Source organism: Polaromonas glacialis (genome assembly GCF_000709345.1).
Lineage (GTDB): Bacteria > Pseudomonadota > Gammaproteobacteria > Burkholderiales > Burkholderiaceae_C > Polaromonas > Polaromonas glacialis.
Genome location: NZ_KL448323.1, coordinates 2866297 through 2976421, shown reverse-complemented (window position 1 = coordinate 2976421; position 110125 = coordinate 2866297). Strand labels below are relative to the sequence as shown.

113 protein-coding genes, 1 tRNA gene and 1 pseudogene (2 of these 115 running past the window's edge) are annotated in these 110125 nt (G+C 63.6%); 66 read left to right on the top strand and 49 right to left on the bottom strand.

All coding sequences use genetic code 11. The annotated features are described in order from the left end of the window. Positions 1-408, bottom strand: the 5' portion of a protein-coding gene (locus EC86_RS0114565) for a hypothetical protein (protein WP_029526428.1). 405 nt of this gene lie to the left of the window's left edge; only the first 408 of its 813 coding nucleotides appear in the window; the start codon lies at positions 406-408; its stop codon lies off the left edge, out of view. A gap of 276 nt (positions 409-684) precedes the next feature. Between EC86_RS0114565 and EC86_RS0114560 the strand changes: the two genes are divergently transcribed. Continuing rightward, a complete protein-coding gene (locus EC86_RS0114560; RefSeq protein ID WP_029526426.1) occupies positions 685-1758 on the top strand; it encodes a zinc ribbon domain-containing protein in 1074 nt (357 codons plus the stop codon). Between the two features lie 136 nt (positions 1759-1894). Further along, entirely contained in the window at positions 1895-3232 is a 1338-nt protein-coding gene (locus EC86_RS0114555; RefSeq protein ID WP_029526425.1) for an Ig-like domain-containing protein, read from the top strand. 93 nt (positions 3233-3325) lie between these two features. On the opposite strand, the gene EC86_RS0114550 is transcribed toward EC86_RS0114555, so the two are convergent. From EC86_RS0114550 to queA, 7 genes are read right to left on the bottom strand one after another with little or no spacing between them, the layout of a single operon-like run. Next, positions 3326-5113, bottom strand: coding sequence for an ArnT family glycosyltransferase (locus EC86_RS0114550; protein ID WP_232229893.1), 1788 nt, complete (start codon positions 5111-5113; stop codon positions 3326-3328). Between the two features lie 12 nt (positions 5114-5125). Further along, on the bottom strand, positions 5126-5611 hold the full coding sequence (locus EC86_RS0114545) for a GtrA family protein (protein WP_029526423.1): 486 nt from the start codon (positions 5609-5611) through the stop codon (positions 5126-5128). 14 nt (positions 5612-5625) lie between these two features. After that, positions 5626-6978, bottom strand: a complete 1353-nt coding sequence (locus tag EC86_RS29935; protein WP_029526422.1) for a glycosyltransferase family 9 protein — start codon at positions 6976-6978, stop codon at positions 5626-5628. A gap of 3 nt (positions 6979-6981) precedes the next feature. Continuing rightward, on the bottom strand, positions 6982-8109 hold the full coding sequence (gene tgt, locus EC86_RS0114535; protein WP_029526421.1) for a tRNA guanosine(34) transglycosylase Tgt: 1128 nt from the start codon (positions 8107-8109) through the stop codon (positions 6982-6984). Positions 8110-8168: 59 nt separating this feature from the next. After that, the gene (locus EC86_RS0114530; RefSeq protein WP_051675936.1) at positions 8169-8561 is read right to left on the bottom strand and encodes a type II toxin-antitoxin system VapC family toxin; all 393 of its coding nucleotides are present in this window, start codon (positions 8559-8561) and stop codon (positions 8169-8171) included. A 4-nt stretch (positions 8562-8565) separates the two neighbouring features. Further along, positions 8566-8781, bottom strand: a complete 216-nt coding sequence (locus EC86_RS0114525; protein ID WP_029526418.1) for an AbrB/MazE/SpoVT family DNA-binding domain-containing protein — start codon at positions 8779-8781, stop codon at positions 8566-8568. 10 nt (positions 8782-8791) lie between these two features. Then, the gene (gene queA / locus EC86_RS0114520; RefSeq protein WP_051675934.1) at positions 8792-9877 is read right to left on the bottom strand and encodes a tRNA preQ1(34) S-adenosylmethionine ribosyltransferase-isomerase QueA; all 1086 of its coding nucleotides are present in this window, start codon (positions 9875-9877) and stop codon (positions 8792-8794) included. A 19-nt stretch (positions 9878-9896) separates the two neighbouring features. Between queA and recG the strand changes: the two genes are divergently transcribed. From recG to ubiA, 5 genes are all read left to right on the top strand, one after another. Further along, complete coding sequence (recG, locus tag EC86_RS0114515; RefSeq protein WP_029526415.1) at positions 9897-12020, top strand: ATP-dependent DNA helicase RecG; 2124 nt, start codon at positions 9897-9899, stop codon at positions 12018-12020. A 91-nt stretch (positions 12021-12111) separates the two neighbouring features. Further along, on the top strand, positions 12112-12615 hold the full coding sequence (locus EC86_RS0114510; RefSeq protein WP_029526414.1) for a hypothetical protein: 504 nt from the start codon (positions 12112-12114) through the stop codon (positions 12613-12615). 101 nt (positions 12616-12716) lie between these two features. Continuing rightward, positions 12717-13673 (top strand): LysR substrate-binding domain-containing protein, encoded by a 957-nt coding sequence (locus EC86_RS0114505; protein ID WP_029526413.1) that lies wholly within the window; start codon positions 12717-12719, stop codon positions 13671-13673. Positions 13674-13783: 110 nt separating this feature from the next. Further along, positions 13784-14308: a Dps family protein gene (locus EC86_RS0114500; protein ID WP_029526412.1), complete on the top strand. Its 525-nt coding sequence runs from the start codon at positions 13784-13786 to the stop codon at positions 14306-14308. A 173-nt stretch (positions 14309-14481) separates the two neighbouring features. After that, positions 14482-15330: a 4-hydroxybenzoate octaprenyltransferase gene (ubiA, locus tag EC86_RS0114495; RefSeq protein ID WP_029526411.1), complete on the top strand. Its 849-nt coding sequence runs from the start codon at positions 14482-14484 to the stop codon at positions 15328-15330. A 61-nt stretch (positions 15331-15391) separates the two neighbouring features. Here the strand turns inward: ubiA and proC are convergent, their stop codons facing one another. The 3 genes from proC to EC86_RS0114480 all read right to left on the bottom strand — a co-directional run bounded on the left by proC (position 15392) and on the right by EC86_RS0114480 (position 18630). Next, a complete protein-coding gene (gene proC / locus EC86_RS0114490; RefSeq protein WP_029526410.1) occupies positions 15392-16231 on the bottom strand; it encodes a pyrroline-5-carboxylate reductase in 840 nt (279 codons plus the stop codon). Positions 16232-16322: 91 nt separating this feature from the next. After that, positions 16323-17816 (bottom strand): glycerol kinase GlpK, encoded by a 1494-nt coding sequence (gene glpK, locus EC86_RS0114485; RefSeq protein ID WP_029526409.1) that lies wholly within the window; start codon positions 17814-17816, stop codon positions 16323-16325. A 46-nt stretch (positions 17817-17862) separates the two neighbouring features. Beyond that, complete coding sequence (locus EC86_RS0114480; protein ID WP_029526408.1) at positions 17863-18630, bottom strand: DeoR/GlpR family DNA-binding transcription regulator; 768 nt, start codon at positions 18628-18630, stop codon at positions 17863-17865. Positions 18631-18738: 108 nt separating this feature from the next. On the opposite strand from EC86_RS0114480, the gene EC86_RS28855 reads away from it, so the two are divergent. From EC86_RS28855 to EC86_RS0114355, 26 genes are all read left to right on the top strand, one after another. Beyond that, the gene (locus EC86_RS28855) at positions 18739-18891 is read left to right on the top strand and encodes a hypothetical protein (RefSeq protein WP_156955324.1); all 153 of its coding nucleotides are present in this window, start codon (positions 18739-18741) and stop codon (positions 18889-18891) included. Further along, complete coding sequence (locus EC86_RS0114475) at positions 18875-20008, top strand: ABC transporter ATP-binding protein (protein ID WP_051676173.1); 1134 nt, start codon at positions 18875-18877, stop codon at positions 20006-20008. Before EC86_RS28855 ends, EC86_RS0114475 begins: the two co-directional genes overlap by 17 nt. After that, the gene (locus EC86_RS0114470; protein ID WP_029526406.1) at positions 19995-21074 is read left to right on the top strand and encodes an ABC transporter ATP-binding protein; all 1080 of its coding nucleotides are present in this window, start codon (positions 19995-19997) and stop codon (positions 21072-21074) included. Before EC86_RS0114475 ends, EC86_RS0114470 begins: the two co-directional genes overlap by 14 nt. Next, positions 21071-21964 (top strand): carbohydrate ABC transporter permease, encoded by an 894-nt coding sequence (locus EC86_RS0114465; protein WP_029526404.1) that lies wholly within the window; start codon positions 21071-21073, stop codon positions 21962-21964. The genes EC86_RS0114470 and EC86_RS0114465 overlap by 4 nt, the downstream gene beginning before the upstream one ends. Further along, a complete protein-coding gene (locus EC86_RS0114460) occupies positions 21957-22769 on the top strand; it encodes a carbohydrate ABC transporter permease (protein ID WP_029526402.1) in 813 nt (270 codons plus the stop codon). The genes EC86_RS0114465 and EC86_RS0114460 overlap by 8 nt, the downstream gene beginning before the upstream one ends. A gap of 12 nt (positions 22770-22781) precedes the next feature. After that, positions 22782-23090, top strand: a complete 309-nt coding sequence (locus EC86_RS0114455; RefSeq protein WP_029526401.1) for a DUF2160 domain-containing protein — start codon at positions 22782-22784, stop codon at positions 23088-23090. A 94-nt stretch (positions 23091-23184) separates the two neighbouring features. Continuing rightward, positions 23185-24915, top strand: a complete 1731-nt coding sequence (locus EC86_RS0114450) for an ABC transporter substrate-binding protein (protein ID WP_029526400.1) — start codon at positions 23185-23187, stop codon at positions 24913-24915. A 346-nt stretch (positions 24916-25261) separates the two neighbouring features. Continuing rightward, positions 25262-26854: a glycerol-3-phosphate dehydrogenase/oxidase gene (locus EC86_RS0114440; protein WP_029526399.1), complete on the top strand. Its 1593-nt coding sequence runs from the start codon at positions 25262-25264 to the stop codon at positions 26852-26854. A gap of 418 nt (positions 26855-27272) precedes the next feature. Beyond that, positions 27273-27641, top strand: a complete 369-nt coding sequence (gene rplN / locus EC86_RS0114435; protein ID WP_007869247.1) for a 50S ribosomal protein L14 — start codon at positions 27273-27275, stop codon at positions 27639-27641. Between the two features lie 12 nt (positions 27642-27653). Further along, entirely contained in the window at positions 27654-27974 is a 321-nt protein-coding gene (rplX, locus tag EC86_RS0114430) for a 50S ribosomal protein L24 (protein WP_029526398.1), read from the top strand. A 2-nt stretch (positions 27975-27976) separates the two neighbouring features. Further along, positions 27977-28516 carry a 50S ribosomal protein L5 gene (rplE, locus tag EC86_RS0114425; protein ID WP_029526397.1) on the top strand — a complete coding sequence of 180 codons (540 nt, stop codon included), beginning with the start codon at positions 27977-27979 and terminating at the stop codon, positions 28514-28516. 9 nt (positions 28517-28525) lie between these two features. Then, positions 28526-28831 carry a 30S ribosomal protein S14 gene (gene rpsN / locus EC86_RS0114420; RefSeq protein WP_029526396.1) on the top strand — a complete coding sequence of 102 codons (306 nt, stop codon included), beginning with the start codon at positions 28526-28528 and terminating at the stop codon, positions 28829-28831. A gap of 18 nt (positions 28832-28849) precedes the next feature. Beyond that, a complete protein-coding gene (rpsH, locus tag EC86_RS0114415; RefSeq protein WP_029526395.1) occupies positions 28850-29245 on the top strand; it encodes a 30S ribosomal protein S8 in 396 nt (131 codons plus the stop codon). Between the two features lie 24 nt (positions 29246-29269). Further along, positions 29270-29803 (top strand): 50S ribosomal protein L6, encoded by a 534-nt coding sequence (rplF, locus tag EC86_RS0114410; RefSeq protein WP_029526394.1) that lies wholly within the window; start codon positions 29270-29272, stop codon positions 29801-29803. An 11-nt stretch (positions 29804-29814) separates the two neighbouring features. Then, positions 29815-30180 (top strand): 50S ribosomal protein L18, encoded by a 366-nt coding sequence (gene rplR, locus EC86_RS0114405; RefSeq protein WP_011799765.1) that lies wholly within the window; start codon positions 29815-29817, stop codon positions 30178-30180. 17 nt (positions 30181-30197) lie between these two features. Then, a complete protein-coding gene (gene rpsE / locus EC86_RS0114400; RefSeq protein ID WP_011799766.1) occupies positions 30198-30716 on the top strand; it encodes a 30S ribosomal protein S5 in 519 nt (172 codons plus the stop codon). Positions 30717-30729: 13 nt separating this feature from the next. Continuing rightward, positions 30730-30912 (top strand): 50S ribosomal protein L30, encoded by a 183-nt coding sequence (rpmD, locus tag EC86_RS0114395; RefSeq protein ID WP_029526393.1) that lies wholly within the window; start codon positions 30730-30732, stop codon positions 30910-30912. Positions 30913-30978: 66 nt separating this feature from the next. Beyond that, positions 30979-31410 (top strand): 50S ribosomal protein L15, encoded by a 432-nt coding sequence (gene rplO / locus EC86_RS0114390; RefSeq protein ID WP_029526392.1) that lies wholly within the window; start codon positions 30979-30981, stop codon positions 31408-31410. A 19-nt stretch (positions 31411-31429) separates the two neighbouring features. Beyond that, a complete protein-coding gene (gene secY, locus EC86_RS0114385; RefSeq protein WP_029526391.1) occupies positions 31430-32737 on the top strand; it encodes a preprotein translocase subunit SecY in 1308 nt (435 codons plus the stop codon). Positions 32738-32822: 85 nt separating this feature from the next. After that, a complete protein-coding gene (gene rpmJ / locus EC86_RS27830; protein ID WP_028820150.1) occupies positions 32823-32936 on the top strand; it encodes a 50S ribosomal protein L36 in 114 nt (37 codons plus the stop codon). 25 nt (positions 32937-32961) lie between these two features. Further along, complete coding sequence (gene rpsM / locus EC86_RS0114380) at positions 32962-33327, top strand: 30S ribosomal protein S13 (RefSeq protein WP_029526390.1); 366 nt, start codon at positions 32962-32964, stop codon at positions 33325-33327. 13 nt (positions 33328-33340) lie between these two features. Further along, positions 33341-33745, top strand: coding sequence for a 30S ribosomal protein S11 (gene rpsK, locus EC86_RS0114375; RefSeq protein WP_011799771.1), 405 nt, complete (start codon positions 33341-33343; stop codon positions 33743-33745). Positions 33746-33875: 130 nt separating this feature from the next. Then, complete coding sequence (gene rpsD, locus EC86_RS0114370; protein WP_029526389.1) at positions 33876-34499, top strand: 30S ribosomal protein S4; 624 nt, start codon at positions 33876-33878, stop codon at positions 34497-34499. A gap of 94 nt (positions 34500-34593) precedes the next feature. Beyond that, complete coding sequence (locus tag EC86_RS0114365; protein ID WP_029526387.1) at positions 34594-35586, top strand: DNA-directed RNA polymerase subunit alpha; 993 nt, start codon at positions 34594-34596, stop codon at positions 35584-35586. A gap of 86 nt (positions 35587-35672) precedes the next feature. Further along, positions 35673-36071 (top strand): 50S ribosomal protein L17, encoded by a 399-nt coding sequence (gene rplQ / locus EC86_RS0114360; protein WP_029526385.1) that lies wholly within the window; start codon positions 35673-35675, stop codon positions 36069-36071. A gap of 18 nt (positions 36072-36089) precedes the next feature. Then, positions 36090-36166, top strand: a tRNA-Met gene (locus tag EC86_RS0114355). A gap of 75 nt (positions 36167-36241) precedes the next feature. On the opposite strand, the gene EC86_RS0114350 is transcribed toward EC86_RS0114355, so the two are convergent. The 4 genes from EC86_RS0114350 to EC86_RS0114335 all read right to left on the bottom strand — a co-directional run bounded on the left by EC86_RS0114350 (position 36242) and on the right by EC86_RS0114335 (position 41809). After that, positions 36242-37576, bottom strand: coding sequence for a cation:proton antiporter (locus EC86_RS0114350; protein ID WP_029526383.1), 1335 nt, complete (start codon positions 37574-37576; stop codon positions 36242-36244). Between the two features lie 225 nt (positions 37577-37801). Continuing rightward, entirely contained in the window at positions 37802-38992 is a 1191-nt protein-coding gene (locus EC86_RS0114345; RefSeq protein ID WP_029526382.1) for a phospholipase A, read from the bottom strand. Between the two features lie 38 nt (positions 38993-39030). Then, a complete protein-coding gene (locus EC86_RS0114340) occupies positions 39031-39417 on the bottom strand; it encodes a hypothetical protein (protein ID WP_232229892.1) in 387 nt (128 codons plus the stop codon). Between the two features lie 262 nt (positions 39418-39679). Further along, positions 39680-41809, bottom strand: a complete 2130-nt coding sequence (locus tag EC86_RS0114335) for an ATP-dependent helicase (protein ID WP_029526379.1) — start codon at positions 41807-41809, stop codon at positions 39680-39682. 153 nt (positions 41810-41962) lie between these two features. Here EC86_RS0114335 and EC86_RS0114330 point away from each other — a divergent pair, with 153 nt between their 5' ends. Beyond that, entirely contained in the window at positions 41963-42934 is a 972-nt protein-coding gene (locus EC86_RS0114330) for an AEC family transporter (protein WP_029526378.1), read from the top strand. 18 nt (positions 42935-42952) lie between these two features. Here EC86_RS0114330 and EC86_RS0114325 read toward each other — a convergent pair whose 3' ends face one another. Continuing rightward, the gene (locus tag EC86_RS0114325) at positions 42953-43849 is read right to left on the bottom strand and encodes a LysR family transcriptional regulator (RefSeq protein WP_029526377.1); all 897 of its coding nucleotides are present in this window, start codon (positions 43847-43849) and stop codon (positions 42953-42955) included. Positions 43850-44003: 154 nt separating this feature from the next. Between EC86_RS0114325 and EC86_RS0114320 the strand changes: the two genes are divergently transcribed. The 3 genes from EC86_RS0114320 to EC86_RS0114310 all read left to right on the top strand — a co-directional run bounded on the left by EC86_RS0114320 (position 44004) and on the right by EC86_RS0114310 (position 46822). Next, on the top strand, positions 44004-44777 hold the full coding sequence (locus tag EC86_RS0114320) for an SDR family oxidoreductase (protein ID WP_029526376.1): 774 nt from the start codon (positions 44004-44006) through the stop codon (positions 44775-44777). A 48-nt stretch (positions 44778-44825) separates the two neighbouring features. Beyond that, positions 44826-45575, top strand: a complete 750-nt coding sequence (locus EC86_RS0114315; protein ID WP_029526375.1) for an SDR family oxidoreductase — start codon at positions 44826-44828, stop codon at positions 45573-45575. Positions 45576-45736: 161 nt separating this feature from the next. After that, positions 45737-46822 carry an aldo/keto reductase gene (locus tag EC86_RS0114310; protein WP_029526374.1) on the top strand — a complete coding sequence of 362 codons (1086 nt, stop codon included), beginning with the start codon at positions 45737-45739 and terminating at the stop codon, positions 46820-46822. A 210-nt stretch (positions 46823-47032) separates the two neighbouring features. Here EC86_RS0114310 and EC86_RS0114305 read toward each other — a convergent pair whose 3' ends face one another. The 3 genes from EC86_RS0114305 to EC86_RS0114295 all read right to left on the bottom strand — a co-directional run bounded on the left by EC86_RS0114305 (position 47033) and on the right by EC86_RS0114295 (position 49904). Then, positions 47033-48040 (bottom strand): AAA family ATPase, encoded by a 1008-nt coding sequence (locus tag EC86_RS0114305; protein WP_029526373.1) that lies wholly within the window; start codon positions 48038-48040, stop codon positions 47033-47035. 125 nt (positions 48041-48165) lie between these two features. Further along, a complete protein-coding gene (locus tag EC86_RS0114300) occupies positions 48166-49170 on the bottom strand; it encodes a metal-dependent hydrolase (RefSeq protein ID WP_029526372.1) in 1005 nt (334 codons plus the stop codon). Between the two features lie 71 nt (positions 49171-49241). Further along, complete coding sequence (locus EC86_RS0114295; RefSeq protein WP_456299397.1) at positions 49242-49904, bottom strand: dioxygenase family protein; 663 nt, start codon at positions 49902-49904, stop codon at positions 49242-49244. Positions 49905-50141: 237 nt separating this feature from the next. Here EC86_RS0114295 and EC86_RS0114290 point away from each other — a divergent pair, with 237 nt between their 5' ends. The 3 genes and pseudogenes from EC86_RS0114290 to EC86_RS30550 all read left to right on the top strand — a co-directional run bounded on the left by EC86_RS0114290 (position 50142) and on the right by EC86_RS30550 (position 53051). Continuing rightward, a complete protein-coding gene (locus EC86_RS0114290) occupies positions 50142-52472 on the top strand; it encodes a PAS domain-containing sensor histidine kinase (protein ID WP_232229891.1) in 2331 nt (776 codons plus the stop codon). Between the two features lie 172 nt (positions 52473-52644). Next, positions 52645-52842 (top strand): annotated as a pseudogene (locus EC86_RS30555) (hypothetical protein); the annotation flags it as partial. Then, the gene (locus EC86_RS30550) at positions 52749-53051 is read left to right on the top strand and encodes a tetratricopeptide repeat protein (protein WP_408633921.1); all 303 of its coding nucleotides are present in this window, start codon (positions 52749-52751) and stop codon (positions 53049-53051) included. The pseudogene EC86_RS30555 and the gene EC86_RS30550, both read left to right, overlap by 94 nt. Here the strand turns inward: EC86_RS30550 and EC86_RS0114280 are convergent. Beyond that, positions 53027-54043, bottom strand: a complete 1017-nt coding sequence (locus EC86_RS0114280) for a MerR family transcriptional regulator (RefSeq protein ID WP_232229890.1) — start codon at positions 54041-54043, stop codon at positions 53027-53029. The genes EC86_RS30550 and EC86_RS0114280 overlap by 25 nt on opposite strands. Before the next feature lie 168 nt (positions 54044-54211). Here EC86_RS0114280 and EC86_RS0114275 point away from each other — a divergent pair, with 168 nt between their 5' ends. From EC86_RS0114275 to EC86_RS0114255, 4 genes are read left to right on the top strand one after another with little or no spacing between them, the layout of a single operon-like run. Then, positions 54212-54721: an RrF2 family transcriptional regulator gene (locus EC86_RS0114275; protein WP_029526366.1), complete on the top strand. Its 510-nt coding sequence runs from the start codon at positions 54212-54214 to the stop codon at positions 54719-54721. 23 nt (positions 54722-54744) lie between these two features. Continuing rightward, a complete protein-coding gene (locus tag EC86_RS0114270; protein WP_029526364.1) occupies positions 54745-55140 on the top strand; it encodes a DUF4149 domain-containing protein in 396 nt (131 codons plus the stop codon). Further along, entirely contained in the window at positions 55137-56054 is a 918-nt protein-coding gene (locus EC86_RS29930) for a demethoxyubiquinone hydroxylase family protein (protein WP_051675927.1), read from the top strand. The genes EC86_RS0114270 and EC86_RS29930 overlap by 4 nt, the downstream gene beginning before the upstream one ends. 19 nt (positions 56055-56073) lie before the next feature. Then, positions 56074-56262 (top strand): hypothetical protein, encoded by a 189-nt coding sequence (locus EC86_RS0114255; RefSeq protein ID WP_029526362.1) that lies wholly within the window; start codon positions 56074-56076, stop codon positions 56260-56262. Between the two features lie 16 nt (positions 56263-56278). Here the strand turns inward: EC86_RS0114255 and priA are convergent, their stop codons facing one another. Both priA and hemE read right to left on the bottom strand, forming a co-directional pair. Further along, positions 56279-58540 (bottom strand): replication restart helicase PriA, encoded by a 2262-nt coding sequence (gene priA / locus EC86_RS0114250; protein ID WP_029526361.1) that lies wholly within the window; start codon positions 58538-58540, stop codon positions 56279-56281. Between the two features lie 375 nt (positions 58541-58915). After that, positions 58916-60025, bottom strand: a complete 1110-nt coding sequence (gene hemE / locus EC86_RS0114245; protein WP_029526360.1) for a uroporphyrinogen decarboxylase — start codon at positions 60023-60025, stop codon at positions 58916-58918. A 103-nt stretch (positions 60026-60128) separates the two neighbouring features. Here hemE and EC86_RS0114240 point away from each other — a divergent pair, with 103 nt between their 5' ends. Together EC86_RS0114240 and EC86_RS0114235 are read left to right on the top strand one after the other, a co-directional pair. Then, positions 60129-60509 (top strand): hypothetical protein, encoded by a 381-nt coding sequence (locus tag EC86_RS0114240; RefSeq protein ID WP_029526359.1) that lies wholly within the window; start codon positions 60129-60131, stop codon positions 60507-60509. A 344-nt stretch (positions 60510-60853) separates the two neighbouring features. Next, positions 60854-62377: a hypothetical protein gene (locus tag EC86_RS0114235; protein ID WP_232229889.1), complete on the top strand. Its 1524-nt coding sequence runs from the start codon at positions 60854-60856 to the stop codon at positions 62375-62377. A gap of 105 nt (positions 62378-62482) precedes the next feature. Here the strand turns inward: EC86_RS0114235 and EC86_RS0114230 are convergent, their stop codons facing one another. Both EC86_RS0114230 and EC86_RS28845 read right to left on the bottom strand, forming a co-directional pair. Further along, entirely contained in the window at positions 62483-63796 is a 1314-nt protein-coding gene (locus EC86_RS0114230) for a class I SAM-dependent methyltransferase (protein ID WP_029526357.1), read from the bottom strand. Positions 63797-63831: 35 nt separating this feature from the next. After that, entirely contained in the window at positions 63832-64020 is a 189-nt protein-coding gene (locus tag EC86_RS28845) for a hypothetical protein (RefSeq protein WP_156955321.1), read from the bottom strand. A 26-nt stretch (positions 64021-64046) separates the two neighbouring features. Here EC86_RS28845 and EC86_RS0114225 point away from each other — a divergent pair, with 26 nt between their 5' ends. The 5 genes from EC86_RS0114225 to EC86_RS0114205 all read left to right on the top strand — a co-directional run bounded on the left by EC86_RS0114225 (position 64047) and on the right by EC86_RS0114205 (position 67612). Further along, on the top strand, positions 64047-64580 hold the full coding sequence (locus EC86_RS0114225) for a helix-turn-helix domain-containing protein (protein ID WP_029524030.1): 534 nt from the start codon (positions 64047-64049) through the stop codon (positions 64578-64580). After that, on the top strand, positions 64507-65118 hold the full coding sequence (locus EC86_RS0114220) for an IS630 family transposase (protein ID WP_198026741.1): 612 nt from the start codon (positions 64507-64509) through the stop codon (positions 65116-65118). Before EC86_RS0114225 ends, EC86_RS0114220 begins: the two co-directional genes overlap by 74 nt. Positions 65119-65589: 471 nt before the next feature. Further along, positions 65590-65844: a hypothetical protein gene (locus EC86_RS29495; RefSeq protein WP_198026794.1), complete on the top strand. Its 255-nt coding sequence runs from the start codon at positions 65590-65592 to the stop codon at positions 65842-65844. Then, complete coding sequence (locus tag EC86_RS0114210) at positions 65841-66803, top strand: ISAzo13 family transposase (RefSeq protein ID WP_198026793.1); 963 nt, start codon at positions 65841-65843, stop codon at positions 66801-66803. Before EC86_RS29495 ends, EC86_RS0114210 begins: the two co-directional genes overlap by 4 nt. 32 nt (positions 66804-66835) lie before the next feature. Then, a complete protein-coding gene (locus EC86_RS0114205; RefSeq protein ID WP_029526354.1) occupies positions 66836-67612 on the top strand; it encodes a hypothetical protein in 777 nt (258 codons plus the stop codon). A gap of 15 nt (positions 67613-67627) precedes the next feature. Here the strand turns inward: EC86_RS0114205 and EC86_RS0114200 are convergent, their stop codons facing one another. From EC86_RS0114200 to EC86_RS0114155, 9 genes are all read right to left on the bottom strand, one after another. Further along, a complete protein-coding gene (locus tag EC86_RS0114200; protein WP_051676172.1) occupies positions 67628-68320 on the bottom strand; it encodes a hypothetical protein in 693 nt (230 codons plus the stop codon). 74 nt (positions 68321-68394) lie between these two features. Further along, complete coding sequence (locus EC86_RS0114195; RefSeq protein ID WP_029526351.1) at positions 68395-68859, bottom strand: CoA-binding protein; 465 nt, start codon at positions 68857-68859, stop codon at positions 68395-68397. Positions 68860-68922: 63 nt separating this feature from the next. Continuing rightward, positions 68923-71085: a protein-disulfide reductase DsbD family protein gene (locus EC86_RS0114190; RefSeq protein WP_029526350.1), complete on the bottom strand. Its 2163-nt coding sequence runs from the start codon at positions 71083-71085 to the stop codon at positions 68923-68925. 80 nt (positions 71086-71165) lie between these two features. Then, positions 71166-71492: a DUF167 domain-containing protein gene (locus EC86_RS0114185; protein WP_029526349.1), complete on the bottom strand. Its 327-nt coding sequence runs from the start codon at positions 71490-71492 to the stop codon at positions 71166-71168. Positions 71493-71773: 281 nt separating this feature from the next. Then, entirely contained in the window at positions 71774-73570 is a 1797-nt protein-coding gene (locus EC86_RS0114175; protein ID WP_084181364.1) for a xanthine dehydrogenase family protein molybdopterin-binding subunit, read from the bottom strand. Between the two features lie 29 nt (positions 73571-73599). Then, complete coding sequence (tnpC, locus tag EC86_RS0114170; protein WP_232229797.1) at positions 73600-75030, bottom strand: IS66 family transposase; 1431 nt, start codon at positions 75028-75030, stop codon at positions 73600-73602. Positions 75031-75034: 4 nt separating this feature from the next. Next, on the bottom strand, positions 75035-75535 hold the full coding sequence (locus EC86_RS0114165; protein WP_029526345.1) for a hypothetical protein: 501 nt from the start codon (positions 75533-75535) through the stop codon (positions 75035-75037). 4 nt (positions 75536-75539) lie between these two features. Then, on the bottom strand, positions 75540-76535 hold the full coding sequence (locus EC86_RS0114160; protein ID WP_029526343.1) for an FAD binding domain-containing protein: 996 nt from the start codon (positions 76533-76535) through the stop codon (positions 75540-75542). Positions 76536-76540: 5 nt separating this feature from the next. Continuing rightward, positions 76541-77200: a (2Fe-2S)-binding protein gene (locus tag EC86_RS0114155; protein WP_156955319.1), complete on the bottom strand. Its 660-nt coding sequence runs from the start codon at positions 77198-77200 to the stop codon at positions 76541-76543. 240 nt (positions 77201-77440) lie between these two features. Between EC86_RS0114155 and EC86_RS0114150 the strand changes: the two genes are divergently transcribed. Beyond that, on the top strand, positions 77441-78514 hold the full coding sequence (locus tag EC86_RS0114150) for an endonuclease/exonuclease/phosphatase family protein (protein ID WP_051675923.1): 1074 nt from the start codon (positions 77441-77443) through the stop codon (positions 78512-78514). 144 nt (positions 78515-78658) lie between these two features. Here EC86_RS0114150 and EC86_RS0114145 read toward each other — a convergent pair whose 3' ends face one another. Then, positions 78659-78994, bottom strand: coding sequence for a type II toxin-antitoxin system PemK/MazF family toxin (locus tag EC86_RS0114145; protein ID WP_029526339.1), 336 nt, complete (start codon positions 78992-78994; stop codon positions 78659-78661). Then, positions 78991-79239, bottom strand: coding sequence for an AbrB/MazE/SpoVT family DNA-binding domain-containing protein (locus EC86_RS0114140; protein ID WP_029526338.1), 249 nt, complete (start codon positions 79237-79239; stop codon positions 78991-78993). Before EC86_RS0114140 ends, EC86_RS0114145 begins: the two co-directional genes overlap by 4 nt. 114 nt (positions 79240-79353) lie before the next feature. On the opposite strand from EC86_RS0114140, the gene EC86_RS0114135 reads away from it, so the two are divergent. From EC86_RS0114135 to EC86_RS0114115, 5 genes are all read left to right on the top strand, one after another. Continuing rightward, positions 79354-80985: a B12-binding domain-containing radical SAM protein gene (locus tag EC86_RS0114135; protein ID WP_029526337.1), complete on the top strand. Its 1632-nt coding sequence runs from the start codon at positions 79354-79356 to the stop codon at positions 80983-80985. Between the two features lie 110 nt (positions 80986-81095). Continuing rightward, positions 81096-81515 (top strand): sll1863 family stress response protein, encoded by a 420-nt coding sequence (locus tag EC86_RS0114130; protein ID WP_029526336.1) that lies wholly within the window; start codon positions 81096-81098, stop codon positions 81513-81515. Positions 81516-81625: 110 nt separating this feature from the next. Further along, positions 81626-82054, top strand: coding sequence for a universal stress protein (locus EC86_RS0114125; RefSeq protein ID WP_029526335.1), 429 nt, complete (start codon positions 81626-81628; stop codon positions 82052-82054). A 70-nt stretch (positions 82055-82124) separates the two neighbouring features. Continuing rightward, the gene (locus tag EC86_RS0114120) at positions 82125-82976 is read left to right on the top strand and encodes a creatininase family protein (protein WP_029526334.1); all 852 of its coding nucleotides are present in this window, start codon (positions 82125-82127) and stop codon (positions 82974-82976) included. 282 nt (positions 82977-83258) lie between these two features. Continuing rightward, positions 83259-84488, top strand: a complete 1230-nt coding sequence (locus tag EC86_RS0114115; protein WP_408633920.1) for a PQQ-dependent sugar dehydrogenase — start codon at positions 83259-83261, stop codon at positions 84486-84488. A 156-nt stretch (positions 84489-84644) separates the two neighbouring features. On the opposite strand, the gene EC86_RS0114110 is transcribed toward EC86_RS0114115, so the two are convergent. From EC86_RS0114110 to EC86_RS0114085, 6 genes are all read right to left on the bottom strand, one after another. Further along, the gene (locus EC86_RS0114110; protein ID WP_029526330.1) at positions 84645-85358 is read right to left on the bottom strand and encodes a histidine phosphatase family protein; all 714 of its coding nucleotides are present in this window, start codon (positions 85356-85358) and stop codon (positions 84645-84647) included. 328 nt (positions 85359-85686) lie between these two features. After that, the gene (locus EC86_RS0114105; RefSeq protein WP_084181358.1) at positions 85687-86172 is read right to left on the bottom strand and encodes a Csu type fimbrial protein; all 486 of its coding nucleotides are present in this window, start codon (positions 86170-86172) and stop codon (positions 85687-85689) included. Further along, positions 86150-88516 (bottom strand): fimbria/pilus outer membrane usher protein, encoded by a 2367-nt coding sequence (locus EC86_RS0114100; RefSeq protein WP_029526327.1) that lies wholly within the window; start codon positions 88514-88516, stop codon positions 86150-86152. The genes EC86_RS0114105 and EC86_RS0114100 overlap by 23 nt, the downstream gene beginning before the upstream one ends. Positions 88517-88646: 130 nt before the next feature. After that, positions 88647-89393 (bottom strand): fimbrial biogenesis chaperone, encoded by a 747-nt coding sequence (locus tag EC86_RS0114095; RefSeq protein WP_084181354.1) that lies wholly within the window; start codon positions 89391-89393, stop codon positions 88647-88649. Between the two features lie 54 nt (positions 89394-89447). Beyond that, positions 89448-89963, bottom strand: a complete 516-nt coding sequence (locus EC86_RS0114090; RefSeq protein WP_084181352.1) for a spore coat protein U domain-containing protein — start codon at positions 89961-89963, stop codon at positions 89448-89450. A 68-nt stretch (positions 89964-90031) separates the two neighbouring features. Beyond that, complete coding sequence (locus EC86_RS0114085) at positions 90032-90502, bottom strand: spore coat protein U domain-containing protein (protein WP_029526323.1); 471 nt, start codon at positions 90500-90502, stop codon at positions 90032-90034. 524 nt (positions 90503-91026) lie between these two features. Here EC86_RS0114085 and htpG point away from each other — a divergent pair. From htpG to EC86_RS0114070, 3 genes are all read left to right on the top strand, one after another. Then, complete coding sequence (gene htpG, locus EC86_RS0114080; protein ID WP_029526322.1) at positions 91027-92916, top strand: molecular chaperone HtpG; 1890 nt, start codon at positions 91027-91029, stop codon at positions 92914-92916. Positions 92917-93085: 169 nt separating this feature from the next. Next, positions 93086-94669, top strand: a complete 1584-nt coding sequence (locus EC86_RS0114075; RefSeq protein ID WP_029526321.1) for a L,D-transpeptidase family protein — start codon at positions 93086-93088, stop codon at positions 94667-94669. Beyond that, positions 94666-95223: a peptidoglycan L,D-endopeptidase MepK gene (locus EC86_RS0114070; protein WP_029526320.1), complete on the top strand. Its 558-nt coding sequence runs from the start codon at positions 94666-94668 to the stop codon at positions 95221-95223. The genes EC86_RS0114075 and EC86_RS0114070 overlap by 4 nt, the downstream gene beginning before the upstream one ends. Before the next feature lie 213 nt (positions 95224-95436). Here EC86_RS0114070 and EC86_RS0114065 read toward each other — a convergent pair whose 3' ends face one another. The 5 genes from EC86_RS0114065 to EC86_RS0114045 all read right to left on the bottom strand — a co-directional run bounded on the left by EC86_RS0114065 (position 95437) and on the right by EC86_RS0114045 (position 99310). Continuing rightward, positions 95437-95985: a M23 family metallopeptidase gene (locus tag EC86_RS0114065; RefSeq protein ID WP_232229887.1), complete on the bottom strand. Its 549-nt coding sequence runs from the start codon at positions 95983-95985 to the stop codon at positions 95437-95439. A 22-nt stretch (positions 95986-96007) separates the two neighbouring features. Continuing rightward, complete coding sequence (locus EC86_RS0114060) at positions 96008-97033, bottom strand: L,D-transpeptidase family protein (RefSeq protein ID WP_036772198.1); 1026 nt, start codon at positions 97031-97033, stop codon at positions 96008-96010. Between the two features lie 140 nt (positions 97034-97173). Continuing rightward, on the bottom strand, positions 97174-98223 hold the full coding sequence (locus EC86_RS0114055) for a serine/threonine protein kinase (protein WP_029526317.1): 1050 nt from the start codon (positions 98221-98223) through the stop codon (positions 97174-97176). Between the two features lie 105 nt (positions 98224-98328). Beyond that, positions 98329-98748 (bottom strand): organic hydroperoxide resistance protein, encoded by a 420-nt coding sequence (locus EC86_RS0114050; protein WP_029526316.1) that lies wholly within the window; start codon positions 98746-98748, stop codon positions 98329-98331. A 67-nt stretch (positions 98749-98815) separates the two neighbouring features. After that, positions 98816-99310: a MarR family winged helix-turn-helix transcriptional regulator gene (locus tag EC86_RS0114045; protein ID WP_036772194.1), complete on the bottom strand. Its 495-nt coding sequence runs from the start codon at positions 99308-99310 to the stop codon at positions 98816-98818. 115 nt (positions 99311-99425) lie between these two features. Here EC86_RS0114045 and EC86_RS0114040 point away from each other — a divergent pair, with 115 nt between their 5' ends. From EC86_RS0114040 to EC86_RS0114030, 3 genes are all read left to right on the top strand, one after another. Next, positions 99426-100346, top strand: a complete 921-nt coding sequence (locus EC86_RS0114040) for a class I SAM-dependent methyltransferase (protein ID WP_036772192.1) — start codon at positions 99426-99428, stop codon at positions 100344-100346. 416 nt (positions 100347-100762) lie between these two features. Further along, complete coding sequence (locus EC86_RS0114035; RefSeq protein WP_084181565.1) at positions 100763-102934, top strand: 4Fe-4S binding protein; 2172 nt, start codon at positions 100763-100765, stop codon at positions 102932-102934. Beyond that, positions 102931-103941, top strand: a complete 1011-nt coding sequence (locus tag EC86_RS0114030) for an FAD:protein FMN transferase (protein ID WP_029526311.1) — start codon at positions 102931-102933, stop codon at positions 103939-103941. Before EC86_RS0114035 ends, EC86_RS0114030 begins: the two co-directional genes overlap by 4 nt. A gap of 57 nt (positions 103942-103998) precedes the next feature. On the opposite strand, the gene EC86_RS0114025 is transcribed toward EC86_RS0114030, so the two are convergent. After that, positions 103999-105084 (bottom strand): porin, encoded by a 1086-nt coding sequence (locus tag EC86_RS0114025; RefSeq protein ID WP_029526309.1) that lies wholly within the window; start codon positions 105082-105084, stop codon positions 103999-104001. Between the two features lie 497 nt (positions 105085-105581). On the opposite strand from EC86_RS0114025, the gene exaC reads away from it, so the two are divergent. Then, positions 105582-107102: an acetaldehyde dehydrogenase ExaC gene (gene exaC, locus EC86_RS0114020; protein ID WP_029526308.1), complete on the top strand. Its 1521-nt coding sequence runs from the start codon at positions 105582-105584 to the stop codon at positions 107100-107102. A 107-nt stretch (positions 107103-107209) separates the two neighbouring features. Then, on the top strand, positions 107210-107599 hold the full coding sequence (locus EC86_RS0114015; protein WP_029526307.1) for a DUF779 domain-containing protein: 390 nt from the start codon (positions 107210-107212) through the stop codon (positions 107597-107599). Between the two features lie 54 nt (positions 107600-107653). Here EC86_RS0114015 and EC86_RS0114010 read toward each other — a convergent pair whose 3' ends face one another. Continuing rightward, positions 107654-108568, bottom strand: a complete 915-nt coding sequence (locus EC86_RS0114010) for a substrate-binding periplasmic protein (protein ID WP_084181350.1) — start codon at positions 108566-108568, stop codon at positions 107654-107656. A 51-nt stretch (positions 108569-108619) separates the two neighbouring features. Next, entirely contained in the window at positions 108620-109108 is a 489-nt protein-coding gene (gene pedF, locus EC86_RS0114005; RefSeq protein WP_029526305.1) for a cytochrome c-550 PedF, read from the bottom strand. Positions 109109-109493: 385 nt separating this feature from the next. Between pedF and EC86_RS0114000 the strand changes: the two genes are divergently transcribed. Next, positions 109494-110125, top strand: the 5' portion of a protein-coding gene (locus EC86_RS0114000) for a sigma-54-dependent Fis family transcriptional regulator (RefSeq protein ID WP_029526304.1). Its footprint extends 1411 nt past the window's final position; only the first 632 of its 2043 coding nucleotides appear in the window; it begins with the start codon at positions 109494-109496; the stop codon falls past the right edge of the window.

The window sequence follows — 110125 nt, the reverse complement described above, 5'->3', positions numbered from 1 at the left end:
GTCAAACAGTGGCGGCCCGGCAGGCGGCGGCATGGTTTCGCCAGCAGTGCGCTGGCTTCGGCGCTGCCACAGCCAGGCAGCTCCGCCAAGTGTCCCCAAGGCGGCTGCCAGCGCCAGCCCGGCGTCCGAGCGCAGCAGCACCAGGGCGCTGACCGACGCCACGGCGCACACGGCAGCGGCAATCACGCCCGGGTGCAGCTTGCCCTGCCGCTGGGTTGCGTCCGGCGTGCCACGCGCCAGCAGTTCACTGACCGGCGGGCCGAGCAACTGGCGCTGCCTGGCTTTTTGCACCCGCGCCCTGAGCGATGCATGCACCGGCGCCGGTTTGGCCGCTTCCCGTGGCGCGGTGCGCTGGTTGACGGGCGCGCTGGCGTAGGCGCGCCGGGAATCGGGTTTGGGTTCAGGCATGGCGTGGGGTTGGTCTTGTTCGGTTCAGTGCAAGGAGTGGATTATGAAATTGAAACCGCCGGGCCTTGAAGGGCTGCGGCCATTGCGGTGCTTGCGCTTGCGCCACGTTGCGTTTTTTCAGCAGCTGCAAGGAAAGCCCGTGGCCATGAATTCGACAATTTGCTATTAAATACATAGCTGCATGTGCTTATACACTGTGCGGAAACAGTTATTTTTGTCATAAATTTGCCTGAACAGCGCCGCCTGGAGTTGTTCCGGCTACCCCACGGAGTTCCCATGAGCAAAACCCTGCGATTGACAGAAAAATGGATGCAGCGCGGCCTGTGGCTGGTGGCGCTGGTGTTCGCCAGCTTTCTGATCGGCCTGGGCGGCACGCTGGTTGGCGATTTGCCCAAGGTGGAGCAGCCGCTGTCGCTGGACGATTTCATGGACAAGGCGGCGGTCACGGCGCTGCGCAATGGCATCAGCAGTAATGAACGCGCGGAGCAAGACGCCAATGCCGCGCTGGAGCAGGCCCGGCTCAAGCGCAGTGTGGCGCAGGCCGATTCGGCCGCCGCGCGTGAAACCTTCAACAACTGGCTGTCCACCCGCCGCGCCACGCAACTGTCGGAGCAAGACCCCGAACTGGTGGCGCGCACCCGCGCGCTCGATGGCCTGAAGGACAAGGAGCGCACCGCCGGCATGGCGGTCGAGGCCCAGCAGCAGGCGGCGCTCGATGCGCAGCAAGGCACGGTGCGCGAACGCCGCAAGCTGGCCGACCTGGAACAGGCGGCGCAAAAGCTGCTCAACGCCGAATACCGCCGCATCGAGTTGCGGGTGTTTTTGTACCGCCTGGCGCTGACCCTGCCGCTGCTGGCGGCGGCCGGCTGGCTTTTCGCGAAAAAGCGCCAGAGCACATGGTGGCCGTTTGTCTGGGGTTTCATTTTCTTTGCGCTGTTTGCCTTTTTCGTCGAGCTGGTGCCTTACCTGCCCAGCTACGGCGGCTATGTGCGCTACATCGTCGGCATCGTGCTGACGGTGGCGGTCGGGCGCCAGGCGATCATCGCGCTGAACCGCTACCTGGAAAGGCAAAAGCTTGCCGAGCAGCTGCCCGACGCCCAGCGCCGCGAGGAACTGAGCTACGACACGGCGCTGGCGCGGCTGTCCAAGGGCGTGTGCCCCGGCTGCGAGCGGCCGGTGGACCTGAAGAATCCGGAAATCGACTTTTGCCCGCATTGCGGCATCGGCCTGTTTGACCATTGCCAGGTCTGCAGCACCCGCAAGGGCGCGTTTGCCAAGTTTTGCCATGCCTGCGGTGCCAGCGGCAAGCATGAGCACCTGCCGGCCCAGCCGGTGGCCGGTCAGGCCTGAAGCTGCGGCGGATTCGCGGCGGGCGGGGCCGCGTTGCCCGCCGTTGCAGGCCTACCCGGCCCGGCTGCGTTAGCCTACACGCCCTTGAAAAAGCAGATTTACATTGGGAAATCTAATTTACAAAGGCTTCCCCATCATGAAGGCTCACCTACAGGCCCACCTGCGCAACCAGGTCGCTGCACTCTTTTTTCTGTTGCCGGTTGCCACGGCGCTGGTCGCCTTGCCCGCCACAGTCATGGCGCAGCCTGCGGCGCCCGCGCTGCGCTCCCTCGAAGTCACTTCGGATGATGGCTTGAGGGCCGGCGCCGAGCTGGAGTTCACCGTCGAAGGCACGCCTCGGGCACGGGTCAATCTGCGCATCAACGGTATACGACGGGACATTGCGCTGATGGAAACCGAGCGCGGCGTCTACACCGGCAGCTACACCATCAAGCGCCAGGACCGTATCTTGCCGGCCAATCCGATACGCGCCACCCTGCGCTTGCGCAACCGCAACATCGCCGTCAATTACAGCTTTCCGGCCGGCATGGCGAACTCGCAGGCGGCCGCGCCGGTGCCGCCGGTTGCGGTGCTGAAGATCGAGCGCTTCAGCGTCGCGCCGATAGAGAAGATCGAGCCGGGCGCCGAGCTGAAGTTTTCGCTCAATGGCCCGCCGGGCGGCAGCGCTGAAATCGAAATTCCCGGCGTCAGCCGTGTCCCCATGCGTGAAGTGCGCCCCGGCGTCTATGAGGCGGCCTACACCATCCGCCGCAACGACAACCTGATGCCCTCGCGCCCCATGGTGGCCAGCCTGCGGGTGGGCGACCAGACCGTCAAAACCAATCTGACCCAGGCCCTGACCGCCGATGCCAAGCCGCCGGTGCTGCGCAACCTGGCGCCGCGCGAGGGCGAAGCCATCATCGACCGCGCCACCATTTCCATTTCAGCGACCTTTGATGACGCCGGCGGCGTGGGCGTCGATCCGAAGACCGTCCAGGTCGTGGTGTCCGGCCGCAATGTCACCGCCGACAGCGACATCACTGCCCAGTTCTTCACCTACCGCGCCGACCTGCCGCTCGGGCGCCACACGGTGGACGTGAGCGCCAGGGACCGGGCCGGCAATGCCGTGCGCAAGACCTGGAGCTTCGACGTGGTCGTGCCGGTGGGCGCTGTGCCGGCCACAGTGCCGCTGCAAATCACCAGCCATGCCAACAACGCCATCGTTGAGGGTGGCACGACGCTGGTTCGCGGCCGCACGGCGCCGGGCGCGGTGGTGGACATCAAGGTGCATGCGGTGGCGCCCATTGCCGGCCTGTTCGGCGTGAACCAGGACGTGCTGACGCAGCGGGTGCAGGCCGATGCAAACGGCAACTTTTCCTTCAACTTTGCGCCGCAACTGCCCCTGCCGGGCACACGCTACGAAGTGACGATGGTTTCCAACAAGGCCGACCTGAGCACCGAGTCCCGGCTGGTGCTGTTCCAGAAGCAGCGCTGATGACACGCGCTTTCTGAGTTAAATAGATGCTTTGCGCATGCTGAACGTGCGCAAGTTGCTATTTATTTTGTAGCAAAATCCATCTGCGAAGGCTCAGGGCGCCGGCGGCTCGACCAGGTATTCCTTGGCATACCAGTAGGTTTCGGGCGTCTTGAAGGCGGCCATGAAGCCGTCATTTTCGTCCTGGCGCGAACGCAGGTCCCAGCGCTCGTCGATGATCCGGCACTTAGCGCAGGGCGCCTGGCCGATGCGCCGCTGCACCAGCACGTAGCGGCTGGTTTCGAGAAGGCTTTCCACATCGGCGTAGTCGACCGGCTGGGCGGCGAAATAGTCTTTGATCTTCGCCCCCGGAATGATGAATTCGTAGCGCTCGAAATGGCCGTTGAAGTTGCTCGGCACCTGAACCGTCTGGCCCTTGAGAAGCGCATTGGTTTGCGGCTTGAAGCGGCCCAGTTCGCCGTTGAAGGGATTCGTCACCCAGGCCAGCGCGAACAGCACGCTGAAGGCTGACAAGGCGGCCACCGGGCGGGTCCAGTTTTTCTTGACGATGCCGGCCCCGCAGGCCAGCGCAGTGCTAGATACGAACACCCAGAACAGCGGCGACAAGATCCACGGGTCCTGCGTCGCCCGCACCGCGCCGTAGCCGATCAGACCCATCGCCAGCAGGCCGATCATGCAGACCGCCAGCGTCAGGCTGAACCAGATGCGGCCGATGCGTTGCCAGTAGAGCGCCATCATGATGGCCAGCGCCGGCATGGCCGGAATCAGGTAGCGCGTCGAGCGCTGGGTCGGCAGCATGAACACCAGCGCCAGCGCCAGCAGCCACAGCCACATGATTTTTTCGGCGGGGCTGATGGTTAGCAAAGTGCCCCGGCGCTGCCGCCAGCCGCGCCAGGCGGCGACAAAGCAGCCAATCGACAGTGGCAGCAGGAACAGGGCATTGGAAAAGTAGCCCGTCAGGATCGTCAAAATGCTGCTGCCGCCGCTGAAGGCGGTCTTGAAGTAGCCCCGGGCATTGTTCATCTTGCCGGCGTTCTCTCCGACGACAAACTCGCGCCAGACCTCGCCCGGCTGCGGGTCCAGGGCGAACCACAGGCCGAAAATGCCCAGCCCCAGGGCGCAGATCACCGCGACCTTGACGCCGTCCTTCACCATGCCGGGCCGGAAAATCTTCCATGGCGCTATCTGCGCGCCTACCGTCTGGTAGCACAGCGCCAGCGCGAAGCCAACCGGCACCACCATGACGAAGGACTTGTACAGGCAGCCGATGCCCACCGCCACGCCGGCGATCAGCGGGAACTTCCAGTTGGATGCCAGCAGCCTGGCGGGCGACCAGGCCAGCGCAAAGAACACGCCGAACAGCCAAAAGGTCTCAGGCGCGCTGGTCAGGTAGGGGCGGCCGTAGCGGTAAGTGGTGAAGAACGACAGGTAGACGAGGGCGGCGATGGCGCCCATGGTCAGCGCGTGGCGGTTTTGCTGCGCGGCCGTGGCGCGATCAGGTGCGGGCGCATCGCCGCGAACCGTCTTCCAGGTCAGCAGCGCCACCATCAGCGTGATGCCCCAGGTGTAGGCGACGCTGGGCAGGCGCAGCCGCAGCAGCGTCCAGTGCTCGCCCCAGCCGCCGGCCACCATGGCCTGCCAGAACAGCAGCGGCGGCTTGGTGTTGCGCATGAAATCCCAGGCGCTTTGCAGCGGCAGCCAGTGGCCGCTGGCGGCGGTCAGGCGGGCGATGTTGGCATAGACGAGTTCGTCGCCGTTGCGCGGAATATGATCGCCGCCCAGGCCGAACAGGTAGGCCAGCGCCACCAGCAGCGCCAAGCCGATCCAGACCCGGTGGAATGAACGGCGGGCGGGTGGGGTGGTGTCGTCGAAGCTTGTCATGGGCATCAAGGATTAATGCGTGGCCTTGCGGTGCCGGCGAAAGGTCAGCTTGTCATTGGCGATGAAATTGACCACGCTGGCCAGCACGATGGCGATCACGTTGGCCACGAGGTAATGCAGGTGCAGCGCCAGCCATTTGGTCAGCAGCGACTGCAGGATGATCGACAGCGCGGCGGCCATCACATACTTGACGAACAGCCGCAGCGCCGGTTGGGGCGTGTTGCGCGTCCGGTCGCGCCAGGTCAGGCGCCGGTTCCAGTAAAAATTGCTGATGGTGGCGACGCTGATGGCCAGCGCAATCGAGTAGTTCAGCCGCGTGTGAAAGTCGGCAATGCTTTGGAGCAAATGCTCCTGCGCCAGGTAAAGCACAACGATGTTGATCACCGTGCCGCTGGCGCCGACCATGCCGAACTTGATGAAGCGCCAGCGCAGCATCAGCTGGAAGCGCGGCGGCAGCAGGCGGACCAGCGCTTCGGCAAAGGTTCTGAGTCTTGACATCGGTTTGGGGGTGTTCAGGGCGCCGCCAGGCATTCGCGCGCCTTGGCCAGCACGGCGTCGGGTGCTATCACCTTGAGGCACTGGTTGTCGCCGTCGCAGTAGGACGTGCGGTGGTTGTAGGCGGTGAGGCAGGGCGAGCACGGCCACTGGCTGTAGAACGAATGGCACCTGGGCGTCAGCGGCGCGTACAAAGCGGGCGTTTCCGGGCCGAACAGCATCAGCGTCCAGATCGGCGTCAGCGCGGCGAACTGGCCCGGTCCGCCGTCGTTCGTGACCAGCAGGCGCGCCACATGGAACAGCGCCAGCAGTTCGGAAATCGAGCGGGTGTAGCCGGTCAGGTCGATGATAGCGCCCCCACGTTCGTTCACTTCTTGTAACTCTCTGCCCCCCGAGGGGGCCGCTGCGCCTGCGGTCTGGCAAAGCCAGTCCCGCGGCCCTTGCTGGAATGGGGAGTCCGCTAGATCATTCCCTTCGCTACCGATATCGGCGCTGGCTCGAACTTGCGCCACCAGCTGGCGCGCCAGTGCCTGGTCGTCCTTCAGGCCGATCACCGCCACGGCGCAGCCGTCGGCCACCAGGCCTTCGCACAGCGCGGTGTAGGCCGCCAGCGGCCAGGCGCGAATCGGCAATATGCCGCCGCCCGGATAGACCAGCACCAGCGGCTTGCCGGCGATGGCGGGGAAGTCCTGGGCTAGCCGCACTTGAATACCTTGAATCAGCGCGCCATCGAGCCGCACATGCGGCGGCGGCTTCGGGCTGGCCACCACCGCCAGCTTGGATTTGGGTACCGACGTCGAGTCAATCGCCCTAGCCAGCGTCAGGAACTGGGCGCTGATGTGGTGATAAGGGTTGTAAGGCACCGGCCGGTTGATGTGGGAACCCCGGTACAGGCCTTCCTGCGTGTGCCGGTGAAAGCCGACCCGCACGCCCGCGCCGCTGGCATAAGACAGCAAACTGCTGATACGCGAGAACAGCTCGCAGTCAATCGCCACATCGACGTTCGCCCGACGCAGCGACTTGATCGCCTGCCACAAACTGGACAGCAACGATGTCAATGAGCGGTCATCGACCGTATGCACATTCGCCGGGTCCATCACCTGCATCAGGTCGAGAATCTCGCGGTTCTTGCGAAACAGCAGCGCATGCAGCGGCGCGTCGGGGTAGCGCGCTTTCAGGCGGGCGAACATGTCGTTGGCCAACACCAGGCTGCCCATTTCGGACAGCAAAATCACCACGATGGCGCGCGGCGCCGGCTCCACGGCTGGCGCGGGCCGAAAACGCCGCCTGAGCGCATCAAAGCCGGACACCGCCGCGCACAGCGGAATGCCGGCCCAGCGGTCAATGAATCGCTGCAGGTCGATGTTCACGGTTCAGACCCCGCGCTGCCGGTCAGTTTTGAACTGGAGCACGAACTCGCCAAAGCGCCCGGCATCCAGCGCGTCGCGCACTTCCTGCATCAGGTTCAGGTAGTAATGCAGGTTGTGGATGCTCGCCAGCATGGGGCCGAGCATTTCGCCGCAGCGGTCCAGGTGGTGCATGTAGGCGCGGGAAAAATTGCGGCAGGTGTAGCAGGTGCAGGTGCTGTCCACCGGGGCTTCCTCGGTCTTGTAGCGGGCATTGCGGATTTTCAGGTCGCCGAAACGCGTGAACATGTGGCCGTTGCGCGCGTTGCGCGTCGGCATGACACAGTCGAACATGTCCACGCCCGAGGCCACGCCCTCGACCAGGTCTTCGGGCGTGCCCACGCCCATCAGGTAGCGCGGCTTGTGCGCCGGCAGGCGGTGCGGCGTGTGCGCCATGATGCGCAGCATTTCTTCCTTGGGCTCGCCGACGCTGACGCCGCCGACGGCGTAGCCGGGAAAATCCATCTCGACCAGCGCGTCGAGCGACTCCTGGCGCAGGTTCTCGAACATGCCGCCCTGCACGATGCCGAACAGCGCGTTCGGGTTCTCCAGCTTGTCGAATTCATCCTCGCAGCGTTTGGCCCAGCGCCGGCTCAGTTCCATCGAGCTGCGCGCCTCGCTTTCGGTGGTGATGTGGCCCTTGGTGTCGTAGGGTGTGCATTCGTCGAACTGCATCACGATGTCGCTGTTGAGCAGCGTCTGGATCTGCATCGAGATTTCGGGCGTCAAAAACAGCTTGTCGCCGTTGACTGGCGAGGCGAACTTCACGCCTTCCTCGGAAATCTTGCGCATCTCGCCCAGCGACCAGACCTGAAAGCCGCCGCTGTCGGTCAGGATGGGCTTGTGCCAGCTCTCGAACTTGTGCAGCCCGCCGAACTGCTTGACGACATCGAGCCCCGGACGCATCCAGAGGTGAAAGGTGTTGCCCAGGATGATCTGCGCGTTCATGTCGTGAAGCGACTGCGGCGTCACGCCCTTGACGGTGCCGTAGGTGCCCACGGGCATGAAGATCGGCGTCTGCACCACGCCGTGGTTGAGGGTCAGGGTGCCGCGTCGGGCATGGCCTTCGGTCTTGAGGAGTTCGAACTGAAGCATTTAGTAAGGGATCAAAGTGCCTTGGCGGCAAGGGTCGTGGGAAGGAAAGGCCATGCGGCTTACTCTTTGGCGAAAAATTTCACACCCGCCAAAGCCTTGAAGTGCGCATCCTGGGTCCAGAGTATCGCGCCGCGCGTTTGCGCTGTCGCGTAGATCAGGCTGTCGGCCATCGGCAGCCCGGTGGCCGCCGCGTTGAGCGCGAGGTTGAGGTTGATGTCAATCACCTCGCCTTCGCGCATCAGGGCAACGGCCTGGTTGGCATGGGCCAGGCCAAACTCGCGCAACGCCACCTTGTACACCTCGTAAATCGTGATGATCGGCACAATCAGCGCGGCCGTGTTGGCGATGGCTTCGGCATAAAGGTCCGCACGCGGTGAATTGCTGAAGTATTCCAGCCAGCACGACGAATCGAGCACGACTGGCACTGGCCTGGCCGCTTTGCTCACAGCCATGGACTCAAAACCGCTCGGGATCAGAGGGGACGTCAGTGCTGGACAGGCCGGCCAGCAGCCCCCTGCAGTCGGCGGCCGACTTGACCGGCACCAGCTGGATCACGCCATTGACCTCGAACACGCTCATCCGGCTGCCGGGCTTGATTCCGCCGGCTTCGCGGATTTCACGCGGAATCACGACTTGGTACTTGGGCGAGACAATGACGGTCTGGTTTTGCATATCGATAATTTTATCGTGCAACAGATGGCATGTCGATCGCATCTCTGTTGCAGGATGTGCGCTCCAGCAGCATGGCATCGCCGTAGCTGAAAAAGCGGTAGCGTGCCTCAATCGCATGCCGGTACAGCGCCATGATGTGCCCGTAGCCCGAAAAAGCGCTCACCAGCATCATCAGCGTGCTCTTGGGCAGGTGAAAGTTGGTCAGCAGCACATCGACCACCTTGAAATCAAAGCCTGGGGTGATGAAGATGCTGGTATCCATGCAATCCGGGCCAAATTTGGCGGCGGATTCAAGCGCCCGCACCGTCGTCGTGCCCACCGCCACCACGCGCCCGCCGCGCGCCTTGCACGCAGCAATCGCCTCGTGAGTGGCGGGCGGCACGTCGAAGCGCTCGAAGTGCATGACGTGGTCGGCGATGTTCTCGGCCTTGACCGGCTGGAAGGTGCCCGCGCCGACATGCAGCGTGACGCTGGCGCGGGCAATGCCGCGCGCTTCGAGCCGCGCCAGCATGGCCTCGTCGAAATGCAGCGCGGCGGTCGGCGCGGCGACGGCGCCGGGGTTTTTGGCGAACACCGTCTGGTAGCGCTGCTCGTCATCCGCCGAATCGGTGTGCGTGATGTAGGGCGGCAGCGGCACGTGGCCATGCTGCGCCATCAGCGCATACGGGTCGCTGCTGAGCCGGAAGCGGTACAGCGGCCCGTGCGCCTCGGGCCAGCGGCCCAGCAGGGTGGCCGTGAAACCGCCATCCATCTGCAGCACCGCGCCGGGCAGCGGTTTTTTGCTGACCTTCATGTGCGCGGCGACTTCATGGCCAGCGTCTGTATCGGGCGAAAGCACGCGCTCGATCAGCAGTTCAAGCCTGCCGCCGCTGAGCTTCTGGCCAAACAGCCGCGCCTTGACGACTTTCGTGTCGTTGAACACCAGCAGGTCGCCGGGCTCAAGCAGCTCGGGCAAATCGGCAAAGCGCCGGTCGGCGATGGCGCCGCCCCGGCCGTCGAGCAGGCGCGAGGCACTGCGCTCGGCGGCGGGATGCTGGGCAATCAATTCGTCGGGGAGTGTGAAATCAAAGTCACTGAGGCTGAAAGTCGTCTTCATAGGAGGGCACAATTGTCCCATGATGCTTCCGGCCGCTCCTGCCCTTGACCCGGCGCCGAACACCGCCCGGCCTGCCGCCAAGGCGCCCGCCAAATCCCCGGCGCAAAAAGCCATGGAAAAGCTCGGCCTGCGCCGCGACATCGACCTGGCACTGCACCTGCCGCTGCGCTACGAAGACGAAACCCGCATCGTGCGCCTGGCCGACGCGCGCGACGGCGAGGTGGTGCAGATCGAGGGCGAGGTCATGCACAGCGAAGTGCTGATCCGCTCACGGCGCCAGTTGCTGGTCACGGTCGATGACGGCAGCGACACCTGCCTGCTGCGCTTCCTCAATTTCTACCCGTCGCACCAGAAAACCCTCAGCGTAGGCAGCAGCGTGCGGGTGCGCGGCGAGTTGCGCGGCGGCTTCCTGGGCCGCGAGATGATGCATCCGCACTTCAAGCTGGCCGGCGGCGAACTGCCGGGCGCGCTGACGCCGGTGTATCCGACCTCGGCCGGCCTGCCGCAGGTGTATTTGCGCAAGGCCGTGCTCAGTGGCCTGTCGCGCGCCGACCTGCGGGAGACGATTCCCACCGAATTTTTAAGCAAAATCCTGCCTTTGCGCTTGTCCAGCCTGCGTGAGGCGCTACAGTTTTTGCATCACCCCACGCCTGATGTGGCGCTGCAGACGCTTGAAGACCGCAGCCATCCGGCCTGGCAGCGGCTGAAGGCCGAAGAACTGCTGGCCCAGCAAATCTCCCAGTTGCAGGCCCGGCGCGTGCGTGCCGCGATGCGCGCCCCGGCCTTGAATGGCTTGGCGATGCGCGGCACGCATTGCACGCTGCAGCAGCAACTGCTGGAGCGCCTGCCGTTTCGCCTGACGGCCGCGCAGCAGCGGGTTGGCCTGGAGATCGAGGCCGACCTGAAAAAGAGCATTCCCATGCACCGCCTGCTGCAAGGCGACGTGGGCGCCGGAAAAACCGTGGTGGCGGCGCTCGCGGCGGCGCGCTGCATCGACGCTGGCTGGCAGTGCGCGCTGATGGCGCCGACCGAAATCCTGGCCGAGCAGCATTTCAGCAAACTCATCAGCTGGCTAGAACCCTTGGGCATCAAGACCGCCCGCCTTAGCGGCAGCCAGAAAACGAAAGAGCGGCGCGAAATGCTGGCGCTGATCGAAAGCGGCGAAGCGGGGCTGGTCATCGGCACGCATGCGGTGATCCAGGACAAGGTGGTATTCAAGAACCTGGCGCTCGCCATCATCGACGAGCAGCACCGTTTCGGCGTCGCCCAGCGCCTGGCGCTGCGCAGCAAGATGACGGGCGGCGGGCAGGAGCCGCACCTCTTGATGATGACCGCCACGCCGATTCCGCGCACGCTGGCTATGAGCTATTACGCCGACCTTGACGTGTCCACGCTCGACGAGTTGCCGCCCGGCCGAACGCCCATCGTCACCAAGGTCGTGAACGATGCCCGGCGCGACGAGGTCATCGCCCGCATTCAGGCGCAGATCGCCGAAGGCCGGCAGATTTACTGGGTCTGCCCGCTGATCGAGGAAAGCGAGTCCATCGACCTGGTCAACGCCACGCAGACGCATGTGGCGCTCAGCGAGGCCCTGCCCGACGTGATGGTCGGCCTGCTGCATTCGCGCATGCCGCCGGCCGAGAAAAAGGCGGTGATGAGCCTGTTCACCGAAGGCGTGATGGCCGTGCTGGTCAGCACCACGGTGATCGAGGTCGGCGTCGATGTGCCCAACGCCTCGCTGATGGTGATCGAGCATGCCGAGCGCTTTGGCCTGAGCCAGTTGCACCAGCTGCGCGGGCGCGTCGGGCGCGGCGCGGCGGCGTCGGCCTGCGTGCTGCTGTATTCGACCGGCGACGCGCCCCGGCTGGGCGAGGTGGCGCGGGCGCGGCTCAAGGCGATGGCCGAGACGAACGACGGCTTCGAGATTGCCCGCCGCGACCTGGAGATTCGCGGGCCGGGCGAGTTCCTGGGCGCGCGCCAGTCGGGGGCGGCGCTGCTGCGCTTTGCCGATCTGCAGACCGATGCGGGCTTGCTGGCCTGGGCGCGGGAGGTGGCGCCGCTGATGCTGGACCGATATCCTGATCTGGCCGAGCGGCATGTGCTGCGCTGGCTGGGGGGTAAGGCTGAGTTTTTGAAGGCTTGAGTCAAGGGATTGGGTGCTTGAGCTTGCTGGGACGACACCAATTCACAACCGGCAGCGCCGGTCATTGCCCTGCCACGGCTACCATGGCAGTATGAAAATCCTCATCCGTTTTTTCGCCTCCCTTCACGCCCTGATCGCTATGCTATTCGTCTGCGCTTCGCTGGTCTTGATCGCCATCGCGGCGAATTCCGGCTGGCACGCGCTGGCCAGCGGCCTGGATGTCGGCGCGGCACAGGGCATAATCGAGGCCATCGGGCTGATCGCCGTGGCGGTGGTAGCGCTGCAAATCGCCCAGACCATCGTCGAGGAAGAGGTCGTTCGCGAGGCACAGGTCAGCGCGCCGACGCGGGTGCGGCGCTACCTGTCGCGTTTTCTCGTGGTCATCGTGATTGCGCTGGCGGTGGAAGGCCTGGTCGCCACCTTCAAGGCGCTGCATGACGACCTGTCGCAGCTGCCGTATGCGGCCAGCATCGTGATCTCGGTCGCGATTTTGCTGGCCGGCTGGGGCGCGTTCATCTGGTTCAATCGCGCTGCCGAGGAACTGGAGCCGGAAGCCATGAAGGAAGCCAAGAGCGAGGATAAAAAGCTTGAATAGTTGCCGCGCAAAGGCTTTGAATCGAAAGGCTTTGGTGTTGGAAAAGACTGCCGTCCGCTTTTCGTACAAATGCCTCCGATTGAAAGCCGCACAATAGGCCCATGACCCTGACCGAACTCAAATACATCGTGGCCGTGGCCAGAGAAAGGCACTTCGGCCGGGGCGCCGAGGCCTGCCATGTCTCGCAGCCGACGCTCAGCGTGGCGATCAAGAAGTTGGAGGAAGAACTCCAGGTCAAGCTGTTCGAGCGCAATGCCAACGAAATCACCGTCACGCCGCTGGGCGAGGAAATCGTTCGCCAGGCGCAGAGTGTGCTGGAGCAGGCCGACAGCATCCGCGAGATTGCCCGGCGCGGCAAGGACCCGCTGGCCGGCAGCCTGCGGCTGGGCGTGATCTACACCATCGGGCCATACCTGCTGCCCGACCTGGTGCGCCAGATCATCGAGAAAACGCCGCAGATGCCGCTGATGCTGCAGGAGAACTTCACCGTCAAGCTGCTGGAGGAACTGCGCACCGGCGAGATCGACTGCGCGATCCTGGCCGAGCCGTTTCCCGACACCAACCTGGCGATTGCGCCGCTCTACGACGAGCCTTTCATGGCCGCCGTGCCGAGCAGCCATGCGCTGGCCGCGCGCACCAGCGTGACGGCCGAGGAGCTGAAGAAGGAAACCCTGCTGCTGCTGGGGACCGGCCACTGCTTTCGCGACCATGTGCTGGAGGTCTGCCCCGAATTCGCGCGGTTTTCGAGCAGCGCCGAGGGCATCAACAAGAGTTTCGAGGGCTCGTCGCTGGAAACGATCAAGCACATGGTCGCCGCCGGCATGGGCATCACGCTGGTGCCGCGCCTGGGCGTGCCCAAGGCCGCGCTGGCGCTCAGCGGCCAGGACACGTCGCCGGTGCAGCCGTCCTACATCCGCTACCTGCCGTTCGAAGGCCATGTGCCGACGCGGCGCGTGGTGCTGGCCTGGCGCCGCAGTTTTACCCGCTATGAAGCGATTGCCGCGCTGCGCAATGCGATTTATGCCTGCGAACTGCCGGGCGTCATCCGGCTGTCCTGAAGGGACGCGGGTGCGCAGGGCCTATGGCCTGCATAGCTTTTGACTGTTGCAACGTCAATGCCAATTGCGTATGGTTATCGATCTCCAATTGACTTTTAAAGGAAAACATCATGGCCAAATCTCCGGTTAAAACCATTGCCAGCACAGCGGTTCGAGGCGCTCCGGCGATCAACATCGGCATCAGCGAAAAAGACCGCGCCGCGATTGCCCAGGGCCTGAGCCGCCTGCTGGCCGACACCTACACGCTCTACCTGACGACGCACAACTTCCACTGGAACGTGACCGGGCCGATGTTCAACACGTTGCATGTCATGTTCATGGCGCAGTACACCGAACTGTGGAACGCGGTGGACCCTGTGGCCGAACGCATCCGCTCGCTCGGTCATCCGGCGCCGGGCTCTTACGCGCAGTTCAGCAAGCTGGCCACGGTGCCCGACGCGCCCGTCACGCCGCCCAAGGCGATGGAAATGGTGCGCATCCTGGTGCAGGGCCACGAAGCCGTCGCCCGCACCGCGCGCGAGCTGTTTCCCATGGCCGACAAAGCCAGCGACGAGCCGACCGCCGACCTGCTGACGCAGCGCATGACGGTGCATGAGCAGACCGCCTGGATGCTGCGCTCGCTGCTGGAAGAGTAACCAAAGAGATGGGATCTGATCGGCACTGTGACGAGCCGTCCCAAGACAGCACAGTCCCTCCAGCGGGCGCGGGGGCTCCCCCTCTAGACCAGCAGGGGCCGCGGAACCGGCTTCGCCGGGCCGCAGGCGCAGCAGCCCCCTCGGGGGGCAGCGCAGTACGCGAAGCGACAAGCGTGGGGGCCTTGTACCTGCAGTTGATCCGCTGGAACCGGCCGGCGGGCTGGCTGCTGTTGCTCTGGCCGACGCTGTCGGCGCTGTGGGTGGCGTCGCACGGTTTTCCGGGCTGGCATTTGACTATCGTCTTCACGCTGGGAACGTTCCTGATGCGCAGCGCGGGCTGCTGCGTCAACGACGTGGCCGACCGGGATTTTGACCGCCACGTCAAGCGCACCGCGCAGCGGCCGGTGACCAGCGGCGCGCTTTCTAGCAAGGAAGCGCTGGCGCTGGGCGCCGTGCTGGCGCTGCTGGCGTTCGGCCTGGTGCTGACGACCAATGCCGTCACCATCGCCTGGTCGTTTGCCGCGCTGGCCGTCACGCTGATTTACCCGTTTGCCAAGCGTTATGTGGCGATGCCGCAGGCGGTGCTGGGCGTGGCGTTCAGCTTCGGCATTCCGATGGCGTTTGCCGCCGTGCAGTCGCGCGTTCCGCTATTGGCCTGGGTGCTGCTGCTCGGCAACCTGTTCTGGGTGATTGCCTACGACACCGAATACGCGATGGTGGACCGGGATGACGACCTGAAGATCGGCATGAAAACCTCGGCCATCACGCTGGGCCGCTTCGACGTGGCTGGTGTCATGATCAGCTACCTGGTTTTTATATCAATATGGGCTTTCACGCTTGCTGGATGGGTGCAGTCAGCTATTTTTATAATAGCAATTGGCCTGGCGCTGCTGCAGGCGCTGTGGCATGGCTGGTTGATCCGCAAACGTGAGCGCGACGGCTGTTTCAAGGCCTTTCGCCTGAACCACTGGCTGGGCTTCACGGTGTTTGCCGGGATTGCGCTGTCTTACGCGGTGCGTTGATTGCTATTAAATAAATAGCTGCTTGCGCCCGTTCTACATGCATAAACGGGCGATTTGGTGCTCAACTGGCGCCAAATTCATCGCCCATCTCGCTGGCACGCTGGCGGGCGGCCTGCATGGCCTGGATGAACCGCGCCTTGATGCCACTTTGCTCCATCGACGTCAGCGCCGCGTAGGTCGTTCCGCCTTTGGACGTGACGCGGCCGCGCAGCACCTCGGGCGGCTCGGTCGATTCCTGCGCCAGCGCCGATGCGCCGACAAACGTGCCAATCGCCAGGTGACGGGCTTGTTCCGGGCTCAGGCCCATCTCGGTGCCGGCCTGGACCATGGCTTCGATGAAGTAAAAAACGTAGGCCGGGCCGGAACCGGACAGGGCGGTCACCGCGTCGAGCTGCTGTTCCTGGTCCAGCCACAAATACGCGCCCGTGGTCTGCACCACCCGCTCCACGGCCAGCCGGTCGGCGGCGCTGGCGGCGGGCCGGGCGAAGAGGGCGGTCATGCCCTGGCCGATCAGTGCCGGCGTGTTGGGCATGGCGCGAACCACGCGTTCGGTACCCAGCCAGCGGGCAATGGTGTCGGAACGGATGCCGGCGGCCACGCTCAGGTGCAGCGCGTTCTGGGTGTGGGCGCGGCTTTGTTCCGCAGCTTCGCGAAAGGTCTGCGGCTTGACGGCCCAGACGACCAGCGCCGCACAGTTCAGCGACGCGCCGGGTGCTTCGCTGACCTCGACCTGGAACTGCTGCGCGAGCCGGGCGCGTTGCTCGGAAAACGGTTCGATCACCTGGATTTGCCCGGCCGGAAGGCCGCGCTTGAGCAGGCCGCCAATGATGGCGCTGGCCATGTTGCCGCCGCCGATGAAGGCGATGTGTTCGTGGCTGTTGTCGGGAGTATGGGAAGTCATGGTGGTGTGTTGGCTGATGGGCCAGGAAGGGTATCGGAATGCGCGCCTGGGTCCTGAATTGTCCCCCACGGCCCTGGCGCAGGCGCAGGCTTTAAGTCTGCACCGTCTGCCGCACCGCATGCTCCCACTGCGCCATCAGGCCGGCGGCGCGTTCGGCACCCAGTGTTGGAATGAAAGTGCGTTCGGCACGCCACAAGCCGGACAGCTCCTCGACGCTGCGGTAAACGCCGCAGGACAGGCCCGCCAGCCAGGCCGCGCCGAGTGCCGTGGTTTCGGTCACCGCCGGGCGGATCACCGGAATGCCCAGCAGGTCGGCCTGGAACTGCATCAGCAGGTCGTTGATGCAGGCGCCGCCATCGACGCGCAACTCGGCGAGCGGCGCGGCGCCGGCGGCCACCGCATCGCGGCTCATGGCGAGCAGCAGCGCGGCGCTTTGGTAGGCGATGCTTTCGAGCGCGGCGCGCGCGATGTGCGCCACGGTCGTTCCGCGTGTCAGGCCGGTGATGGTGCCGCGCGCGTCGGGCTTCCAGTAGGGCGCGCCCAGACCGGTGAAGGCCGGCACCATCATCACGCCGCCCGAGTCGGGAACGCTTTGCGCCAGCGCCTCGACTTCGGCGCTGCCCCGGATGGCGTTGAGGCCGTCGCGCAGCCACTGCACCACCGCGCCGCCGACAAACACGCTCCCTTCGAGCGCGAATTCTGCTTGAGCAGTGGTCTGCGCGGCGCTGGTGGTCAGCAGGCCGTTCTTCGACGTCTGGAATTGCGTGCCGGTATGCATCAGCAAAAAGCAGCCGGTGCCGTAGGTGTTCTTGGCCAGTCCGGCCTTGAAGCAGGCCTGGCCGAACAGCGCGCTTTGCTGGTCGCCGGCGACGCCGCCGATCGGCACGGCGTGGCCCAGCAGTTCGGGCCGCACCTCGCCGTAATGCGCGCTCGATGGCTTGACCTCCGGCATCAGCGACGCGGGAATGCCGAGCAGGCCCAGCAGTTCGGCGTCCCACTGGTTGGTCCGCACATTGAACAGCATGGTGCGCGACGCATTGCTGACATCGGTGGCATGCACCGCGCCGCCGGTCAGCTGCCAGACCAGCCAGCTGTCGATGGTGCCAAAGGCGAGTTCGCCGCGTTTGGCTTGCGCGCGCGCGCCAGGCACGTGGTCGAGCAGCCACTTGAGCTTGGTGCCGGAAAAATAGGCATCGATCAGCAGACCGGTCCGGGACTGGATCAGCGCCTCAAAGCCTTGCTCGCGCAGTTGCGCGCAGGTCGCTTCGGCGCGCCGGTCCTGCCAGACGATGGCGTGGTGCACCGGCTGGCCGGTGCGGCGGTTCCAGAGCACCGTGGTTTCGCGCTGGTTGGTGATGCCCAGCGCGCCGATGTCGCTCGCCTTCAGCTCCGCGCTGGCCAGCGCCTGCCGGGTCGTGGCCAGCTGGCCGCGCCAGATTTCCATCGGGTCGTGCTCGACCCAGCCGGGCCGGGGGAATATTTGCGGCAGCTCCTGCTGCGCCTGCGCCACGATGCGGCCTTGTTCGTCAAACACGATGCTGCGCGAACTGGAGGTGCCCTGGTCGAGGGCGAGCAGATAGGTCATGGTGGGGTTGGTCAGAAATGGAGTGTTGCCGGGTGCAGTACAGGGTTCAGTCGTGGGCGATGTCGCAGCTGACGCCGGCTTTTTCCAGCAGCGCCGGAAAAGGCTCGGGCGGCGCCTGGTCGGTGAACAGCCAGTCGATTTGCGAAAGGGTCGCCAGCTCGACCATGGCGGGCCGGTTGAACTTGCTGCTGTCGGCCGCCAGCCAGACTTCCCTGGCCTGCGCGATGATGGTCTGCGCCACCCTGACCTCGCGGTAATCAAAATCGCGCAGCGAGCCGTCGGGCTCGATGCCCGAAATGCCGATCAGCGCGATGTCCACCTTGAACTGGCGGATGAAATCGAGCGCCGCCTCGCCCACGATGCCGCGGTCCCGGGGGCGCACGACGCCGCCGGCCACGATCACCTCGCAGTCGGTGTTGCCGCACAAAATGGCCGCCACATTGAGGTTGTTGGTGATCACGCGCAGCCGCTTGTGGTGCAGCAGCGCCCTGGCAATCGCCTCGGTGGTGGTGCCGATGTTGAGGATCAGCGAGCAGCCGTTGGGCACGCGCCTGGCCACGGCCCGGGCAATGCGCGCCTTGCCTTCGGCGTTCAGGCTTTCGCGCTGCTGGTGGGCCAGGTTTTCAACGGTGGAGCTGGCAGCCCGCACGCCGCCGTGAAAGCGCGTCAGCATGCCGGTTTCGGCCAGCCGCTGGACATCGCGCCGCACCGTCTGCAGCGTGACGCCAAGCTGGTCGGCAAGCTGTTCGACGGACGCCGATCCGTGCGTGCGGACCATGTCGAGCAGCTTGATTTGCCGGGGATTGGCGTTCATGGGGCGGCGGGAAGGCCAGGAGATTGGCGCATGGGCTGACTTTATAGCGAAGCAAAAGGAAAAGAATAAGGGAAAACAATTAGATAAAAACATTGTCAAAAGAACAGAATGGAAAATATTCGCGGGGCGAAAACGCTGCGCAAGGAGTGTTCTGTTTGTTCACTGTTCAACTTCCAGGAATGGCTGCGCGCCCGCATTTTGTGCGGCCGGCTGCCTTGCCGCCTCTTTATGCCGGAGCCCGATGATGCAGCTGGCGCTTGAGCACATCGGCAAGAAAGTCGGCCCCGAGCAGTGGCTCCATGGCATCAGCCTGGCGCCGCCTCCCGGTGAAGTCACCGTGCTGCTGGGTGCCACGCAGGCCGGCAAGACCAGCCTGATGCGCATCATGGCCGGGCTCGACGTGCCGACGCAGGGCCGGGTACTGGTCGATGGCGTGGACGTGACCGGGACCGCCGTGCGCGAGCGCAACGTCGCCATGGTGTACCAGCAGTTCATCAACTACCCGTCGCTGAAGGTGGCCGACAACATTGGCTCGCCGCTCAGGCTGCGCGGCGAAAAGGACATCGACGCCAAGGTCCGGGCTCTGGCGGCGCGTCTGCACATCGAGATGTTCCTGGACCGCTACCCGGCCGAGCTGTCGGGCGGCCAGCAGCAGCGCGTGGCGCTGGCGCGGGCGCTGGCCAAGGGCGCGCCGCTGATGCTGCTCGACGAGCCGCTGGTGAACCTGGACTACAAGCTGCGCGAGGAGTTGCGCGAAGAACTGACGCAGCTGTTCGCGGCCGGCGACTCGACCGTGGTCTACGCCACCACCGAGCCGGGCGAAGCCTTGCTGCTGGGCGGCCACACCGCCGTGCTGGACGCCGGCGAATTGCTGCAGTACGGGCCGACGGCGCAGGTGTTCCACCACCCGCTGTCGCTGCGCGTCGCCCGCGCGTTCAGCGACCCGCCAATGAACCTGGTCGCCGCGCTGCCGGCGGCCCACGGCGTGCAGCTGGTCCACGGCCCGGCGCTGGCCATGGCGCTGCCGGCAGCGCCGGCTCCAAGCCTGGCATCGCTAACCGCAGGCATTCGCGGCAGTTCGCTGCGCGTCGCCGCACGGCCGGGCGATGCGGCGCTGCCGGGCAGGGTCGAGCTGGCCGAGATTTCCGGCTCCAGCACGTATGTGCATGTCGCGACGGCGGTCGGCGAACTGGTGGCCCAGCTGACGGGCGTGCACCGCTTCGACCTGGGTGCGCCGCTGACGCTCTACCTGGACCCGGCGCAGGTCTATCTGTTCGACGCGGCCGGCGCGCTGCTGGTCGCGCCGCTGCGGCCACTCGGGCAAATCGAGCCAGTGCGAAAAACGCAAGAGGAGGGCGCTGCGCATGGCGTGCATTGAACTCGACCTGGCCCATGCCTATCGGCCCCATCCGCGCGAGGACGCCGACTATGCGCTGCTGCCCCTGCAGATGACGTTTCGCGACGGCGGCGCCTACGCGTTGCTCGGGCCTTCGGGCTGCGGCAAGACCACGCTGCTCAACATCATTTCCGGGCTGGTCGCGCCCTCGCAGGGCAGCGTCCGGTTTGACGGCGTTGACATGACCCGCGCCACGCCGCAGCAGCGCAACATCGCGCAGGTGTTCCAGTTTCCGGTGATCTACGACACCATGACGGTGGCGCAAAACCTGGCCTTTCCGCTGCGCAACCGCAAGGTTCCCGAGGACCAGATCAAGAAGCGCGTCGGCGAGATTGCCGAGATGCTCGACATGAGCGGCCAGCTCAACCAGCGCGCCGCCGGCTTGGCGGCCGACGCCAAGCAAAAGATATCGCTGGGCCGGGGGCTGGTCCGCTCCGACGTGTCGGCGGTGCTGTTCGACGAGCCGCTGACGGTGATCGACCCGCTGCTGAAATGGCAGCTGCGGCGCAAGCTCAAGCAGATTCACCATGAACTCAAGCTCACCCTGATCTACGTCACGCACGACCAGGTCGAGGCGCTGACCTTCGCCGAGGAAGTCGTGGTGATGACGCGTGGCCGCGCCGTGCAGACAGGCTCGGCCGATGCGCTGTTTGAGCGTCCGCGCCACACCTTCGTCGGCCATTTCATCGGCTCGCCCGGCATGAATTTTCTACCGGCCATTCTGGCCAATGGCGTGCTGCGTGTGGCCGGGCATGCCCTGGCACTGCCTTCGGGCCGATTGCTGCCTGAAGGCGATCTCAAGTTGGGCGTTCGGCCTGAATATGTGGCGCAAAGCACAGAGGGCGACCCGGCCGCATTGCCCTTCACTGTGACGATGGTGCAGGACATCGGCACCCACTTCATGCTGACCGCTACCGTGGACGCCAACACCGTCAAGGTGCGGCTCCCGCCCGAGGCCAGCGTGCCCGTGGCCGGGCAGAACGTCTGGCTGCGCGTCATCGGGCCGCACACCTGTTTTTACCGCCATGAAGAACTGGTGGACGCATGAGCACCACCACCAAACCCGTCAACCAGAAGGCCTGGCTGCTGGTCCTGCCGGTCATCGTCTGCGTCGCGTTTTCGGCCATCTTGCCGCTGATGACGGTGGTCAATTATTCGGTGCAGGACATCATCTCTCCCGAGCGGCGGGTGTTCGTCGGCACCGAATGGTTCGCCGCCGTGATGCGCGACGAAGACCTGCACGCCGCGCTGTGGCGCCAGCTGACGTTTTCGCTGGCCGTGCTGGCGGTCGAGGTGCCGCTGGGCATTGCGCTGGCGCTGTCGATGCCCGCGCAGGGCTGGCGGGCGTCGCTGGTGCTGGTGCTCGTCGCCCTGTCGCTCTTGATTCCCTGGAACGTGGTCGGCACCATCTGGCAGATCTATGGCCGCACCGACATCGGCCTGCTGGGCGTGATGCTGCAAAAAGCCGGTTTCGACTACAGCTACACCGGCAACGCCGTGCATGCCTGGGCGACGGTGCTGCTGATGGATGTCTGGCACTGGACGCCGCTGGTGGCGCTGCTGTGCTACGCCGGGCTGCGCTCGATTCCCGATGCCTACTACCAGGCCGCGCAGATCGACGGCGCCAGCAAGTTCGCGGTATTTCGCTACATCCAGCTGCCCAAGATGCGCGGGGTCCTGATGATCGCCGTGCTGCTGCGCTTCATGGACAGCTTCATGATCTACACCGAGCCCTTTGTGCTGACCGGCGGCGGTCCCGGCAATGCCACGACGTTTTTGTCGCAGTACCTGACGCAAAAAGCGGTCGGCCAGTTCGACCTGGGGCCGGCGGCGGCGTTTTCGCTGATCTATTTCCTGATCATCCTGCTGCTGTGCTTCATCTTGTACAACTGGATGCAGCGCGTCGGCACGCAGGAGAAGGAGGGCGGAAATGAATAAGCCGAAGTTTCAGGCGCGCACGTTCTTTCTAGTCGGCTACATCGTCTTCGCGCTGCTGCCCATCTACTGGATGGTCAACATGAGCTTCAAGACGAATGCCGAAATTTTGTCGAGCTTTTCGTTCTTTCCGCAGCATTTCACCTGGGACAACTACATCAAGATATTCACTGACCCGTCCTGGTATTCGGGTTACATCAACAGCCTGATCTATGTGGCGATCAACACGGTGATCTCGGTGTCGGTGGCGCTGCCGGCCGCCTATGCGTTTTCACGCTACAGCTTCATAGGCGACAAGCACGTGTTTTTCTGGCTGCTGACCAACCGCATGACGCCGCCCGCCGTCTTTTTGCTGCCGTTCTTCCAGCTCTACACCACCGTCGGCCTGATGGACACGCACATTGCCGTGGCGCTGGCGCACCTGCTGTTCAACGTGCCGCTGGCCGTGTGGATCCTGGAAGGCTTCATGAGCGGCATTCCGCGCGAGATCGACGAGACGGCGTATATCGACGGCTACTCGTTTCCGCGCTTCTTCGTGCGGATATTTTTACCGCTGATCAAGGCCGGCGTGGGCGTGGCGGCCTTCTTTTGCTTCATGTTCAGCTGGGTCGAACTGCTGCTGGCGCGCACGCTGACCAGCGTCAATGCCAAGCCCATCGTCGCCACCATGACGCGAACGGTGTCGGCGTCGGGCATGGACTGGGCGACGCTGGCCGCTGCCGGGGTGCTGACCATCGTGCCAGGCGCCATCGTGATCTGGTTTGTCCGCAACTACATCGCCAAGGGTTTCGCGATGGGCCGGGTCTGAAAGGAAAACACCATGTTCGAGTGGATGGCCTGGACCACGCCGGTGGCGGTATTTTTCAGCTGCATCGTGCTGATGCTCGTCGGCATGACGGTCTGGGAGATGAAGTCGCCCACCCGTTTGCGGCGCGGCTTTTTGCCACTAGCCACCACGCGCGGCGACCGGCTGTTCATCGGCCTGCTGAGCGCGGCCTATGTGAACCTGGCGTTTGTCGGCATCAGCGGCAAGCTGGCCGAATGGCTGGGGCTGGAAGGCGACCCGTCCATCTGGATCAGCTTCGTGCTGTCGATGGCCTTGCTGGCCGTGATCATGCGCAAGGGTTGAACGAAAACTGTTTTTTAAAAGAGCAAACCGGCTCATCCTTCCCGGAGCCGAAAAGCCTTCATTCACGGGGAGCGAACCAATGAGGAGACAAGTCATGAAGATGCGTTACACGGCTTTGGCACTGGCAGCTGCGGGCTTGATGGCAGGCCCTGGCCGGGCGGACGAGGCGGCCGCCAAGAAATGGATTGACAGCGAGTTCCAGCCCTCGACCCTGACCAAGGACAAGCAGCAGGCCGAGATGAAGTGGTTCATCGACGCGGCCAAGAAGCTGCAGGCCAAGGGCGTCAAGGAAATCTCGGTGGTTTCCGAAACCATCACGACCCACGAATACGAATCCAAGACCCTGGCCAAGGCCTTCGAGGAAATCACCGGCATCAAGGTCAAGCACGACCTGATCCAGGAGGGCGACGTGGTGGAAAAACTGCAAACCTCGATGCAGTCGGGCAAATCGATCTACGACGGCTGGATTTCCGACTCCGACCTGATCGGCACGCACTACCGCTACGGCAAGATCATGTCGCTCACCGAGTACATGAAAGGGGCGGGCAAGGAGTTCACCAACCCCGACCTGGACCTGAAGGACTTCATCGGCACCAGCTTCACCACCGCCCCCGACGGCCAGCTCTACCAGTTGCCCGACCAGCAGTTCGCCAACCTGTACTGGTTTCGCGCCGACCTGTTTGCGCGCAAGGACCTGCAGGACCAATTCAAGGCCAAGTTCGGCTACGACCTCGGCGTGCCGCTGAACTGGAGCGCCTACGAGGACATCGCCGAGTTTTTTACCAACGACGTGAAGACCATCGACGGCAAGCCGATCTACGGCCACATGGACTATGGCAAGAAAGACCCGTCGCTGGGCTGGCGCTTCACCGACGCCTGGCTGTCGATGGCGGGAACCGCCGACAAGGGCATTCCCAACGGCATGCCGATTGACGAGTGGGGCATCAAGGTGGCGGCCGACAAATGCACGCCCGTGGGCGCGTCGGTGTCACGCGGCGGCGCGACCAACTCGCCGCCGGCCGTCTATGCGCTGACCAAGTACATCGACTGGATGAAAAAGTACGCGCCCAAGGAAGCCATGGGCATGACCTTTGGCGAGTCCGGCCCCGTGCCGGCGCAGGGCCAGATCGCGCAGCAGATCTTCTGGTACACCGCCTTCACGGCCGACATGACCAAGCCCGGCCTGCCGGTGGTCAATGCCGACGGATCGCCCAAGTGGCGCATGGCCCCCGGGCCGAACGGGCCGTACTGGAAGCAGGGCATGCAAAACGGCTACCAGGACGTTGGCTCCTGGACCTTCTTCAAGAATCACGACCCCAACAAGGTAGCCGCGGCCTGGCTGTATGCGCAGTTCGTCACCGCGAAGACGACATCGCTCAAAAAGTCAATCAACGGGCTGACGTTCATCCGCGACAGCGACATTCGTTCGGACTATTTCACGAAAAACGCCAACAAGTACGGCGGCCTGGTCGAGTTCTACCGCAGCCCGGCGCGCGTGGCCTGGACGCCGACCGGCACCAACGTTCCCGACTATCCCAAGCTGGCGCAGCTGTGGTGGAAGAATGTCGCCGAAGCCGTCACCGGCGAAAAAACGCCGCAAAAGGCCATGGACAATCTCGCCGAGGAAATGGACAACGTGATGGGCCGCCTGGAGCGGGCAGGCATGGCCCACTGCGCGCCCAAGCTCGCGGCCAAGGGCGACCCGGCCAAGATGCTGAGCAACGACCATGCGCCGTGGGCCAAGCTGGCCAACGAGAAGCCCAAAGGAGAAACCATCAACTACGACAAGATGTTGCAAGCCTGGAAAGACGGCAAGGTTCGCTAAGCTGCCCCGTGGCCGCATGAGGTGTTTGCTTCATGCGGCCCGTTTTTTTTCGCCAAGCCTGACTGCTTCAGGCGCCGCAGCAGCTCCTGGGTGGCGCCAGCGCGCAACCGTTTTAACCAGAAAACAGGTTTTCAACATTAAATATGCCTTTTGCGCAGTTACAGTATGCGCAAGCAGCTATAAATTAAGTAGCAATAACTATCAGGCGCCTTCACTGCTGTGAAGGAAGGTGCGTGTGATTTCCCCCTGTTCACTTCGGCGCGCGCCAACGCGCAAGACAGCCCGTGTGCAAGGTTCAAGCAAATCAGGACAACAGGTTTTATGGAAACGGGAATTGAAGTTCATGATGTTTGAGCCGGTATTACCTGCCCCCACGCGGCGCAAGGACCTGCTGAGCCGGCTCGCCGAACCGCGCCATTACGATGTCGCCGTCATCGGCGGCGGCGCCACCGGCCTGGGCGTGGCGCTGGATGCGGCGGCGCGCGGATTTTCGGTGGTGCTGGTCGAGTCGCACGACTTTGCCAAGGGCACGTCGTCGCGCGCCACCAAACTGGTACACGGCGGCGTGCGCTACCTGGCGCAGGGCAATATCTCGCTGGTGCGCGAAGCCCTGCATGAGCGCTCGACGCTGCTGGCCATCGCGCCGCACCTGGCGCAGCCGCTGCCTTTTGTCATGCCTTCATACAAATTCTGGGAGTCGCCTTTCTATGGCGTCGGGCTCAAGCTGTACGACGCCCTGGCGGGCAAGGACGGGCTGGGCGATACCGAATTCCTGAACCGCGCCGACACCCTGGCGCGCCTGCCCACGCTGCAGCCGCAAGGCCTCAAGGGCGGCGTCAAGTACTGGGACGGCCAGTTCGACGATGCGCGGCTGGCGCTGGCGCTGGCGCGCACGGCCGCCCGGCACGGCGCGCTGCTGGTCAATTACTGCGCCGCCACCCGGCTGATCCATGAAGACGGCAAGGTCACCGGCCTGTGGGTGAAGGACCGGGAAACGGGCCACACCCATGAGTTGCATGCCAGTTGCGTGGTCAATGCCACCGGGGTCTGGGTGGACCGCCTGCGTTTGCAGGATGGCCAGGCGACGGGCCGCGATGCCAAGCCGATGGTCGCTCCCAGCCAGGGCGTGCATATCGTGGTGGACCGCGAGTTCCTGCCCACCGACCACGCCCTGCTGATTCCCAAGACGGCCGACGGCCGGGTGCTGTTCGCCGTGCCCTGGCTGGGCAAGACCATCCTGGGCACCACCGACACGCCGCGCCGCGACCTGGCGCGCGAACCGCTGCCGTTTCGTGAAGAGATCGACTTCATCCTGCGCGAGTCGGCCCGCTACCTGAGCCGCGCGCCCGGGCTGGCCGACATCAGGAGCCTCTGGGTCGGCCTGCGGCCGCTGGTCAAGCCGGCCGATGACGATGCCGAGCGCACCAAGTCCTTGTCGCGCGAGCACACCGTGCTGGTCAGCAAGAGCGGCCTGGTCACGGTGACCGGCGGCAAATGGACGACCTACCGCGCCATGGCCGGCGACGTGCTCGAAAAATGCTTTGCCGCCGGACTGCTGCCGGCGCGCACCGGGCTGGCGACCGACCATCTCCGGCTGGTCGGGGCGCAAGGCTCCAGCGTGCCGATCAGCAGCCCGCCCGGGCTGCACCTGTACGGCAGCGAGGCGGGCGCGGTCCAGGCCATGCGCGGCGCAGACCAGGAACTGGGCGGCGGCCTGAGTGAAGCCATGGTGCGCTTTGCCGCGCGCTACGAATATGCCCGGACCGTGGAAGATGTGCTGGCACGGCGCTCGCGCCTGCTGTTTCTGGATGCGGCACTGGCGCGCACCCTGGCGCCGGCAGTGGCCGCGTTGCTCCAGCAGGAGAACGGCATCGACGCGCAACTGCCCTCGTTTTTGACGCTGTGCGACCAATACCTGACGGTGCCGGCCCCGGTTTGAGGGCGTCCGCGTTGGTTGAATGCCACAGCCTGCCCTGCAAGCTGCGCGGCATTGCTTTGTCCGGGCACTATGTTTTTGATAGCTACTTGTGCAGTTTGGTAGTGCGCAAACGGCTAATTTGATCCTGAATTTCTTTGTCTGACCCGATTCTGGCACGGTGGTTTTGCCGGGCGCAAGAATGACGGAGGATTTCAACCTGGCATCAAATACCGTCCAACAGGATTATTTTTACAAACATTGTTGACACTGGCTTTTACTTTCGTGATAATCGTGGGCTTCGCTCTAAAAGGCGAGGAACTTCTGCCCAGCGGAAGCATTGCAAGTGGTTTGCAGTGTGGACGACGGGCCCAAGACTGATTGGCAGGTGGTTTGCATACAGCAATCTGCCAATGCCGGTGCAAGTTGGGAACCAATTTAAATGATTCAAACGCAATCCAAACTCGATGTTGCTGACAACACGGGTGCCAAGTCCGTGATGTGCATCAAGGTGCTGGGCGGATCCAAGCGCCGGTACGCCAGCGTTGGTGACGTCATCAAGGTGAGCATCAAAGAAGCCGCTCCACGTGGCCGCGTCAAAAAAGGCGAGGTTTACAGTGCTGTGGTCGTTCGCACCGCCAAGGGCATCCGCCGCGGTGATGGCTCGCTCGTCAAATTCGACGGCAATGCAGCAGTGCTGCTCAATGCCAAGCTGGAGCCTATCGGCACCCGTATCTTTGGACCAGTGACGCGCGAGCTGCGCACTGAAAAGTTCATGAAGATCGTGTCGCTGGCTCCTGAAGTTCTGTAAGGACCAAAGGCAATGAACAAAATTCGCAAAGGCGACGAGATCATCGTGATCACCGGTCGCGACAAGGGCAAGCGCGGGACGATCACGCAGCGCGTCGATGACAGCTATGTGCTGGTGGACGGGATCAACCTGGTGAAAAAACACACCAAGCCCAATCCGCTCAAAGGCACCACGGGTGGCATTGTTGAAAAAAGCATGCCGATTCACCAATCCAACGTCGCCATTTTCAATGCGGCTTCGGGCAAGGCGGATCGTGTTGGTATCAAGTTGTTGGCTGACGGCAAGAAAACGCGCGTCTTCAAGTCCAGCGGCGAAGAAATTAAGGCTGCATAAACATGGCACGCTTGCAAGATCAATACCGCGAGAAAATCGCGCCAGCCCTGATTGAAAAATTCGGCTACACGACACCCATGCAGGTGCCGCGCATCACCAAGATCACGCTCAACATGGGTGTGAGCGAGGCGGTCGCCGACAAGAAGGTCATGGACAACGCCGTGTCTGACATGGCCAAGATCGCAGGCCAGAAGCCTGTGGTCACCAAGGCCAAGAAGGCTATCGCCGGATTCAAGATCCGCGAAGACCTGCCGATTGGCTGCATGGTCACGCTGCGTGGCGTGCAGATGTATGAATTCCTCGACCGCTTCGTGACCGTTGCCCTGCCCCGCGTCCGCGACTTCCGTGGTATTTCTGGCCGTGCCTTCGATGGCCGCGGCAACTACAACATCGGCGTGAAAGAGCAGATCATTTTCCCTGAAATCGAGTACGACAAGGTCGATGCCTTGCGCGGTCTCAATATCAGCATCACCACGACGGCCAAGACCGATGAAGAGTGCAAAGCCCTCCTCACCGCCTTCCGTTTTCCGTTCAAGAACTGAAGGCGCAAGATGGCAAAACAAGCCCTACTGCAACGTGAACTGAAGCGCGACAAGCTCGTCGCCAAGTTTGCCAAGAAGCACGCTGAATTCAAGGCAATCGCCAATGATTTCAAGCGCACCGATGACGAGCGCGCCCTGGCCCGTCAAGAGCTGCAAAAGTTGCCCCGCAATGCGAACCCGACGCGCCAGCGCAACCGCTGTGCGATCACCGGTCGCCCGCGTGGCACGTTCCGTCAATTCGGCCTGGCTCGCGCCAAGATCCGCGAGTTGGCTTTTGCTGGTGATATCCCTGGTATCACCAAGGCAAGCTGGTAAGCAATAGGAGAACCCCAGATGAGTATGAGTGATCCTATCGCCGACATGCTGACACGCATCCGCAACGCACAAATGGTTGAAAAAGCCGTTGTGCTGGTGCCGTCGTCAAAAGTCAAAGTCGCCATTGCACAGGTTTTGAAGGATGAGGGCTACATTGATGGCTTCTCCGTCAAGCCCAACGATGGCAAGCCCCAGCTGGAAATCGCCTTGAAGTATTACGCAGGCAAGCCCGTGATTGAGCGCATTGAGCGCGTCAGCCGCCCCGGCCTTCGTGTTTACAAGGGCCATGGTGCCATTCCCCAGGTCATGAACGGCCTTGGCGTGGCAATTGTCACGACGCCCCAGGGTGTCATGACCGATCGCAAAGCACGCGCTACCGGTACCGGTGGCGAAGTGCTCTGCTACGTGGCCTAACGGCGGCATTGAGGAGTAACTGAAATGTCTCGTGTAGCAAAAATGCCGGTTTCCATCCCCCAGGGTGTGGACATCGCAATCAAAGAAGACCAGATCAATGTCAAGGGTGTCCTCGGCGCCTTGGCGCTGACACAAAATGCCCATGTCGTCATCAAGAGTGAAGACGGCAAGCTGACTTTTGTGCCGGCCAATGATTCCCGTCAAGCCAATGCCATGAGCGGCACGATGCGTCAGCTCGTGAACAACATGGTGGTTGGTGTCACGACAGGTTTCCAGAAAAAGCTGAACCTGGTCGGCGTGGGCTTCAAGGCCCAAGCGCAAGGCGACAAGCTGAACCTCACGGTGGGCTATTCCCATCCTGTGGTCATGGCGATGCCTGCGGGCATCACGGTCACCACCCCGACGCCCACCGAAGTGGTCATCAAGGGTTCCGATCGCCAACGTGTAGGCCAGATTGCCGCTGAAGTGCGTGCAGTCCGTCCTCCCGAGCCTTACAAAGGCAAGGGCATCCGTTATTCGGATGAAAAAATCACGATCAAAGAAACCAAGAAGAAATAAGGAGCTGCATCATGTTGACCAAAAAAGAGCAGCGCCTTCGTCGTTCACGCCAGACCCGTATCCGCATTGCCAATCAAGGCGTTGCGCGTCTGTCCGTGAACCGCACCAATCTGCATATTTACGCCAGTGTTATCTCTGGCGACGGCACCAAGGTTCTGGCGTCTGCTTCCACGGCTGAAGTGGAAGTGCGCAACGAAATTGGTGGCTCGGGCAAGGGTGGAAATGTTGCTGCTGCGCAGGCCATTGGCAAGCGTATTGCCGAAAAGGCAAAAGCAGCGGGTGTAGAAAAAGTGGCGTTCGATCGCGCCGGTTTTGCGTACCATGGCCGCGTCAAAGCGCTGGCTGATGCGGCTCGCGAAGCTGGTTTGCAGTTCTAAGCAGACTGGAATCAAGTATGGCTAAGTTTCAAGCTAAATCGCAAAACGACGCTCCAGACGATGGTCTGAAGGAAAAAATGATCGCGATCAACCGCGTGACCAAAGTGGTGAAGGGCGGCCGTATTCTCGGTTTCGCAGCACTCACGGTGGTCGGTGACGGTGACGGCCGCGTGGGCATGGGCAAGGGCAAGTCGAAAGAAGTGCCAGCAGCCGTGCAAAAAGCCATGGAAGAAGCGCGCCGCAACATGACCAAGGTGTCATTGAAAAACGGCACGCTGCACCACAATGTGTTCGGTCACCACGGTGCAGCCAATGTCATGATGGCGCCGGCTCCCAAGGGTACCGGCATCATTGCAGGCGGCCCGATGCGCGCTGTGTTCGAAGTCATGGGTATCACCGACATCGTGGCCAAGAGCCATGGTTCTAGCAACCCGTACAACATGGTGCGCGCCACCATGGACGCACTGAAAAATTCCACCACGGCCTCCGATATCGCGGCCAAGCGTGGCAAATCAGTCGAAGAAATCTTCGGCTAAGGCGGACAGTGAAATGACCCAAGAAACCAAAGTAAAAGTTAAACTGGTTCGCAGCCCGATTGGCACCCAGGAATCCCATCGCGCCACCGTGCGCGGTCTGGGCCTGCGTGGTGTCAACAGCGTCAGCGAATTGCAGGACACGCCCGCAGTGCGCGGCATGATCAACAAGATCAGCTATCTGGTCAAAATTATTTGAGGCTTTGCGGGACAGGTCGGGTTGCCTAGCAACCAGACTTTTTCCTCGACGGCTTAAGGACTCATCATGGAATTAAACACAATCAAGCCTAGCGAAGGCGCCAAGCATGCCAAGCGGCGTGTCGGTCGCGGCATCGGCTCTGGCTTGGGCAAAACAGCTGGTCGTGGCCACAAGGGACAAAAATCCCGGTCGGGCGGCTACCACAAGGTTGGCTTTGAAGGCGGTCAGATGCCTATGCAGCGCCGCTTGCCCAAGCGCGGCTTCAAGTCGCATCTGCTGAAATTCAATGCCGAGGTCACCCTCACGGCATTGGAACAGCTCGGCTTGGCCGAAGTCGATCTGTTGACGTTGAAGCAGTCTGGCCTTGTCGGCCAGATCGCCAAGAACGTCAAGGTGATCAACACCGGTTCGCTGTCGCTGGCTGTCAAGCTCACGGGCATTTCTGCCTCGGCAAGCGCCAAGACCCTCATTGAAGCCGCTGGCGGCTCCATCGCTTAATACTTGACGGAACCAATCAGTGGCAACCAACTCAGTCAAAATAGCAAAAACCGGCAAGTTCGGCGACTTGCGCAACAGGCTTGTGTTTTTGCTGCTGGCGCTGGTCGTGTACCGTGTCGGTGCGCACATTCCGGTTCCAGGGATTGACCCCGGTCAATTGAAAGAACTTTTCAAGGGCCAGCAGGGCGGCATATTGAACCTGTTCAATATGTTCTCCGGCGGCGCCCTGTCAAGATTCACGGTGTTTGCCCTGGGCATCATGCCGTATATCTCGGCTTCCATCATCATGCAACTGCTCACCTATGTGGTTCCCACATTCGAGCAGATGAAAAAGGAAGGCGAAGCCGGCAGGCGCAAGATTACACAGTACACGCGCTATGGAACGCTCGGGCTTGCCCTGTTCCAGTCGATGGGTATTGCCGTGGCGCTCGAAAGCTCACCCGGTCTGGTGCTTGATCCGGGTTTCGGATTTCGGATGACGGCGGTGTTCAGCCTGACAGCTGGAACCATGTTCTTGATGTGGCTGGGCGAGCAGATTACCGAACGTGGCTTGGGTAACGGCATCTCCATCCTGATCTTCGCGGGCATTGCCGCTGGCTTGCCTAGCGCCTTGGGTGGATTGCTTGAACTGGTGCGTACCGGTGCCATGAGCATCCTGATTGCGATCGTGATTGTTGCGGTCGTGGTGGCTGTCACGTACTTTGTGGTGTTTGTCGAGCGGGGGCAGCGCAAGATTCTTGTGAACTATGCCCGCAGGCAGGTTGGCAACAAGGTGTATGGCGGACAATCGTCGCATCTTCCGTTGAAGCTGAACATGGCGGGTGTGATCCCCCCGATTTTTGCTTCCTCGATCATCTTGCTGCCGGCAACGGTCGTGGGCTGGTTCAGCACCGGTGAAAGCATGCGTTGGTTGAAGGACATTGCCAGCACGCTGACGCCAGGCCAACCCATCTATGTGTTGCTGTATGCAAGCGCGATCATCTTTTTCTGTTTCTTTTACACGGCCCTGGTATTCAACAGCCGTGAAACCGCAGACAACCTGAAAAAGAGTGGCGCTTTCATTCCTGGCATTCGGCCTGGTGACCAGACGGCTCGCTACATCGACAAGATCTTGGTTCGCCTGACACTGGCTGGTGCTGTCTACATTACCTTCGTGTGTTTGCTGCCCGAGTTTTTGATTTTGAAGTACAACGTGCCGTTTTATTTCGGTGGAACGTCGTTGATGATTATTGTTGTGGTCACCATGGATTTCATGGCCCAGGTTCAGAACTACATGATGTCGCAGCAGTATGAGTCGTTGCTGAAAAAGGCTAATTTCAAGACGTGATGTCTTGGATGTCCTGACGATTTATCGCGAGCACATGGTGTGTTCCGTTCCAAGTAAGCACAGAGTAAAAGTTTAGGAGAAGAAAATGAGAGTTTCAGCTTCGGTCAAGAAAATTTGCCGCAACTGCAAGGTCATCCGTCGCAAGGGCGTTGTCCGCGTGATCTGCACAGACCCACGTCACAAACAGCGTCAAGGCTGATTTTTAAGAGATTTAGAGGACGCACATGGCACGTATCGCTGGTATCAACATTCCGCCGCAGAAGCACGCCGAAATCGGTTTGACTGCAATCTTTGGCATTGGTCGCACGCGCGCTCGCAAAATCTGCGAAGCCTGCGAGATCGACTATGCCAAGAAAATCAAAGACCTGACCGACGGTGATCTGGAAAAAATCCGGGACCACATTGCTCAGTTCACCATTGAGGGTGATTTGCGTCGTGAAACCACGATGAACATCAAGCGCCTGATGGACATCGGCTGCTACCGTGGTTTTCGCCATCGTCGTGGCTTGCCCATGCGTGGTCAGCGCACCCGGACGAACGCCCGTACCCGTAAGGGGCCACGCAAGGCTGCTCAGTCGTTGAAGAAATAATTAAGAGGTCGTCATGGCAAAATCACCCAATAACAGCGCTGCCCAGCGCGTTCGCAAGAAAGTTCGCAAGAACGTGGCCGATGGCATTGCCCACGTACACGCGTCTTTCAACAACACCATCATCACGATCACCGACCGCCAAGGCAACGCCCTGTCATGGGCTTCGTCAGGTGGTCAGGGCTTCAAGGGCTCGCGCAAGTCAACACCTTTCGCCGCACAGGTTGCATCGGAAGTTGCCGGTCGCGCTGCCATCGAGCAGGGGATCAAGAACCTTGATGTTGAAATCAAGGGACCTGGTCCCGGACGCGAATCTTCTGTTCGTGCCCTCGGCGCTCTTGGCATTCGGATTAATTCGATTGCCGACGTGACACCGGTCCCGCACAACGGCTGCCGCCCACAAAAGCGTCGCCGCATTTAATTTGTGTTGTTTCGCCCGGCCGCTTGCTCAGCAATCGGTCGGGCGTCAGCATTTTCACCAAGCCCACCGCCATCAGGTTCAAACCGAAGGCTCCTGCAGAAATTGCAGCAGATGACAAAAGGATATTCAAGTGGCACGTTACCTCGGCCCCAAGGCCAAACTTTCCCGCCGTGAAGGCACCGACCTTTTCCTGAAGAGCGCCCGCCGCTCGATCAGCGACAAGGCCAAATTCGACTCCAAGCCAGGTCAGCATGGCCGCACTTCGGGCACCCGCACTTCCGACTATGGTCTGCAACTGCGTGAAAAGCAGAAGGTCAAGCGCATGTACGGCGTGCTGGAAAAGCAGTTCCGCCGTTACTTCGAAGAAGCTGATCGCCGCCGTGGCAACACGGGCGCGAACTTGCTGTCGGTGCTGGAATCGCGTCTGGACAATGTGGTGTACCGCATGGGCTTCGGATCGACCCGCGCCGAAGCGCGCCAACTGGTTTCCCATAAGGCCATGACGGTCAATGGCCAGTCGGTGAACATTCCGTCGTACATGGTCAAGGCCGGTGACGTGATTGCCGTGCGCGACAAGTCCAAGACGCAGACCCGCATTGCTGAAGCGCTCGAACTCGCCAAGCAGGTCGGCTTGCCAGCCTGGGTAGATGTCAATGCTGACAAGGGTGAAGGCACCTTCAAGAAAGTGCCTGATCGTGATGAATTCGCCGCCGATGTCAACGAATCGTTGATTGTCGAGCTGTATTCACGTTGATTTTCCGTTCCTGGCGACACGCTTGCCGTGCCGCCAGGTGTGCTTCGCCAGCCTTATCGGTGTAACGAGCCGAGGGTATTGAGAGGAAGACTGCATGCAGACAAATTTGTTAAAACCAAAAACTATCAATGTTGAGCAGCTTGGCACCAACCGTGCCAAGGTGACTCTGGAGCCCTTCGAGCGTGGTTACGGCCATACGCTGGGCAACGCGCTGCGTCGTGTGCTTCTGTCATCCATGGTGGGCCACGCCGCAACTGAAGTCACCATCGCCGGTGTCTTGCATGAGTACTCTTCGATTGACGGTGTCCAGGAGGATGTCGTCAATATCCTGCTGAACCTCAAGGGTGTGGTCTTCAAGCTCCACAACCGTGACGAAGTGACATTGAGTCTCCGCAAGGACGGCGAAGGTCCGATCACGGCGGCCGACATTCAGACGCCCCATGACGTGGAAATTGTCAACCCTGACCATGTGATCATGAATCTGTCGCACGGCGGCAAGATCGACATGCAGATCAAGGTCGAGAATGGCCGTGGCTATGTGCCTGGCAACGTCCGCCGTTATGGCGATGAGTCGCCGAAGTCGATCGGCCGCATTGTGCTCGACGCGTCCTTTTCTCCGGTCAAGCGCGTCAGCTACACCGTTGAAAGCGCCCGCGTCGAGCAGCGTACCGACTTGGACAAGCTGGTTCTGGAAATCGAGACCAATGGTGCTGTTTCCGCAGAAGACGCGGTGCGTGCCTCGGCCAAGATTTTGGTCGAGCAATTGGCGGTGTTTGCCCAGCTCGAAGGCAATGAGCTTGGCGCCATCATCAATGATCCGGCACCCCGCAGTTCGCAGCAATTCGATCCGATCTTGCTGCGCCCCGTCGATGAGCTGGAACTCACGGTGCGTTCGGCCAACTGCCTGAAGGCTGAAAATATCTACTACATTGGCGATCTGATCCAGCGCACTGAAAACGAGCTCCTGAAGACACCCAATCTGGGCCGGAAATCTCTCAACGAGATCAAGGAAGTGCTGGCCTCCCGCGGCCTGACACTGGGGATGCGTTTGGAAAGCTGGCCTCCTGCGGGCCTTGACAAGCGTTAATTTTGACTAAGATCTTCATCTTTCGATGAAGAAGTGCACGGGCAGTACCTGATACGGCTGCTTCGATATTACATAAAGGAAGCACTATGCGACACGGACACGGACTACGTAAACTCAACCGCACCAGCGAGCACCGCCTCGCCATGCTGCGCAACATGATGAATTCGTTGCTCCAGCACGAAGCCATCAAGACCACCCTGCCAAAAGCCAAAGAGCTGCGCCGCGTGGTTGAGCCGATGATCACCCTGGCAAAAACGCCGACCCTGGCCAACAAGCGGCTGGCATTTGACCGCCTTCGCGATCGCGACATGGTGGTCAAGCTGTTTGCCGAACTCGGCCCAAGGTACCAGACGCGTCCAGGCGGCTACACCCGTATTCTAAAGATGGGTTTCCGCGTTGGTGACAATGCGCCTATGGCTTTGGTTGAGCTGGTTGATCGTCCTGATGTTTCGGAAGAAATTAAAGACGAAGCAGCTGCAAAGTAAGCTATAATAATTACATACCGCGCGGTGGAGCAGCCTGGTAGCTCGTTGGGCTCATAACCCAAAGGTCGTAAGTTCAAATCTTGCCCGCGCAACCAACATCTGGTTGTTAAAACCATTACAAAAAGCCTGCTTAAAGCAGGCTTTTTGTTGTCCGGCTTTTATTTCCTGAATTATTTTTGCCGTTTCTTTTTGGCAGCCTTGCGCGCTTCGTAGTGCTGCATCAGTGGCGTTACTGAAATGCCATGCACGATGATGGACGCAACCACCACCGCCAGTGTGATCGACAGCAGGCGCTCTGCCAGCACCGGCTGGATGTCATGGTTGATCGCGTAGAGCAGGTAATACAGCGAGCCAATGCCGCGTATGCCAAACCAGCTCATCAAATTGCGTTGTGAACCACTGACCTGCGTGCCGAGCAATCCGGCATAGACCGCCACCGGCCGCACCAGCAGGAAAAGCACCGGTACAAACCACAGCACGTCGCGCTCAAATTCAACGGTTGCCAGCAACACGCCAACGGCCAGCACGATGCCGACCTCGACAAAACTTTCCAGCTGGCTGTTGAAGCGCTGCACGGCATTCATCATGTTGGCGGGCGCCTCGGCGCCTGAGGCTGCCTGTTCGTCAGGGCTCAGTTCGGAGGCGGCCTTCTGGGTTTCGGTCTGCGCAGCCGGTGCATGGGCAGAACCCTCGTCGATGCGGCGCAATGCCAGCCCGGCGGCGAACACCGCCAGAAAACCGTAGGTGTGGCAGAGCAGGGCGACGCCATACGCCAGCGCAATCAGGCCGAGCGCAATGAATTCGTCAGACCGCAACGCTTCCCGGTGGCGCATGCGCAAGTAGATGATGGCGCGGCCCACCAGCGTTCCCAGCAGGTAGCCCAGCCCCAGGCCGCCCGCTACCGCCCACAACACATCCACGCTCCACCAGCGCCAGCCGGCTTCGCCCAACTCGTGCACACCCAGCAGGCCCAGACCCAGCATGACAAATGGAAACGCCGTGCCGTCGTTCAGTCCGCCTTCCCCGGTGAGTCCGAAGCGCAGGCGGTCGCGGTCACCGGGATTGGAAACCTGGACATCCGAAGCGAGCACCGGATCGGTCGGCGCCAGGATGGCCCCCAGCAGCACTGCAGCGCCCAGCGACAGGCCAAGTCCATACACGCCCAGCGCCGTGACGGCCGCGACGGTCACGATCATGGACACCGTGGCCAGCTGCACCGGAATGCGCCAGCGTCGGTCGCGCAACGGCAGTTCGAGCTTCATTCCGGCGGTGAACAGGGAGATGAGCACGGCGATTTCGGTCAGGCGCTCCAGCATCACCCTGTTTTCCAGGGCATCAAGCCGGAGCAACCCCAGTCCCATCGGGCCGACCGCCACACCGACGCCCAGGTAGAGCATGGCTGCGTTCAGCGGTAATCGGGAGAAGAAGGAGCTGCCCATCGTCATGGCAATCAGCAGCAGGCCGATGATGAAGGCGCCCAGCGCAAAGGCGTCTATTTCAGCCATGACAGAACCACGGGAGACCGGCTGGCTGCCGTAAAGCAAGTGAAATCATCCCACTTAGCTTAAAGCACGCAGCCTTCTCCGCATCGGTGCGGCCTGCGGTTTCGGGGCGGGTCCGCTGCACCAGGCCAAGGGAGATTTTTATTATGAAAAAGACAGAACGCGAAATTCAGTAAAGGATATATTGCTACTAAAAATATAGCATTGAAAGAATCTTCATGCGCTGTTTCACCAGTCAACCAGGCTCAGTCCCACGCTCAGCACATTGCGTCTTTTGTTGTAGTCCAGCAGGCTGTCGCCATAGCCGTTGAACAACTGCACGTGGTAGCGCAGGCCGGTGTAGTTCGGCGACGCCGCTGGCGCCATCATCCAGTCGATCCGGGTCGAGCCTCGGGCTTCACTGCGCAGCGAGTGCCGCAGCGTGACACCCAGCGTGTTGGCCTTGTTGATTTGCCAGGTGGCATTGAGTTCGGCGCGGCCAATGTAGTTTTCAATGCCCGGGTTTTCGTCATCGACTGCCGACTCGCGCAGGCGGTCCCAGATGCGGCCCTGCAGGCGCAGGCTGGACTCGGGGCCCAGCACCTTTTCGGCCGCACCCATCAGGTAGGTACGGTTCCAGCTGCGCGACAGCTGATCCGACTGGCCATTGGACTGGTGCATCAGTCCGACGCCCGAGAGCCGGTAATTCCAGCCGCCGGGCAGGGCGATTTGATGCGGGTAGATATAGATGACTTCGGGCTCATGGTCGGTTGTGCGAAACGGCCGCGAGATGTTGCCGCTGAACAGCTGCCAGTAACTTTGCTGGCTGTAGCCAAACCAGAGCGAGTCCTGGTCGTCCGCGTCGGCGTCGCCGCTCTTGAGCAGGCCCTTGGCCACCTTGGTGCGTACCGACAGCTGGATCTTGGTTTCCGCGTGCTTGTAGTCCGGTGGCGTCCCTGCGCCGATCAGCGGCGGGGGATTGACGCCGCCGGACATGACGAACGCGAGCGACATCGGCCGGTAGCCGCGAATGGCAAAGGTGTCGCAATCGGTGCCGCGCTGAAGCTCCCAGAACCTGGAAAGTTCGGAATACTGCGTGTTGCGGCAGCCGATGGGCTTGCCGTCGGGCGCCTCGGTATTGAGCGATGGCAGCAGCAGGATCTGTGTGGCGGGCGCGCCGGTGGCCGGATCAGCCGGTGCGCTGGTCATTGACGCTGGCGGCGTGTTGGCCGGCAGCTGCGATTCGGCCCATTGCTGAAAACACGTCAGCTGGGCGCCGGCATCGTTCTTGAGGGCCTGGCATGCCTGCCAGCCCAGGCTGGAGGGGCGGTTGGCGGGAAGCAGCGGCGCGGCTGGGGCCGTCTGGGCTTGTGCCGAGCCGGCGATGAGCAGGCCGGCCGTCAGCAGAAGGCGATTCAGGGGCAGGAGTTTGAAGGGCATGGTTTTGGCGGCCTTGGACAAGCGAGCGAGTCCTGCGGTCAGGGGAGTTTGGTCAGGGTGAAGGGAATGCCGGGTGCATCGGGTGCGGCGCTGCGGCTGGTGTCATTCCACTGGCCCTGGTACACGGTGCCGCACGAACCGGCCTTCATTTCGCCGTTCCAGGTGCCGGTGATGCTGACATTGTCAGAGGATTCGTCGAGCAGCAGGATGCCTTCGTCCAGGTCGCCGGCCAGTGCCGCCATGGCGGAATGGCCGGCGATGGCGGGCGCGCCAGCCGCGCTGCCCAGCGACCGGCTGACCGTGCCCGCCAGGCTTTCCGAGAATTCGGCATGGCGCTTGAGCAGCAAGGTCGCTCGCTCGGGCAGTCCGGGCGGTGGATTGGTAAAGCGAACAGCCCAGCGGCCGTGCAACTGGTCTGCTTTCATGCTGTGCGCCGGCGGGCATGCGGGTTCAGGCTTGTTTTGGGCATTTGCGCAGGCTGCAAGAGCGCTGAATGCTACTAAAAAAATAGCGAGTCGGAAGATGTTGGAATGCATGGATCGGTCAAGGCGCTGGTCGCGGCGCAAGGCGGTTCTGTCGAAAAAGAAGACTCCCCGGTGGCTGCCCGGCCATCAATGCCGGGCCGGCAATGGTATCTGAAACCTGATTCTTGCGGTTAGCCACGGGCTGGAGGCCCAAAACCCTGGCTTACCGGCCGTCGTAAGCCGCTTTGGCCGCGGCCGCCGCGACCAAGCCATCGGCGGCCTTTTTGGCGAATTCGGCGCGCAGGGCCTTGAGCTTTTCGCGCGGGTCTTCCTTGATGGTCGCCTTGTCCAGCGCCATTTCGGCGATGAAGCGGCTGGGCACGCCGGCGATGAAGTCGCGGCCTTTCTTGCGCTTGCGCAGCCAGTTCACGGCCAGCGTGCGCTGGGCTCTAGTGATGCCGACGTACATCAGCCGGCGCTCTTCCTGCAGGCGCAGCGCGATGCTGTCGGTGTTCACTCCGTCGTCATCGTCCAGCTTGAAGGGCAGCAGCCCCTCATTCACGCCGGCCAGCACCACATGCGGCCATTCCAGGCCTTTGGACGCATGCAGGGTCGAGAGCGTCACGACGTTCTGGTCGCCTTCGCGCTCGCTGATGGTCGAAAGCAGGGCGATCGTCTGCACCACTTCGAGCATGGTCTTGGTCGGTTTTTCAACCGTCGCGCCCGACGCGTCGTCAATCTGGCCGCCGCAGCGCTGCGATATCCAGTCGCAAAAATCCATCACATTGCTCCAGCGCGCGGCCGCGACCTTTTCGCTGTCCTCGCCGTCGTAGAGGTGCTTTTCGTAGTCGATTTCCTTGAGCCAGTCGGTCAGGAAAACGCGCGCGTCCTCCGCGCCCACGGTGCGCTTGGCGCGGTATTCGAGGTCGTTGAGGTAGCGGCCGAATTCCTGCAGCGAGCCGACCGCCTTGGCCGGCAGCACCGAGGCCAGCGAGTTGCTGAACAGCGACTCGAACAGGCTGAGCTTGTAGGTGTCTCCAAACGTGCCCAGCGCCGCCAGCGTGGTATGGCCGATGCCGCGCTTGGGCGTTGTCACCGAGCGGATGAAGGCCTGGTTGTTGTCGTTGTTGACCAGCAGCACCATCCAGCTGCACAGGTCCTTGATTTCGGCGCGGTCGAAAAAACTCTGCCCGCCCGACACCTTGTACGGGATGTTGGCCTTGCGAAAGGCTTTTTCGAACGGCTTGGCCATGTGGTTGGCCCGGTACAGCACGCAAAAATCCTTCCACTCCCGGTATTGGCTGCCTTCGGGCTGCAGGCTGCCTTCGGCGCGCAGGCTCTGGATGCGGGCCACCACGCGCTCTGCCTCGTGCTCCTCGCTGTCGCAATCGACCACCCGCACCGGCTCGCCTTCGCCGAGTTCGCTGAACAGCGTCTTGGGGAACAGCTTGGGGTTCGGGCCGATGACGTTGTTGGCGGCGCGCAAAATCGCGCTGGTCGAGCGGTAGTTCTGCTCCAGCTTGACCACCTTGAGCGTCGGGAAGTCCTGCGGCAGCTTTTTCAGGTTGTCCAGCGTCGCGCCGCGCCAGCCGTAGATCGACTGGTCGTCGTCGCCGACCGCCGTGAAGCGGCCGCGTTCGCCGACCAATAATTTCAGCACCTCGTACTGCGTGGCGTTGGTGTCCTGGTATTCATCGACCAGCACATGGCCGAGCGCGGCCTGCCACTTGGCGCGCACCGCTTCATGCTCGTTCAGCAGCTTGAGCGGCAGGCCGATCAAATCGTCGAAATCGACGCTCTGGTAGGCCGCCAGGCGTTCTTCATAGTGGCCCATCACCCGCGCCACCAGCCGTTCCTCGTCGCCGCTGGCCTGCGCTTCGGCCTGGGCGGCGTTCAGCCCCTGGCTTTTCCAGGCGCTGATGGTCCACTGCCACTGGCGCGCCGTGGCCACGTCGGTGCTGCCGCCCGCGTCTTTCAGGATGCTGGTCACGTCGTCGCTGTCCAGGATGGAAAACTGCGGCTTCAGGCCCAGCACCGCGCCGTCCTGGCGCAGCATGCGCACCCCGAGCGCATGGAAGGTGCAGATCAGCACGCCCTTGGCCTGCTTGCCGATCAGGCTCTTGGCGCGCTCGCGCATCTCGGCGGCGGCCTTGTTGGTGAAGGTGATGGCGGCGATCTGCTCGGGCCGCATGCCCATCTGGATCAGCCGGCCGATCTTGTGCGTGATGACCCGCGTCTTGCCCGAACCTGCGCCGGCCAGCACCAGGCACGGGCCGTGCAGGTAGTTGACGGCTTCCTGCTGGGCAAGATTGAGGCCGTGGGCGATGGGCGATGCGGGAGAAGGTGAAGACATGCGGACGGGGAGTCTGAGGGGTGCCAATAGGCGTACCGGAATAAAGGCCGGGAAAGGCCGGCGAACCAGGCCGGCGAACAAGAGGGAGGCCGGAAGCAGCGGTCATCATAGCCAGTCGCCTGAAGGCCGACCCGGCCGGAGACAATACGCGCTGTGCTCAACATCCTCGCCGTCACCTTTCCCTTCTTTGCGCTGGTTCTTTGCGGCTATGTCGCCGCCCGCCGGGCGCTGCTACCGCAGGCGGCGATTCCAGGCCTCAACACCTTTGTGCTGTATTTCGCGCTGCCCTGCATGCTTTACCGTTTTGGCGCCAGCACGCCGATTGCGCAGCTGCTCGACGGCAGCCTGATTGCCGTGTACCTGCTGTGCGCCTTGCTGATCGTCGCCTTCACCGTGGCCGTGACGCTGCGCCGCGACCAAGGCGCCAGCGAGGGCGCGGGCTGGAACAATGCCGCGTTCGGCGCGCTGGTGGCCGCCTTTCCCAACACCGGCTTCATGGGCGTGCCGCTGCTGGTGGCGCTGCTCGGCGCGCAGGCGGCCGGGCCGGCGATTGTGACCATCGTCATCGACATGCTGGTCACCTCGTCGCTGTGCATTGCCCTGTCGCGGCTGGATGGCGCCGATGAACACGGCGCGGCCAGGGCGGGGCGGCTGGCGCTCAAGAGCGTGGTGGCCAATCCGCTGCCGTGGTCGATTGCCCTGGGTGCGCTGGCCTCTGGCATGGAGTTTGCGCTGCCCAAGCCGATCATGGGAACGCTCAGCCTGCTGGCCGACGCCGCCTCGCCGGTCGCGCTGTTCACCATTGGCGCGGTGCTGGCTCGCTCACAAATGAATAGCGCCTCACGCACGCCAGTAGGGCGCTATATGCCCATAGCGCTTATAAAATTGATTGTTCACCCGGTGCTTGTGGGCGGCCTGGGGCTGGGCGCCATCGCGCTGGGCCTGCCGCTGGACCGCTTCACCCTGACCGTGCTGGTACTGGTAGCCGCCTTGCCCAGCGCCAGCAATGTGGCCCTGCTGGCCGAGCGCTTTGGCGCCGACAGCGGGCGGATTGCGCGAATCATCCTGCTGTCCACGGTGCTGGCGTTTTTCAGCTTTTCGGCTGCGGTGGCCTGGCTGGTCTGACGGCGTGCGACGTTCCGGTCATGGGGGCGCGGCCTGGAAAGCCTCGACCAGAAAGTCCACCATGACCCGGACCTTGGTGCTCAGGTGGCGGCGCGTCGGGTAGATGGCCAGCACGTCGATATCAGGCATCCGGTAGCCCGGCAGCAGCGGCACCAGCCGGCCGGCCTTCAGGTCCTGGCCAATCAGAAAACCCGGTTGCCAGATGATTCCCTGGCCGGCGATGGCCGCTGCCCTGACCGTGTCGCCGTTGTTGGTGTGCATCACGCAGCTGACCTTCACCGCATGGTCCCGGCCATGCCCGTCAATGAAATGCCATTCATCGGCGGTGGCCGCATAGGTGTAGCCGATGCAGCGGTGGGCCAGCAGGTCGGCCGGTGTCCGGGGCTGCCCATACGCCTCAAGATAGGCTGGCGAGGCGCAGACGATGTTTTGCGAGGTCGCCAGCTTGCGCGCCGCATGGGTGGCAGGCCCGGCGCGCGAGATCCGAATTGCCAGGTCGTAGCCTTCCTCGACGATATCGACCACCCGGTCGCTCAGTGCAACATCAAGCTCGATGTCAGGGTAGCGTTGCATGAAGCGAGGCCACAGCGGCGCCAGATGCAGCACGCCGAAGCTGAGCGGCGCATTGATCCGCAAGCGCCCACGCGGCTGCAGGGAGGCGGATGACGCCAGCGCCTCCGCCTCGGCCACCTCAGCCAAAATGGTCTTGCTGCGCTCGTACAGCGCTTCGCCGCTTTCGGTCATCGACAGCTTGCGTGAACTGCGGTTCAGCAAACGCGTGCCCAGATACGCTTCCAGCTCGTTCACATAGCGCGTGACATTGGCCGGCGAGGTCTCCAGCGCGTCGGCCGCACGCGTGAAGCTGCCCCGGCTCACCACCGCTGAAAACACCTCGAAAGCGCGCAGTCGGTCGATCATCTCGTTATATCGTTCATAAAAGCTGAATTATTAAAACAGCTTTTAGCCATTTCACAAATAAAGAATGAATCGTAAATTGGATTCATCGGCTGGCGCAGAAGCTGACCGAGCCCAGGCCTTCCCGGCAAATTCAACTAATCAGGACATCATCATGAACCCAAGCTCAAGACTCCATAACAAGGTTGCCATCGTGACCGGCGCCAGTTCCGGCATCGGCCGCGCCACCGCCAAGCTTTTTGCCGCAGAAGGCGCCCGGCTGGTGGTCGCCGCTCGCCGCCAGGCGGAACTGGACAGCCTAGTGGCCGAGATTGAAGCCGCAGGCGGCGTTGCGGTGGCGCTGGCCGGCGATGTGCAGTCGGAAGCCTTTGCGCAAGCGCTGGTGGAACTGGCCGAGTCAAGGTTTGGCCGGCTGGACATTGCCTTCAACAATGCAGGCACGCTAGGCGAAATGGGCCCGAGCACCGGTATTTCGGCAGACGGCTGGAATGAAGCCCTGAGCACCAACCTGACCAGCGCTTTTTATGGCGCCAAGCACCAGCTCGCGGCCATGCTCAAGACCGGCGCCGGGTCGATTATTTTCACTTCGACCTTTGTCGGCCACACCTTTGCGTTTCCGGGCGTAGCCGCTTACGCTGCCAGCAAGTCTGGACTGATCGGGCTGACGCAGGCCCTGGCTGCGGAATACGGCCCGCAAGGCATCCGGGTCAATGCCATCCTGCCGGGCGCGGTCGATACCGAGATGTACCGCAGCATGAACAGCACCGCCGAAGCCCAGTCATTCGTGACCAACCTGCATGCGCTAAAGCGCCTTGCCACGCCCGAAGAGCTGGCCCGTTCGGTTTTGTACCTGGCTTCGGAGGATTCGTCCTTTGTCACCGGCACGGCCTCGCTGGTCGATGGCGGCGCGTCGATCACCCGGACCTGATCCGATTCATTTTTTCATCACCTTTCATTTCAACCTAAGGAATTCATCATGGCAAACTTCGACAACAAAACCGTACTCGTCACCGGCGGCAACAGCGGCATCGGCTTGGCCACCGCGCTGGCGTTCGCCAAAGGTGGCGCACGGGTGGTCATCACCGGGCGCGACCAGGCCACACTGGACCAGGCCACGGCGCAACTCGGCCCTGACGCCATCGCTCTGCGCAACGATGCGGGTGACGCCACTTCGGCCAAAAAACTGGCTGCGGCGCTGACCGAGCAAGGCATCAGGCTGGACGCCGTGTTCATCAATGCCGGCGTGGCCAAATTCGCGCCGCTGGAAGCAATTGACGAAGCGCTCTGGGACGAGAGCTTCAACGTCAATGTGAAGGGCGCTTACTTCACCATCCAGGCCTTGCTGCCTTTGTTTAACCAGGGCGCGGCCATCATCCTCAATGGCTCGATCAATGCGCATATCGGCATGCCGAATTCCAGCGTGTACGCGGCCAGCAAGGCGGCGTTGATTTCGCTTGCCAAAACCCTGTCGTCCGAGTTGATCGGCCGAGGCATCCGTGTCAATGTCGTCAGTCCGGGTCCGGTGCAAACGCCGCTTTACGGCCGTCTCGGCATGTCCAGCGAGCAACTGGGTGAGTTGGCCGCAGGCATTCAGGCGCAGATCCCGCTGAAACGCTTTGGCACACCCGACGAGGTGGCGAGCGCCGTCGTTTACCTTTCCTCTCGGGATGCGGCTTTTATCGTTGGCACGGAACTAATCGTCGATGGCGGCATGAGCCAGTTGTGACATGGTTTAGTTTCGCAGTGGCATACAGCCAATGAAGGGTTGCAGGACTTGTTCGCCTGCAATTTCTCGGCGCCTGCAGCATCGGCCGGTGGCGTTTATGCTGAAAGGCTGCACCGGGCTTCGCCGCCCGGCCGTCAACCCCTTTCATGGAGTCCATCGACATGCGCTACAACCCCCTCGGCCGTACCGGCCTTTTCGTGTCCGAGCTTTGCCTGGGCACCATGACCTTCGGCGGCAGCGAAGGCATGTGGCGCCAGATTGGCGCGCTGCAGCAGCCTGACGCTGAAAAGCTGATCGGCCAGGCGGTCGATGCCGGCATCAACTTCATCGACACCGCCGATGTCTATTCCGAAGGCCTGTCGGAGCAGATCACCGGCCAGGCGCTGAAAAATTTGAAGATTCCGCGCGAGAACGTGGTGGTGGCGACCAAGGTGTTCGGTGGCATGGGCGAGGGGCCGAATGCGCGCGGCTTGAGCCGCAGCCATATCCTGGACGGCGTGAAGGCCAGCCTCAAGCGCCTGCAGCTCGACCACATCGACCTCTACCAGGTCCACGGCTTCGACGAGGCCACGCCCATCGATGAAACCCTGCGCGCGCTCGACCAGCTGGTGCGCCACGGCCATGTGCGCTACATCGGCGTGTCCAACTGGGCCGCCTGGCAGATTGCCAAGGCGCTGGGCATTTCCGAACGCCTGGGCCTGGCGCGCTTCGAGTCGCTGCAGGCTTACTACAGCGTGGCCGGGCGCGACCTGGAGCGCGAGTTGATCCCGATGCTCAAAAGCGAGAACGTTGGCCTGATGGTCTGGAGCCCATTGGCCGGCGGCTTTTTGAGCGGCAAGTACGGCAGGGACCAGCACGGCCAAACCGAGGAAGGCAGCCGGCGCATCGCCTTCGACTTTCCGCCGGTCAACAAGGAAAAGGCCTGGGGCTGCATCGACGCCATGCGGCCCATCGCCGATGCGCATGGCGTGTCGGTGGCGCGGGTGGCGCTGGCCTGGCTGCTGCACCAGCCGCAGGTCACCAGCGTGATCGTCGGCGCCAAGCGGCCCGAGCAGCTGGCTGACAACATCGCCGCGACAGTGGTGGTGCTGAGCCAGGCCGAACTCCAGCAGATCGGCGACGCCAGCAGCCTGCCTGCCGAATACCCCGGCTGGATGTTGGAGCGGCAGGGCGAGTACCGGCGCAACCAGATGGCCGCAGCGCTTGCCCTGGGGGCGGGCGGCGGGACTAGCGCGCATCTGGTTTAACCGGAAAACAGATTTTTTAGCTTCAAATAGGCTGCTTGCGCATGCGCAGTCTGCGCAAGCAGCTATAAATTCAGTAGCAAAAAGCTGTCAGGCGCCTTGCGTGCCGTGGTTGAAGCGCCGGATGATTTTGCGCCAGGGATTGCGCCGAGCAAAGTGAATGCCCCGACTGGCTCGCGGAAGACAGAGGTGCGCCTGAAAAGCGCGCCCCGGCTACTGCATGAACCCGATCCGCCCCTTGCCGGCCGCGCCGCGCGGCAGGTCATCGACCTGCAATTGGCCCCGGCTGGCCAGCCGCGCATTGCCAAAGGCGGCCATCAGGGCGCGCCGCATTTCACGCGGGACCAAGCAAGACAGCTTGTCCAGCACATCGCCCGGCGGCGCGTCGTCGAAGCGCGAGCCCCAGTCGTGGCCGGCGCGTATCGACTGGTACAGGCGCAGTGCGATGTGCCTGGCCTGCGCGGGCGTGAGCGGCTGGATCTCGAACACATTCATCCGGTTCAGGATCGGCTTTGGAATGGCGCGCTCGTCGTTGGCGGTGGTGATCCACAGCACCTGGCTGGCGTCAATCGGCACTTCGGCGAACTCATCCACGAAGGACGAGGCCGTGTCGTGCTCCAGCAGGCTGTACAGCGAGCCGAGCGGGTCGTACTGCGCGTCGCTGGCGGCCTTGTCGATCTCATCGATCACGATCACCGGGTTGGCGTAGCGGCCATCGACCAGCGACTCGAACACCTTGCCCGGCTTGGCGCCCTTCCACTGCGACGCCGAGCCCGACAGCAGCCAGCCGGCGGTCAGCGAGCCCATCGACACCAGGTTCATGCCGGTGCCGATCAGGTCGGCCACCTGCCGCGCAAAATGCGTCTTGCCGATGCCTGGCTGGCCCAGCAGCAGCATCGGCGTAACCTCCAGGCCGTCGCTGCTGTCGTGGCTCAGGGCGACATGGCGGCGCACGTCGTCGAGCACGTCGGTGAAGTTGGGCAGCGCGTCGTACAGCGGCGCCATCTCGGGAATGCCGCTGGGCTTCATCTGGAAACGCTCCGGGCCGCGCTCCAGCATGCGCTCGTAGGTGGCGCGCAGGCTGTCGTGTTCGCGGGACTCGCTGTGGTGTTGCAGCTTGCCCAGCTTGCGTTCGACATCGGTGATCTGGTAGACGCTGCGCACCTTGGCCACGGGTAGGGTGAAGGTGGGCGCCTGGGGAAGGACTTGAATGGATTCCATCGAGCACTCCTTGTGGTTGAGCCGTCCGAACTTCATTCAAACACATCTTTGCGTTTTTCACCTCAAGGCATTTACAACACTTGGGCCGGCTGGCCAGGAATCGGCGGGCTGCAAGCCCGCGCTTGTCAGTGCAGCGACGGCGCCTGGCCCCACATGCGGCGCCACAGCCAGGGCAGCGCCGTGGCCAGGTCGGGCCGCTGGCTTTGCAGCATCGGGGCCAGCGCCTGCCCGGCCAATGCGGCAGGCGGTCCGAGGTTGAAATGGAAGGTGTAGGCCGGTTCCTGGCCCATGCGCAGGTCCGTCACGAACAGGCGGCCACCGGATTCCGAAAGACGGTAAAAACCGTGGCTGAAGGCCGCGATGCGGGCGACGGACGGCTCGTGGCCGTGCCGGTCCATGAGCGCTGCGCCCCGGTCATGCGCGCTCCAGCGGATGCGCGGGGAGTCGTCCAGCAGCGAATAATGGCCTTCGAGGTACTGCGTGGGCGTGGTCGCCACCAGCCGCCAGAGCAGCGTGTTGAACGGCGCGGGCGTGACCAGCAGCCCGTTGGCGGCAATGCCTTGGGCTTCAAGCGAGGCGCGCGCGACCTGCGTGGCCTGCTGCTGCGCCCCGACGCTCCAGCCCAGGTAGAGCGTGCTCAGCAGCAGGCCGGCCGCGTTCCAGCGCAGGCCGCGCTGGCTTTTCAGGCGCAGCGCTAGCGCCACGCCGACGATCAGCGGCACGGTGTAGAGCGGGTCGATGATGAAGATGCTGCCCACGGCATAAGGATGGTCGCTGAACGGCTGGAGCAACTGCGTGCCATACACCGTCATCGCGTCGAGCAGCGGATGCGTGAAAAGCGCCAGCCACAGCGCCAGCCACCAGCGCCGCAGCAGCGCCGGCTCGCCGTGCAGCCGGCTCACGCCCCACGCCAGCAGCGGCGCCGCCAGCGTCACATAGAGCAGCGAATGGCTTTCGGCGCGGTGGCGCGTCATGTTCAAAATGGCATTGCCATGGTCGATGAAGGCGTCCAGGTCGGGCAGGGTGCCGGCCACGGCGCCCCAGAGCGCGGCCTTCCACACGGCGGTGCGCCGGCCCATCACGGCCACGGTGACGGCCGAGCCGAGCGCGATTTGCGTCAGTGAATCCATGGCGCGCAGCTTAACGCCCGGCGCCCGGCCAGGGCGGCGGCCCGCAAAATGGGCCGGCCAAGGGCAGGGCTTCAGGCCTGCACGATGATGGGAAAGCGCGCCCGCAGGCCGCCCGTGTCCGGCGCGAACGGCACGGTCAGCGCGGCGCGGCCTGGCGCGTTCAGCCGCTGCCAGAGAAAGTCGCGTTCATTGCCCGGATCATCCGCCACGTAAAGCTGGGTGGTCAGCAGTTCGCGGCGCCCCAGACGCACCTTGACATGGATGTGCGGCGTGCGCCCGCTGTACGGCGCTGGCCGCAGCGTGCGAAAGCGGTAGCGTCCGTCGCTGTCCACGGTCACGCGGCCAAAGCCCTGGAAAGCCGGGTCGGCCCGGTCGCCGTCGCCGGGGTGGTGGTAGTGGCCCGCCTGGTCGCACTGCCAGATTTCCACCACCGCGCCCGACACCGGCTTGCCCGCCGTGTCCAGCACGGTGCCCTCCACCCAGGCCGGCTGGCCGCGCGCGTAGCTGGCGTTGCCGTTGCGCAGCAGGTCAAAGTCGCTGTCGGCGGGCAGGGCCACCGGGTAGAACGGCCCTTCGGTCTGGCTGGGCGTCGGCTGGAGCGAACGGGCCTGCGCCCGCACCGGGCTGAAGCCGGCGGGCGCCATCGCGGCGGCCACAACGGCGACGCCAGTGACGAGCAAGGTTCGGCGCTGGCCTGGCGGGCGGGCATCGCGCGTATCGAGGGGGGTGGGCATGACGGTCTCCCTTCGGTGGCCAAAGCCGTAATTTAACCGCCTGCGCCCGGTCTGGCCAGCCCATGGGCTTGCCAGAATCCGGTATTCTTTTGCAGGCATGCGTCGCTCGTGGAAAGGGGCGTGCGCGATGCGCGATGGTCCACAATACCGCATGCCAGGTCCGGTGCAAACCCGCAAGCCATTTGAGCCGTGCTGGCGCATCCGGAAATTCCGCCAGAACGCAACCAAGGAAACCGCGTGAGCATTGCAGGCAGCGAACTGATTCCTCCCTCAAGCACGGTCCGGGAGCCCGCCGGCGGCCAGCATGTGCTGGGCGCTTCACAACCGGGCGATGCAGCGTTTCGCCTGCTGGCTGATGCTTTGCCCCAGATTGTCTGGATGATGCAGCCCGACGGCCTGCAGACTTATTTCAACCAGCGCTGGCTCGACTATTCCGGCGCGTCCCTGCAGGGCAGCCTGGCCGACGGCTGGAGCCCGTTCATCCATCCCGATGACCGCGCGCAGGTGGCCGCGCAATGGGCTCAGGCGCACGCCAGCAACGAAGCCTGCGAGGTGGAATGCCGGCTGCGCCGCGCCGACGGCAGCTACCGCTGGATGCTGGGCCACACGGTCCCGCAGCGCGACGCGGCAGGCCATCTTGTTGGCTGGGTGGGCACGCTGACCGATATTGACGAACTCAAGCAGCGCGCCGAACTGCTGGAAAAAAATCTCTACATGGGCCGGATTGCCGGCAGGGTGGCTCGTTTAGGCGGATGGACGATCGACCTGCCGGAGCGCACGCTGACCTGGTCGGACGAGAACTGCCTGATCCACGATGTCGCGCCAGGCTACACGCCCACGCTGGACGAGGGCATCGGCTACTTTTTCCCCGAGCATCGGCCGCTGGTGATCCGCCATGTGCAAGATTGCGCCGAATACGGCATTCCTTATGAATTCGTGCTGCCCAAGCACACGGCCAGGGGGCGGCGCATCTGGGTGCGTTCCATCGGCGAGGCGGTGCGCGATGCCAGCGGAAAAATTATTCGCATCCAGGGTGCGTTCCAGGACATTTCGGAGCAAAAGGAGGCCGAGGACCGCGCGCTGGCGCTGGAAGCGCAGCTCACCGCCACGCTGGAAAGCATCACCGACGGCTTTTGCCTGATCGACAAGGACTGGAAGTTCACCTTTGTCAACGGCCAGGCCGAGCGCATGCTGCAGCGCCGGCGCGAAGAGGTTCTGGGAAAAACCCTGTGGCAGGAGTTTCCCGAGTCCCTGGGCACGCGCATGGAGCGCGAATGCCGCGTGGCCCTCCAGGAGCAGCGCACGACGCGCTTTGAAGTTTTTTACCCGCCGCTGAACCTGTGCATTCATTTCCATGTCTACCCCACGGCGGGCGGGCTGGCGGTTTACTTTCAGGACATCACCCAGCGGCGCGCGGAACAGGCGCAACTGCGGCTGCTGCAGACGGCGGTGTCGCGCCTGAACGACATCGTCATCATCACCGAAGCGGTAGCCCTGGAACAAGGCGGCCCGCGCATTGTTTTCGTGAACGATGCGTTCGAGCGCCAGACCGGCTACAGCCGCGCCGAAGCGCTGGGCCATACCCCCCAGCTTCTCTGGGGACCGAACACCCAGCGGTCCGAACTGGACCGGATTCGCGCCGCCATGGCGAGGTGGGAGGTGGTGCGCGCGGAAATTGTGATCTATACCAAGGACGGCCGGGAGCGCTGGCTGGAAACCGACATAGCGCCCATCGCCGACAAGTCCGGCAAGTTCACCCATTGGGTGGCGGTCGAGCGCGACATCACCGAGCGCAGGCAGCAGCAGCAGGAAATCCTCAGCCTGAACACCGAACTCGAAGCGCGGGTGCTGCTGCGTACCTTCGAGCTTGAGATGGCGAACCGGGAGCTGGAATCGTTTGCCTATTCGGTGTCGCATGACCTGCGCTCGCCCCTGAGCACCATCCATGCCTTCAGCCAGCTGGTGGTGAAAATCGATGGCGACCAGGTCAGCGAGAAAGGCAGGCATTACCTGGGCCGCATCGGGGTCGGCGTCAAGTACATGGGCGATCTGATCGAAGGCCTGCTGACCCTTTCCCAGGTAACGCGCAAGCAGATCGAGTCAGAGCCTGTCGATCTTTCGCAAATTGCCCGGCGCATCGGAAACGACCACCGGGAGCGCGAGCCAGGGCGCCAGGCAGAGTTTCAGATCCAGGACGGCCTGAGCGCGCAGGGCGACGCCCGCCTGCTGTCGCTCCTCCTTCAAAACCTGCTGGGCAACGCCTGGAAGTTCACGTCCCGCGAGCCGCTGGCGCGCATTGAGGTCGGCAGCGAGCAGGGTTTCGACGGAAACACCGTCTTTTTTGTCAGGGACAACGGCGCGGGATTCGACATGGCTTTCGCCCCCAAGCTGTTTGGTACCTTCGAACGCCTGCATTCACCCGAGGAGTTTTCGGGAACCGGCATCGGGCTGGCCACCGTCAAGCGCATCATTGAACGCCATGGCGGCCGCGTGTGGGCAGAAAGCACGCCCAACGAAGGGGCCGAGTTCTTTTTCACGCTGGGGCGCAGGCGAGAACCGCCCGTGTGAAGCGGCCGTGCGCCGCTACCCCGCATGCATTCGGCCGCCGCGTTTTCCTGCGCTTCGATTCTTCTGCGGCTTGCGCCAGATCATCCCGGGCCGTCCATTTATTCCTATAGTTGAAAGTCATTGGCCGCCTCGGCAAAGCGGTTAACCGTGAAACTCAACAGGAGCGAACACCGTGAAAGGACGCATCGTCCTGTTGTTCAGTCTGGTCTGGCTTCTTGCTGGCGACTGGCGTTCCTGCTGGCGCCCAGACGCAGGACAAGCAGTGGAAAGCCCCCAATGCCCAGGTTCGGAACTTTATCGCCAGGGGCACTACGAGCGCGCGCTGTTGCTGGCCGGGCAGGCGCTGGAATTCGCCGAGAAAAATGCAGGTTCCGACCATCCTTTCGTGACGACCAGCCTGAACAACCTGGCCGCGCTGCACAGCATCCCGGGCGCCTACGAACGGGCGAGCCGCTCTACAGGCGCTCTCTGGAGGTTTCTGAGAGGACCCTTGGAGCGAACCATCCCGACCGGGCCGTGCTGCTGAACAACCTGGCCTTGTTTTACTTTTGGCGTCACGGTTCGATAGACGACGTTTGAACCCGCCCGCCGGGGAGGGCGGTGTCAGCCACCAGCGTGATGTTCTCGTGCCTGGCGACCATTTCCAGCCCGCGTTCAAAAAGCGCGCGGGCAGAGCCTGAAATGGCATGCAGGTAGGCATGCAGATGCGCGTCTTCCTCATTCTTGTTCAGGCACTCCTGGCTGTATTGCTCAAAGCTCGCCAGCTGCGCGATCAGCTCGGCGACATGCCTGGGGCATTCGCACAGCATGTTGGTTGAAATGCCCGCCACGCGCGACAGCGTTTCATCGGAATACTTGCGCGGCGGAATCAGCGACTCGGCGTGAACTCCGCCCAGGCTTTTTGCCGTATCGACCAGCAGCACCGAACTGATCAGGTCCGACAACTCGTAGTCCGAGACCGGCCCGCGCCGAACCAACATGCCGGCCGCCCGCATCCCTTGCACCACTGCTTCCTGCGCAAAGCCGTACACCACCACCGTATGCACCACGCCCTGTTTCAGGACCAGCGCCTGAATTTCGCCGCGAATGCTGTCGTGCAGGGTGTTGACCTTGACCAGCAGTATCTGGGGTTTTTCGTGGAAATCGGCGGCGCATGCCTGCGCCAGGTCTGTAAAACAGTCGGTCACCCGCAGGGTGGCGCCCAGGAACTGGCGTTTGAATTTTTTCGAGCCGATACGGTCCGCGATCCCGGCGCCAATCACCGCCAGCGACGCGGTGCCGGCAGCTTGCCTTGGCGCCGCCGGCGGCCGCGTCAAGGTTTCTTGTGGTCCAAGCATTCCTTCCAGCGCCGCCGCCTGCAGTGGTGCAATCGTGCTGATGGCATGGCCCTGCCGGCTGAGCTGCTTCAGCAGGCTGGCCTTGTGCACATCCTCCTGGCTGTAGAGCCGGTGCTTTCCGGCGGTTTTCGAAGGCGAAAAGGCATGGTGCCTGACTTCCCAGATTCTCAGGGTGGAGACGGGGATGCCCGTCATTTTTGCAAGCGCACCGATGCGAAAAAGCGAATCGGTCACCAGAGGGTCATTTTGAGTAGTTTTTTGCATGGCTATTTGCGTAGATTTCACTGTTTATAACTTAAAAATTCGATTTGTTTCGACTTTTCTTCGTTGAAGTTGTTTTATTTGTATAGATTTGGCGTTAAGCTACGCATCAATATCTACTCAAAAACCTGAAGGCCCATCATGTTGATTCCCAAAAGAACGCGGGTTGCAGTCGAGTCGCTGGTGTATATCGCCGCCAAAGGCGCCCGCCAGCCGATTCCCGCCCGGGAAGTGGCGCAGGCGCTGAGCGTGTCGCTTGCCGGACTGGAAAGCATCTTGCGGGTGTTGCGCGAACACCACCTCGTCTGCTCCTTCAAGGGACCCGGAGGCGGCTACCAGGTGGAAGGCGACCTGAAAAAATTCACCGTCCTGGACGTGGTGAAGTTTTTCGAGGCATCGCCGCCCAAGCCGCTCAGCAGGTCCGCAGGCGACGATTTTGCCGTTGACTTCCACGAGGCCTGCAAAAAGGCCTTCAATTCGGAAAACCTGTATGACCTGGTGAGCGCCGCAGCCTCCAGCGACCTTGCGCTTCCCGTGGCCAGGCCGCGCTTTGCCTTCAGGCCGCTGCCGTCGCCGGTTTTCCCGCGCGGTCCGAACTCGGTGTTCCAGTTGCACTCCTGCGACTTTGTCCTGCGCAAGAGCGCTGCCTGAATTTTCTTTGAAGGACCCGGGCCATGCTGACGCACCTCAGCGACCTGATCGTCGCAGCCAACGCCGGCATCATGCTGTTTTTCACTGTGGCCGTGGCGCCCACCATTTTTGTCGTGCTGCCCCAGGAATGGGCAAGCGCCTATGTTCGCTCGTTTTTCCCAAAATATTATCTGTTCCTTGGTTTGAGCACGGCCGGCGCGGCGGCGCTGGCCGGCGCGGCGCTGGTGCAGGGCAGCCTGGTGGCGGTGGCGCTGGTGTTTTTTTTGAGCCGTTTCTGGCTGACGCCGCTGGTGAACCGGGCGCGCGACAACCACCAGGGCCGCCTTTTCAAACAGCTGCACACCCTGAGCGTGGTGCTCAATATGCTGCAACTGGCGGTGTTTGTCTGGATTCTGGTCAAAAGCCTGGGCGCGGCATGACCCTGCCCATCACACCCGACAGCACCCAGACGTCTTGCGAGTCGCTCACCGTGCTGTTCGACGGCGCCTGCCCCCTGTGCCGGCGCGAAGTCGGCGTTTACCAGTCGCTCAAACCGGATCAGCCGGTCGCCTGGCTGGACGTCAGCCAGGCATCGGTTGCGCTAACGCCTGGCGACCGTGCGCGCTTCCTGGCGCGGTTTCATGTGCGCCGCCAAGACGGCTCGCTGCTCAGCGGCGCGGCCGCGTTTGTGGCGCTCTGGCGGGTGATGCCGGGCTGGCGCTGGCTGGCGCGTCTGGCCATGCTGCCCGGTGTCACGCCGGTGCTGGAGCAGCTCTACCGTGGATTCCTGCGCGTTCGGCCCGTCATCCAGCGCCTGGCACGGGCAGGCGACACCTCGCATTTGCCATCTGGCCTGGTGGCAGACCTGCGCTCCGACCATGCCGGCGAAACAGGTGCAGTCTGGATTTACCGGGGCATGCTTTGCGTGACGCGCGATGAAATCGTGCGGGCGTTTGCCAGGCAGCACCTGCACACCGAGTTGCAGCACCTGCAGAAAATGTCAGCCCTGCTGCCGCCGCTGCGCCGCAGCTGGCTGCTTGTCGCCTGGCGCATCGCCGGTTTTGCCACGGGCGCCCTGCCGGCCCTCTGTGGGCGCCGGGCGGTGTTTGCCACCATTGCCGCCGTGGAATCGTTTGTGGTGCAGCATTACGCGCATCAAATTGACGCACTCGCGGAGCAGGTCGGGCATGCAGCGCTGCGTCAGACCCTTGTCGACTGTCAGTGCGACGAAGCGGCCCACCGCGACGAAGCCCAGGCGCATCTGGCGCATCCCCCCGGCGCCCTGTTGGCAGGCTGGTGCATGGCAGTCGGCCGGGGCTCTGCGCTGGCAGTGACGCTGGCGCGCACGGTTTAACCTTGACGCGGCCCCTGGCATGACCCGCAGAAACTCGCCCAACGACTTCAAGGTGGCCGAAGACCTGAGCCGGCTGTCGGAAATCGTGGTCGACAAACGCAATGGCAAGCGCGCTGATGCCAAAGCCGGGCGTCGCAACCGCCACTATGAAAAGCAGTTTCTGAACAATGCCGTCAAGACCGGGCTGTACCGGCAGACCAGCGAATAGCGCAGGGGGGCTGGCCTTAAATCGCAATCGGGTCCACGTCAATCGCCCAGCGCACCAGGCTTTTGAACTCGGCCTGCCGGCGCGTCTCGAACAGCACCGGCTGCCAGGCGGCCAGAAAACCCTGCAGCGCCTTGCGCGACGGGCTTTCGACCAGCATCTGGGCGCGCTCGACATCGGCGACGCGCTGGATCGTCATCGGCACGGCCGGGTAGGGCGTGACCTGTTCATGGCCGGGCAGTTGCTGCAGCTGGGCGGCATGGGCGGCGGCATTTAAAAATCCCTGCGCCACTTCCTGAGTCTTGGCGTCGGCGCGGATGAGCGCTGAAAAGCCGAAGGGCGCCAGGCCGGCCGCCAGCCGCTCTGCCAGTTCCCGCGCGGCAAAGGCCGGGTAGTCATGCTGCTTCAGAGCTTCAAACAGCGGGTGGTCGGGGTGGAAGGTCTGCACCCACATTTCGCTGGCGGCGCTGTGCCGGGCGTCGCGGCCGGCGCGGCCCGCCGCCTGCATCAACAGGCTGAAGAGTCGCTCGGGCGCGCGAAAGTCGCTGGAAAACAGCGCGCCGTCGGGGTTGACCGCCGCCACCAGCGTGATGTGCCGGAAGTCGTGGCCCTTGGCAATCATCTGCGTGCCGACCAGCACATCGACCTCGCCGGCATGCACGCGGGCCAGCTGCGATTCGAGCGCGCCCTTGAGCCGCGTGCTGTCGGCGTCGATGCGGGCAATGCGCACCGGCTCGCCGTCGGGCCGCCGGACATTCGCCAGCAATTCGGCCAGGTGTTCCTCCAGCCGCTCGGTGCCGCGCCCGACCGGCGCGATGTCCACATTGCCGCACGTCGGGCAGGCGCGCGGCACGCGTTCGGTGAAGCCGCAGTGGTGGCAGCGCAGCGTGCGGTCGATCTTGTGGAACACGCGGTAGGCGCTGCAGTGCGGGCAGTCGCTTTTCCAGTCGCAGTCCAGGCAGGCCAGCACCGGCGCATAGCCGCGCCGGTTCAGGAAAATCATCGACTGCTCGCCGCGCGCCACCCGCTCGGCAATGGCCGCCAGCAGCGGCGGGGCGATGACGCAGTGCCGGGGCTGGTGGTTCATGTCTACCCGCCGCACCGTGGGCAGTTGACCCGCCTGGGCCATGTGTGCGGTGGGAGTGGCAACCGTGCCCGCATCAGGACTGTTCAAGCCGGGGCCGCAGAACCGGCTTTGCCCGGCTGCAGGCGCAGCGGCCCCCTCGGGGGGCAGCGAACCACGCGTAGCGGGGAGCGTGGGGGCACCAATCCTCTCGTCCATGTCGAGGCGTTGATAGCGGCCGGTAATGGTTGCCTGCCAGCTTTCCAGCGACGGCGTGGCCGAGCCCAACAAAACACGGACGGCCCCCACGGTGGCCGCTTCTTGCCCTGCATTGTTTTCCAGCCGGGCGCGGTACACCGCCAGGTCGCGCGCCGAATAGCGCGCGCCTTCCTGCTGCTTGTAGCTGGGATCGTGTTCCTCATCGACGACCAGCAGACGCAAATTGGGCATCGACGCGAACACCGCCATGCGCGTGCCCAGCACCAGCCGCGCCTGGCCCGAATGCGCGGCCAGCCAGCCCTTGAGCCGCTGGGCCGGCGTGAGACCGCTGTGCATCGGCACGACGCGATCCCGGCCCAGATGCGCAAAGCGCGCTTCAAACCGGGCCTGCAGCTGCGGCGTGAGGTTGATCTCGGGCACCATCACCAGCACCTGCGCCTCGGGGTCTTGCGCCAATACTTTGGCGGCGGCGCGCAGGTAGACCTCGGTCTTGCCGCTGCCGGTGGCGCCGAACAGCAGCGCGGGCCGCTGCCTTTCGCAGGTTTCAGCATCAAATTGGGCTATTGCGCTTGCCTGCTGCGCGCTGAGTGCTATTAAATCAGTAGTATCCGGCGTGCTGTCGGTGGTGCTTGCCGGCCGCTTGAGCCGGCGCGCCAGCTGAACGGTCGTGAGGTCGCGCAGCTGCGGCGGCAGGGCGGCCAGCGCCACCTCGCCGAGCGAACGCTGGTAGTAGCCGGCGGTGAAGGCCACCAGCTTGCGCCAGGTGGCGGTCAGTGGCGCGAGTCCGTCCAGCGTGCCGGCAATGTCGCGGATGTTTTCCTCCGGCATGTCGCCGCAATTGGGCAGCACGCCCCAGACCACGCCCAGCACCTCGCGCCGGCCAAACGGAACGCGCACCAGCGTGCCGGCGGCCAGCGGCATGGCGCTGCGGTAGGTCAGCGGTCCGGCGATGGCGCTGTGCGCCGGCGTGGCCACGACTATCTGCAGCCAGTGGCTCATAGCCGGCGTCCGCAATAGCGCACTGCGGCGACAGCCCAACCGTGGCAAGCGCTAAGTCCTTGATTTTTCACTGTTTTGGAGTTGTCCAGATTTTCTGTGGATAACTTTGTTGATAGCTTGTTGCAAGAGGCCGCAGAGCCTTGTAAATCAAGGCTTTGCTTAGACTGCCCGGGAAAAAGGCATTTTAAAGTTTCTATATGAATCAACAACTTACGTGTGCTATGGGTTTGATAGTACGGCGCCTTGCGAGAGCTGGACCTTAAAAAGCTGTACCACAGGATTTGTGCATAAGTCCTTGGAACGATGCTATTTTTTTGTGGTAAAGGGCGTTTTGACTGCCCTTTTTCAGCCCATCCGCAAGCGGCCGGGCGGCTTTCAGGCCTTTTGGTCGCGCAGCCTGCGCGATTGCGCATGCACCGCGCGAACCAGCACTTCGACGTTTTCCGGCTGCGTGAACTGGCTGATGCCGTGGCCGAGGTTGAAAATCTGTGTCGGTCCGGTCTGCGTCAAATCGGTATGCGGCGCGCCGAAGCTGTTCAGCACGGCGGCCACTTCGGCCTCGATCTGCGCCGGGCCGGCAAACAGCGCGTTCGGGTCCAGGTTGCCTTGCAGCGCCTTGGCGTTCGGGCCGTTTTCGCCGACCAGCGCGCGCGCTTTGGCCAGGTTCACGGTCCAGTCCAGGCCCAGCACTTCGCAGTCGAGCTGCTTCATGGCCTCCAGCCACTGGCCGCCGCCCTTGGTGAACACCAGGCGCGGAATGATGACGCCGTTGTGCTCGCGCTTGAGTTGCGCCAGCACTCTAGCGGTGTAGGCCAGGCTGAAGGTGTGGAAAGCCGCGTCGGCCAGCACGCCGCCCCAGCTGTCGAAAATCATCACCGCCTGCGCGCCGGCTTCGATCTGCGCGTTCAGGTACAGCGCGACGGCGTCGGCGTTGACGGCCAGGATCTTGTGCATCAGGTCGGGGCGCTGGTACAGCATGGTCTTGACCAGGCGGTAGTCGGACGAGCCCGCGCCCTCGACCATGTAGCAGGCCAGCGTCCAGGGGCTGCCCGAAAAGCCGATCAGCGGCACGCGGCCGTTCAGCGCCTTGCGGATCGACGTCACGGCGTCGAACACGTAGCGCAGCTTGTTCATGTCGGGCACTTCGAGCCTGGCCACGGCCGCTTCGTCGCGGATGGGCGTGGCGAACTTCGGCCCTTCGCCGAGCGCGAACGACAGGCCCAGGCCCATCGCGTCGGGCACCGTGAGGATGTCGCTGAACAGGATGGCCGCGTCCAGCGGGAAGCGCTCCAGCGGCTGCAGCGTGACCTCGGTCGCGTAATCGGTGTTGGTCGCCAGCCCCATGAAGCTGCCGGCCTTGGCGCGCGTGGCCTTGTATTCGGGCAGGTAGCGGCCGGCCTGGCGCATCAGCCAGACAGGGGTATGTGGGGTGGCCTGACGCAGGCAGGCGCGCAGAAAGATGTCGTTTTGAAGGGGTGCAAACATCGGGGGATTGTCTCAGGTGTCGGGTTGATGGGGCTGGCTGAGTGGCTGGTTCAGATTTACGATGTCGTGGAGAATTGGTTTTTACCCGCAAAGGAAGCTCATCATGCACATCAGTGACCAGGAATATTTTCGCAGCTGCATCGCCCGCGAGCGCCACCTGGCGCAGCTGCTCGGCCATCAGCACATCGAGGAATGCTATGAAAGCGCCGGAACGCTCTGGGCGGGCAACCAGGCGCTACCAAAGTGGACGCGTGACTGGCGCGCCTGCGGCCCCTTGATGACCGAGAACGGCATCGGCGTCAGCTATGACCACGGGCCGGGGCCGGACGGCGTGGCGCGCATCGGCAGCACCACGGTGCATTTCGCCGACCACCCGACGCGCGACCGGGCAGTGATGTACGGCATCGTCAAGGAACTGATCTTCCTGCTGGAGCATGGCAAGCTCGCCCGGCCGCTCCCAGGCTTCGTAGACGTAGCAACGTAGCCACGGCAGAACCGATGCGAAGGCCGGCATTTCCATGAAATGGCTGGCTACCACCACGCTGTCGATGCAGAGGTTTTCCAGTTCTGCCTTGCATGAGGCAAAAGTCAGACGCTTCTAAGTTTTAACGCACAACGCTGCGGTCAACTGATTTTTATTCCTGACACAGAGCCCTGTTCAATTGGAAATTCAGGTGATTTTGGCCGTAGCAGTCAGTTTGTGGAATTTGGAATCCCCCTAGGTGTAAATACGACTTTGTCGTACCGCGCGCGCGCTTCACCGGCTCAAAAATTCATAGGAAATTTTTTAATTGGAACGACTGCTGAAATCACCGCAGAAAGGCCTTCGTGGCTACAAATTTTCCCATGCGAAAGCCTGGCTGGCGCGCCGCGCTGGCAAGTGTGCTGGCAGCCTTTTGGCTGACCGCCTGCGGCGGTGGCGATTCCGCGCCCGCGACCACCGCGCTGGCAACTTCCTCCTCCTCGGGACAGGCCGCCGCGCAACTGCCGGTCGCAGGACAGTCACCGACGGCTGCTCCTGCGCAGACGCTTGCTCCAGCGCAAGGACAAGTTCAGGGGCCGGCGACAGCGCCCGGCAGCACGGAATTCAGGGTCAACACGACAGTGCTGGGGATAGATCAAAATTCCAACATCGCCCGGCTAAAGAGCGGCGGTCACGTGGTTGCATGGATTTCCAATACAGACCTGTTCCCCGGCGTCGTCGTGCCACCCAGCGCGCGGGGCGTGTGCACGCAGCGCTATGGCGTCGATGGCCAAGCGCTCGGCCAGGAAACCTGCATTGCGCCGGACGCGGTGTTCATGAACAAACCGGCGCTCGCCGCGCTGGAGGACGGGGGCTATTTGCTGGTGTGGCCGGTACGCCAAGCCAATGGCGGCGCCGATGACCACAACCTCCTTGCGCAGCGCTTCGATGCCAATGGCGTTGCGGTTCGCGAAGTGCAGCAAATCAACAGCATCACCTTGAGCAGCAAGCTTTTCTCCACCGTTGCCGCGGCAGGTTTGGCTGACGGCGGCTATGTGGTGACCTGGAGAACGCCGCGCACCGCCGATACAAGCCTGGACATCTATGCGCGGCGCTTTGACGCTCAAGGCGTTGCCTGCCCGTGCGGTGCTGAAAAGCGGGTGAACACCTTTACCGACTTGCTTGACCTGGCCTTTCGCACCACGGCGGTTGCAGCGCTGGCCGATGGAGGATATTTGGTCACCTGGGACAGCTCCGGGCCAAGCGGCTTCGCGGGCTCCGCCATTTATGCGCAGCGCTACGGCGCCAATAATTCGCCCATCGGTTCGCATATCCTGATCACGCCAGACGCTTTTGGCGATCAGCTCGGTGCCAGCTTTCCCGCCGTTGCTGGCTTGGCGGGCGGCGGGTATGCCGTGACTTATGTCCTGGCCCGGCGCGAGACGGATCCTGTGATCGCGGTTCAGTCTTTCCGCGCCGATGGCTCTGCACTGGCCGCTCCAAGCTTGGTAAATCCTGTGCTCGGGCCGCGGCCTACCTGTACGAGACAAGGAAGCTTTTTTCCATGCCCACGTCCCGTGGCCTCTCCAGCGGTGGCCGCACTTGACGACGGCGGATTTGTGGTTGCCTGGTCTGAAGGATCGAGCCCTGGTCCTACTCCTGCCATTTTCGTCTCCGAGTCCCAGGCCCGACGCTACGGCGCTGACGGTGCGCCCGCTGGCGCCCCGGGCAGGGTCGCAGCAAGTGGTGTCCGGCCCGCCGTGAGTGCGACATCGCTGGGCGGATTCGTAGTTGTGTTTTCCCAGGTGCGTTTTGGGGGTAGCAGCAACGACGGAATTTTTGCGCGCTATTTCGACGCTCAGGCCTTTCGCGGCAGCGCGGCGCCTTGATCCAGGCGCTTTGCTTGGCCCAGGCGTTGATGGCGCTTGGCGGCCCGGCCGCCATTGCTTCATTATTGATAGCTTGAAACGCCCGCTGCCATTGTGCAAGAGCGCTTAAACGCTCGCAGTCGCGTCCGGATGCCTGAGCAGCAGGCGCTCCAGCGCATTGAGCGTGTCGTAGGACTCGGCAAAGTCGGCAAACAGCGCGGCATTGTCGGGCGCGGCGGCTTGGCCGTGCCAGCCGCCGCGAAACTGGTCGAAGATTTCTGCAAAGCTTTTTTGCCCGTCGATCAGCCCCAGGATTTTGGCGCCGTACCGGCCGGGGTTGACTGTCAAGGAAACGCCCGAATGCTGGTGCGTCAGCCTGAAGGGCTGGCCCTTGTTGCTGCCGAAAACCTGCGCGGCGATGTCGCCGGTCAGCGGCTCATGGTAGAAAAACGGAATGTAGGCCGCATCGCCATACGGCGCGGTGCAGGCCGCGTCCCGCGTCAGGTAAAGCGAATGGGTGATGATGTTGCCGATCATCAGCTCGGCCATCTCGTACTGCTGACGCAGCGGCAGCTGGCGCAACTCGGCGGCCATGGCGGGCGGCTTGCTGCCCAGCACCATGTGCGGCAGGTAGGGCGAGCGGCCGCGCTGCACGTCGCTGAAGCTCAGGTGCCTGCCGTGCTGCATGCCCAGCCAGTCGAACAGCTCGCCTACGCTGTAGGCACGGTCCTGTGAATGCAGCAGCAGGTCGTAAATGCCGGCGTCGCCGATCTTGTGGTCGTTGAACAGCGATTCGCTGGCCTTGAACCAGTTGCTGGCCGGCAGGCTGCCGAGCAGGTCGCGGGTGTTGGCGATCTTGCGCGGGTCGTCCAGCTCCTGGCCGCTGCCGCTCTGGTTGACCATGCGCATCAGCGCCTGCATTTGGTAGACGCCGGTGCGCCCGGTCGTGCCGTAGACCATCAGGCCGATGGCGCCGTCAGGCTTCAGGGCGCTGAGCAGCACCCGCAGCCCCAGGTCCGGGTCGGCCAGGTGGTGCAGCACGCCGCTGCAGTTGATGTAGTCGAACTTGCCCAGGCCCAGCGCCGGCAGGCTCAGCAGCGAGTAATGCACCCAGGTGATGTTGGTCAGGCCGCGAATCTTGGCGCGTTCCTGCGCCAGCACGATGCTGGCATGGCTCATGTCGAGGTGGACGATTTCGGCATCCGTGCCGCGCAGCTGCTCGGCCAGGAAGATCGTCGCGTCGCCGGTGCCGCCGCCGGCCACCAGCGCCCGGAAACCGTTGCTGAACGATTGCTTTCCGGCAAAGCAGTAGTGGTTAATCATCGGCAGGTCTTCCAGCCACGTCATCATCAGGCGCTGGTGCTCGTCCTGCGGATTGCACGGCGGGTAGGGCATGGCTTCGTACTGGCTCTTGACCTTGGGGAGGTGGTTCTGGGGCATGGGTGTCTTGAAGGAGTTGGGGGCTGGGAAAGGGCTTATTGTCGGCGCGGTGGCTGGCGGGTGGTCGCCATCGCACTTGCTTTTTGCAAGCTTGCAGAGCTGCCACCTGTAGCTGCATCCACGATGTGCAGGGGCTTTTCCCCTAGCGATGTTGGCAGGAAAAAATGATTAATACCAATCCCGACAGACAAAGAACCAAAGCCAGCGATCGGAGTCTGAGACATATTGGCTCTCGCAGGAGGTTACGAAAATGTTATCTCAGCACATCATTGATCAGCTGCAGCCCTATGATTTCGACCGACTGGCCCACAAGGAAAAGGATGGGCGCCGGCGACTGCGCCTGATCGCGCTGGCGCACCTAAAGGACGGCAAGAGCTATACCGAAGTGGCGGCTGCATTGCGCGTGACCCGCCACGCGGTCATGCGCTGGGTGCAATGGTTCCTCGCTGGCGGCGTGGCCCGTCTGGCCGGCATGCCGCATGACTGGAGCACGCAGCGCCTTGCCAAAGCACAGGAGGAAGCGTTTCGCCAGGCGGTCGAGCAACTGCAGGGCGAACGCGGCGGCGGTCGGGTGCGGGGCGAAGACATCCGCCAGTTGCTGGCCGGGCAGTTTGGCGTGGCCTACAGCCTGAACGGTGTGTATGACCTGATGAAGCGCCTGGGGCTGGTATGGATTTCGGCCCGCGCCGTCAGTCCCTACGCCGATCTGGTTGCACAAGCCGAATTCAAAAAAAAACTTCGTCCAGGAAGTCGCCGCAACGCTGCCGCCAGGCGTTGCGCCTGAACAGGTGGACATCTGGTTCCAGGATGAAATGCGCATCGGCCAGCGCGGCACGCAAACGCGCCTGTGGGCGCGCAAGGGAACGCGGCCCCGGGTGGTGCGCCAGCAGCAGTCCGAATCGGCGTACATCTTTGGCGCCGTCTGTCCACGGCAGGACAGTGCCATCGGTCTGGTCATGCCGCACGCCAATACCGAGGCGATGAGCCATCATCTGCAGGTCCTGAGCGAAGCGGTGCCTGCGGGACGCCATGCCGTGCTGGTGCTGGACCGCGCGGGATGGCACACCACGCCCAAACTGCCGCAGTTCCCGAACGTTTCATTGTTGCCGCTGCCAGCGGGGTCGCCCGAGCTCAACCCGGCCGAGCAGGTGTGGGCGCAACTACGCGACCGGCACTTGGCCAACCGCTGCTACGACGGCTACGAGCAGATTGTTGACGCCTGCTGCGACGCCTGGAATGCCTTCACGCAAATCCCTGGCGCCATCCGCTCTTTGTGCTCCCGCAGCTGGGCAGTGCTGCCCTCGGCTTCGGTTATTTCATGACACGGGATTGGTATAAGCTCTACTATTGGCAATATTGAACCTACAGCGTTAGGTCAAGATTCTGCTTGAGCCTGTATTGACGCAGTGGCTGGAAATCGCCCGGTTTTCCGCTTTTTAAAGAAGCTGGATTTTGAATAAGAAAAACGGTAAATGACAGTTTTTTTAGCTGAAGTCGCAATGTTATGCCGCAGTTCCTTGCGGTATGTATAACGTTAGCGATCCAGCCGGCCGCGCCCGGACTCCGAGCCGAAGAAATATAACAGCGAGTCATGATGAAGGCTTTTCAAATTCATGTTTCTTAAGAGAGCCCACGAGATACCCCATGAACGAACCATCGCCGAAGTCGTCTACCAAAGAACGCGCGGCCACTTAGGATCTGGCGAAGAATAACTTCCCCAAACCTGATAAAAATCCGGCGTTGCCCGGTTGGTGGTGGCGTGTAGATGCGGACCGGGTACGTAAAATCCGGGGATGAGTACACAGACGGGTTACACGCAAGACATTGAGTTGAAGATGAAGCGGCTGTTTGCGACGCTGTCGGAAAAGGACCGGCGGCGCTATGCGGCGATAGAGGCGGCCAAGCTCGGCAGCGGCGGCATCAACGCCATCTCAAGCCTGTTTGGCCTGGATGACAAGACCGTACGCCGAGGGCTGACAGAGTTGGCGCTGCCCGATGATCCCGCGCAGAGCCGGGTTCGAAAAAAGGCGGTGGACGCAAGCAGTTGATTCACAGCGTAGCCACGCTGCAAGAGAACTTTTGCACGCTCCTGGCAGAGTTCACGGCGGGCGACCCGATGCGAGAAGGCGTGCTCTGGACCAACTTGTCGCGCCGCGAGATCAGTCGGCGCCTGGCCGCCATGGGGACGCCGGCGAGCCGCCATGTGGTGCGCAAGCTGCTCAAAAAGCATGGCCTGGGCCAGCGCAAGGCGTGCAAGAAAAAGTCGATGGGCGCGCATCCGGATCGCAACGCCCAGTTTGAGAATATCGCCAAGCTCAAGGCTGGGTATCTGGCCAGGGGCGAGCCGGTGATCAGCATCGACACGAAGAAAAAGGAGCAGATCGGCAACTTTGCCCGTGAAGGCCACACCCACACACAGGCTCAAGTGCAAACGCTCGACCATGATTTTCCCAGCGCAGGGCAAGGCAAACTGATCCCGCATGGCCTGTACGATCTGGCGCGCAACGAGGGCTACATGCACCTGAACACCAGCGCCGAGACCAGTGAACTGTGCTGCGACTCCATTGCGCACTGGTGGCTCCAGCACGGGCGCAAACACTACCCCCATACTCGGCGCCTGTTGCTGCTGTGCGATGGGGGTGGCTCCAACGCTTCGAATCGGCATGTGTTCAAGGAGGCCTTGCAGCAACTGGCAGACCGGCTCGGGCTGGAAATACGCATCGCGCACTACCCGCCCTACTGCTCAAAGCACAACCCGATCGAGCACCGCTTGTTTGCCCATGTGACGCGCGCCTGCCAGGGCGTGACCTTCCACACGGTGGACATTGCCAGGCAATTCATGGCAAGGGCCAAAACAAGCACAGGGCTGAAGGTAACGGTCGATGTGCTCGGCGGGGTCTACGTCAAAGGCAAAAAAGTCGCGGCAGACTTTCTCGAAAACATGCGCATCATCTTCGACGGGCACCTGCCTCGCTGGAACTATCGCGCCACCCCGGCTGACGCATAACTTCGGGAAGTTATTTTTAGCCACATCCTTATGTGTACTTTGCTTCCTTGTATTTCGTGACTGTTGGCGTGCTCTACCTTTGGGGTTATTGGTCTACGTTTAACGTCAACATTCTTGAGTATTTAAGCCTTGCAGATGTCATCAAGTCAGCTGCATATCCAATTGCCTCGGTCTTTGTCTTTCTTGCGGTAGGTGCCGTGTTCGGCGAGGCCATGTCTGGTGGTGCAGTTCTTTCGCCGGGCGGAGGGCGAGATACAAAGGCTGGAAAGTTCCTAAATCGCATTTTTCCTTGGCTTTTGCTACTGTACGCAACAGCCACCCTCGCGCTGCTTTTGCTTGGTCCGGTCAGCAAATGGAACGCACTTCCAATCCTGCTCGCTTTGCCCGCCTATTTTTATGTCAAGAAGTCTGGATTCCTTCTCTCCGCGCTCCCTCACGACAGTATGCGGTCAATCACAATTTTCCTTTTAGCGGTGCTGCCAATATTCGCATACGGCCAAGGTAAGCTAAAGGCGAATGATGTAGTTGAAGGCACGAGATTCGAGTACGTCCTATCGCCGATAGAGAACGTCACGGTAGAAAGTAATGCAACAGCGCTTCAGAGACCTCGGCTCGTAGGCCATACCGGCGACTTCTTGTTCTTCTTGATGCCCGTCAACAGCACGTTGGTAATCCAAAAGTTTGAAGGTGCGAAAGCCCTTGTTCTTAAACACTTTGAACGCCCCGCCAGCTCGCCGGTGGGCGCTAACCCTTCGTTCGGGCCGACAGCCTCCGGAGTGCCGGCGTCTGCTGCTCAGCTCAAACGTTAACAGCCGACATCCACCTCACCGCACCGGCAAAAACTGCATAAACGTCCCGCCGACAAAATTCTGCACATAGCTGATCACCGCGCGGCGGTATTTCTCGGTCGCCACCTCGGCCAGCAGGTCGAGCCGGGCGATGATCTTGCCGAATTCGCGCTCGAAGCTCAGGTTGCGCTGCAGGCCTGAGATGTCGTCGGCCAGCAGCAGCGGCTGGCCTGCGGCATTGCGCCGGCTCGACAGCAGCCAGACCGCAATTTCCATGTTGCGCGCGGCGTTGTAGACATGCTGGTTGTCCAGGCTGTCCACCAGGTACAGGCGCATTCGGCCGCCATGCGCGGTCACCAGCATGTCGGCGCTGGCCGCGACAAAGGCGGCGACCCGGTCGCCGCTGAAATCGGGATGCAGCGCCAGCGACAGCGCGGCAATGTCGCGTCGGCCCTGCAATGCGTGCCATGGCTCCGGGCTTTCCAGCGAGAGGCGCAGCTGCGCCAGCGCGGCCTCGCGGCTGGCGGCGCCGGTTTTTTTCCATTCGGCCGGATTGCGCCGGTACAGCTTGTCGGCAATGCGCAGCAGGCTGTCGAGGTTGTCGCGCATGGCCAGTGTCGCCATGCGGTTCACGTCTGACTGGGCCAGCTCGGTGGGCCGCATTGGCGCCACCAGCGTTTCGCCGCGCTCGATGGACGCCGGAGCGGCGCAGCCCGCCAGCGCCAGCATCAGCGCGGCGAGCAGCAAGGCAATGAAACGGGCAGCGCCGCGCGGCGCACGCAGCCGCGTCTGACCAGCCGGCTTCAGGGCGATGGCCTGTCTGGCTGCGCCTGGGGGTCGATCAGTCCGCTGGACAGCAGCACCCGGTGGTCAATCTTGATGCAGTGGTCCTGCACCACCAACAGGCCGGCGGCCTCGGCCGTGGCGGCGGCCTGGGCATGGGCCACGCCGAGCTGCATCCAGACCGCGCGGGCGCCGATGGCGATGGCTTCATCGACGACCGGTGGAATGTCCTCGCTGTTGCGAAAGCAGTTCACCAGGTCGATTTTTTCGTGCAGTGCTGCTTCCCGCAGCGTGGCATAGGCTTTTTCGCCCAGCACTTCGGTGGCGTTCGGGTTCACCGGAATGATGCGGTAGCCGGCCGCCTGCATGTAGCGCGACACGTCAAAGCTGGCCCGGTGCGGCTTGGGCGACAGGCCGACGACAGCAATGGTGCGGCAGTCATTGAGAATGCGGGCAATGCGTTCGGGGGTGGCATGGGACTTCATGGTGGGGTTCCTGGTGGTTGTGGAGGGCAGGGTTTTCGGGGGGCTTGCTCAGGCATGGATTCATCACAGCCTGGCCAGTTCGGCCCTGACATCGCTCACGGACAAGATTTCGGACAATACCACCGGCGCGCGGCCGGGCTTGTAAAACACGTAAACCGGCACGCCGCTGCGGCCGAGTTCAGCCAGCGCACGGGTGACTTCCGGGTCGCGGCGCGTCCAGTCGGCGCGCAGCAGGGCGACGTTCCTGGCGTCCATGTCGGCCAGCACGGCGGCATCGGTCAGCGTGGTCTTCTTGTTGTACTGGCAGGTCACGCACCAGGCGGCGGTGAAATCGACAAACACGCTCTGGCCCTGCGCCGTCAGCTGCTCGACGCGGCCGGGCTGCCAGTCCTGCCAGCGCGCCGAGGCGGCGGCCACGGGCGTGCTGACCGGTTTGACGATGTTCGGGCCAATGGCCCATAGCCCCAAAGCGCAGAGCGCTACTGAAAACGTAGCAATTGCGCGGCGCGCCGTGCCGCGCAGGCTGAACGACCAGACCGCCAGCGCCAGCAGCACCAGCAGCGCCAGCAGCGCGCCCGCGCCGTCGATGCCGCTTTGCTGGCCCAGCACCCAGACCAGCCAGGCGACGGTGGCAAACATCGGAAACGCCATCAGCTGCTTGAAGGTCACCATCCACGCGCCGGGCCGGGGCAGCAGCCGCGCCACGCCGGGCAGCGCGCTGGCCAGCAGATAAGGCACGGCCATGCCGATGCCGATGGCGCCGAACACCGCCAGCGCCTGCGCCGCCGGCAGGCCGACGGCATAGCCCAGCGACGCGCCCATGAACGGCGCGGTGCACGGCGAGGCAATCGCCGTGGCCATCACGCCCGACAGGAAGGCATTCAGGCTGGGGTTCTTCGCCTGAAAATTGACGACGCGGCCGGGCAGGATGCCGCCAAAGTCAAACAAGCCCGCCAGGTTCAGCCCCAGCAGCGTGAACAGCGCCGCCAGCGCGGCCACCACCGCCGGGTTTTGCAACTGGAAACCCCAGCCCAGTTGCTCGCCCGTGGCGCGCAGGCCCAGCAGCAGCGCGCCCAGCGCCAGGAAGGACAGCACCACGCCCGCCGTGTAGGCCAGCCCCGAGCTCAATCGCGCGGCCCGGCTTTTTTCATTGACAAAACCCACCACCTTGATCGCCAGCACCGGGAACACGCAGGGCATCAAATTCAGGATCAGCCCGCCGAGCAGCGCCCCGAGCAGGGCGGCCAGCAGGCCAAGCGGCGGCTGGCTGGAGCGCGGGGATGCGGCAGTCAAGCCTTCCGGCGGTGTTGCCGCCGCAGCCTTGAGCGCTGCTTCGAGCGCCGGCGACACCACGGCCACCGCCGCTACGGCAGGCCAGTCGCCCCTGACCGGCGCGTCGATGCGCCAGGCGGTGTCGTTATAAGCCACGACCAGCGGCAGGCGCGCCGGGCTGCCGGTGCGCTGACTGGAGAGCGGCAGCTGCGCCGTCCACAACGCGCCTTCCCAGGCCTGTTCCCAGGCGCCGGCCGGCTCAACCACGCCGCCGGTTTCAGGAAACAGCGCCAGCGTTTTGCCCTGCAGCGTGGCCGGCAGCCCGGCCAGCGACACCTTCAGCGACTTGCCGCTGATTTCAATCTGGCTGGCGCCCGTGGGCAATGGCTTGGGCGCGGCGTCAAACGCGGCTTGAAACAAGGTGCCGCTGGCCGCCGTCGAGCCCCGGGCCGGCAGGCTCAGCGTGAACTCGCCTTCCTGCGGGATGCATTCCAGGCGGCAGACCAGCCAGCTGGCCTTGAGCTTCACGTCGAGCTGCGGCGCATTGAAGCCGGGCGCGACGGTGAGCGGCACCGGCAGCAGCACGGTGTGCTCGTAGCCGTAGTTCGCCAGCGTGCCGATGGGGATTTTTTTCGGCGTCGGCCAGGCAATCTCGCCCGCCGTGACGCCGGCCGGCAGCTGCCATTCAAGCATCGTCGGCAGGCCCGAGTCGCCGGAATTTTTCCAGTAGGTGTGCCACGCTGGCTGGTGCGCCAGCTGCAGGCCCAGCCAGACCGGCTTGCCCGGCTCGACGCCCTCGGGCGCCCAGGCCAGCAGTTCGGCGCGCACCTGATCGGTGGTCACGACTGGACCGGCCAGCGACGACTTTATCAAGCTATTTTGGGCATTTGCGCTGATGGGTAGTGCGCAAGCAGCTATTAAAAAAATATCTGACAGGAAACGGTTGAAATTCATGGTGAGGGTCTGAGAGGCGGTGCCGTCATTAGTTCCGGAGGGCCGGCAGGCCCGATTGTGCGTCAGCCTTCCCTGCGCCTTCAATCGCCGCCCGGCGATGCAAACACCGCCGGCAGCTTTTTCGGCGCCCGGATGCGCAACTGCTTGTTGACGTTCTCGCGCCCGAACACGACTTCGATGTCGGCCACCGCCACGCCAAACAGCGGCGCCAGAAAACGCACCATGTGGTCGGTCGCCTTGCCCGCCAGCGGCGCGGCCGTCACGCTGACCTTGAGCTGCGTGCCCTTGGGCTTGCCGATGGCGTCCTTGCCGGCGCTGGGCTTGCCCAGGATGTTGACCACCAGCACCTCGCCGTCCCAGGCGAAGAAGGAATCGCCGGTAGCGTTGCGGATCTGGCCCCGGCTCATGCGGAAGGTGGCAGGGGTCGCAAGGCTGCAGGGAGCGAAAAATTCAAGGAGTCATCTGGCATCGTGGGCCGATGATAGGGCCTGACCCTTGGTGAACAGGCCAGGCCGAGGTTCGCCTCGGGCTGCAGTCGCGCTGCTTGGCGACATCGGCATCGCCATCAGGAAAAACTAACCAGGTTCGCCAACCGCCTTGCGCCTGAAAGAACAGGCCTTGCCCATCCTGCAGCCGATGCGGCGCACCTGCCCCAGCAGAACGACCGGGTAGCCGGTGTGCGCCTCCGTCAAACGTCCTTCAAGGTGAACGGCAGGGTCCGCAGCCGTTTGCCGGTGGCGTGATGGATGGCGTTGGCCACCGCCGCCGCCGTGCCGACAATGCCCAGCTCGCCGATGCCCTTGACGCCCAGCGGGTTCACGAAGTCGTCGCGCTCGTCGATCATCTGGACATTGACCTCGCCGATGTCGGCATTGACCGGCACCAGGTATTCGGCAATGTCGGTGTTCAGGAAGCGTGCGCGCTTGGGGTCGACCAGCGTGTGTTCGTGCAGCGCCGATCCGATGCCCCAGATCATCCCGCCCATCAGCTGGCTGTGCGCCGTCTTGCGGTTCAGGATGGTGCCGGCGGCAAAGGCGCCGTGAATGCGCGGAACGCGGATCTCGTGCGTCCAGCGGTGCACCCGCACTTCGACGAACTGCGCGCCGAAGGCGAACATGGCGTGTGTCTTGGTCACCGGGCCGGCGACGCCGAAGCCGCCCTTGTAGGTGGTGCGCAGGGCCTGCTCCGTCAGCTCCGGGTGCGCATACTCGCCGTCTGCACTGGCTTCGCCGCGCGGCGTGGCCTTCAGCGCGTCGAGCAACGACATCGACTTGCCGCCAGGGGCCTGCAGCATGCCGTCGACCAGTTTCACCTGTGCCGGGTCAACGCCCGAGAGCTTGTTGTCCTTGAGCTTGACGACGCTGCGCACGATCTCGTCGGCCAGCTTGAGGCAGGCCACATGCACCGCCGAACCGGCGCTCGCCGACGTCACCGAGCCGCCGGAGAGCGGCGCGACCGGCAGGTCCGAGTCACCCATGGACACCTCGACCGACTTGACCGGCAGCCCCAGCCGCTGCGCGGCAATCTGGCCCATGATGGTGTAGGCGCCGGTGCCGACGTCGTGGGCTGCCAGCTCGACGACCGCCGTGCCCGTGCCGTACATGCGCACCCGCGCCGCCGACGGTGCCACGGCGGTCGGGTAGGTTGACGTCGCGCAACCATAGCCGACCAGCCAGTCGCCGTCGGTCATCGACATCGGCGCCATGCTGCGCCGGGCCCAGCCGAAGCTCTTTGCCGCCGCGTCATAGCAGGCCATGAGCGAACGCGAGGAAAACGGCACGTCCTCGACCGGGTGGCGCTTCGCGTCGTTGACGCGGCGCAGCTCGACCGGGTCCATCGCCAGCTTGAACGCCAGCTCGTCCATGGCCGATTCGAGCGCAAAAAAGGACTGCATCTCGTTGGGCGCCCGCATGAAGCCGGGCGTGTTGCTGTCGCTGCGCGCCAGCCGCTGCTCGGTGTGGATGTTCGGGCAGGCATACATCGCCCGCGTCATGTGCGTGCCGGGGTTGACGACGTCGTCGAACTGCGAGGTCTGTGCCGTCTCGATGTGCTCGAACGCGGTCAGCCGCCCGTCACGCCCTGCGGCCAGGCGAATCTTCTGATTTGACTCGGGGCGGAACGTGGCCACCGTGTACATGTGCTCGCGGCTGACCATCAGCCGCACCGGCGCGCCCACGCCGCGCGCCGCAGCAATGGTCAGCATGGCGTAGGGCGGCAGCCCGGCCTTCGAGCCGAAGGCGCCGCCGACAAAGGGCGACAGCACCTCGACCTGCGTCTCGGGCAGCTTGAAGGCAGCCGCCACGCCGGCCCGCGCGGTGCGCACCGACTGCGACGGCATCCACACCGTCAGCTGATCGCCGCGCCAGTGCGCCGTCGTTGCAAACATTTCCATTGCATTGTGGTGCTGGAAAGGCGTGGTGTAGGTCTCGTCGACCACCGCCGCCGCCGCAGCGATGCCGGCCTGCAGGTTGCCCTTGGTGTCGATGTTGTCTTCCTTTTTTGTGACTGTTCAGCCTACGCGAGCGCCAGGGCCTGTCCCGAGAAGACGGCGCGCATGGCGTGAAGCATGCCAAAGCCTTGCTTGCGCGCGGTGTCCAGATAGGAGCGGATGGTGCAGAAATTCTGCGCGCCCGGCAAGGTACGAAAGCAGCCTGAAATTCTCTGCTTGACCTTTGGCATGCGAATGGCGCGCTCGGCCAGGTTGTTGGTAAAGGGCACACCCAAATCGCGCATGAAGCGCAGTACCTCCTGCTCTCGCTCCAACAGCCGGCGCAGCAGGTTGAAGGCACCTGACTGCTTGGCCCGGCCACGTTGTCCTAGCGCCTTGGCCGCTGGCAGGTTTTGCGCCTGGCCTTCCTGCACCAAGGCGCGGTATTGGCTGGCAAAGACCTCGACCTGCACAGCCTGTAGTGCCGTATCGGTCTGACGCGCCGCCTTGCAGGCTTGGTCAGCGGCCAGCAACAACTCGATAAGGCCCTGGGGCCACGCTTGCGCAGTGGTCTCTTTTTGATAAATCAGCTCGCGCAGTAAGTGTGCGCCGCACAGCGAGTGCGCGCACTCCAGGCTCCAGTAGGGCGCCCAGCAGTCGTGCACCAGCGTGCCCGCGTAGTTGGGCAGCACCCCATGGTCGGCTATTGCTTGCATGCCCCGCTTGGGATGCACGCCGTACCAAGTGTGGGTGGCCGTGGCGGCCGTATGCAGCCACTGCAGGCAAGACGCTACGCGCAGGCCCGATTCATCGACATGCACCACCGCTGCGGCCTGCACGCTTTGCACGATGGCCTGCACCGTGGGCACCAGCGCCTGCGCGGCCTCGTGCACCCACTGCACCAGCGTGGCCGGCGAGATGTCCAGTCCATACAGGTCCTTGATGAGTTCGCCCGCCCGCGCGAAAGGCAGCAACTGGCCCTGCGTCAGGTGCACCGCCAGCGCCCGCACGTTCGGGCCGTATTGCGCGACTTCACACACTTCGGGCGCAAACTCGTTCTCGTGGAGCTTGCCGCACGGGCAGCGCAGTTGCAGCGTCTGGAACTCCACCACCTCAAAACGCACGGCCGGGATGTCAAACACCTGGCCGCGCCGGTGAACTTGCGCATCACTATTGGACAGCGTCGCCTGGCAGGCATCGCAGCGCTCGGGCAGCGCATGCCGGATGACGATGTCTGGCCTGTCTGTTTGCTCCAACGTCTTGCCCGCGTGCCCGGCCTGACCGCCCGGCTTCCTGCCCGAGGCCACGCGCAGCGAGGTCGTCTTTTTCAAGCCGTCCGAAGATGGCGGCTTGCTCGAGTTCTTGCTGTTCTTCGATGCCTGGCCTTCGAGCTCCTTGATGCGCAAACGCAGTCTTTCGACTTCGCTCGTGAGCGCCTGCACTTGCCCTTGCAGCGCTTGGGCTTTCTCGTTCATGGCCTGGAGCGTCAGGTCGGCAGTAGCGTCTGGTTCTTGCACGGCTTCAAGTTTGACATAAACCCCTTGGGCTGCAATTCAGGAGGGCTGAACAGTCACCCTTTTTTTTGCTTGGTGGAACGAACGATGCGGCCGTGTCCATCTCCAGCCGCCCGCGCGACACGCTGTATTTGGCCTGGACCAGCCTCGCTCCACGGCGCGCCGCCGCAGCGTTTTCGGCCACGACAAAAGCCACCGGCTGCCCGGCGTACTTGATCTCGGTGCCGGTCATCGGCCAGAAGCTTGAAGTGCCGGGGCCGCCGGCGTAAAAGCCCTTGGGCGTCTCGTACTTCGGAATCGTCTCATGCGTGTAGACGGTGATGACGCCTGGCTCGGCCAGCGCCTCGCGGATGTCGATGGACGTCAGGCGGCCTCGTGCGATGGACGAGACCACCAGCTCGCCGAAGAACATGCCGGCCGGCATGAAGTCCGCTGCATATTTGGTCTCCCCGCTGACCTTGCGGGGCGCCTCGTAGCGCGTGACCGGGGTGTTGATCGTCTGTGCCATCTCGTCAGCCTTTCGCGCGCTGGTGCGCTGTCATCAGTGCGCCGGCCACCACGTCGGCGCCGAGTGCGATCTTGTAGGCGGAATCCTTCAGCGGCGTGGCGTCGGCAAATGCGGCGCGGCCGGCTTCGCGCGCCAGCGCTTCGCTGAACACCTTGCCCTTGAGCACCGCCTCGGCGGTGCTGGCACGCCATGGCTTGGCGGCAACGCCGCCCAGGGCGATGCGCGAGTCGCTGATGCGGTCGCCGTCCAGCGCCAGCCCGACCGCCGCAGAAACCGCCGCAAAGGCATAGCTCTCGCGGTCCCGGGCCTTCAGGTAATGGCTGCCCTTCATCGCCGCCACGACCGGCACCTCGATCATGGTGACGATCTCGCCGCGCTTGAGCGGCGTTTCGACCTCGGGGCTGTTGCCGGGCAGCCGGTGCAGGTCGGCAAACGGGATGCGTCGCGTGCCGGCCGCCGACACCGTGGAGACGACCGCGTCGAAAGCGATCAGCGCCTGCGCCCAGTCGCCCGGGTACATGGCGACACAGGCCTTCGAGCCGCCCAGGATCGCGTGCAGGTGCGTCAGTCCGCCGTCGAGCGCAGCGCATCCCGAACCCGGCTCGCGCTTGTTGCACTCATAGCTGGTGTCGCGAAAGTACGGGCAGCGCGTGCGCTGCAGGATGTTGCCGCCGAGCCGCGCGCTGTGGCGCAGTTGCGGCGACGCGGCCTTCCACAGCGATTCGCTGAGCGCCGGGCAGGCGCTGCGAAGGGTTTTGTCGTCGCCGACATCGGCCATGCGCGCCAGCGCGCCAAAGCGGATGCTGCCGGCGCCGACCTGCAGTCCCTGCAATTCGGCCAGGCCGGTGATGTCGACCAGACCCTTGGGCTGTTCGACGTCGAGCTTGAGCAGGTCGATCATCGTCGTCCCGCCGGCCAGCACCTGCCAGCCGTCGTGGGTGCTGAGTTGCCGGACAGCGTCTGGCAGGCTGGTCGCGCGGTGGTAGTCGAAGTTTCGCATGGTGTTCAGCCCTTGCGCGCGTCGCGCACCATTTCGACCGCGGCGACGATGTTGGGATAGGCGGCGCAGCGGCACAAATTGCCGCTCATGTATTCGCGGATCTCGGCGGCGCTGCCGGCGTGGCCTTCTTCAATGCAGGCCACGGCCGAAATGATCTGCCCTGGCGTGCAGTAACCGCACTGGAAGGCGTCCTTCTCGGCAAAGGCCAGCTGCATTGGGTGCAGCGCGCCGTCCGGGCCGGCCAGGCCCTCGATCGTGGTGATCTTCGCGCCGTCAACAGAGACCGCCAGCATCAGGCAGGAATTGCTGCGCCGGCTATCGACCAGCACCGTGCACGCGCCGCACTGGCCGTGGTTGCAGCCGATCTTGGTGCCGGTCAGGCCCAGGGTGTCGCGCAGGGCGTCGACCAGCGTGGTGCGTGGCTCGACCGTCAACGTGCGGGGTTTGTTGTTGACGGTCAGGTGGATCGTGGCCCACGCACCGGCCGCAACATTCGCTGCCGTCGCAGTCGTCGTGCGTTCGGCATTGGCGGCGCGGCCAGTGGCGGCGGCAGTGGTCGCAGCCATCGGTGCGCAACCTGACAGCAGGCCAATCGAGGCGCCACTGGCGGCCGTGCCTCGAAGAAAGTTGCGGCGGGCCGCGTCAGGTGGCGGGGTATCGGGCATGGGTCCGGCTCCAGGGAGTGATGGCGATATGGCCAGCCTGAAACTGTCAAATATGGCCGGATTTCAGGATGTAGGGCGAATGCACTGTCGCCTGTAGGAACCGATGCCTGCGTTTCCCCGCAGGATCATCACCATCGCCCGCAGCCTGGCGGGCGATCCGCTTTGTGCAATGGGAAGCGGGGGTTCAGGTATCCTTTCCCGGATCTGGCGCTCCAATGCGTCGTCTATAAATCCCTGCACATGATCCTGCACTGGCTTGTCGCGCTGACCGCAGGTCTGGCCATCCTCTCGACACTCCTGCCGTTATTGCGCTGCGATGCTTGGTGGGTGCGCATCTTCGAGTTTCCCCGGGTCCAGATCACCGTGGTCAGCCTGGTGACGCTGCTGGCTTACGGGGCCATCGGCAATGCCTGGCAGGCGACCGACTGGCTGCTGTGGGTTGGCTTGGCCGCCTGCACGGTTTTCCAGACCATTCGCATCGCCCCCTACACGCCGCTCTTCCCGAAGCAGATCCACACCGCCCCGCAGCCTGCCGAGAAGGACACGCTGCATGTCATTGTGTCCAATGTGCTGATGTCCAACCGCAAGGCTGAGGCCCTGCTGCGGCTGGTGCGCCAGCGCAAACCCGACCTGCTGCTGACGGTCGAGTCCGACCGGTGGTGGGAACAGCAGCTCAACACGCTTGAGGCCGATTACCCGCATTCGGTCAAGTGTCCGCTGGACAACCTCTACGGCATGCACCTGTATTCGCGACTGCCGCTGGTCGATCCGGAACTGCACTTTTTGGTCGAGGACGACGTCCCGTCGATCCACGCCAAGGTGCGCCTGCCTTCCGGCCGGCTGGTCAGCCTGCACTGCGTTCACCCTGCGCCACCGAGCCCCACCGAAAACGCCACCTCTGCCGAGCGCGACGGCGAGTTGCTGCTGGTGGCGAAGTCTCTGGACAAGCCGGCCCGTTCGGTGGTGGTGATGGGCGATCTCAACGATGTGGCGTGGTCGGCCTCGACCCGGATGTTCCAGCACCTGAGCGGCTTGCTGGATCCACGCGTTGGCCGCGGCACTTTCAACACCTTTCATGCGCGCTATCCCTTCCTGCGCTGGCCGCTGGACCATGTCTTTTGTTCGCCGGATTTCACGCTGGTCACGATGGCGCGGTTGCCGAACATCGGTTCCGACCACTTCCCGATCGAAGCGGTTCTCCAGCGCGATCCACACGCGGTTGCGCTGCACGACGAACCCCAGGCGGATGCCGAGGAACGCGAGATTGCCGATGAAAAGATCGACAAGGTGGACGCCGACCGTCAGGCCCTTTAGGACCTGCGACGGTATCGGCATCATCCGTTGCCGCGAAGTTGCTTTGAGTCGAAGGCCGCAAGCAAAAATCCAGGCGCGACTTTCAGGTGGTCGGCGTGTGACCGTGCGTTGATGCACTGACGCGTCAATCCGCCTCAATCCGCCTCAACCCGGCGCAAACACCGACTGCAGCGTCGTCAGCAGTTTTTGCAGCGTCGCCGGATGCACCGCGCCCAGGCGCTTCACCAGCCGCACCTTGTCCAGCGTGCGCAACTGGTCCTGCAGCACCAGCCCGGATGTGCCCTGAAACGTCAAACCAATCCGAAAGGCGGCAGGCTGCGAGCCGGTGGTCATGGGGGCGACGATCACGGTGCGCAGGTAATCGTGCAGCTCGGGCGGCGAGACCACCACGCAAGGCCGCGCCGTTTGAATTTCACCACCGACCGTGGGGTCGAGATCGGCCAGCCAGACATCGCCCCTCGCTACCGATGGACGGCTCACCACACCAGCTCCGCATCCCCTTCATTGCCCGGCTCGGGCCACACCAGCGCATCGTCGCCCGCCGCTGCCAGGCGCTGGCTGTCCTGCGCCCAGCCTTCTCGCGGGCTGCGCTGGGGCGGGCGAATCTCGATCACATTGCCGTTGACCTGCAAGTCGGCCACATCGACCAGGCCGAGCTGCTTCAAGATGGGTTTGGGAATCAGGATGCCTTGGGAGTTGCCCATTTTGCGGATCGGAATCTGCATGAATTTCTCCTGAAAAATAAGCACGATATTTGCATTTTGGCGGATTTGCATGCGCTAAAAATGGGCGCTTTTCCGCATGAAACGCTTCCAGATTCAGTCCTTGATAATGCCGCCATGCCTTCCCCTCAAACGCCTGACGCGTCCGACTCGCCCGCCATCGTCCTGGCCACGCTCAACGCCAAATACATCCACGCCTCGCTCGGCCTGCGCTGCCTGCTGGCGAACATGGACCTGCACGGCGGCGCGGGCCTGCGCGCCGTGACGCAGTTGCGTGAATTCACGATTCAACAGCGGCCCTTGCAGATCGTGGAAAGCCTGCTGGCGCTCAGCCCCAAGGTGATCGGGCTGGGCATCTACATCTGGAACGTGGTCGAAACCACGCAGGTCGTGCGCCTGCTCAAAACCCTGCGGCCCGACATCAAGGTCGTGCTGGGCGGGCCGGAGGTCAGCTTTGAAACCGGCGAGCAGGACATTTGCCGGCTGGCCGACCATGTCGTGACCGGCTGGGGCGACGTGAGTTTTCCCAGGCTGTGCCGCGCGCTGCTCGACGGCCCGCAGCCGCTGATGAAGGTGATTGCCGGCGAGCAGCCGCCTTTGGACGATCTAGCCTTGCCCTATGGCGAATACACCGACGAGGATTTGGCCCAGCGCCTGCTGTATGTCGAAGCGTCGCGCGGCTGCCCGTTCAAGTGCGAGTTCTGCCTGAGTTCGCTCGACAAGACCGCTTGGGCGTTCGAACTGGACCGCTTCATGGCCGAGATGGACGCGCTGTACCGGCGCGGCGCGCGCAACTTCAAGTTCGTGGACCGCACGTTCAATCTGAAGGTGGACTTTTCGGTTCGCATCCTGCAGTTCTTCATCGACCGCATGGCACCCGACCTGTTCGTGCATTTCGAGGTCGTTCCCGACAGCCTGCCGGACCGGCTCAAGGCGCTGATCGTGCAGTTTCCGGCGGGTTCGCTGCAGTTCGAGGTCGGCATCCAGAGCTTCAATCCAGAGGTGCAGCAGCGCATCTCGCGCAAGCAGGACAACCTGAAAACCGCCGACAACCTGCGCTGGCTGGTCAATGAAAGCCGGGCGCATGTGCATGCCGACCTGATCTTCGGCCTGCCGGGCGAGACGCTGCAAAGCTTTGCTGACGGCTTTGACCGCCTGCATGAACTCGCGCCGCATGAGATCCAGTTCGGCATTTTGAAGCGCCTGCGCGGCACGCCGATCACCCGGCATACGGTGGACTTCGCAATGGCCTACGACCCGCAGACGCCGTACACGATTTTGCAAACCTCGACGATTGACTTTGCGACGATGCAGCGCATCGGGCGCTTTGCGCGCTACTGGGAAATGGTCGCCAACTCGGGCCGGTTTTCGGCGGCGCTGCGCCTGCTGCTCAGGGACAGTCCCGACGTGGCGGGTTCGGCCTTCCATCATTTTCTGGCCTTTTGCGACTGGCTGTGGCAAACGACCGGCAAGACGCATGAGTTTGCGCTGGAAAAGCTGGTGGACCTGCTGTTTGACCACCTGACGCAAGCCCGTGGCCTGGACGCTGACGCCGTGCGCGCCGCGCTGGGGGCCGATTACCGCGCCAGCGGTGCGCGCGGTCGTCCGCATTGCCTGGCCGATCTGCTGGCTGCCGATCGCAGCGCCCAGCCGGCTGGCGCCGCCAAGCCCCGGTCCGAGCGGCAGGGCCGGCATGTCAGCCAGCAATCGCACCGCGACGCCATCCAGAAGGCGGCGGCAGCGGCTTGAAGCGAAATTTCTGGCGCTGACTCGTGCGCGCTTGATGTTTCTCAAGGGTTCCGGCCGGGCCGGGGCTAGATTTCAGCTTGACATCGTCATCCCGGAAAAAGGAATCCATCATGAAAAAATCCTTGTCAGTCGTGGGCCTGGTGCTTGCGGTGGCCGCCGCGTCGGTTGCCTGCGACAAGATCAAGCCGCCCATGCCGGAACTTCAAAAAGCCCCCGCAACGTCAGGCCAGGCCAGTCCCCCGGAGGGCGAACGCACGGCCTTCGCGCAGGCCGCGCAAAAAGAGCTGGTCGACCTGAAGGTGACGATTGCCGGATTCAAGGCCAAGGCTGAGGCGGCCAGTGCCCAGACCAAGGCCAAGCTGGGCGAGGAGGTGCAAAAACTCGAAGCCGATCTGCGTGTGGCCGAGCAGCGCCTGGGGGAGTTGAAAGCCGCCACGGTGGAGTCCTGGAATCAGGGGAAAGCGTCGTTCAGCAGTTCGCTGGAGAAGCTCAAAGGCGGCGTTGAAAACTTTCGCAAGAACGCTGTCTGAGGAGGTTTGTTCGCAAGGGGCCTTGGCCGGCGGCGGCGCACTTTGCCAGTCTTGCATTGCTGTCCGGGCGCTGGTAATGTGCGGGGTTTTTACTCACTAAAGGAGTAGGCATGCTGAAAATATTGATTGCAGTGGACGGTTCCGAGCATGCCAACCGGGCCATCGAGGCGGTTGGCAGCATGGCCCGCTCGTCGCTCGAACTGGAGGCTGTCTTGCTGTGCGTCAGTCCCGAACCCGTTTTTTATGGCAGCTACACCGCCGCCACCATCCAGAAAATCGAGGACGAGCAGGTCATTCAGCAAAATGCCATTCTGGCCAAGGCCATGGAGCAAGCCCGGGCCGCCGGGCTGAGGGTGGCCGAGCCCGCCCGGGCTTACGGCGTCATTGCCAATGAGATCGTGCGGGCCGCCAAGGACCGACAGGTGGACCAGATCGTGATGGGCACGCGCGGCATGGGCGCGGTGGGCAACATGCTGCTGGGTTCGGTGGCCCAGCGGGTGCTGCACCAGTCGCCCGTGCCGGTGCTGCTGGTCAAGTAGTCCGGCACGCTGCGTGACGCTTGCGGCCGGGCCGAACCCACGAATGGCTGGTGTCGCTGAAAATACGCGCATGACACTTGATGCGACCCCACCTCCTTCCTTGCCCCGTCTATGGGCCGACCTGAAAACGACCGACTTCGCGCAACTCGACCTGGCCCGCTGCATTGCGGTGCTGCCGGTCGCCGCCATCGAGCAGCACGGCCCGCATTTGCCGCTCAATGTCGATGCCACGCTGGTCGATGGCGTGATCGCCAGCGCGCTGCCGCACCTGCCCGCCAGCCTGCCGGTGCTGTTTTTGCCCACGCAGTCCGTCGGCTTCAGTCCTGAGCACACGCGCTTTGCCGGCACGCTCACGCTCAGGGCCGAAACCATCCTTCGGCTGTGGACGGAAATTGCCGAGTCGGTGGCGGCCACGGGCGTGAAAAAGCTTGTGCTGCTCAATTCGCATGGCGGCCAGGTCGGCTTGATGGATGTGGTGGCGCGCGACCTGCGCACCCGATTGGGGCTGTTGGTGTACAGCGTCAATTCCTTCAACCTGCCGCTGCTTGATGAGCGCGGCGACTCGGTGGCGGCGCGGTTCAGCGCGCATGAGCACCGCTTCGGCATCCATGCCGGCGAGATCGAAACCTCGATGATGCTGGCGCTCAGGCCGGGCCAGGTTGACATGGCAAAGGCGCAGGATTTTCATTCGACCTCGCAGGACCGGGCCGAGAAGTTCAGCATCCTGGGCGATGGCCGCAGCGCCAAGCTGGGCTGGCAGATGCAGGACTACAACCCGCACGGCGCGGTCGGCAATGCTCAAGCGGCCACGGCCGAAAAAGGCCATGCGCTGCTGTCCGCCATGGGCCGCAGCCTGGCGCAACTGCTGCTGGAGATCGACCAGCTGCCGCCCGATACGCTGCAGGGCGACACGGCATTTTGACCATTGCCACCCGTGCGGCTCAATGCGCAGGCACTGGGGCAGGGTCAATGGCTGACAAACGACCGCGCCGCCCGCCGATAACTGCGGGCGCAGGCTGCGGACAAAGTATCGACAAGGGTTTTGCCGTGTGATGCGGCCGGCTTCCCATTGCTTTTAAAAGGAGTTTTCATGCCATCAGGCACTTTTGATAACCGCCGGCGGCTCGCTGGCGCCTTGTTTCTGGGCCTGCTGGGTGGCTTGGCCGCCTGCGCCGACACCGCCAAACTGGACCCGGCGCAGGGCATGGGCGCCATGCCGGTCTTGCCGCAGCCGACAACGAGCCTGATTCCGACCGTCAAGATCGCGCCCGCGCAGGGCTGGCCCGACGGCACGATGCCGACCGCCATGGCCGGACTGGCCGTGACGGCGCTGGCCAGGGACCTGGACCATCCGCGCTGGGTTTACGTGCTGCCCAACGGCGACGTGCTGGTGGCTGAAAGCAACAAGCCGCCGCCGAAGGACAAAGGCTTCAGCCTGCGGGGCTGGGCCATGGGCGTGGTGATGAAAAGGGCAGGCGCCGGCGTGCCCAGCGCCGACCGCATCACGCTGCTGCGCGATGTTGATGGCGACGGCGTGGCCGAAACCCGTTCGGTGTTCCTGGACGGCCTGACGTCGCCCTTCGGTATGGCCCTGGTCGGCGCCAACCTGTACGTGGCCAATGCCGACGCCATCGTGCGCTTTCCGTATGAAACCGGCCAGACCCGGATCACCGCGCCGGCCGTGCCGGTGACCGACCTGCCCGGCGGGCCGATCAACCACCACTGGACCAAGAACATCATCGCCAGCCCGGACGGCAGCAAGCTCTTTGCAACGGTCGGCTCCAACAGCAATGTCGGCGAAAACGGCATGGAGGCCGAAGCCGGGCGCGCCGCGATCTGGGAGGTCAATCTCCAGACCGGACAAAAGCGCCTGTTTGCCAGCGGCCTGCGCAACCCCAACGGCATGGGCTGGGCACCGGGAACGGGCGCCTTGTGGACGGTGGTGAACGAGCGCGACGAGATCGGCAGCGACCTGGTGCCCGACTACCTCACGTCGGTGAAGGACGGCGCTTTCTACGGCTGGCCCTACAGTTACTACGGCCAGAACGTCGATGCGCGCGTCAAGCCGACCCGGCCCGACCTGGTCGCCCAGGCCATCCGGCCCGACTATGCGCTGGGCTCGCACGTGGCGCCGCTGGGCCTGGCTTTTTCAGAAGGCAATGCCTTGACGCCGGCGCTGGCCAGCGGCGCCTTCGTCGGCCTGCATGGTTCGTGGAACCGCAAGCCCTTGAGCGGCTACAAGGTGGTGTTCGTGCCGTTCGTCAATGGCCAGCCGTCCGGCCTGCCGGTCGATGTGCTGACCGGCTTTTTGAGCGCCGACGAAAAGGCCCATGGACGCCCGGTCGGCGTGGCCATCGACAAGCGCGGCGCGCTGCTGGTGGCCGACGATGTCGGCAACACGGTCTGGCGTGTCAGCGGGACGGCGGCGCGCTGAAGACGAACAAGGGCTTTTCGGCGGGAAATAGTGATAAAAAATGGTGTTTCCGCAAGCGGGGCGTGCAGTTGCAGCTATTTAATTCATAGCTAAATCGGCTTTTGGCGGGTGAACCGGATGCCCCCGAGCGGTTCCGCGAACCGGCAGCTGGCCTGGTCAGGCGTAGGTCACCCAGCCGGCATATTCGGGCGCATCGAGATGCGGCAGCGTGTTGAAGGTCTGCAGCCGGTGGCGCCTCGGGCTGAAGGCAAATTCGGTGACCGAGCAGTTGCGGATGCCCAGGTTCAGCTCGATCATGGCCTCCGGGCTGGTGCCCAGCACGTGGCCCACCGCCGTCGCAATCGGCCCGCCGCTGGACACCAGCAGCACGTCGCCCTGGTAGTGCGTGCGGATGTGTTCCAGCGCCCCGGTGATGCCGGCGACAAAGCCGTTGTAGTCCGGCATGCCGCGCGGGCTGACCACGCCGGCCATCCATTGCGCCAGGCCGTCCTTGAGCAGGCGAAAGTGATGCCGGTACAACTCGGGCGTGTCGGGCCTGGCCAGCGGATACGGATGAATCGCGCCAATCACGGCGGCGCTGTCGTATTCGTTGAGGCCGGGCCAGGACAGATGCGGCAGGACGCCCGCCGGCGCCCTGTCTGCCGCTACCGTGCTGTCTGCAAACGCCGCACCCATGCCTTCGCAGATGCCGGCAAACGTCTGCACCTGGCGGTTCAGCGTGCCGGTCAGCGCGGCCTCGAAGCGCAGTCCCTTGCTCCTGAAATACTCACCCAGCCGCACACTCTGCCGGTGCCCGAGCGGACTGAGCACGTCGTAGTCATCGGCGCCAAACGAAGCCTGGCCGTGGCGTACCAAATAAAGTGTTCCCATGGCAGGAATTTTGACCAGCTGGACGAGTCGCCCTTGTCGCCCGGGGGACGCGCTGCCTGGCCTGCAGGCTCATGGCCAGCGCTTTGACGCTGACGAGTTCGTTGCCCGGTTCCCGGCGCAGCTTCCGGGCCTTGCACCGCGCCCGACCCAGAGCGCGGCGCATCCGTGTCAAGGCCACCGGCACGCTGCCCCGAGCGCTCGCCAGCGACAAGCTGACAGCGACCTGGCAGTTGTCTTGCGGCACAAACCCCCTTGAGGGCTTTCATGGCGCTTCAATTTCCATTCCTGTGGAAGCAAAACAGCCGGCTCATTTGCTGACACAGTAAGGCTAGGGCATCACCGTCAGCACGACGTTGTCGGCGTATGTACCTTTGAGCACATCCTGGCCGGCCGGGATACGGCCGAAAATCATCACGCTCAATTGCGCCGACGATTTGTTCGGCACCGCCAGCGTCCGCGTGAAGGCATCAAGCCCGGGAACCTGGCCCCAGACGCTGGTCCTGCCGGCATCCCTGAACAGGTTGTAGTCGAGGAGGTCGCCACCGGGCATCTTCATTTTCCGGCTGGCGGTGGAGCCGCCATGGGCGCCGGGGCCGATGGCGATGGTGACGTTGATGTTCTGCGGTCCGCCTTCCCGGCTGCAGGTCACGTTGACGGTCGCATCGGTGTCGAGGCTGGTGACGTTGAAAACGTCATAGCTTCCGAATACTACGTCGCCAATGGCCAGCGAGCACATCGTGGTGGCGTTTCCCGCGCCGGACGCGAGCGACAGTGCCATCCATGCAGCGGTCCTAATGGTCGAATTGGCAAACATGCTGTTCTCCGAGGTCGATGAGCATTTCCTGCGATGGCGGCACCGTCAGTTCAAAGGCGCAGCGCCGCTCGCCAAGCGTGAAACGGGCGGCGTGACGCCCCGGCTTCAGGTTCTCGATGTAGAACTCGCCGCCCCGGCCGGTCGGGGTGACCGTCTCCTTGCCGTCAATCATGACGAACAGGTCAATGTATTCAACTGCCTGCGCCTGGCCGGCGATCCGGACGGCAAGCCGGCCGGTGATCGCCTGGATGCGCATGACATCGAAGCGGATGACCGAGCCGCTGCGCAGAGGCGGCGAGAGGTTCAATTCCTTGTCGGCGATCACATAGTCGATCGGGATGTCGCGGTCGTCGATGGCCACGCGGTTGGCCACATACGATCCGAGGTTGGGCAGGAAAACCCTTCCCGCCGCATCGGTGCGGCCGATTTCCTGCGCGCTGTGATAGACGCGCACGCCCTGCAGCTCTCCGACCTTGACGATGCCGAAACTGTCCGTGACGGGCCGCGAGAAGGCAAGCGCGCCGCCCACATACGCAATGCCGCCACCGATGCCCAATTGGTACGCTTGCTGCGAGGCGCCGCCCGGGCTGCGGTTGGATACGAGGTCCGCCGTGTAAACGCCATGCGGTCCATTGTATTGAAGCGATGGCGCGAAACGGTAGCCGTCGCCGAGGCCGTCGTTGCTGCTGCGCTCGCCGACCATGCGATAGCCAAAACCTTCGCCGACCGGCACGTTGCTGCCGAACTGCACCACGTCGCGGGTGCTGCCGTCGCGCTGGCTGTGGAAGAAGTTCGTCGTGACATTGCGCTTCGGGCTGTAGGTGAGCGCCAGGAAAAAATTAGTCGAAGGTGCGGTGAGCAGGGCGCCCGTCACCCGGCTGACCGAAGCCAGCACGCTGAGCGCGCCGAACAGTGTGCGCGAGTAGCCCAGGGATACGCTGCGCTGATCGCCGCCCTGGTACTGCCGCAGCTGGCGCCAACCGACGTTCAGGCTGCCGATCAGCGCAGTGCCGTAGCTGGCGCCGACGCTCAGTTCCGTTTTTGGACGGTCTGCCGCAGCGGCCTGTCCGACCGTTTCGTAATGCGGCGAGGTGCGCCTGAGTTCGGCCTGTCCGTTGAAATGGCGGGCCTGGTAGGTGTAGCGGGCGACGCCGGCCCAGCCGCTGCCAGCCGGGTTGCGCCCTGCCGACAGGTTGCCGGAAACGACACCGATGTTGTCCAGGCGCAAGGCTGCGGTGGCGCCCAGATTGAAGCGGCCTGGTTCGGCTTCGCCCCGGCCTCCGAGCGTCAGGCTGTCGCTGATGCCGTAGCGATGAAAAGCCGACAGCGCCAGCCGGCCGTAGTCGTTGCTGGCGATGCCCAGGTTTTCTCTCTGAAAGCCGAGGTTGTAGCTGTAGTCGTGCAAGCCCTCGCGCAGATTCGTGTCGGTGAAATAAAAGGGATAGACAAGGGTCTGTTCCCGTCCGAAGCGGTCGCGGATGACGACGGAGACCTCGCGCTGGCCGCCGTAATAATTCAGGTTGCGCAGCGCGAACTGGCCCGGCTGCAGCGTCTCGGTCCGGATCCGCACGCCGTCCAGATAAATCTCCGCCTGTGCCGGGGACGTGATGTTGCCCACGAAGCTGGCCATCGGCTGCCGGATCAGATAGGGGTCGATCTGGTAGGACTTGGAAAAGCTGATGCCGCCCAGACTGAGGAAAGCGCCCAGATCACCGGAGGCGGCGCTGAAGTCCCCGAGCGTCCAGCGCTGCAGCGTGCGCCTGTCGTCGTGGGTCAGGCTGGTGCCGTAGCGGATGTCCTGGCGCAGGCCGGCGCCGCGCGCGTGGGCCGATTCGGAACGCAGCAGGAAGTCGCCCGCGCGCGCGCCCAGTTCGGTGGACAGCGTCAGGTTGTTTGGCCCGCCCGCATTGTCGCCAGAGTAGAGGGTGCGGTAGTTGAAAAAGGCGCTGTTGTCGCGCGGCTCCAGCACGCGTTGCGCTCGCCCCGGCTGCAGGTCGAGGGTTTTTTTGGGCAGCCGCTCCGGCGGCAAGGTCACGAACAGCGCCAGCTTCGCTTCGTCGAAACGCAGCTCGCTCGCCTGCAGCGCGCGCAGGGAAAAACGCGCTTGCCCTTCCACCGCAACCGGCGCGCCGTAAGGCGGCTGCACGCCCATGTCCTTGAGGTCGGATTCATCGACGAGAAAGTCTTCGCCAGGCGCCTCCATGACGGTGAATTCGCCCTTGCGCACGCCATTCAGGTGGATCTCGACAATGAGTAGCTGGCCGCCGGCGGGGGCCGGCATCCGGGGCGGGCTCCCGGTCGGGCGGGTGAGTTCGCTGGCCGGCTTCAGGTCGTCGGCCGTCAATTCCCCCCCGCCTGGCGATGCCGCGCCGACGACAAGCGGCAGGGCGCAAGCTATTGCGGCGGCGGTTCTGGGCCAGGCCCATGCCCCCGTGCTTGCCATCCGTCCGCCTTCGGGCAACAGCGCCTTCCCCTCAAGGTCCGCACATCGAGGCATTGACGTCCAGCGTTCCCTTGAGTTCGAGCTGGTCTGCCTTCATGGTGACATCGATCTGCTTGAGCTTTGTGCAGGCTGAAGCTGGCAACTCGATGGCGTACTCGCGCGCGGCCCCGGCCAGCAGGTACCAGCCCGGTGTTTCCTTGGAGAAAGCCTCGCCAGAGGCGGCCGTGATCGACTTGATGGTGAAGTGCGCGTTGCCGCTGTTGCGCACGCCGACCCGCAGAACGCCTTTTGCCATGTCGAGCTTTTCAATTTCGCCGCGAATCTCTTCCTTGGCCGGCTTGACGAAAATTGGCACGCCAAAGCGCACGGCAATCGCCACCCGGGCGCCGCCGGGCGTGGGCGGAGCTGGCAGTTCCTCGATGAACAGGCGGTAGGTTTTCTCGCGTTCGAGGGTTGGCGTGCGCAGGCCGACGCGCACCAGCTTCTGCTCGCCCTTTTCCAGCGTCATCAAGCGCGGAAAATAGATCAGATCCTCGGCTTCGCGGTAGTCGTCCTTGCCGGTCGCGTCCTGCGTCCATTCGAACAGCCGCAACTGCACGCGCAGCGAGTCGGCCTGCTCGTCGTTGGCGACAGTGATGGCGCCGCTCCTGGCGCCGCGGTCAAGCTCGATCCGGATCGGTGACACACCGAATTGCCCCGCCCCGGCCGGTGTCAGGACGGCAAGCGCGAGGAGAAGACCTCCAAGCCGGTGGAGGGTTTGGATTTTGAACGGGGACATTGATTTCTTCGTTGGGCGGAGCCGGTGTCCGCGCACCCCGCTGCGGAGATTGCGTCAGGGACTCAGTGTAATGACAACGGTGTCGGCATACGCGCCCATGGCCGCATTCTGGAAACTGGCCGGCGTGACCGAGCTGGAGAGGGTGATGGTCTGATCCGCGTTCTTGGCGATCGTCCCGGATGAGGGCGTCAGTGTCAACGCATAAGGAAGATACTCGTTCAGCGTCGCGTGCTTCATGCGGTTGAGATTCACGCCGGTCTTGTAAAGTCCGCTGTCATGGCTGAGCGCATACGAAACAAGGGGCGATGCACCGCCGCATCGGATGGTCAGCGTAGCCGAAGCCGTAGCGTTGATGTTGCTCGACGGGTCGATGTTGCCAAAGGCCAGGGTCGCGGACCCTGGCGCTCTGAACTTGCAATTGTTGTTCGACAGCACGGTAGCACCAACAGAGACGGTGCTGCTGTCGGCAGCGTACGCAGGGGTAGCAGCGCCGAGCAGGAGCGGAGCGAAAAAAAAACACCACCCCAGTCGGGCTGGCGTGGTGGATCGTGGTGAATTGCGGCGTGGCATAAGCTGTCCCGTCCGCTTGGTCGTACCGTACTTGGGCGGTGCCGTGAATGCGGCAGTACGTTCGGGTATCAGGGGGTGATTGACAGGACGACAGTATCGGCGTAGCTGCCGGCGGATGCGTTGACAAAATCGGTATTCGCAACTGATGCCGAGCTTAGCGTCAGGGTGATCGGAGTGGTCTTGCCTGTGCCGGTTCCGGTAGCCGTATAGGAGAAGGAGTATGGAATGTACTCGGTCAGACTGGCGTGCTTCATGCGGCGGGCACCCGCAGTAACTGAATTCGCACCATCGTTGCCGGTGACCGTGTAAGCCGCTCCTTTGGTACACCAGAAAATAGGGCTTGTCACCGTTCCGGCGGCGGCAGCGGCAGAATTTGGATCAAGCGTGAACGCGATTGCACCGCCGCTGTTGAACTTGCAGGTTCCGGTGACCGTTGCTGATACTGCAACGTTCGCGGTATCAGCCGCCAGCGCGGAAGTGTTGCCCAGGAAGCCGGCGACGCAGAGGGCGCCGACGAGACCGAGTTTATTGAATTTCATTTTTTTCGTCCTTGAGTCAAAAAAGATACTGCGAATGCGTGGTCAATCCGTTTGATGCGTCCGCAAAAAAGGAGTATCTAAACGTTATCTAATTGTATGTCCAAGTGTTTTTTATGTATATAAATTCATTAATGAATGCCGGACCGGTTTATATGAAAACGTGCCAAAAATCACGCAATTACCGACTGAAATGCGGAGTTTTTGCGTCATTTTTGGCGATAAATAGCTTTGTTCGATTTTGTTTCCTGGCGCTGAAAGGGGAATCCCTGGTGGCGGCTTTGTGTAACATATCGTAATCAAACGCCTTTGGGGTGCGTTAGCCGGATTTTTTCTGAAACTTGTAACAGTATTGAAACAAGTTCGTTCCGACCTTGCGCTCAGCTGAAACATCACAAAGCCCGATCTTTTTCGATGCAAAAGCAATGGCGCTGGAAAAACGGGGCATCGCCCATAATTGAGAGTCCATGCGACCTGTTCAGGGGCGCCAGTTTTTGTTTTTCAATTGTCAAACCTTCAATTCCATAATGAGCAAACAAACCCTTTCCTTCCAGGCCGAAGTCGCCCAGCTGCTCAAGCTCGTCACCCATTCGCTGTATTCCAACCCCGACATTTTTTTGCGCGAGCTAGTCTCCAATGCCTCGGACGCCTGCGACAAGCTGCGTTTTGAAGCCTTGAACGATGCCGGCCTGTACGAAAACGACAGCGAACTGAAGGTGCGCGTGAGCTTCGACGCGGCCGCCAAGACCTTGACCATTGCCGACAACGGCATCGGCATGTCGCAGCAGGAAGCGATTGACCACCTCGGCACCATCGCCAAGAGCGGCACGCGCGACTTTGTGTCCAAGCTGTCGGGCGACCAGAAAAACGACTCGCAGCTGATCGGCCAGTTCGGCGTCGGCTTTTATTCGGGCTTCATCGTCGCCGACAAGATCACGGTGGAAAGCCGTCGCGCCGGCCTGGCGGCTGCCCACGGCGTGCGCTGGGTCAGCGACGGTACGGGCGAGTTCGAGGTCAGCGAGATTGAGCGCGCCGAGCGCGGCACCAGCGTCACGCTGCACCTGAAGGACGAGTCCAGCGACTACCTGAACGCCTGGAAGCTCAAAAGCATCATCAACAAGTATTCCGACCACATCTCGCTGCCGATCCAGATGGAAAAGGAAGAGTGGAAGGACGGCGAGAACGACCAGCCCGGCGAGATGGTGAAGACCGGCGAATGGGAAACGGTAAACCAGGCCGCCGCGCTGTGGACGCGCGCCAAGAAAGACATCACACCCGAGCAGTACGACGAGTTCTACAAGCAGATCAGCTACGACCAGGAAGCGCCGCTGGCCAGCACCCATAACCGCGTGGAAGGCTCGACCGAATACACCCAGCTGCTGTTCATCCCGTCCAAGGCGCCGATGGATCTGTACCAGCGCGACAAGGCTGCTGGTGTCAAGCTCTACGTCAAGCGCGTCTTCATCATGGACGACGCCCAGGCGCTGCTTCCGACCTACCTGCGCTTTGTGAAAGGCGTGGTCGATTCGTCCGACCTGCCGCTGAACGTCTCGCGCGAGCTGCTGCAGGAAAGCCGCGCCGTCAAGGCGATCCGCGAAGGCTGCACCAAGCGCGTGCTGTCGATGATCGAGGACCTGGCGAACAACGAGCCGGAAAAGTTCAAGACCTTCTACGCCGAGTTCGGCGCGGTCCTGAAGGAAGGCCTGGGCGAGGATTTCGCCAACCGCGAGCGCCTGGCCAAGCTGCTGCGCTTTGCCAGCTCGACCCTAGATACCACCAGCGTGAGTTTTGCCGACTACAAGGCGCGCATGAAGGACGGCCAGGACGCGATCTACTACATCACCGCCGACACGCTGGCCGCCGCCAAGAGCAGCCCGCAGCTGGAAATTTTCCGCAAGAAGGGCATCGAAGTGCTCTTGATGGCCGACCGGGTCGATGAATGGGCGCTGAACTACCTCAACGAGTTCGACGGCACGCCGCTGCAGTCGGTCGCCAAGGGCGCGGTCGATCTGGGCAAGCTGCAGGACGAGGACGAGAAAAAGGCCGCCGAGGAAGCGCAGACGCAATTCAAGCCGATCCTGGACAAGCTCAAGGAAGCGCTCAAGGACAAGGCCTCCGACGTTCGCGCCACCTCGCGGCTGGTCGATTCACCGGCTTGTCTGGTGGTGCAGGACGGCGACATGTCCACGCAGCTGGCGCGCATGCTCAAGCAGGCCGGCCAGGCCGTGCCGGAAAGCAAGCCGATCCTGGAAGTCAATGCCCAGCACCCGCTGGTGAGAAAACTCGAAGCGAGCAGCGAATCGGCCAGTTTCGATGACCTGGCCAACATCCTGTTCGACCAGGCGCTGCTGGCCGAAGGCGGCATGCCGGCTGATCCGGCGGCCTATGTGCGCCGGGTGAATGCCTTGCTGGTGTAAGGCGCGTAACGCCGTAACGCCTGCATGCTGACCCGGACGGGTCGCCTGCCGAAAGTCCCGCCGGTTTTGCCTGCGGGACTTTTTTCGTTTGTGGCATGAAGGCGTGCGGTCGGTTTCTTCGCCTTGGCGGGCACGCAGCCTGCCCTTCTGCAGCGGCCGATAATGGACGATGAACATGAAGAACTGCCTGTCCTCGCTCCTTGGCCGCGCGGCCCTTGTGCTGTGGCTGTTCTGCGGCACCGCCATGGCGGCGCAGGGGCTGCCGTGGTTCGATGGCGACCGACCCGGCGCCCAGGCGCATGAGGCGGTGGCCGTGCTGGCCGCCGCCGCCAGCCACGGCCTGGCGCCGCAGGACTACAGCGCCGCCGCGCTGGGACGGTCGATTGCCGGGGCTGCACGGGGTTCACCGCTTGACGCCGCCGCGATGGCGCTCCTAGAGCAGGCGCTGAACACGGCGATGGAGCGCTACCTGGCCGACGTCCACTCGGGCCGCGTCGATCCGCAAAAGATCCATCACAACTTCAGCCCGCCGCAGCGCGAGCCCTTTGATGCCGGCGCCTACCTGCAGGCCGCGCTGGCGGCCGGACGGCTTGGTGACGCGGCGCTGGAGGCCGCGCCGCGCCTGCCGATCTACGGCAGCCTGCGCGAGGCGCTGGCCGCCTACCGCGCGCGCATCGACCATGCGGCCTGGCGCCAGCCCCTGCCGCCGCTGCCGGGCGGCAAGTCGCCCAAGCTGGCGCCGGGTCAGGCGTATGCGGCTCTGGCTCCGCTGGCCGAGCGGCTGGCTGATCTGGGCGACCTGCCGCCCGGCTTGGCGCAACCGGCGGCGCGCTACGACGAGCCGCTGGTCGGGGCGGTCAAGGCCTTTCAGCTGCGCCATGGGCTGGCCGCCGACGGCGTGATCGGCAAAACCACGCTGGCGCAGCTGCAGGTGACGCCCGCTGCCCGCGCGCGCCAGATCGAACTGGCCCTGGAGCGGCTGCGCTGGACGCCCTTGATGCAGGGTCCGCGCATGATCGTCGTGAACATTCCCGAGTTCGTGCTGCGCGCCTACGAAGTACAGGACGGCCGCATCCAGGTACAGGAAGAAATGAAGATCGTCGTCGGCAAGGCGCTGGACACGCGCACGCCGCTGTTCGACGAGGACATGCGTTTCATCGAGTTCAGCCCGTACTGGAACGTGCCGCCGTCCATCGCCCGCGCCGAGATCGTTCCCCGGCTGAGGCGCGACCCCGGTTATCTGGCGCGCCAGGAGATGGAATTCGTATCAAACGGCGGCCGCGTGGACCGGACGGTGTCGGCCGGCCTGCTGGACGCCGTGCTGGCCGGCAAGGCGCGCATCCGCCAGCGGCCGGGGCCGAAAAACGCGCTGGGCGACATCAAGTTCGTGTTCCCGAACCGCGACAACATCTACCTGCACCACACGCCGGCCACCGAACTGTTCCAGCGCGACCGGCGCGATTTCAGCCACGGCTGCATCCGTGTCGAGCATCCGGTGGAACTGGCCAAATTCGTTCTGAAGAACATGCCGGACTGGACCGACGAGCGCATCCGCACGGCGATGAGCCGTGGCCAGTCGGCCACGCTCAGGCTGCCCGAGCCGGTGCCGGTGCTGATTGCCTACGGCACCACGCTGGTCAAGGACGGCCGCACCTTTTTCTTTGACGACCTCTACGGGCTGGACCGGCTGCTCGACGCTGCCCTGCGCCAGCATTCGCAAACGCTGCCAACCCTCTACGGAGACGCCCCATGACCCATCCCAAGACCCCCGCCCGCCGCCACTTCCTGCGCCAGACAGCTGGATTTGCCGCCGCCGCCCTGCCGGCACTGGCCGCGCCCGCTGCCTGGGCTTCCGTGCCCGACGCGCGCGGCCTGGCGCTGGTACACACGCATACCCACGAGAAGATCGACCTGGTGTATGCCAGCGGCGAGCGTTATGTGCCGCAGGCGCTGGGCTGGCTCAACCGCTTCCTGCGCGACCACTACACCGGCGACATCGGCGTGATCGACCCGCAGGTGTTCGACCTGCTGTATCGGGTGCAGCAGGCGCTGGGCAGCAAGGGCGCGTTCGAGGTGATCTCGGGCTACCGCTGTCCGGCCACCAACAGCCGCCTGCGCCAGACGCGCAGCGGCGGCGTGGCGACCAAAAGCCTGCACATGGAAGGCCGCGCGATTGACGTTCGCCTGCCCGGCGTGCCGCTGGCCGATCTGCACCAGGCGGCCTTGTCGCTGAACGCGGGCGGCGTGGGTTTTTACCCGCGCGACCAGTTCGTGCACCTGGACACCGGCCGCGTGCGCAACTGGTGATTCCATTTAAAGCCGGCAGGTCGTTGCCCTGCCTTGGCCGTGACTGCGCTGCCTGCGGCTTCGCGCTCAAGGCAGCTTCGTTTTGAACAGTAAACGGTTTTTTGGCATCAAATAGGCTGCTTGCGCACTACTGGTATGCGCAAGCAGCTATGAATAAAATAGCAAAAACTGCCATGCGCTTTGCGCGCTTTGGGTGACGCTCCAGACCGGCGCTCAGGGCGGCTTGCCGCCCAGGTAGGGGAAGGGGTTGACCGGCTCGCCTTTCCACCACTGCTTTTCCGGACCGAGCCGGAAAATGGCGAAATGCAGGTGCGGCACGTCTGCCCTGGCATTGCCGGTCGCGCCGACATAGCCGAGCACGCTGCCGCGCCGCACCGCCTGGCCCTCGGCCAGCCCGTCGGCATAGCGCTCCAGGTGCGCGTAGTAGTAAGCAAATCGCCCGCTCGGGTCGAACTGGTACACCGTGATGCCGCCGGGCTGGCTCAAAAACAGCTTGACGATGCGGCCGTCGTCCACCGCCAGCACCGGCGTGCCGGTGGGCGCGAGGATGTCGATGGCCTCGTGGCCGCGCTGGCCGCCGTCCCGGCCATCGCCAAAGGTGTCGCGCAAGTCGCTCGCGGTGATGCCCTGCACCGGCAGCAGCAGGACCGGCGGCTCGGCCGGCATGCCGGTGGCAGCCCCGTCTGAAACACCCGCCGGGGCAGCGGCCAGGGCGCTGCCCGCCCAGGCCAGGCAAAGCAGCGCGGCTAGGCGCCGGCTCATGCTTCGGCGGGCCACCCCATGCTCAGGCATGGACATCCACCGCAAACCCGACCTTGACCGCCTTCGCCACGCGCAGCACATCCCAGTTGGTCAGGTGGATGCAGCCGTTGGATTCGGACCAGCCGACGCGCTCCGGGTCCGGCGTGCCGTGGATGCCCCAGTGCGGCTTGCTCAGGCCCAGCCAGTACACGCCGACCGGGTTGTTCGGCCCGGCCGCGATATCGGCCTTGATATCGGTTTTCTTGCTGCCCTTGAGCAGCGTCGGGTCAAAGGTGAACACCGGGTCTTTGGCGGCGTTTTTGATTTCCATGCGGCCGACCGGCAGCGGATCGGACGCGCCGCCCATGCTGATCGGAAAGGCCGCCACCGGCAGCGCGTCCTTGTCGAGCAGGAACAGCACATGCCCGGACTTGTCGATGCGGATCGACGCGGCCCTGGCCGGCGCTTTCTCGGGGCCGGGCGTGGGAACGATGATCTTGTCGCCGGTCTTGAACGTGCTGCCCCGGTTCACGGTTTGCAGCCACTTCGGGCTGCAATGGAATTTTTCACCCAGTGCTTCCTGGACCGATTCAAAACCCATCCGCTTGAGTTCGGCGCGCTTCATCGTGTCGGCGGGCAGCTTGTCGAAGGGGCCGGCGGCATCCTCGGCGGTGAGCGTGTACTCGCTGAGCACCGGCGCAGGCGCATCGCCGGCCAGTGCTTTCCAGGTGCCTGCGTCGATGCGGCCAGTTGATTTCAGTTGGTTCGCCGTCTGGAACGCCGCCACCATGCGGCGCATGTTGGCGCCAAAGGCGCCGTCGATCTCGCCCGGAGAAAACCAGGCATGGTCGAGCAGGACCTGCGCACGCAGCACGGCATCGCCGCGCGCGCCCTGGGCCAGCGCCGGCATGCCGGTGTCTGCATTGACGCGCTCCATCAGCGCCGCGCCGGTCAGCGCGCTGGCCGGCTTGCGGTGCTGCGCGGCGAATGAGGGAAAAGCCGCCGTGGCAGCGCCTGCGGCCAGCCAGGCCAGCAGCGGCCGGCGCGAAATCGGGAATGGGGAGGGCATCAAGGCTCCAGTAGGGAAGAGTAGCCATCCTAGGGCGGCCTGCAGCTCGACCGTGTCAGCAAACGCCGTGTTGCCGGGTCGCTGCAAACCGCCTGGTGCCATTCCTTCCCCTGCACCGCCGTGCACGGGGCCAGGCGGCTTCAGGCGACCAGCGGCGCCGCCTGCATGGCCTCGGTCTGTTCAATCAGCATGTCCACCTGGCCTTTCCAGTAGTCGCTGGAGCCAAACCACGGGAAGTTGATCGGGAAAATCGGGTCGTGCCAGCGCTGCGCCAGCCAGGCGCTGTAATGCACCAGGCGCAGCGTGCGCAGCGGCTCGATCAGCGCCAGCTCGCGCCGGTCGAATTCGCCGAACTCGTCGTAGCCATCGACCAGCGCGCCCAGCTGGCGCAGCTGCTGGGGCCGGTCGCCCGACAGCAGCATCCACAAATCCTGCACCGCCGGGCCGCTGCGCGCATCGTCCAGATCGACAAAATGCGGGCCGGCCAGTGGTAAGCCTTCGGGCGTCCACAAAATGTTGCCGGGGTGGCAGTCGCCATGCAGGCGCAGCTGGCGCGCATGGGGAACGCTGTCAAACACGCCCTGGGCGACGGTCATGGCTTCGTCGAAGGCCTGGTGCCAGCGCGATTCCATGTCCAGCGGCAGGTAGCCGCCCGCCAGCAGGACATCGCGCGAGGCATGGCCGAAAGTCTGCAGATTCAGCGCCGGGCGATGTACGAAAGGCCGGGCCGCGCCCACGGTGTGGATGCGCGCCAGGAAGCGGCCTATCCATTCCAGCACGTCCAGGTTGTCCAGCTCCGGCCGCCGGCCGCCACGGCTGGGCGACACGCTGAAGCTGAAGCCCTTGAAATGGTTCAGCGTCGTGCCGTTCAGTTCCAGCGCGCCGACCACGGGAATCTCGGCGGCCATCAGTTCGGCGGCAAACCCATGCTCTTCCAGGATCTGCGCGTCGCTCCAGCGGTCGGGCCGGTAGAACTTGACCACCACGATGTCGCCGGCCAGTTCCGCACTTCCGACCGGGCTTTCCAGATGCACCTGGTACACCCGGTTTTCATAGCTGGACAGCGCCATCAGGCGGCCGTCGCCCAGCAGGCCGACGCTGGCCAGCGCGTCCAGCACCACGTCGGGCGTCAGGTGTTCGTAGACATGGATGTCGTGGCGCGCCGCAGCCGCCTTGTTGTATTGGGTCATGCTTGATTGTCGCGCCACCGGGGGCCGGGCTTCAAGGGCGGCAGGCGCAAAAAAGCCCGCCGGCTGCAAAACCGGCGGGCCTTGGGCGCGGCCCTGGGTGCGCGCTTATTTCAGCGTCAGCGTCACGTCGATGTTGCCGCGCGTGGCGTTGGAGTACGGGCAGACCTGGTGGGCGGCATCGACCAGCGCCTGCGCTGCGGCAGCTTCCATGCCGGGCAGGGAGATGTCCAGGCGGACGGCGATGCCATAGCCATTGGGAATCTTGCCCAGGTCCACGCTGGCGTCGATGCTGACGTCGGCCGGCAGGGTGATTTTCTGCATGCCGGCCACGGCCTTCAGCGCGCCGATGAAGCAGGCCGAGTAACCGGCGGCAAACAGCTGCTCGGGGTTGGTGCCGTTGCCGGTCGTGCCGGGCGAGCTCAGCGTGACATTCAGGCGTGCGTCGCTGGATTTGGCCTGGCCGTCGCGGCCGCCGGTGGTGTGGGTCTGGGCGGTGTAGAGCACCTGGTCAAGCTTCGTGGTCATGCAAAATTTCCTGTGAAAAAGCCTTTTGTGAAGGCAGGGTTGAGAAAACAAAAATCAAAGCCGAAACTCAATCCGCGCCGCCCTGCACCAGCCGCTGGCGCAGCGCCTGCACCTGCCGCGTCAGCGCCACCAGTTCGGGCACCGGACACTGCGCGGCATTCAGGATGCGGCCCGGAATACTGGCGGCCCGGGCTTTCATCTCGCGGCCGGCTGCAGTCAGCGTGATGTGGACGCGCCGCTCGTCGTGTGCGTCGCGCTGGCGCGTCACCAGGCCGGACGCCTCCATCCGCTTGAGCAGCGGCGTGAGCGTTCCAGAGTCCAGCAGCAGCCGCTCGCCGAGTTCGGACACCGACAAGCCGTCTTGCTCCCAGAGCACCAGCATCGCCAGGTACTGCGGATAGGTCATGCCCAGCGCGCTCAGCAGCGGCTGGTACAGCCGTGTCATGGCCAGCGACGCCGAATACAGCGCAAAGCACAACTGGTTGTCCAGCCGCAGCAGGGTGTCGGTGTTTGCGCCTGGCGGTATCAAGCCAGAAGCCGGATCGGGCAGTTCATGAGGCATGGTTTGATTATTGCACGCAATTAAATTGTGTGCAATTTAATTGCCGGAGTGACCATGCAGGGTCATGCAAGTCCCGGGCGGGGCATCGAAAAGCGCAGGACTAAACTTGCCAGCCATGCAAAAAAACAGCCCACCCCTTCGCGACAAGCTTCGCGGCAAGCCCGCACAGGTCATTGAAGAACTCCGCCCCGGCCAGTCGATCGAATTGCTGCAGGAACTGCACATTCTGACCCGCGAGGGCAAGCTCAACCAGGACACCCGGCGCAAGCTCAAGCAGGTCTACCACCTGTACCAGTTCATCGAGCCGCTGCTGAACGAGGTGTCCGGGGGCGGACAAGGCTTCACGCTGGCCGACCACGGCGCCGGCAAGTCCTACCTGGGCTTCATCCTGTACGACCTGTTCTTCAACGTGGCGCGCCAAGGCGAGCCGGTCAGCGGCCATGTCTACGGCATTGAAACCCGCGCCGAACTGGTCGAGAAATCGCGTGCGCTGGCGGCGCGGCTGGGTTTTGCGAACATGTCCTTCCTGAACCTGTCGGTGCAGGAGGCTACCGCTTCGGCCGAACTGCCGCCCCGCGTGGACATCGTGACCGCGCTGCATGCCTGCGACACCGCCACCGACGACGCGATTGCCTTTGGCCTGGCCAGGCAGGCGTGCCACATGGTGCTGGTGCCCTGCTGCCAGGCCGAGGTGGCCGGCGTGCTGAAGAAATCGCGTGCCCTGAACCTGGCCAAGTCTCCGCTGGCCGAGCTGTGGCGCCATCCGCTGCACACGCGCGAATTCGGCAGCCAGATCACCAACGTGCTGCGCTGCCTGCAGCTGGAAGCCAACGGCTACCAGGTCACCGTGACCGAGCTGGTCGGCTGGGAGCATTCGATGAAGAACGAACTCATCCTGGCCAGCCGCCCGTCAACGCCCAGCGCGGCCAAGACCCGCGCCGCGCAGACGCGTTTGCAGCAGGTGCTGGCTGAACTGGGCCTGGGCGAGTTGACGGCGCGGTTCGCGGTGTCCGCTGGGAATGCAGAGGCTGCATGACGCCTTGCCGGCCCGTGCAACGCTGGTTTATGCCTGTTTTTGGCCTTTTGCGCATGCTGGACGGGCGAAGATAGCTATTTAATTTATAGCGAATCCGGTTTGCGCCTGCCCGCTCCCCGAGCGTGCCGAATTGGAACAGTCAGGGCAACCGGCTTCCTGCCGGTGTTCACTATCTGCGCATCGGCCCGGCTTGCAGCCCGCAGCGCCCGCAGGCGTTCCCACGGCAACCCGCAAAACACCGGCCGCTTGCACGGTGGCATGCGTTTTGCCTTCAAGTGCTCCAACCCATCGCCGCCCGGAAGGCCAGCGCCGGCCAAAAGCGCTGGCGGCGCCATGGGAAACCAAGGAGACATCAAAATTCTGTCAATCCGCGCAACTTGTGCAATCCGCCGCCGGCGCCGTGCGGGGAAGGCCTGATGGCGCCATTCCTTTTCCGGCCAGCCCAGCTTCGTGCATTTGCCACGTTGACCTTCGGCCTGCTTTTTTTCGCGCTGTGCGCCTGGCTGCCCGCGCAGGCGGGAACCATGACGCGCGACGCCATGCTCAAGGCTTTCCCGCCGCCGCTGATCGTTGGCGAAAAAGACCGAGAACTGCCGGTCTGGCCGATCCTCAAGCAGGACGGAACCGCCACGCCCATCGTTGCCTATGTGTTCGAGTCGGTCGACATGGCGCCGATTCCCGGCTTTTCCGGCACGCCGTTCAACTTGCTGGTGACGCTCGATGCCAAGGGCATTTTCACGAACGTGCGCGTGCTGTCGCACCACGAGCCGGTGTTCCTGGACGGGCTGGGCGAAGAGCCGATGCGCCGCTTCGTCGAACAGTACAAGGGCGTCTCGCTGATGCAGAGCATCAAGATCGGCGCAGGCGGCAACAGCCAGGCAAAAGCCGGCAGCGCCAATGTCTACCTCGACGGCGTGGCCAAGGCCACGGCGTCGGTGCGCATCCTGAACCAGAGCCTGCTGGCCGCATCGCTGAAGGTCGCGCGGGCCAAAATGGGCTATGCCAAGGGCCGCGACCCGGAGCTGGTGGCCCGCATCCGGCCCGAGGTGTATGCGCCCATGGACTGGAATGCGCTGGTCGGGGCCGGCCTGGTCTCAAGCAAGACGGTCAGCAACCGCGACATCGAGCAGGCCTTTGCCGGGACGGTGGGCGCGGGGCAGGACCGCGAGGCCGGCCAGGCGCCGGAAGGCGCGTTCGTCGCCCTGCATGCCGCCTACTTGAGCGTGCCAGCCACGGGCCGCAACCTGCTCACGCCCGAGGGCTGGAAGGTGCTGCAGGGCCGGCTGGACCCGGGCGACCATGCGCTGCTGCTGGTCGGCAAGGGCCGCTATTCCTTCCTGGGCGACGATTTCGTCAGCGGCTCGGTGCCCGACCGGGTGACGCTGCAACAGGAAGGCTTGCCTTTGGAACTGCGCGACCTGGACCTGGACGCCAGATTGATATTGCCCGCCGCGCTGCAGGGCGCAGAGTGGCGCGTCTTCCGGGTGAATGCCCCGGCCGGGCTGGACCCGGCGCAGGCGCTGGACTTCAAGCTGCGCGTGACGCGCAGCAAAGGCATGATCTACCCGGAGCGGGTCAACAAGGATTTCGCCTTCGGCACGGCGCTGCCCGCGAAATACTTTGAATCGGCCAGCGCCGACGACAAGGGCTGGCATTCGATCTGGCGCGCGCGCAGCGCCGAACTGGCGGTGCTGCTGGCCGGCCTGGCGGTGCTGGCCTGGGCGCTGGCCAGGCCCGCCTGGGTGTCGCGCAGCAAGCGCCGGCTGGCCATTTTCCGCACCGGCTACCTGCTGTTCACGCTGGGCTTCATTGGCTGGTACGCGCAGGGCCAGCTGTCGGTGGTCAACATCACGGCGCTGGTCCAGGCGCTGATTGCCGGCCGCAGCCTGGGTTTCTTCATGTACGACCCGATGACCGTGGTGCTCTGGGGCGCAGTCATTCTCAGCGCCGTAGTCTGGGGGCGGGGCACGTTTTGCGGCTGGCTCTGCCCCTTCGGCGCGCTGCAGGAACTGGTCAGCAAGGCGGCCAATGCGCTTGGCGTGCGCCAGGTCCGCATCCCCGACCGGGTCGATTCCCGGCTCAAGAAACTCAAGTACATCGTGCTTGGCGTCATCGTGCTGGTGGCCTGCTTTTCGGTGGGCTGGACCGACCGCCTGGTCGAGGTGGAGCCGTTCAAGACCAGCATCACGCTGGGCTTCAACCGCTTCTGGCCTTTTGTGGCCTGGGCCGGCGGGCTGGTGGTGCTGAGCGCTTTTTTCTACAAGGGCTATTGCCGCTACCTGTGCCCGCTGGGCGCCGGCATGGTGGTGCTGGGCCGGCTGCGCCGCTTCGACTGGATCGCCCGGCGCGCCGAATGCGGCCAGCCCTGCCAGCGCTGCCGCAGCGACTGCGCCTACCAGGCCATCGACAAGCCGGGAAAGATCGACTACGACGAATGCTTCCAGTGCCTCGACTGCGTGGCCATCTACACGAACGAGGAACTGTGCGTGCCGCTGATCCTGAAAAACCGCCATGTGTCCGGCCAGGTGCGCATACCCATCGCGGTTGCCGGCAACCCGGCTGCAAAACTCGTCAGGGGTGCGCCATGAAAAGACGCAATTTCCTGCGCTCCGGTCTGGGCATGGGCGTGGCAGGCCTTGCTGCATCCGGCTGGATTGGGCCTGCCGGTGCCGTTCGTGGTTCAGATCCGCTCCAGTGGCGGGACCGCACGATGCTTGGCTTTGGCACGGTGCTGACCTTGCGCGTGGCGCACGCCGACAGCCATCAGGCCGAGCGGTCGCTGGACGCGGCGGTTGAAACCATCCGCCATGTGGAAGCGCAGATGAGCCTGTTCAAGAGCGACAGCGCGCTCAGCCGGCTCAACCGCGAGGGCGCGCTCTTGCGGCCCCATCCCGATCTGGTCAAGGTGCTGCAGCTGGCGCAAAGCGTGTCGGCGCGCAGCCAGGGCGCGTTTGATGTCACCGTCCAGCCGCTGTGGGCCGCGTTTGAACAGGCGGCAGGACGCAAAGCGCTGCCGTCGCCAGAGGCGGTCACAGCCGCGCGGGCCGCCGTGGGCTGGCAGCATCTGTCGGTATCAAGCGACGCGATTCGCCTGGGGCGGCCGGGCATGGGCGTGACGCTGAACGGCATCGCCCAGGGCTTTGCCGCCGACCTGGTGCGCACGCGGCTGCAGGCGTTCGGCATTGAGCATGCGCTGGTCAATGCCGGCGAGTGGACTGCGCTGGGACAGCCCGGCCACGACGGCCCCTGGCTGCTGGGACTGCAGGACCCGCGCGATGCGCAGGCGCTCATCGCCCGGCTGGCGCTGGACGGCCGCAGCATCGCGGTGTCGGCCGACAACGAATGCAGTTTCAGCCCTGACCGGCGGCACCACCACATCTTCGATCCGCGCACCGGTTATTCGCCTGCCGAGCTGTCGTGTGTCGCCGTGGCGGCGCCCAGTTGCGCGCTGGCCGATACGCTCACCAAGGTCATGTTCGTCGCCGGGCGCGAGGGCGCGCTTCGGCTGGCGCGGGAATGGAATGTCGATGTGCTCGTGGTGGACAAGCAGGGCAAGTGGCAGGCTACGGCGGGCCTGCAGCTTCACGCAGCCTGAGCGCTTCGCCAGTCCCCGGCATGCAGCAATGCCGGGGCTGAAAGGCCTGCAGGCCGCTCAGAAGGAGTGCCTGACGCCCACGTTGAACAGGCTGGTGCCGACATTGGCCGCCGTGCCGCCGGCCACGACGGTCGTCAGCAGCGTGGCGCCTGCCTTGGCATCGGCATAGGTGAAGGTGCCGTACAGCGTCGTGCGCTTGGACAGGGCGTATTCATCGCTCAGGATCAGCGTCGTGGTCTTGTCCTGACTGTTGGTCTTGTTCTTGCCGAAATAGAGGGCGGCCATCACGGTGTTGCTGGCCGCTGTCTTCCAGTCCACGCCTGTACCGACCACATTCACCTTGCTGGCATCGGCCAGCGTGGCGGCATTTTTATTGACGCCACGCAGATAGTTCAGCTTGCCGGTGAAGTCGCCCAGCGTGTAGCCGGCACCCACGGTGTAAATACTGCTCAGCCGGTCAGACGTATTGGGCTTGTTGTTGGACTGGTAGGCTGCCGACAAGGAAAGCGGGCCAGCGTAAGTGACGCCCAGGGAATACACAGCGCCTTTGCCTTCGGAAACACTGTAGCCGCCCGCAATGCCGACCGGGCCAAACTTGTTGCTGTAGGTAATGGCGTTTTGCAGGAACACGCCAACGTCGTTGTTCTGGTTCGGGAGGACTGTGGCGCTCAAGCCCGGGGCGACGACGCCTGAGTTGTAGGCCCATGAATAAAGGCCGGAAAAGTTTTCACGCAGGCCGCGCGGGTCTGTCGCAGCGAATGCCAAGATTGCAGGGCTGTATTGGTTGCCCAGAGTGAGCGTGCCAAAGTCGGCAGATGACAAACCCACATTGGACTGGCGGCGAAACAGGGCCGCAGCGCCTGTGGTTCCATTTCCGCCCGCCGCGCCGGTGTCCGCCGCAAAGTGTCCTTCCAGGTTGAAATTGGCTTTCAGTCCGCCGCCCAGGTCTTCGGAGCCGCGAAAGCCCCAGATGCTGGGCGAGATGCCGCCATTCGCGATGCTGGTCGAGGAGCCGCCGGCCGGACTGTGGTTCTGCGTCAGCACGCCCAGGTCCACGTTGCCATACAGCACCACGCTGCTTTGGGCCATGGCCGCGCTTGATACCAGCGCCAGAACGGCAAGGGCGAGCAGGTTTTTTTTCATCACGATGTCTCCGGTAATTTTGAAGTCCCCAGCAAATTGTGGGAACACCGGTTTCAGCAAAAGCCATGCCCGTCGAGCTTGGCGCGCCGTTCCCGGCCCGGCTGGCCGGGCGGCGGTGGGCGAATGCTCTTTTTTGTCACAGGTGTCTCAGGGCGGAGCGTTGCATTTCGCATGCAGCCGGCGCTTGCGACTCCAGGGCGCATAGGTTTTAAGCAGCGAAGCAATTTTCAGCATCAAAAAGGCTTCTAGCGCATGTCCAGTATGCGCAAGCAGCTATGAATTCAGCAGTAATAAAGGACCTGCGCCTGGCGCGCCGTGAACGAAGAGCGGGGTGATTTCGCCCCAGGGCTGGCGAATCCCGCGCTCACGCCCCGGAAATGTTTGAAAAATGACTGGAAATCACGCCTTTTTTCGCCTTCCTCCTGCTGGCACGTTCCTTGATAACGATGGAGTACCCGCAAGGGAAACCACCCCGCCATTGACCACAGAGGAGACAGATGATCTACGCAGCACCCGGCGCCCCAGGCGCCATCCACACCTACAAAGCCCGCTACGACAACTTCATCGGCGGCGAGTGGCTTGCCCCGGCCAAGGGCGAGTACTTTGACGTGATCAGCCCCGTCAACGGCAAGCCCTACACGCAGGCCGCGCGCTCCACCGCCGAGGACATCGAACTCGCGCTCGATGCGGCCCATGCGGTAGCCGACAAATGGGGACGCACCTCCGCCGGCGAGCGCGCCAATGTACTGCTCAAGGTGGCCGACCGCCTGGAAGCCAACCTCGAACTGCTGGCCTGGGCCGAAACCGTGGACAACGGCAAGCCGATCCGCGAAACGCTGAACGCCGACATTCCGCTGGCCATTGACCACTTCCGCTATTTCGCCGGCTGCATCCGCGCGCAGGAAGGCGGCATCAGCGAAATCGACGAGAACACCGTCGCCTACCACATGCACGAGCCGCTGGGCGTCGTCGGCCAGATCATTCCCTGGAACTTCCCGATCCTGATGGCCGCCTGGAAACTGGCCCCGGCGCTGGCCGCAGGCAACTGCGTGGTGCTCAAACCCGCCGAATCCACGCCAATCAGCATGCTGGTTCTGGCCGAACTGATTGCCGACCTGCTGCCCGCCGGCGTGCTCAACATCGTCAACGGCTACGGCCGCGAAGCCGGCATGCCGCTGGCCACCAGCAAGCGCATCGCCAAGATCGCCTTCACCGGCTCCACCTCGACCGGCCGCGTGATTGCGCAGGCGGCGGCCAACAACCTGATTCCGGCGACGCTGGAACTCGGCGGCAAGTCGCCCAACATCTTCTTTGCCGATGTAATGGACAAGGACGACGGCTTCCTGGACAAGGCGATTGAAGGCCTGGTGCTGTTCGCCTTCAACCAGGGCGAGGTCTGCACCTGCCCGTCGCGCGCGCTGATCCAGGAATCGATCTACGACCAGTTCATGGAACGCGTTCTCAAGCGCGTCGCCGCCATCAAGATGGGCAACCCGCTGGACACCGACACCATGATGGGCGCACAGGCTTCCAAGGAGCAACTCACCAAGATCATGTCCTACCTCGAACTCGGCCGCCAGGAAGGCGCCGAGGTGCTGATCGGCGGCGAGCAGGCCTACCTGGGCCCGGATTTCGAGGGCGGCTTCTACGTCAAGCCCACGCTGTTCAAGGGCCACAACAAGATGCGCATCTTCCAGGAAGAAATTTTTGGCCCGGTGCTGGCCGTGGCCACCTTCAAGGACGAGGCCGACGCGCTGGCGATTGCCAACGACACGCTCTACGGCCTGGGCGCCGGCGTGTGGAGCCGCAACGGCAACGTCGCCTACCGCATGGGCCGCGCCATCAAGGCCGGCCGCGTCTGGACCAACTGCTACCACGCCTACCCGGCGCACGCGGCCTTCGGCGGCTACAAGGAATCGGGCCTGGGCCGCGAAAACCACAAGATGATGCTCGACCACTACCAGCAGACCAAGAACCTGCTGGTCAGCTACAGCGAGCAAAAGCTCGGCTTCTTCTGATCTTTTGAACTTTTGCTGACCGGCCGGCCTGGAGCCGCGCAGCATCCACGGGGACGGGCAACCGTCCCTTTTTGCGTTTCATGGCGTTTTTTTATCTGGAGACCGACATGGTTGAAAAAGTCATTGCTACAGAGGCGGCGCTCGAACTGGTCGAGCAGCTCAAGGCGAAACACGGAACCGTCATGTTCCACCAGTCCGGCGGCTGCTGCGACAACAGCGCGGCCAATTGCTACCTGCCGGGCGAGATCACGATGGGCGCGGGCGATGTCTTCCTAGGCGAGATCGGCGGCGCGCGCTTCTACATCGGCAAGTCGCAGTACGCGTACTGGAAGCACACGCAGCTGATCATCGACGTGATCGACGGGCATGGCGGGACGTTCTCGCTCGAAGGCCCCGAGGGCAAGGCTTTTCACACGCGTTCGCGGGTGTTCACCGAGGCGGAGCTTGAGGAAATCGAAAGGCAGGATGCCGCGCAACCGGGGGGCGATGCGTCCTGAATTGATGAAAGGCGGCGCTGCTGCCTGCGGCGCCGCCTCCTGCTGTTCAGGCCTTCAGGGCGCCGTCAGCGTCATGCCGCGCTGCTGGAACATCGCCAACAGCTCGCCATTGCCGCGCAGTTCCTTGAAGGCCACTTCAATCGCCTGGCCCAGGTCCTTGTTCGCCGCCTTGATGGCCAGCCCGAGCGGCCAGCCGTTTTCGGGAACGCCTTGGAGCGGCATGCTGGTCAGCGCCAGATGCGCCGGCCGGGGCTGGGCCTGCGCCAGCGCGGCCTCGGCCTGCGAGCGCAGCACATAGGCGGCGGCCGCCTGCCCGTTGATGACGGCCCGGGCCGCCTCCACGCCTGAAGGGTAGACGCTGACCTGCGAGCGCAGCATGCCGCCCTGCTGGCCCATCAGCACGCTGGCCAGTCCGGTCCCGCGCTCGACCGCCAGCTTGCGGCCCTTGAGGTCATCCGGTCCCGTGACCTGCGGCAGCGCGCGCGTGTCATGCAGCAGCACCTGCACCTGTCGCATGTAGGGCGCAAAGATCAGCGCCTGCCGGTTTTCCTGCATCAGGTACTTGTCCACCGGCACATGCAGCATGATGTCGGCCGGCCCGTAGCCCAGGTAATGGCCGCGCCAGACCATGTTGCGCAGGTCGTCGTTCATGCGTTCGCCCGCGTCGAAGGGCAGCAGGGCCAGCTTGAGGTTCATCTGCCGGGCCAGCGCGCCGGCCAGCGCAATGTCCAGCCCCTGCATGTCGGCGGCGGGTCCGTCCGAAAACGGCGCGTTGTCCTTGTACACCGCCACCTTGAGGATGCCGCTGTCGCGGATGCGCGCCAGGTCGGTCAGCTCGGTCTGCGCCTGCGCCAGCGGCGCCATGCCCAGCGAAAGCAGCAGCGCCAGGCTGCGCCGGCGGTCAAGGCCGCGCGCAGGCAGGGTGTCGCGGCCGGAGTCCGGGCAAACATCGGGATTTGAAGTGGTCATGGTGTGGGCTTGCCTTGGATCGATTGAAAAATGGCCGAAATTCGCTGGGCCTTAAGGCTCGCGGCGCGTTTCCAGGTAGGTGCGGATGGACCAGATGGCTTCCTGCGTCAGCGTACCTTCAAACGGCGGCATGTAGACGCGGCCGTCGCGCGCCCGGCCGCGCCGCACGGTGGAAATGAAAAAGTCGTCCATTTCCTTGAAGCAGGCCGATTTCTTGGCCTCGTCGGCCATGCCCGTGCATTCGCTGTCGAGCTTGCGCAGGTCCGGCGACATGCCGCCTGAGATGGCTTCCAGCCCATGGCAGCGCGCGCAGTTCTGGTTGTAGGCCGAGGTGCCTATGCGCAGCGCTTCCTTGTTGGCCGGGCCCGTGCTGTAGGGGTTGGCGTCCCGCCATTTGTCGCCGAGCTGGGGCAGTGTCTTGGTGTCCACCGACTGCGGTATCACATCGCCATGGGACAAGGCCGCGCCGGTCCAGAGCGCGGCCGAAATGCACAGGGCGAGACCGGACTGCTTGAGAATTGAGGATGAAAAGGCTTTCATTGAAATGTGCTCCAGTTGATGCGTGATGGCCCCTATCAGCAATAAGCAAGCCAGCGCTTTCAGGCGCATCTGCCTGGCCGGGCTTCCCGGCGGAGCGGCTCTGGAAAGGCTTTCAGGGCAAGTGGCCGAAGCAGACACAGCGCCGGAAAGTGTTCTGTTATGGAACACTTTTGCAACTGTTCCAGGCGCCTGAAAAATTACAATAAATCCTTTCGGATCAAGGGTTTATGCCGTTGCGCACCCCTTGTTCCATGTTCCAGAATGCGGTAGCTCAAGCGTTCGGTCACCCGCAAAAATGCCGGCCAGGCCGAATGCAAGGCAACGACACCGAAAGACCTCGCGCGATGTTTTGCGCAGGTCGCACACGTAACTCAAGGAGAGGATGATGAGCATCCCGGCTGCCAGCTATTCGCCTTCCCGCACAGGCACTCCCCCCGGCTACGAGACAGAAGACGAACGAAAGCGAACGCTGATCGAGGCGTCGCACCAGCGTTCGCAGTCGTTCGGCATTGCCACTTCCGACCAGCCCGATTTTTCCCCGCCCGGCCAGGTTGTCCTGGCGCGGACGATCGAGGAAAATCGCTTTTTGCTGCTGCATGCCGCGCCGGCCATGGAAACGCTGTACGAGCAGATCGCCAACACCCACAGCATGGTGCTGCTGACCTCCGCCAAGGGCGTGGTGCTGCATTCGCTGGGCGACAGCGACTTCCTGGAAAAGGCCTCGCGGGTGGCGCTGACGCCCGGCGTGGACTGGTCCGAAGGCAGCAAGGGCACGAATGCCATCGGCACCGCGCTGCGCGAAGAGCAGCCGATCATGGTTCACGGCGGCGAGCACTACATGAACGCCAACAAGTTCCTGACCTGCTCGTGCGCGCCCATCATGGACCCCTACGGCCAGCTGATCGGCGCGCTCGACGTGAGCGGCGACCACCGCAGCGTTCACCAGCACACCATGGCGCTGGTGCGCATGTCGGCGCAGATGGTCGAAAACCACATGTTTGCCGACATTTTTCCCAA

Bases quoted from the DNA above. Each gene is read 5' to 3' on its own strand.
- EC86_RS0114560 (WP_029526426.1), top strand. From the start codon at position 685: ATGAGCAAAACCCTGCGATTGACAGAAAAATGGATGCAGCGCGGCCTG.
- EC86_RS0114555 (WP_029526425.1), top strand. From the start codon at position 1,895: ATGAAGGCTCACCTACAGGCCCACCTGCGCAACCAGGTCGCTGCACTC.
- EC86_RS0114550 (WP_232229893.1), bottom strand. From the start codon at position 5,113: ATGACAAGCTTCGACGACACCACCCCACCCGCCCGCCGTTCATTCCAC.
- EC86_RS0114545 (WP_029526423.1), bottom strand. From the start codon at position 5,611: ATGTCAAGACTCAGAACCTTTGCCGAAGCGCTGGTCCGCCTGCTGCCG.
- tgt (WP_029526421.1), bottom strand. From the start codon at position 8,109: ATGCTTCAGTTCGAACTCCTCAAGACCGAAGGCCATGCCCGACGCGGC.
- EC86_RS0114530 (WP_051675936.1), bottom strand. From the start codon at position 8,561: ATGGCTGTGAGCAAAGCGGCCAGGCCAGTGCCAGTCGTGCTCGATTCG.
- EC86_RS0114525 (WP_029526418.1), bottom strand. From the start codon at position 8,781: ATGCAAAACCAGACCGTCATTGTCTCGCCCAAGTACCAAGTCGTGATT.
- queA (WP_051675934.1), bottom strand. From the start codon at position 9,877: ATGAAGACGACTTTCAGCCTCAGTGACTTTGATTTCACACTCCCCGAC.
- recG (WP_029526415.1), top strand. From the start codon at position 9,897: ATGATGCTTCCGGCCGCTCCTGCCCTTGACCCGGCGCCGAACACCGCC.
- EC86_RS0114510 (WP_029526414.1), top strand. From the start codon at position 12,112: ATGAAAATCCTCATCCGTTTTTTCGCCTCCCTTCACGCCCTGATCGCT.
- EC86_RS0114505 (WP_029526413.1), top strand. From the start codon at position 12,717: ATGACCCTGACCGAACTCAAATACATCGTGGCCGTGGCCAGAGAAAGG.
- EC86_RS0114500 (WP_029526412.1), top strand. From the start codon at position 13,784: ATGGCCAAATCTCCGGTTAAAACCATTGCCAGCACAGCGGTTCGAGGC.
- proC (WP_029526410.1), bottom strand. From the start codon at position 16,231: ATGACTTCCCATACTCCCGACAACAGCCACGAACACATCGCCTTCATC.
- glpK (WP_029526409.1), bottom strand. From the start codon at position 17,816: ATGACCTATCTGCTCGCCCTCGACCAGGGCACCTCCAGTTCGCGCAGC.
- EC86_RS0114480 (WP_029526408.1), bottom strand. From the start codon at position 18,630: ATGAACGCCAATCCCCGGCAAATCAAGCTGCTCGACATGGTCCGCACG.
- EC86_RS28855 (WP_156955324.1), top strand. From the start codon at position 18,739: ATGGAAAATATTCGCGGGGCGAAAACGCTGCGCAAGGAGTGTTCTGTT.
- EC86_RS0114475 (WP_051676173.1), top strand. From the start codon at position 18,875: ATGCAGCTGGCGCTTGAGCACATCGGCAAGAAAGTCGGCCCCGAGCAG.
- EC86_RS0114470 (WP_029526406.1), top strand. From the start codon at position 19,995: ATGGCGTGCATTGAACTCGACCTGGCCCATGCCTATCGGCCCCATCCG.
- EC86_RS0114465 (WP_029526404.1), top strand. From the start codon at position 21,071: ATGAGCACCACCACCAAACCCGTCAACCAGAAGGCCTGGCTGCTGGTC.
- EC86_RS0114460 (WP_029526402.1), top strand. From the start codon at position 21,957: ATGAATAAGCCGAAGTTTCAGGCGCGCACGTTCTTTCTAGTCGGCTAC.
- EC86_RS0114455 (WP_029526401.1), top strand. From the start codon at position 22,782: ATGTTCGAGTGGATGGCCTGGACCACGCCGGTGGCGGTATTTTTCAGC.
- EC86_RS0114450 (WP_029526400.1), top strand. From the start codon at position 23,185: ATGAAGATGCGTTACACGGCTTTGGCACTGGCAGCTGCGGGCTTGATG.
- EC86_RS0114440 (WP_029526399.1), top strand. From the start codon at position 25,262: ATGTTTGAGCCGGTATTACCTGCCCCCACGCGGCGCAAGGACCTGCTG.
- rplN (WP_007869247.1), top strand. From the start codon at position 27,273: ATGATTCAAACGCAATCCAAACTCGATGTTGCTGACAACACGGGTGCC.
- rplX (WP_029526398.1), top strand. From the start codon at position 27,654: ATGAACAAAATTCGCAAAGGCGACGAGATCATCGTGATCACCGGTCGC.
- rplE (WP_029526397.1), top strand. From the start codon at position 27,977: ATGGCACGCTTGCAAGATCAATACCGCGAGAAAATCGCGCCAGCCCTG.
- rpsN (WP_029526396.1), top strand. From the start codon at position 28,526: ATGGCAAAACAAGCCCTACTGCAACGTGAACTGAAGCGCGACAAGCTC.
- rpsH (WP_029526395.1), top strand. From the start codon at position 28,850: ATGAGTATGAGTGATCCTATCGCCGACATGCTGACACGCATCCGCAAC.
- rplF (WP_029526394.1), top strand. From the start codon at position 29,270: ATGTCTCGTGTAGCAAAAATGCCGGTTTCCATCCCCCAGGGTGTGGAC.
- rplR (WP_011799765.1), top strand. From the start codon at position 29,815: ATGTTGACCAAAAAAGAGCAGCGCCTTCGTCGTTCACGCCAGACCCGT.
- rpsE (WP_011799766.1), top strand. From the start codon at position 30,198: ATGGCTAAGTTTCAAGCTAAATCGCAAAACGACGCTCCAGACGATGGT.
- rpmD (WP_029526393.1), top strand. From the start codon at position 30,730: ATGACCCAAGAAACCAAAGTAAAAGTTAAACTGGTTCGCAGCCCGATT.
- rplO (WP_029526392.1), top strand. From the start codon at position 30,979: ATGGAATTAAACACAATCAAGCCTAGCGAAGGCGCCAAGCATGCCAAG.
- rpmJ (WP_028820150.1), top strand. From the start codon at position 32,823: ATGAGAGTTTCAGCTTCGGTCAAGAAAATTTGCCGCAACTGCAAGGTC.
- rpsM (WP_029526390.1), top strand. From the start codon at position 32,962: ATGGCACGTATCGCTGGTATCAACATTCCGCCGCAGAAGCACGCCGAA.
- rpsK (WP_011799771.1), top strand. From the start codon at position 33,341: ATGGCAAAATCACCCAATAACAGCGCTGCCCAGCGCGTTCGCAAGAAA.
- EC86_RS0114365 (WP_029526387.1), top strand. From the start codon at position 34,594: ATGCAGACAAATTTGTTAAAACCAAAAACTATCAATGTTGAGCAGCTT.
- rplQ (WP_029526385.1), top strand. From the start codon at position 35,673: ATGCGACACGGACACGGACTACGTAAACTCAACCGCACCAGCGAGCAC.
- EC86_RS0114350 (WP_029526383.1), bottom strand. From the start codon at position 37,576: ATGGCTGAAATAGACGCCTTTGCGCTGGGCGCCTTCATCATCGGCCTG.
- EC86_RS0114345 (WP_029526382.1), bottom strand. From the start codon at position 38,992: ATGCCCTTCAAACTCCTGCCCCTGAATCGCCTTCTGCTGACGGCCGGC.
- EC86_RS0114340 (WP_232229892.1), bottom strand. From the start codon at position 39,417: ATGAAAGCAGACCAGTTGCACGGCCGCTGGGCTGTTCGCTTTACCAAT.
- EC86_RS0114335 (WP_029526379.1), bottom strand. From the start codon at position 41,809: ATGTCTTCACCTTCTCCCGCATCGCCCATCGCCCACGGCCTCAATCTT.
- EC86_RS0114320 (WP_029526376.1), top strand. From the start codon at position 44,004: ATGAACCCAAGCTCAAGACTCCATAACAAGGTTGCCATCGTGACCGGC.
- EC86_RS0114315 (WP_029526375.1), top strand. From the start codon at position 44,826: ATGGCAAACTTCGACAACAAAACCGTACTCGTCACCGGCGGCAACAGC.
- EC86_RS0114310 (WP_029526374.1), top strand. From the start codon at position 45,737: ATGCGCTACAACCCCCTCGGCCGTACCGGCCTTTTCGTGTCCGAGCTT.
- EC86_RS0114305 (WP_029526373.1), bottom strand. From the start codon at position 48,040: ATGGAATCCATTCAAGTCCTTCCCCAGGCGCCCACCTTCACCCTACCC.
- EC86_RS0114300 (WP_029526372.1), bottom strand. From the start codon at position 49,170: ATGGATTCACTGACGCAAATCGCGCTCGGCTCGGCCGTCACCGTGGCC.
- EC86_RS0114295 (WP_456299397.1), bottom strand. From the start codon at position 49,904: ATGCCCACCCCCCTCGATACGCGCGATGCCCGCCCGCCAGGCCAGCGC.
- EC86_RS30550 (WP_408633921.1), top strand. From the start codon at position 52,749: ATGCCCAGGTTCGGAACTTTATCGCCAGGGGCACTACGAGCGCGCGCT.
- EC86_RS0114275 (WP_029526366.1), top strand. From the start codon at position 54,212: ATGTTGATTCCCAAAAGAACGCGGGTTGCAGTCGAGTCGCTGGTGTAT.
- EC86_RS0114270 (WP_029526364.1), top strand. From the start codon at position 54,745: ATGCTGACGCACCTCAGCGACCTGATCGTCGCAGCCAACGCCGGCATC.
- EC86_RS29930 (WP_051675927.1), top strand. From the start codon at position 55,137: ATGACCCTGCCCATCACACCCGACAGCACCCAGACGTCTTGCGAGTCG.
- EC86_RS0114255 (WP_029526362.1), top strand. From the start codon at position 56,074: ATGACCCGCAGAAACTCGCCCAACGACTTCAAGGTGGCCGAAGACCTG.
- priA (WP_029526361.1), bottom strand. From the start codon at position 58,540: ATGAGCCACTGGCTGCAGATAGTCGTGGCCACGCCGGCGCACAGCGCC.
- hemE (WP_029526360.1), bottom strand. From the start codon at position 60,025: ATGTTTGCACCCCTTCAAAACGACATCTTTCTGCGCGCCTGCCTGCGT.
- EC86_RS0114240 (WP_029526359.1), top strand. From the start codon at position 60,129: ATGCACATCAGTGACCAGGAATATTTTCGCAGCTGCATCGCCCGCGAG.
- EC86_RS0114230 (WP_029526357.1), bottom strand. From the start codon at position 63,796: ATGCCCCAGAACCACCTCCCCAAGGTCAAGAGCCAGTACGAAGCCATG.
- EC86_RS28845 (WP_156955321.1), bottom strand. From the start codon at position 64,020: ATGTCTCAGACTCCGATCGCTGGCTTTGGTTCTTTGTCTGTCGGGATT.
- EC86_RS0114225 (WP_029524030.1), top strand. From the start codon at position 64,047: ATGTTATCTCAGCACATCATTGATCAGCTGCAGCCCTATGATTTCGAC.
- EC86_RS29495 (WP_198026794.1), top strand. From the start codon at position 65,590: ATGAGTACACAGACGGGTTACACGCAAGACATTGAGTTGAAGATGAAG.
- EC86_RS0114200 (WP_051676172.1), bottom strand. From the start codon at position 68,320: ATGCTGGCGCTGGCGGGCTGCGCCGCTCCGGCGTCCATCGAGCGCGGC.
- EC86_RS0114195 (WP_029526351.1), bottom strand. From the start codon at position 68,859: ATGAAGTCCCATGCCACCCCCGAACGCATTGCCCGCATTCTCAATGAC.
- EC86_RS0114190 (WP_029526350.1), bottom strand. From the start codon at position 71,085: ATGAATTTCAACCGTTTCCTGTCAGATATTTTTTTAATAGCTGCTTGC.
- EC86_RS0114185 (WP_029526349.1), bottom strand. From the start codon at position 71,492: ATGAGCCGGGGCCAGATCCGCAACGCTACCGGCGATTCCTTCTTCGCC.
- EC86_RS0114165 (WP_029526345.1), bottom strand. From the start codon at position 75,535: ATGGCACAGACGATCAACACCCCGGTCACGCGCTACGAGGCGCCCCGC.
- EC86_RS0114160 (WP_029526343.1), bottom strand. From the start codon at position 76,535: ATGCGAAACTTCGACTACCACCGCGCGACCAGCCTGCCAGACGCTGTC.
- EC86_RS0114155 (WP_156955319.1), bottom strand. From the start codon at position 77,200: ATGCCCGATACCCCGCCACCTGACGCGGCCCGCCGCAACTTTCTTCGA.
- EC86_RS0114150 (WP_051675923.1), top strand. From the start codon at position 77,441: ATGATCCTGCACTGGCTTGTCGCGCTGACCGCAGGTCTGGCCATCCTC.
- EC86_RS0114140 (WP_029526338.1), bottom strand. From the start codon at position 79,239: ATGCAGATTCCGATCCGCAAAATGGGCAACTCCCAAGGCATCCTGATT.
- EC86_RS0114135 (WP_029526337.1), top strand. From the start codon at position 79,354: ATGCCTTCCCCTCAAACGCCTGACGCGTCCGACTCGCCCGCCATCGTC.
- EC86_RS0114130 (WP_029526336.1), top strand. From the start codon at position 81,096: ATGAAAAAATCCTTGTCAGTCGTGGGCCTGGTGCTTGCGGTGGCCGCC.
- EC86_RS0114125 (WP_029526335.1), top strand. From the start codon at position 81,626: ATGCTGAAAATATTGATTGCAGTGGACGGTTCCGAGCATGCCAACCGG.
- EC86_RS0114120 (WP_029526334.1), top strand. From the start codon at position 82,125: ATGACACTTGATGCGACCCCACCTCCTTCCTTGCCCCGTCTATGGGCC.
- EC86_RS0114115 (WP_408633920.1), top strand. From the start codon at position 83,259: ATGGGCGCCATGCCGGTCTTGCCGCAGCCGACAACGAGCCTGATTCCG.
- EC86_RS0114110 (WP_029526330.1), bottom strand. From the start codon at position 85,358: ATGGGAACACTTTATTTGGTACGCCACGGCCAGGCTTCGTTTGGCGCC.
- EC86_RS0114105 (WP_084181358.1), bottom strand. From the start codon at position 86,172: ATGTTTGCCAATTCGACCATTAGGACCGCTGCATGGATGGCACTGTCG.
- EC86_RS0114095 (WP_084181354.1), bottom strand. From the start codon at position 89,393: ATGTCCCCGTTCAAAATCCAAACCCTCCACCGGCTTGGAGGTCTTCTC.
- EC86_RS0114090 (WP_084181352.1), bottom strand. From the start codon at position 89,963: ATGCCACGCCGCAATTCACCACGATCCACCACGCCAGCCCGACTGGGG.
- EC86_RS0114085 (WP_029526323.1), bottom strand. From the start codon at position 90,502: ATGAAATTCAATAAACTCGGTCTCGTCGGCGCCCTCTGCGTCGCCGGC.
- htpG (WP_029526322.1), top strand. From the start codon at position 91,027: ATGAGCAAACAAACCCTTTCCTTCCAGGCCGAAGTCGCCCAGCTGCTC.
- EC86_RS0114075 (WP_029526321.1), top strand. From the start codon at position 93,086: ATGAACATGAAGAACTGCCTGTCCTCGCTCCTTGGCCGCGCGGCCCTT.
- EC86_RS0114070 (WP_029526320.1), top strand. From the start codon at position 94,666: ATGACCCATCCCAAGACCCCCGCCCGCCGCCACTTCCTGCGCCAGACA.
- EC86_RS0114065 (WP_232229887.1), bottom strand. From the start codon at position 95,985: ATGAGCCGGCGCCTAGCCGCGCTGCTTTGCCTGGCCTGGGCGGGCAGC.
- EC86_RS0114060 (WP_036772198.1), bottom strand. From the start codon at position 97,033: ATGCCCTCCCCATTCCCGATTTCGCGCCGGCCGCTGCTGGCCTGGCTG.
- EC86_RS0114055 (WP_029526317.1), bottom strand. From the start codon at position 98,223: ATGACCCAATACAACAAGGCGGCTGCGGCGCGCCACGACATCCATGTC.
- EC86_RS0114050 (WP_029526316.1), bottom strand. From the start codon at position 98,748: ATGACCACGAAGCTTGACCAGGTGCTCTACACCGCCCAGACCCACACC.
- EC86_RS0114045 (WP_036772194.1), bottom strand. From the start codon at position 99,310: ATGCCTCATGAACTGCCCGATCCGGCTTCTGGCTTGATACCGCCAGGC.
- EC86_RS0114040 (WP_036772192.1), top strand. From the start codon at position 99,426: ATGCAAAAAAACAGCCCACCCCTTCGCGACAAGCTTCGCGGCAAGCCC.
- EC86_RS0114035 (WP_084181565.1), top strand. From the start codon at position 100,763: ATGGCGCCATTCCTTTTCCGGCCAGCCCAGCTTCGTGCATTTGCCACG.
- EC86_RS0114030 (WP_029526311.1), top strand. From the start codon at position 102,931: ATGAAAAGACGCAATTTCCTGCGCTCCGGTCTGGGCATGGGCGTGGCA.
- EC86_RS0114025 (WP_029526309.1), bottom strand. From the start codon at position 105,084: ATGAAAAAAAACCTGCTCGCCCTTGCCGTTCTGGCGCTGGTATCAAGC.
- exaC (WP_029526308.1), top strand. From the start codon at position 105,582: ATGATCTACGCAGCACCCGGCGCCCCAGGCGCCATCCACACCTACAAA.
- EC86_RS0114015 (WP_029526307.1), top strand. From the start codon at position 107,210: ATGGTTGAAAAAGTCATTGCTACAGAGGCGGCGCTCGAACTGGTCGAG.
- EC86_RS0114010 (WP_084181350.1), bottom strand. From the start codon at position 108,568: ATGACCACTTCAAATCCCGATGTTTGCCCGGACTCCGGCCGCGACACC.
- pedF (WP_029526305.1), bottom strand. From the start codon at position 109,108: ATGAAAGCCTTTTCATCCTCAATTCTCAAGCAGTCCGGTCTCGCCCTG.